We start from the raw sequence: 115,343 nt of genomic DNA on the forward strand, positions 1-115,343 counted from the left end.
GTAACAAGTGAAATTCTGCTGGATAAATGGGCGCAAGGCTGTGATTACATCAACCCCGACAATATCGCCCGTGATGTCTTTGGTGACTGGAACGACCGCGAAACGGTGCTGAAAGCTGCTCAGTATGCAGAGGACTGGCGTGAACGCTGCTTGCGTGAAGGGCGTGACTTCATTTTTGAAACCGTACTTTCTGTGCCTGATAAGGTGGAATTCATCCAACGCGCCAAAGATGCGGGGTTTTTTGTGCGTTTCTTCTTCATTGCGACGGATACGCCATACATCAATGTGGCACGTATCGCCCAGCGGGTTGTGGAAGGCGGGCATACCGTACCAGCAGATAAGATTGTTGCCCGCTATTTCCGCTCCATTGCCAATGGGGTGGAGGCTGCAAGGTTAGCTGACCGTGGATATTTCTTCGATAACTCAGTTGATGATCACTCCCCAAGTCTATTGCTCCGTACTGTGGATGGCATGGTTGCAAAACAGTATCCAGCGTTGCAACTTCACTCTTGGGGGCAACAAGTGGCTACTAGATTAGCAACCACGGTTTAACATTGGGTAAAACCACACCTTCTGATATTCACGCCCCTCAATAGTTTGTGTACTACAAAAAGAAGATCGTAACCGCCCCTCCATAGCACCGCACAAAACCTTCAGAGTACCTCCAAGCAATTCAACATACCTCCAACGTGCCTCCATACACCCTCCATAGCAAAAAAGGCGGGTTTTGGGGGTAAAAACGGTTTGGCAGGAAAACGGCAGGCTTTTGGCAGGCGTTTTCCCAGTTCTGACGAGTGATTTTGCCACCCCTCAACCCCGTGGCAGGATTTTGGCAGAGCGAAAAGCAGGCAAAACAAAGGCAATAATTGTATAATGTAGTAAATAGTAGTATTATACAAAATACTACATTATACAGAGGCGTTACACATGGCGATTACCAAAGACCAGATTTTCCAAGCCGCTGACCAGCTCACCGCAGCCGGTGAATCCGCGACAATGGCAGCAGTACGCAAACTGCTAGGCGGTGGCAGCTACACCACCATCAACGAGGGTTTGAAGGAGTGGAAAGCCAAACAACACACCACCAACACCCTGATACGTGAACCTGCTCCACCAGCGGTAGCCACCCGCCTAGAGGAATTGGGCGCTGATATATGGGCGGTAGCCTTGGAACTTGCCAATACACGCCTCACCACTGAACGTGAGGCACTGGAAGCCACCCGTATTCAGGTCGAAACCGCACAACAGGAAGCCACCGAATTAGCCGACCAACTGAGCGTAGAGCTGGAAACCCTGCAATCGAACTGCAAGCAAGTCGTGAGCGATCTACAGACCGCCAATGCCGCGCTTGAACAGCTACGGCAGGAAAACGCCACTCTTACCCGCCAACTGGCAACCACTGAAGCACGGGCAGAAGAAACCACCAAACGTGCCGACGATCTAAAAGCGGAACTACAACACGCTCATGCTGAAAACAAAGCGCAGCGGGAACGCCACGCCAACGAAACCCAAGCCCTGCAAGACCAGCTCAACACCACTGAAAAAGCCCTACAAACCGAAGTAGCCAACGGGGTACGTCTGACACTGGAACTCACCCATGCGCAAACCCAAGCGCAAGCGGCACAGCAGCAGCAACAAGCCCTACAGGAACGTAGTGCCACCGAGATTCAACGGATGAACGAGCGCCTTACCCAAGCGCAAGCGGAACGGGAGCAAGCTCTACAAGCCGCGAGGGCTACCCGCGAAGATGCGGCGGGATTGCGGGGTGAATTGGAAGCGTTGCGGGTACAAAATGCGGCATTACTTGGAGCACTTAAACAGACAAGTCATTGAAATTCCTCACGATCTTGAAAGGCGTAGGGGAAAAGCAAGAACACTCAACATAAACATAAACATAAGTCATTGAAATTCCTCACGATCTTGAAAGGCGCAGGGGAAAGACAAAGACAATCAACATTATCATAAGCCATTGATTTTACTTGCGACCTTTTTTTGTAGTAAAACTTTTTACCGACCATCACCACCACGCGGGCGGGTAGTCTGTATGGTGGTGGTGCGGGTCTTGGGATTGGCTGGTGAAGGCGGTACGGGCTGGCGCTGTTCCTGCAATTTTTTCAGTTCTGCCATGTTGATGACTGAGGTCACAAGTAAAATCAATAGTTTATGTTGATTTGATGAAAAATTCACGTATATTGTGATTGACATAATCAGTCAAATTGATGTATTAATAATCAAATAATTTTATTCATCATTGAGGAGGCACTATGCACCCTGTTATTAAAAAAACATTCGGTGGATTGACACGTCAATATTTTCTGAGACAGTTATTTTTCGGTGGACTTATCGGTGCTGCTGCAACTGCTTTTGTAGTTTCTGTAGGAAGAATCAATCCGCTGATTCCTGTTTTATTGATTATATTAGCAACATTTCTCTATCCATACTCTAGATTCGTCTATGAAACCATCATTGATTTCATTTTAGGGAAAAATATTATTTTTTTTAACGCTGTTCTGTATTTCTCTACCAAAGCGGTCACTATGTTGTTATGTTGGGCGTTTTCATGGGCAATTGCTCCTTTAGGACTCGTTTATCTATATTTCCATAACAATAGAATTGAACAGACTCAATAACACATCAAAATATGGCAGGATAGAAGGGTGCTAAAAATGCCCCCTTCTTTTTTGTAGTAAAACTTTATTCTGCTTCATTTATTATAACCGCATGACTTTTTGCTTTAACAAGTCTTTTAACGCCGTTAACTCATTTACTAATTTTGGAATGCTATAGTTAAAGGCTTCATTCTTTTTTGATTCAGTGGATAGCCATAATTTTAATAAGCCGACTACCCGCCCCATATCCCCATTGATCTTAGCCATTTCGATAATGGCTTGTGCATCCAACGTGGATTTAGGGGTGTAGCTGAGTGCCATCCGGCGCATGAATTCTGGCACGGACAAGGAGCAGGTTGCTGCTAGGGCGGCAATCTCTTCCCGTTCCTCTGGTGTCACGCGCACCATGACCAATACTGTTTTCTTTCTGGTTTCTGAACCCATTGCCGCTCCCTGCCTGTGGCGCTCACTCCCGCTAGGGCAAGATCGTTGAGCCGCAGGCGAATAAGTTACCTAGTATTTGCTGTGCCGTCACTTGTGGCGGTATAGCAAATACACATCTTGCCATCTCTGTATGGCAGTAATATTTCGTATAGATAACGGATATTTTTCGGAATTTGAAATGGTTTCCGATGTTCTGGAAAAATCTAGCATCAGTACAGTTAGTTACATTAACCTGAGTTCGGGATAAGGTAAGGCGCAGCCTTTCATGGGAGAATGTGAGTAACCACACACAACATTGACCCCACCAAAGGCTGCTACTGAGATGCTAACACGGTTATTCTGTGCCATTGACGATTTTTGTCAGGACTTTCATCCCGAATGGAACAAAACGTTATTGACCCCGAAAGGCGGGCATCGTCGTCGCCACAGTGGTCTTGGCGATAGTGAAATCATGACGATTTTGGTGCATTACCACCAAGTGGGGTATCGTACTTTCAAGTGGTATTATGAGCGTCATGTCAAAGTATTTCTTAAGGGTCATTTCCCGCAACTCCCTAGTTATCAACGTTTTATTGAGTTAATGCCGCGTGTTCTTTTGCCACTAACCCTGTTTATGCAGCAACGCTGTGAAACGGGGCGAGGTATTGCCTTCATAGACTCTACCCCTTGAAAGTCTGTGAAAATTTGCGTATTCCACGTCATCACACCTTTCGCAAAGACGCAGGCGGGGTAAATCGTCAACAGGCTGGTTTTATGGGTTCAAACTTCATTTGGTCGTGGATGACTGCGGCAATATTTTATCGTTTGCCATTACTTCGGGTAATACCGATGACCGTAAGCCCGTTCCCACGTTGCTGAAAAAAGTGGTCGGCAAAGTCTTTGGTGATCGTGGCTACATTTCCAAGGCATTGACAGAATCGTTGGCAGAGCAAGGGGTTGAATGGATTACCTCGCTGAAGAAAAACATGAAACCCGTGGCGCGTGACACGTTCGATACACTGATGTTGCGTAAACGGAGCATCATCGAAACCATCAATGATCAGTTGAAAAATATTTCACAAATTGAGCATTCACGCCACCGTTCACTCACTAACTATATGATTAACATCATTGCTGGCTTGGTGTCATATGCCTATCAAGATAAAAAACCAGCACTGGATTTAAAAACATCAGCATTGGTTGTGATCTAAATTGAGGGATGGCTTATCCCGAACTCAGGTTACATTACTAATCCAGTTCGGAACACTACAAAACAGAATAAACCCATTTAAAACCAAATTTTCCGTTTATTATCCAGTACCTTCCATAAATTCTATTGATGACTTACAAAGTAAGTAGTAGGCTAGATTCCATCAAACCCATGAATACAAAAAAAGAGGCATCCAATGTCCTTGGTGGACGAAATTAAGCAAGAAGACAAACAGTCGTCATCTGCCCATAAAATAAAAGGGCATGGTAAGCGCTTGTTTATCGCTCACAAAGAGGAAATCAAAGCGGCTTTGGATGAGGGGTATTCTATAAAACGCATCTGGGAGCATCTTTACGCCAAAGGAAAAATCTTTATCAAGTACAGCGGATTTGCAACGTATGTGTACCAATACATAACGGCAAAAGAAGAACATGCACTTGATCAGCCACATCGAGAATTAAAGAACTCCATTGCCGATAGAACTACTTTGGAAAAGGAAAAGCCGCTTTCCGTTAATACCAATGTTCATGAAGGTGCTATAGCCAAACAGGAAAGATTGCCTCGCGGGGTTGGTGTTAACTCCCCGATCAATGCAGAAGCAGAAGATGCAAGGAAAAATAAAAAGTGGCGCAGCAATGACAAGCCAGAAAAAGAATCTCTCGTTTAACATTTTACAATATCCTTAAGGTCAACACATGAATACTACGGTACATTTTATATTGCAGGGCAAAGGCGGAGTAGGGAAAAGCCTTATAGCCTCCTTACTAACACAACATCGTATCGACTCCGGCTGCAACACTCTCCCAGTTGATACCGACCCAGTTAATAAAACATTGGCAGCTTATAAATCACTTAATGTTCACGAGATACACCTACTTGCTAAAGATAGCACCAACATTGATCAGTCAAAATTTGACAAACTAATTGAGCTTATACTTGAACATGAGGGTTATGAAATAATTGTTGATAACGGCGCTTCAAGCTTTATTCCTTTGTCAAGCTACTTGGTCGAAAATGATGTTATAAACATACTGCATGATAATGGAGTGAGGATTGTTGTCCATGTCATTATCTCCGGCGAATCTAATCTATTAACTACGTTGCAAGGCTTCAAGGAGATTTCCGAACAATTCCCCGTAGAAACAGACATTATTGTTTGGCTGAATCATTATCACGGTGAAATAATAGCAAACGGCAAGCCATTCGAGGAAATGAAGGCATATCAAGACAATAAACATCGGGTCTTTGGGATTGTCACATTACCTAAACAGCCAGATTTGTTTGAGCGGGATATTAGCACCATGCAAACCGAACGATTAACCTTTGACGAGGTTGCAGGCTTTAAAGATGGCTCCATTTTCGGAATCATGAATAAAAGCCGGATTCATCGCTTCAGAAAGCAAGTATTTTCCCAGCTTTCCGTTATCTTTGGTGGGACGAGTGGTTAATTATGCAAATTGATAAAAAAGCAATGATTTCTGATTTAGCAAGCAAACATGGCATTATGTTGACAGAAAAAGACCCGGTTTTTTCCATATTGGCTATTCATGACATTATAATAAATCAGTATCAAAACATTATTTTTCAAACATTGGATGGGTTGCAGGTTAATTTGGATGAGATTGCAGAACGGCAGCAGCAGGCTACGCGCTTGGCGGGTGAGCGCTTGGCAATCCAAACGCTGAACGCCTTGAAGGTAGAACACGGGGGGATTCAGCAGCGCTTTGAGGATATGTTGGTTAAGGAACGGCAGTCTTATCTAATTGCGCTGGATGATAAGGTTCAGTTACTCCAAAAATGGGGCTGGGTGAATCTTGGTGCTGCGATGTTGAGTGTTGCGAGTTTGTTGGTGACGGTGGTGGTGTTGGCTGGTTGAACTTAACCCATCGTAAATTTGAAATTGATAAAAGTGGCGATCATCTCATTAATTTTCCAGATTCCCGCATTTTTAAATAAACAAGGATTTTTATGAATACCTCAAAAATATTACCTATTTACTTTTCAGTAGCTTTATCGTTAAGCGCTTTGCCATTACATTCCTATGCTGCTGGTGGTGGAGTTAGTGCCTTGACTGGTGCTAAAGAATGGACTCAGTTGGCGAATAACGCCGAGTTGATTGCTATTTATGGGCAGGAAGCGAAAAACTTGCTGGAGTCCATCAAGCAAACAGAAACCATGTTAACAAATTTAAAGACATTGCCGGATTTTGCAAAAACTGGCTTGAAAGCGGATGTCATGAAATTACAGGCTATTGTCCAAGCTGGCAACGCTTTAAGTTATGCAGCAGCAAATATTGAAGGCGATTTTAATACCGCTTTTAAAGGGGCATTTGGTTATGACGCTCCGATGACTCGTCAGGAATGGGTTGATCAGCACCAATCCCTTACTATGACTACACAAGATACAGTGCTTGCATCCCTGAAAGCGGCGAACTTGCAGAATTCAATGTTTGATAGTGAGGCGGCATTGCTTGAAGGTCTTGAGGGGCAACTCTCTAGTGCCGAAGGTACAAACGAAATTTTGCAAGCGGCTGGCGGCATTGCGGCGCAACAGGTGGCGAGCCTGAACAAGATGCGCCAGTTGACTGCTAGTAATATGCAAATGCAGGCGGCAAAAATTGCGGCGGACGAGGATCGGCAGGCGGCAGCACTCGCTGAAGAGGAGCGTTTTAAAGGGCGGACGGGAGCGGGGAATAAAATCACTGTTGATCCTAATAATGCTGAACGGGTAGTACCAACGTTCCAATTCAAATAAAACCCACATAGGCTCTAACAATGACAATGAAAATAAAAAATATCGTGATTTTGTTGGTATTGACCAGCAGCATATGGGTACTGCCCTCAATTGGTTTTGCTGCTGATCTTGTGGCGACAGTCAATGACCTACAAAACAGTTTTTATGACGCTGTTTCAAATTGGGTAGGGCCTTTGCAACAGGTGGCGGGGTGGTTGTTGGTAACGTTAGCGACCATCTCATTTATTTGGCAGGCTAGTTTTATGCTGCTGCGGGGTACTGACATTCAGGAATTAACGGTTGAACTGGTTCGTATGATTCTATTTGCGGGCTTTTTCTATTGGCTGATCCAGAATGCGCCCGACCTTACCAGCAGATTGATCAATGGTTGGATTTGGCTGGCTGGAGAGGCAGGAGGTTCTTCTGTATCACCCAACATTAGCCAAATACTGGCGCGGGGTGTCGATCTCGCGGGCACAATGTACGAGGTCAGTTCGGGATTCACGGTCATAGTGGCGGGTATCTTGGGTGTTATTATTGTTGTTTTATACGTGCTGATCGCTGCCAAGGCATTTTTGGTTACTCTGGAAATGTATACCGTCACGGCTGCTGGAGTCATTCTGTTGGGGTTTGGCGGTAATCAATGGACTGGGGATTACGCAAAACGTTACATCACCTACACAATGGCAACGGGAATGAAACTGTTTGTCATGTATTTGATTGTAGCGACCGGCGAGAATTTCATTAATTCGTGGGCAGCAGATAGCAAACCTGAAACATTTAACGATATGTTATCGGTGGTTGGTGTCGTGTTATTGATGTTGGTTCTGGTGTGGCAACTGCCAGATACAGTACAGGGATTGTTGTCAGGCGCAAGCCTTGGCAAAACAGAGCAGCAAGGTTCTGCTGCTGTTATGAGTTCATTCGGACAGACTGGTTCAGCCGCCGCATCGGTGGCAAGCGGTTCTGTTGGAGCTGAATTAGCAATCCGCGAGGCGCTGAAAAACTCTGAGGGAATGCCGGGGAGCAGTTCTGGCTACCAATACAAAGCCGCCAACGCAATGAGCAATCTAGCCAATGCGGGTGCTGAGGTGCTGGGTAATCGGATTATGGGTGACTTCAACGCTTCCAGCGGCGGCATGATGGCTTCAATGGCGCAACACATGCGCCAGCAACGTACCGGCGGTAGTGGTTTGTACGGCGGTACGTCGTCGGGTAATGACCATATTGGTGGGTCTGCGACGGGTGGCAGTTTTGGGGCGGGTGATCCTACTACAAAACAAGGAACAGGGCCGGAAGAGGCTGAAAATGCTTCCCATGATTTTGGTGGTGATGGTGACGCAGGTGGTTCTGAGGCTGGGGCGGGTGCTGCTTCTTGGGATACGTCTAAGGTTGGCGGTAAAGAGCATGAGTTTGGGGCGGATGATGGCGGTTCGTGGTCTTGGGATGCGTCCGGGGTAGCGGCTGCGGGTGGTGCGGGTGAGTCTGATAACCCGGCAACTCGCTACCGTTCGCCTGCGGTGGATTTAACGCGGGGCGGTGTGCCGAGTTTTGGTGGTGGTGCTGAAAGTTCTACTGCAAAAAGTGAATCTGGGGTAGCGCCTACGTCTGCTGCTAGTGGTATTGCTGGCGGTATGGTGGGTAGTGGCAATATGGCTTCTGGTGTTGCGGCTTCTTCGCCTTCGGCTGCGTCTAGTGCTGATGAACAAGTCTCTACTGCAAAAGGAATGACGGGTGCGGATCAAAGCGCAGGGACTTCCAATTCTTCAGGCGGCAATTCATCCAATGCTATTGGGTCAATGGTTGGGGCTGACAACATGACTTCTTCTATGGGTTCTTCCATTGGTGCTGATGCACAAGGTTCTACTACAAAAGGAATCATGGAGGTGGCGGCTGTTTCGCCTTCGGCTTCTTCATCGGTTGCGTCTAGTGCTGATGCACAAGTTTCTACTGCAAAAAGTGAATCGGTTTCTGTGGGGAATACGTCATCTGGCTCTGGTGCTGCTCCTGTTAGTTCGGCGGGGTATTTGCGTTCTGAGAGTGGGGCATCTGGCGGTTCCATGAATCAAGTACCTACTGTTAGTGCTGCTCAAAGTGTTACAGCAAGCCCTGATTTGGCGGGGACTGTGGTTGGTTCCAGCGTGGTTCAGGCTGCTACTGTTGGTGGGTTGGGTGAGCCTTCAGTGGTTTCAAGTACCATTGGTGGTAGCATGGTGGGTGCTGACAACATGGCTTCTGGTGTTGATCAAAGTTCCCTACAAACGGATGCCGAAACTTCGGACGATCCTGCAACGCGCTACCGTTCGCCTGCCGTCGATTTGACTAAGAGCAAGACGAACAGTTAGAAAAAAACATTATAAATAAGTCATTATTTACACAAACATGATTATTAAAATCTAAACCAATCGGCTTGCATACTTGCATGAATCTTTCCAATACAGTGAAACACTTCCTGCACGCGCAAAACTGACAAAATTAAAATAATCATGCACTTAATTATTCTGGCGTGTAGGAAATGCAGGAAGTTTGCAGGAAGTTTTTCCTACACGTTTAAAATTAATAACTTAGCATGTAACAATCAATGACTTACAAGCGTTTTTTGCCGTGTAGGAAATGCAGGAAGTGTAGAGGGATGGAGGGGGGAGAGGGAGAAATCAGAGGGGATAATTTGAGGGAAAAAACCGGGTAAATCATCCCGGCTTAATGGGTTATTTTAACGGAATTAAATAGCGAGTTTTACTTATTGTTTTTAATTTCTGGATTGCGCAAGCCGTCGAGATAATCCGCCCACGCTTGCAGCATTTCACGCCGTTGCCGGATAGCGTCTGGACTATCCGCCCGATTGTATGCGCCCCTGACTGTTCCATCAGTGTGTGCAAGCTGTTGCTCTATCAAGTCATCATCCCACAGCCGCTTACCCATTGGGTCGGTCATGCGATTAAGCAGCGTTGATGCCATGCCCCGGAATCCGTGCGGGGTCATGGTGTCGTTGTCATAGCCCATCGTGCGTAGTGCTGCCCTGATGCCATTGTCTGAGAGTGGCTTGCTTGCGCCGCGCTCACTAGGGAACACGTAGCGGAATCGCCCGGAATACGGTTGTATCTCCCGGAATACTTCCACGGCTTGACGGGGTAGCGGTACGGTGTGGGTTGATCGGTTCTCTTGCTTAATGTGTGTGGGTGCTTTCATCTTGGCAATCGGGATACGCCAGACAGCCGCGTCTAGGTCTATGTCTGCCCATTCCGCCGCCCGAACATTGCCGGGGCGTAACATCACCAAAGGGGACAATTTCAAGGCGCATCTAACGACAAACGTACCTTGATAGCCGTCTATATCACGCAACAGTTGCCCGACCTGCACCGGGTCGGTAATCGCGGCATAGTGCTTCTTACTGCGGGGTTTCAGAATCACTGAGGTGTCAATATCCGCCGCCGGGTTACGTTCTGCCAGTTCCAGCGTGACCGCGTAACGGTAGACCTGCTGAATGTATTGCTTAACCCGCCGTGCAGCATCACCAGCGCCGCGTTCTTCCACGCGCATAATCACCCTGATTATATTGGTAGGAGTAATCGCGTTTATGTTCAGGCTACCCATGAAGGGGAATACATCCCGCTCTAAGTAGCTGATCGTGCGGGTTGTGTGGCTTTCCGACCACTGCGGTTTCATCCTCAAAAACCATTCACGCGCTATGGATTCAAAGCTATGCGCTTCAATGTCGGCTTGTGATGCCTTCACCGACTTTCGATGCTCTGAGGGGTCAACATCACGCGCCAGCAATGCCCGTGCCTCTCGGTGGCGTTCTCGTGCCTCTGCCAGCTTGATTTCAGGGTACGTGCCGATCACTAGCGTATTGCGCTTGCCGGTAGCAGGTCGGGTGTAATCGTAACGCCAGCCTTTCGCCTCTTTGCTCACCCAAAGGTATAAACCGCCGCCATCGGTGTACTTGGCTGTCTTGCCGTCTGGTTTCGGTTTGGCGTTGCGTACTGCGGTATCGGTCAAGCGGGTTTTCACGGTATCGACTCCATTGGGATGCAAAATGCCGTACAGAATACCGTAAAAAATGTGGGCTGGTATGGTTCTAGTGGTACTGCATGGGAAAGTAAGGGCAGTGAATGCCGTTACTTTTCATGAATTTAAGCACCGTATGGCACTCATGGAACTAATGATTGGTCGGGACGATAGGATTTGAACCTACGACCCCCACACCCCCAGTGTGGTGCGCTACCAGGCTGCGCTACGCCCCGACTTGAAGGGGAGAGAGCATACCGTAATCACACCGCAAGCTCAAGCTGAAATCAGTGTTTGAGGACAAACAGAATGCGTTCCAACTCTTCAACCAGCGGTGCAACGTCATTGCCATTCACCACAATCGGTTCTAATGGCAAGGTTGCAGGTGGTGGCGTATGCACATCATCCAGCAATTTCTGCCGCGCCCCGCTAATCGTATAGCCTTGCTCATACAATAAACCGCGAATCTGGCGGATCAACAACACATCTTCGCGCTGATAATAACGGCGATTACCACGCCGTTTCATCGGTTTGAGCGAGGGAAACTCACCCTCCCAGTAGCGCAACACATGCGTTTTTACGCCACACAAATCACTCACCTCACCAATGGTGAAGTAACGCTTACCGGGAATGGGAGGCAGTTGACTGCTAAGCGGCGTCGCTGCTTCCATATTCCTCTACCCGTTGCTTGAGTTTTTGCCCCGGACGGAACGTCACCACCCGGCGAGCCGTTACCGGAATTTCTTCCCCGGTCTTCGGATTACGCCCCGGGCGCTGGGTTTTATCACGCAACATAAAGTTACCAAAACCCGACAACTTCACATGCTTGCCGGTTTCCAAAGCATCACGGATTTCCTCAAAAAACATTTCCACCAAATCCTTGGCTTCACGTTTGTTTAAACCCAACTCTTCAAAAAGGTGTTCAACCATATCTGCTTTGGTTAATGTTATTGTCATGCACTTTCTCCCTGTTTAACGCAACACCGCACCGACTTCATCCCGAAGTGAAGCGACGACTGCATCGACGATCTGATTGATTTCCGCATCCTCAAGAGTGCGCGAAAAATCCTGTAAAATCAAGCTTAAAGCAACGCTTTTTTGACCTTCCGGTATTCCTTTTCCAGTATAGACATCGAATAAATAATAGGACATCAATTGCGGAATTGCTGCTTTTTCTACGGCATTTTCCAATGCAACAGCCAAGGCATCCTGCCTGACCAATAAAGCCAGATCACGCCGGATTGCCGGAAACTTAGAAACTGCCTGATACTTGGGTAATACCCGCTGCATCAATAAACCCATATCCAATTCAAACACATACACAGGTTGTTCCAAACCCAACTGTGCTTCAATTTTAGGGTGCAACATCCCCATCCAACCAACCACCGCCGTATCGGTCATGATCTGAGCAGACTGACCGGGGTGTAAAGCAGCATGGGCAACGGGTGCAAAATGGAAACGAGTACCCGTCACCTGACCTAGTAAGGCTTCCACATCCCCTTTTAGGTCGTAGAAATCCACCGGGCGGTTCACCTGCCCCCACTGTTCCGGGTAAAGATTGCCGGTCAGCACACCGGATAACATGGTTTGTTGCTGGGGCTTGCCATCTTCGCTCATCGAAAACGCGGGGCCAATTTCAAACAAACGTACACGGTTTTGTTGACGGTTCACATTATAAGCAACCGCACGCAATAAACCAGACCACAAGGTACTACGCATCACCCCCAAATCGGCAGAAATGGGGTTAGCCAAAGCAATGTTCTCTATCGCAGGCGCTAAGATTTGCTCCATTTTGGGATCAACAAAGCTGAAGGTAACAGCCTCCTGATACCCCCGTGCTACCAATGTGTAACGCAGGTTTTCACGCTTTACGGCAGTTTCACTCGGCTGGGTAATACGCGGCGCACGCGGGCGTAATTCCGCCGGAATCGAATCGTAACCCCGTACCCGTGCCAGTTCTTCGATCAAATCTTCTTCGATATTCAAATCGAAACGTGCCAACGGCGCTTGCACCTGCCAACCTGCATCGCTACTGGTGAAAGAGCAATTCAAACGTGCTAACACGCCTTCAACCGTCGCCGCATCCATCGTCACGCCTAACACACGGCGGATACGTTCAGGGCGTAACACAATCGTTTTGCGTTGCAATACCTCAGCATCCGCCAGCGTATCCACCAAGGTACCGACTTCGCCACCGCAAATGCTCACGATCAACTGTGTCGCACGTTCCATTGCCTTAACCGGCATATCGGGGTCAACCCCACGCTCAAAACGCGCCGAAGAATCGGTTTGCAAGCCGTAGCTACGCGCCTTACCCATGATACTGGCAGGGCGGAAATGCGCACTTTCTAGGAACACATTGCGTGTCGCAGCCGTCACTGACGTAGGTTCTCCGCCCATAATGCCCGCCATTGCCACCGGCTGGGCTGCATCAGCAATCACCAGTGTATCATCGCGCAAGGTGGCGGTTTGCCCATCCAGCATTTTCAGGGTTTCGTTTGCCTTGGCATAACGCACCACAATGCTACCTTGCAGCGTATCGAGGTCGAAAGCGTGCATTGGTTGACCGAGTTCCAGCAACACATAATTAGTCACATCGACCATAGCAGAAATGCTGCGCACACCGGCACGGCGCAGTTTTTCCTGCATCCACACCGGGGTAGCGGCTTGTGGGTTGATATTGCGGATGATGCGTCCGACATAACGTGGGCAAGCATCCGTCGCTTGCAGTTCAACCGGGAATGTATCGGTATGCTGGGCGGTTTGCGCAGGAATTTCCGGCACGTTGAGGGGCACATCCATCACCAAGGCGGTTTCACGCGCCACGCCGATCATGCTCATGCAATCGCCACGGTTCGCGGTAATCGCCAGCTCAATCACTTCGTCGTCGAGCTTTAAATACTCGCGGATGTCCATGCCCACGGGCGCATCATCCGGCAATTCCAACAAACCATCAGATTTGTCCGACATGCCCAATTCGGTCGAGGAGCACAACATGCCGAACGATTCCACACCGCGCAGCTTGCCTTTTTTGATCTTTAAATCCGAGCCATCCGGCAATGGCAAGACTGCGCCGATCAGTGCCAACGGCACTTTAATGCCTGCACGCACGTTGCTTGCACCGCAAACGATTTGCAGAATTTCGCCACGCCCATTGTCGACTTTGCAGACGCTGAGCTTATCGGCATCGGGGTGTTTTTCGCGCTCAACAACGTGACCCACCAGGATGCTGGTGAACGCGGTGGCTACGGCATCACGCGCTTCCACTTCGCAGCCCGACATGGTGAGTTTGTCGGCTATTGCATCTAACGTCAGCGGGGTATCAATCCACTCACGCAGCCATTTTTCACTGACTTTCATAAGGTTACTCCGCCTTGTTCAACCGAATTGTTTGAGGAAGCGCACATCGTTATCAAACATCACGCGCAAGTCATTGATCTGATAACGCAACATCGCTAAACGTTCAACCCCGAAACCAAACGCAAAACCGGTATATTTTTCACTGTCGATGCCGACGTTTTTCAGCACATTCGGGTGAACCATGCCGCAACCCATGACTTCCAGCCAGCCAGTGCCTTTGCACACGCGGCAACCGTCACCACCGCAATGCACACACTGAATATCCGTTTCAGCGGATGGTTCGGTAAACGGGAAGAACGTGGCGCGGAAGCGCGTCGGTAATTCATCCACTTCAAAGAAAGCTTTAAAGAAGGCTTCGAGAATGCCTTTCAAATCCGCGAAAGTGACATCTTCATCCACCATCAAACCTTCCACTTGGTGGAACATCGGGCTGTGGGTCATGTCCGAATCACAACGGTACACCCGACCCGGCGAAATGATACGCAGCGGTGGCGGGTTATTTTCCATATGACGCACTTGCACGGATGAAGTATGGGTACGCAGCAGCAAACCGCTATCCATATAAAAAGTGTCGTGCATGGCACGCGCCGGATGCGATTCCGGGATATTCAAGGCGGTAAAGTTGTGAAAATCGTCTTCAATCTCAGGGCCTTCCGCCAAACTGAAACCCAACTGTGCGAAGATCTCGCTAATGCGTTGAATGGTTTGGGTAACAGGGTGCAGGCTACCGGTATCCATGCGCCGCCCCGGCAAGGTGACATCCACCTTTTCCGCTTGCAAACGCGCACTCAACGCTTCGGCTTGCAGGCTTTGCTTGCGGTCTTCGATCGCAATGGTCAAGGCTTGCTTGGCGGTATTGATTTCCGCACCCGCCGTTTTACGCTCTTCATGCGGTAACTTGCCCAATTGCTTGAGTTGCTCGGTCAACAAACCTGTCTTGCCTAGATACTGCACACGCACCTGATCCAACGCGGCGAGGCTGACGGCTTGCGAAATCTGCTCGTGGGCTGCGCCCATCAGTTCCAGCAAACTTTGCACGACGATTTCCTTAATGTATGGGGTTATCGGTATTTGGGAGAAATAGAAAGCAAAAGGCGGGGAGAGGCAACAACCTTCCCCCGCCTTGCTCACCCGTTTACGGGTATTTTTCAGCGCATCTTAATGCAGCTTAAGCAGCTAGGGCAGCTTTTGCCTTTTCTGCGACTGCACCGAACGCCGTGATGTCGTGGACTGCCAAATCAGCCAAGACCTTACGGTCAAGACTAATGTTAGCTTTCTTCAAACCATTCATCATGCGGCTGTAAGACAGACCGAACATCCGTGCACCGGCATTGATACGCACGATCCACAAAGCGCGGAACTGGCGTTTTTTCTGACGGCGGTCGCGGAATGCGTATTGACCAGCCTTGATGACTGCCTGATGCGCAACCCGGTAGACCCGGCTGCGGGCACCGTAGTAACCTTTAGCCAGCTTGAGGACTTTCTTGTGACGGGCATGTGCCGTTACACCACGTTTAACTCTTGCCATGTTTTAAATCCTCCTGATTATGCGTAGGGCAGCATTTTTTGCACATTGCCGTGATCGGCTGCAACAACGAAGTTGTCGCCTGAACGCAAATGACGCTTACGCTTGGTGGATTTTTTAGTCAAGATATGACGCAGGTGTGACTGCTTGCGTTTAAACAAGCCACTGCCGGTTTTCTTGAAACGCTTAGCCGCAGCACGGCTACTTTTCATCTTAGGCATCTTGGTCTCCTTTTCGATCAGGTAGATAAAACATCCTGCAAGAGTGCCTTGCCTTAACAGGATGGTGTTGGGGAATACCCCCAATTTTTATGCTTAGGCTTTTTTCTTCGCGCCCAACATCATGACCATTTGACGGCCTTCCAGACGCGGGAATTGCTCGACAACCGCCAGTTCTTCCAGCTCTTTTTCAACACGCTTGAGAACATCCATCCCCAGCTCTTTGTGAGCCATTTCACGGCCTTTGAAGCGCAGGGTGACTTTAACCTTATCGCCCTCTTCCAGAAACTCTTTCAGTTTGCGCAATTTGATCTGGTAATCGCCTTCATCCGTTGCCGGACGCATCTTGATTTCCTTGACCTGCACTTGTTTCTGGTTTTTACGGGCTATCGCCGCTTTCTTACTTTCATCGAAACGGAATTTACCGTAATCCATGATCCGGCAAACCGGTGGCTTCGCATTGGGTACGATTTCCACCAGGTCGAGTTCGGCGTCGTAAGCCATTTCCAGCGCGTCCCGCAGGGAGACAACACCTTGATTTTCACCTTCCGCATCAATCAGACGAATTTTCGGAACGTTAATATCGTCATTAATACGGTGTTCTTTTTCGAGAGCGATAAGTTTAATCCTCAGATAGTGATAAGCGACGTGACGCAATTTCCGCTGACAGACGTTGCTGGACTTCCGCCAATGGGAAGGTTCCTACGTCTTTACCGGAACGTGTGCGCATAGCCACAGATTGTGTTTCCACTTCGCGATCCCCGACTACTAACAGGTACGGGACACGCTGCATAGTGTGCTCACGGATTTTAAAGCCAATTTTTTCATTTCTCAAGTCTGATACGGCGCGAATACCCGCGTCAAGCAATTGCTTAGTGGCATCTTGCACGAAATCGGCTTGTTTGTCCGTGATATTCATCACGACAGCTTGCGTTGGTGCTAACCAGAGCGGGAAACGCCCTTCGTAATGTTCAATCAGAATGCCGGTGAAGCGTTCCAATGAACCGAACAGCGCACGGTGCAACATGACCGGACGTTTACGGGTATTGTCTTCCGCCACGTAAGTCAGGTCAAAGCGTTCTGGCAAGCTCATATCCACTTGCAAAGTGCCGCACTGCCAATCACGACCGATGGCATCACGCAACACGAATTCCAGTTTAGGGCCGTAAAATGCACCTTCGCCGGGGAACAGCGTGTACGGCAGATTCATGCTATCCAGTGCATTGCCGAGGGCGTGTTCCAACAAATCCCAGCTCTCATCCGAACCGATGCGGTTTTCAGGGCGAGTCGAGAGTTTGATGTGCACATTTTCAAAGCCAAATTCTTTGTAAATGTCGAGCACTAACGCCACCACGTCTTTGCACTCTTGCGCCATTTGGTCTTCAGTACAGAAGATATGTGCATCATCCTGCGTGAAGTGACGCACTCGCATTAATCCGTGCAATGCGCCGGACGGTTCGTAGCGGTGTACTTTACCGAATTCAGCCATCCGCAATGGCAGGTCACGGTAGCTTTTCAAGCCCTGTGAAAACATCAACATACCGCCGGGGCAGTTCATGGGTTTCAGGGCGAAAACGCGCTCGTCTTCAGTCGTGGTGGTGAACATATTGTCACGGTAGTTGAACCAGTGACCGGAGGTTTCCCACAGGCTACGATCCATGACATCCGGGGTATTCACCTCAACGTAACCTGCGCGTTGCTGGCGTTGACGCATGTAGCCAATCAAGGCTTGGAATACTGTCCAGCCTTTAGGATGCCAGAAGACTGCACCGGGGGCTTGTTCGTCGAAATGGAACAAATCCAGTTGGCGACCAAGTTTACGATGATCACGCTTTTCAGCCTCTTCCAACATCGTCAGGTAGGCTTGCAAATCTTTTTTGTTTGCCCACGCCGTGCCGTAAATGCGTTGCAGCATTTCGTTGTTGGAATTGCCACGCCAGTACGCACCTGCCACCTTCATCACTTTGACGGAGGGGATTTTGCCCGTGCTAGGAACGTGGGGACCACGGCACAAGTCGATAAAATCGCCTTGACGGTAGAGGGAGAGCGTTTGGTCGGCGGGAATGCTTTCGATGATTTCCGCTTTGTACTTTTCACCCATGTTCAGGAAGAAGCTCACGGCTTCATCGCGTGACAGGGTTCTGCGCTCAACGGGGATGTCTTGCTTGATTAAATCTTGCATCCGCGCATCAATCGCCTGTAAATCTTCGGGCGTGAACGGGCGTGGGGAGGCAAAATCGTAGTAAAAGCCGTTTTCGACCGTGGGGCCAATGGTGACTTGTACTTCAGGGAATAATTGTTTGACCGCTTGAGCCATCAAATGCGCGGCGGAATGGCGGATAATATCCACGCCTTCGGCATCTTTTGCGGTGATGATACTCAGGGAAACATCGTGATCAATGACATAGCTGGCATCAACCAATTGATCGTTTACTTTGCCAGCCAAGGTAGCTTTAGCCAGACCTGCGCCAATATCGGCAGCAACGGCAAGCACAGAAAGCGGGGCATCGTAAATACGTTGACTTGCGTCGGGAAGAGTAATAATAGGCATATTGTGCTCCAGTGGTGGCCTATACGAGGGGTCACGTGGTTATAGTGGTTGTAATATGAAAGTGGTAGGCGTAATTGGACTCGAACCAACGACCCCCACCATGTCAAGGTGGTGCTCTAACCAACTGAGCTATACGCCTGTCGCTGAAGGAGGCAGAGTATAGCGTTATTAAAATCAAACGCAAGATTTTTTTGTACTGGCGTGACGGGTACACTGCAAAAATCATCAATACCCCTTGAAATCCTCCTGCCATCCCCCATCTTGCCGACATCGAAATATACAAGATATGAGGACGCATACCCCATGACGGCAACAAGCAACAAAGAAAACCTGCAATTTCAAACCGAAGTGAATCAACTGTTACACCTGATGATTCACTCGCTGTATTCCAACAAAGAAATTTTCCTGCGCGAACTCATTTCCAACGGTTCGGATGCGTGCGACAAGCTGCGTTTTGAAGCCATCGGCAACGATAGCCTTTACGAAACCGACAGCGAATTGCGCGTAGAAGTCGAATTCGACGCGGCAGCAGGCACGATCACTGTGCGCGACAACGGTATCGGCATGAGCCGCGATGAAGTCGTGACCAATATCGGCACGATTGCCAAATCCGGCACCAAAGAATTCTTGAGCAAACTGACCGGCGATGAGAAAAAAGACTCGCACATGATCGGGCAGTTCGGGGTAGGTTTCTACGCCTCCTTCATCGTTGCCGACAAAGTAACGCTAACCACGCGCCGCGCTGGGGATGCCGCTTCCGAAGGCGTGCGCTGGGAATCGGATGCGCAATCTGGCTACTCACTGGAACAAGTCGAAAAAGCTACCCGTGGTACAGAAATCGTCCTGCACTTGAAAGAAGACGAAAAGCTGCTGGCAGACGGCTGGCGTTTACGCAATATCATCCGCCAATATTCCGACCACATCCCACTGCCGGTAAACATGCGCAAAACCGAAGCCGGTGAAATCCAAGATGAATGGGAAACCGTCAACAAAGCCAACGCGCTGTGGACACGCGCCAAATCCGAAGTGAAGGACGAGGAATACCAAGAATTCTACAAGCACGTTTCGCACGACTGGGAAGACGCGCTGGCATGGTCACACAACCGCGTCGAAGGCAAATACGAATACACGTCCCTGCTGTACCTGCCTTCCAAAGCCCCGTTCGACATGTTCGACCGCGATAACACCCACGGCTTGAAGCTTTACGTACAGCGCGTTTTCATTATGGAAGACAAAGAATTCAAGCTGATGCCACGCTATTTGCGTTTCGTGCGCGGTGTGCTGGATTCCAACGACCTGCCGCTGAACGTATCGCGTGAAATCCTGCAAGGCAACAAAATCATCGAGAACATGAAAAATGCTTCGGTGAAAAAAGTCATTGGTTTGCTGGAAAACATGATTGCCAACGAGCCAGACAAGTACCAAAAATTCTGGAAAGAATTCGGCAAAGTCCTCAAAGAAGGCCCAGGCGAAGACTTCAGCAACCGCGAACAAATCGCCAAACTGCTGCGTTTTGCCTCCACAAACAACGATAGTGCTGAACAAACCGTTTCCTTGCCGGACTACATGGCTCGCATGAAAGAAGGTCAGGACAAAATCTACTACATCACTGCCGACAGCCACACCGCTGCGAAAAACAGCCCACATCTGGAAGTGTTCCGCAAAAAAGGCATCGAAGTGCTGTTACTGTCTGACCGCGTAGACGAATGGCTGGTACAGCATTTGATGGAATTTGAAGGCAAATCGCTGCAATCCGTCGCCAAAGGCAACCTTGACCTTTCCAAACTCGAAAGCGAGGAAGATAAAAAAGAACAAGAAAAAATCGAGGCAGAAGCCAAAAACATGGTCGAACACATCAAAACGGCATTGGGCGAAAAAGTCGGCGAAGTGCGCGTATCGCACCGTCTGACCACCTCACCATCGTGCATCGTGCTAAACGACCACGACATGGCGTTGTACATGCAGCAATTGATGAAACAAGCCGGTCACGAAATGCCTGACACCAAGCCTGCGCTGGAAATCAACCCAACACATCCGTTGCTCAAGCGCATGGAAGCCGAAACCGATGACGAGCGTTTTGGCGAATGGTCAAGCATCTTACTCGATCAGGCAATTCTGGCAGAAGGCGGACAACTCGACGATCCGGCAGGCTTTGTTAACCGCTTGAATAAGCTGATGTTGGCAATGGGTTAAGAACCCCTCACCCCAACCCCTCTCCCTCAAGGGGCGAGGGGCTAGATAAAAGCCCCGTTATTGGGGCTTTTTTGTGTCCCGACGCTTTTCGATAAAAATTTCTAATGAATCTGCTCTGAAACTGTTTCATTCATCACACAACTTTGCTCTAATAGCACAATCGTCATTCTCATACAAAAATCTAATGAATGATGTATGGCTACCCCGTATTTCCTTTGTCGAGTCAGCAACATGGCTATTTACCGATTGTTAATCTGCGCAACCCTTTTGGTGAGCCTAAACGGCTGTCAATCCAGCACCAGCGACTGCCCGCCTGTCCCTCTTGCCAAACAAGATGCAGCAAGTGAAACATTGCCCCAACAGCTTCAGCAGCAACAGCTTACCCTCGAAACGTTGCAAGCCAAATTGAATGACACGGAACAACGTCTGCAACAAAACCAGCAACAGCTTGCCGATAAAACCCAGCAACTGGATGCGCTAACCCAAGACAAGAGTGCCCAGCAAGTCGCCACCACCACCAGCACGCTCACCGACTTAGAAGAGCAGCTAGCGAAACAGCAACAAGAAATCGAGCGCTTGAATACCGCACTGCGCCAAGCCGAGGATGCCAAGGCAGCCGTTGCCCCTGCATCCATGCCCGCATACTAACAACGAGGGTAAACCATGACTAAGCGCCATTACCTGCACAAGGGATTGCTACTTATCCTGATGCTGCTGACGTGTTTACTGCCTGCTGCCCATGCCGCAGTTACCGCGAACCTAACCGTGCAAGTCGTCGATGGCACCAACGCTGATGCGCCCTTAGCCAATCATGAAATCCACGTCCGCGAAGTCTTAGCCGACGGCAGCAATGTGTGGCGCACTAAAGCCAAAACCGATACCAATGGGCAAGTCGCTTTCACGTTGGATGGTTTGGGCGCTGGCAAACGCTATGTCTTACAAGCCAAAAGCTCCCGTGCCAATAAAAATCGACAAAGTGCCGTGATCGACACCGCTGGCGCGATGACATTCCGGGTTGGTTTTCCCCTGCTAAACGTCACCTTATTGGATGCATTGACTCAACAGCCGCTGTCTGACATCAGCGTCACGGCTTACAAACAGGAAAACGGCAAAGCCATCTGGTTAGACAACCTGAAAACGAACAGCAGCGGGCTGGTCATATTTGAACTCGAAGCACTCAGCCAAGGTATCCCCGTCACCTTGAATGCCAAGGTATTCAACGGCTTTACTGCCACGCAAACCCACACACAACCCGGCTCAGCAAAGTTCACCTTGGGCGACACAGTTGCCACCCTGGTTGATGGTATTCAAGCCGGATTACCGCCATTAGCTAATTACGGCGTACAAGTCCGGGAATTGTTAAGCGACGGTAAAACAGCATGGTTTGCCAGTGTTACCACGGATGCGAAAGGGCAATTACGCCTGAATCTACCGCCCAACCGCCAGTTCCGTCTCGAAGCCAAAAGCACGTTCAACAACGCTTACAAATTCAGTCAACCGTTGCAAGCCGGGCAGCAACAGACCTTTCAAGTTGGCACGCCTTTGCTGCAAGCCACGCTGAAAGACGCGGTTTCTGGCGCAGTACTTCCGGCAGTAAAAGTCACCGCTTACCTCATCAAAGCCGACGGTAAAAGTGTTTGGCGCACCGAAACCAGCACAGATGCCAACGGTCAAGTGCGTTTCGACCTTCCCGAACTGCTGGAAGGTGACAAAGCACAATTATTTGCCGCCCCCTACAACGCCTACCGTGCTGCCAGCCCTATTGTCAGTCAACCCGGCAATCTGGAATTCAAGGTGGGGGAAACACGGGTGAAAGTAATGGACAGCACCCAAACACCTGCCAAACCCTTAGCCAACCAAAAAGTGACAATCGCCGAAAAAATGGCAGATGGCAAAGAAGTGTGGCGCAGCGAAGCTACCACCGATGCCGCCGGTCTATTACGCCTAAGCCTGTTTGCGCAGAATGATAAACGCACTTACGTTCTCAAAGCGAAAAGCCCGTTTAACCAAAGCTGGAAAACCAGTCAACCTTTGCAACAAGCGGGTGAATATACGTTTACCGTAGGTAGCCAACCTTTGCCCGTCACGCTCAAAGACCTTAGTACCGGCAATCCGTTAGCCAATATCCAAATCACCGCCTATCGCGTAGTCGCAGGCGGCAAACCGGAATGGATTACCCGCCAAACCACCGATGCTAACGGGCGCACCGGCTTTGACTTACCCGAATTAAGCAATGGCGGCACGATTCGCCTGCAAGCCACCGCCTTCAACAACTTCGGCGCGTGGAGTCAAGACATTACCAGCACCGCCGCGTTTGAATTCGGCGTCGGTAGTATGCAAATTAGCGTCAAAGACGGTACACAAGCCGATGGCGTATTGCTACCAAATCTGGAGGTGCATATCCGTGAAAACATGGCAGATGGCACGACGGCTTGGTTCAACAAAGCAATAACAGATACGCAAGGTAATCTAAAAATCGACCTGCCGGGGCTGGATAAAGGGCGCAAATTTTTCCTGCAAGCCATGCACCCCGTGACCAAGCGCTACAAGAGCAGCCAAACGCTCGAAAAAGCGGGTGCGCATACCTTCATGGTCGGTACACGCCTCATGGCGGTAACACTCTACAATGCCATTACTGCTGCCCCTTTAGCCGATAAAGACATTACCCTGCAAGAAATACAAGCCGGAAACACTAGCACTTGGCCTTACGTTTGGCGCAGCTCTGCCAAGACTGATGCCAAGGGTATTGCAATCATTGATTCCGAATTACTGTCACAAGCAGGCTTGAATTTTGTACTGAGTGTCACGCCTTACAACACCGGCAGGATCATGACTGCACCGTTTCCAGCGCAAACCTATAGCGTTGATTTTCCGGTAGGGACAATCCCTGTCACCCTCGTTGACCGCGATAATGGCAACGCCATCATGCCGAATCAGCGCATTGATGCTTATGAAATTTCCAGCGATGGCAAACTCACTTGGCTCAAAAACGGCACAACCGATACTAACGGGCAAGCCATTTTCGATCTGGAAACCCTACGCAAAGGCACGCGCCATGTGTTCAAGGCATATAATCCCTTTGGCAACAAACAATACCCGTACAGCCGCATTATCACCACAACCGGTGCGGTCACTTTTGCTATCGGGCGCACTGACAAAGGTGAGTTGGATCTCAAACCACCTGCACTGGAAATCCTCTCCCCTAGCAAAGCCAGTGTTGGCACTATCGGCTTTGAACTCAGTGGTAAAGCCAGCGATGACAAAGCGCTGGACAAAGTTGACATTACCCTCGTGAGTGGCAGCCTCACTGCCACGCATACTGCGACGTTGGATAAAATCACCGGCAACTGGAAACTCGCAGTAAGCAGCACTGCCCTGCAAACCGGGCAAACCCTCAACGTCACCGCCATAGCCGTTGATGCAACCGGCAATACCACCTCTGTCACCCGCAGCTACCAAGTGCTCGCGGATAAGGATGCGCCCAGTATTACCATCAGTTCGCACCACGCCGATGAAACGGTGTTAAAAACCGGCTTCCTGCTGCAAGGCACTGTCACCGATGACACTGAGGTCAGCACCTTGCAACTCTCGGTTACACAAGATAGCGGTAAAGTCTTGGTAACACCCAAAAACCTCACGCCAACCCCGGCAGGTCATTGGGCGTATGCCTTGCCCAACGGCATTCTCAGCCAAGACAGCAAAATTACCGTTAGCCTCACCGCTACCGACACCAGTGGCAAACAAAGTAGTAATACACTGGCGCTCAACGTAGCAGGCGCACACGAAGAACACCGGCAATTACTCAGCCGCACCACGTTTGGCATCACCGATGCACTGTTGCAGGAAGTCACGCAATTAGGCACAACCGAGTTCCTAGAGCAACAATTGAATCCAAATAAACTGGATGACAGCGCGTTTGATGCTCGCCTGACCAACGCCAATCCAGCTACCCTCACGGAATTCCAGACCGCTACTCTGCAACGCATGATCGGTAGCCGCCGCCAGTTGCAGGAAGTAATGACCTGGTTCTGGGAAAACCATTTCAACACCGATTTCCGCAAAACCGGCAATAAGCTGCTGTATGAATTGGCAGAAAACGACGTATTCCGTGCTAACGCACTCGGTAATTTCCATCACTTACTCACGGCTAGTGCCAAAAGTCCGGCGATGTTGTATTACCTCGATAACGTGAAAAACGTCAAAGCCAATGCCAACGAAAACTACGCCCGCGAATTACTGGAATTGCATACGGTCGGTGTGGATGGTGGTTACACCCAAAAAGAAGTGGATACGCTGGCAGAAGTCTTCACCGGCTGGCAAGTGCAGAATGACCGCTTCTTCTTTAATGCCGCGCAACACAACAGCAGTGCCAAAGTGTTCTGGGGCAATGCGATTCCCGCAGGTGGTGTGGATGAAGGCGAACGGGTGCTGGATATTCTGGCGCGTCACCCTGCTACGGCTAACTACCTGTGTTCCAAACTGGTCACGTATTTTGTCAGCGATCAGCCCGTTAACAGCCTGCAAGCACGTTGTGCCAGCACGTTTTTGGAACAAGATGCTGCCCCGGATCAAATCGCGCAAGTGTTGCGGGTTATCCTGACTTCGCCGGAGTTTTACGCGACAGCAAACATTAATAGCAAAGTCAAAACACCCCTGGAATTCGTCACCGCCAGCGTGCGTGCTACCCACGCCCAAGGCACTCACGCTGACTTACCAGCAGCCCTGAAACGCATGGGTATGGATTTGTACCAATACCCCCTACCGACCGGCTACTCCGATACCGGCGATGACTGGGTAAGTTCAGCCGCGCTGCAAGAACGGGTGCGCTTCGTCAATCTGTTAGCCAATGCGCGTAGCGGTGCAACCTATCTGGATACCACTAAGCTTTTCAACGCCCAACAAGCTATCACCGCCGAAAGCATTGCCAGCGATTTACTCAACTGGACGATTGGCGGTTATTACGCTGAACTGGAATGGCAAACCGCGCTGGAAGTCTTGAACGCTGAAGGTGCTTTCAACCCGAATGCCAGCAATGCTGATGCGCGGATTCGCGAAACCGTGGGCACTGTTTTGAGTTACCCGGAATTCAACTACCAATAAGGCGGGGAAACACTATGCAACGTCGTGATTTTTTAAAGTACATGCTGTCATCCACCGTCGCGGGGAGCGCTTGGTTCGCTAACAACGCCCATGCCGCAGCAGCCCCGAAAAGCTTGATCGTGATTTTCCAGCGTGGTGGCTGTGATGGCTTGAACGTCGCAGTACCTTACGGAGAAGCCGCGTATTATCGCCTGCGCCCTACCCTTGCGATTCCCCGCGCCGGGCAAAGCGATGGCGCGTTGGATCTGAACGGCTTTTTGGGGCTACACCCCGCGATGAGTGCGTTACACAAGCTGTATCAGCAAGGCAATGTGGCGGTCTTTCCGGCAACACATTACCCCAATGCCAGCCTCTCACATTTCGACAGTGAGCACTTTATCGAAAGCGGTGTTATCAGCAAAACCAGCAACGGCTGGCTAAACCGCCATTTAGAAACCACCAGCCATAGCAGCGGAATGCGCGGGGTAAGCTTCGGCACAGAGATTGCGCAAGCGTTACGTGGCAATGTGCCGGTGTCTTCCTTTAGTGACTTAGCAGCCTTCGACTTGGATATGGCCGCCAGTGCCGAAGCACGCATGACCGCACGTTTGCAAAAAATTTACGCACAAAGCCCCCATCTGGGTGGCAATAACGGAGTACGCATCCAAAATGCGGGGCGTACCTTGCTTGCCGACCTTGGGCTGGTGCAACAGCTTGATGTGAAAGGCTACCAACCTGCAAATGGCGCAATTTATCCCAACAATAGCTACGGCACACAATTACGCCAAGCCGCACAATTAATCAAAGCGGGGGTAGGGTTGGAACTGGCAACTGTGAATATCGGCGGTTGGGACACCCACCAAACACAAGGCAATCAAGTGGGTTATCAAGCCAACATGCTAAAGATTTTTGCGGACGGCATCGCCGCACTGTATGCGGATTTAGGCACAGCCATGCAAGATGTCATGATCCTGACCATGACCGAATTCGGGCGCACTGCTGAAGAGAACGGCAGCCAAGGCACTGACCACGGCAACGCAGGGTGCTGGTTTGCGCTCGGTGGCGGGGTACGCGGCGGTATATACGGGCAATGGCCGGGGCTGGAAACAGCGCAACTTTACAAAGGGCGCTATCTGGCACATTCAGTCGATTTTCGCGATATTTTCGGGGAAATTGCCAGCAAGCATTTGCACAATAACGGGCTAGCTAGTTTATTACCTGGGCATAGCCACACGCCTCTGAATTTTCTGGCATAAACACCATCACCCGCCCAATGCCAGCAAACGCGCCTTGACGTCCGCCAGTTCGGTCTGCAAGGCGACCAATTCGGTCACATCTTTTTGCACCCCGATGTAATACATCACGCCATCTTCCTTATCGAAAAATGGGCTGATGCTTAAATCATTCCAGAATAAACTGCCGTCTTTACGGTAATTGCGCAAGATCACTCTGACCGACTGTTCGGCTTCGATAGCAGCGCGAATTTTCTGCAATTCTGCCTGATCACGGTCGGCGTTTTGCAGGAAACGGCAGTCCTGGTACAAACACTCTTCCGCGCTGTAGCCTGTCATTTGTTCAAAAGCATGGTTAACATACAGCAAAATCGTATCATTGCCTTCGCGTTCCGCAATCGTAATACCGTGCTCGGCATAGTCGATCAGGGATTGCAGCAATTCCGGGCGAATGGCAGAATTTTTAGTGGGTTCCATAGCGCGTATCCAATCATGAATCATGGGTTATGCAAAATGATAACATTAATCCATGACAAAACACCTATCCAGAACCATGCAGCAGGGGAAATGATCATGATGAATTTACTGGCAGCCATTGGCCTCATGCTAGTGCTAGGGGGAGTCACCGCACTGATTATCGGTAGCGTGCGCTACTTTTTTCCGTTTGTGGATGAGTACATTCCAGAGGAATTCAAAAAGCCGCTCACCATCCAGTTTGCCGCCTATTATCTGCTGGCAGGGCTGCTGCTATTGCTGATTCAGCCCACCTGAGGCTCTATGCTTAATGCACCACGGTATGCAATACAGTACGCCGCTCGAAATACACCGAGAACGTGCCATAATTCCACACTGTAATCCGGGGCCAGCGCTTCTTGATGGGGCCAGCAGACTGGCGAACCGACTGCGGTTCACCGTATTGTGCCTTCACGCTGCTCATACTCATGCCATTATGGGGGTAGCCTGCGAATGCGCTATTGGCGAAAAAAGCAATAGCCAGTAACAAAGCACTAAACCATTTAGACAAACGCATGTCTGATCTCCCGATACTTTACTATTAAACGACACTCATCATCTGTACAATCGCCACCCATGTTTACACCACTCGAATTATTTATCGGACAGCGCTACACGCATTCACGGCGGCGTAACCGTTTCATCTCGTTCATCTCGTTCGCCTCGATGCTCGGCATCCTGCTGGGGGTCATGGTGCTGATCACGGTTTTGTCGATCATGAACGGGTTTGAAAAGGAACTCAGGGACAAGATACTGGGTGTGGTTTCCCATGTCACGGTTTCGGGGACAAATGGGCAACTCGCGGATTGGACGGCGAAAATCGACGGACTAAAGGCACAGCAACACGTCATCGGCGCGGCTCCTTATGTGCAAAAACAAGTCATGTTGACCAATGGCAATCTCATGCGCGGTATTGTGTTGCAAGGCATTGATCCCAAACTGCAAAGCCAAGTCAGCGATGTCAATTTCAAAATGCTGAATGGCAGTTTCAGCAGCCTTGCCCCGCGTGACTACGGCATTGTCTTAGGCGTGGAAGTCGCGGCTGCCCTCGGCGTCATCCCCGGTGATAAAGTCACGGTGATTGTGCCGCAAGTGCAAGTGACCCCGGCAGGGATTTTGCCGCGCCTGAAACGCTTTACCGTCACCGGCGTCTACCAAATCGGACACCCCGAATACGACGGCATGACCGGCTTTATTGAACTCAGCGATGCCTCGCGGCTGTTCCGCTTGGGTGAGAATATTGGCGGCATACGCCTGAAGTTGGATGATTTATTCGCCGCCCCCGCGATCGGGCATGAATTACAAACCAAGCTAGGCGAGGAATTTGAGGTCGTGGATTGGAGTCAGGAACACGGTAGCTTTTTCCGTGCCGTGAAAACCGAACGCATTGCCATGAGCCTGATTCTGGGCTTGGTAGTGTTGGTGGCATTGTTCAATCTGGTCGCATCTTTGGTGATGACCGTGAACGACAAGGCGGCGGATATTGCCATCTTGCGCACCTTTGGGATGGATGCGAACCGTATCCTGCGCATCTTTATGATTCAAGGCAGCATTATTGGTATTTTCGGCACCGTCGTTGGTGTGGCCTTAGGCGTGTGGCTGTCGCTGAACATTGGTACGGTGATTCCCTTTTTGGAAACCACTTTCGGGTTCAAGATTTTCTCGGCTGACGTGTTTTACATCAGCGAAATCCCATCCGATATGCGCTGGAGCAATGTGATTTGGATTGCGGTTGCCTCGTTGATTGCCTCAGTATTGGCAACGATTTACCCGGCATGGCGAGCATCACAAATCCAGCCTGCGGAGTCACTGCGCTATGAATAAGATGTTTCAACCAATGGAGCTGTTTGTCGGCTTGCGCTATACCCGTGCACGGCGTGAAAAACACTTCATTTCTTTTATTTCGTTAGCGTCAATGATCGGTATTGCGATTGGTGTGTTGGTGCTGATTACGGTGCTTTCGGTCATGAATGGTTTCGAGCAAACCATGCGCGAACGCATTATGGGCATGTTGGCACACGTCACGGTATCCGAACACGATTTAAGCGTATCCGATTGGCAAAACGTGCAGCAAGATTTGCTGGATTTTCCGGGCGTGAAAGCCGTATCGCCATTTATCGAAAAGCCTGCCATGTTGAATCAGGGCGACGAAGCCCGCGCTGCCGTATTGCAGGGCATTGTGCCGGAACTGGAACAGCAAGTGAGCACCGTGTTTAAGCATGTCATCAAAGGCGATATGCAAACCTTGCAACCGGGCAGTTTTAATGTCGCTATTGGCGCAACGATGGCAAAAGAGCTAAAAGTTGACGTGGGTGATGCGCTTACCCTTGTCAGCCCTAGCGAAAGTGCCTTGGAAACCGGCGAAATGCCTGCTTTGCAACGTTTCACCATTGCTGCCATTTTTCGGGTAGATATGCAGCAATTCGACACCACCACGGCTTACGTGAACCTTGAAGATGCTGCCAAAACCTTTGAAATGGGCAATGACGTAACCGGCTTACGCATGACGCTGAGTGATTTGTATCTTGCCCCGACGATGGCGCAAACCATTTTGCAACGCATGAGCCCCTCATGGCAGGATATGTGGGCCAATGACTGGACAAATTTGAACAAAAACCAGTTTAAAGCTATCCAAGCGCAAAAGTCGGTGATGTTTATTATCCTGATGCTGATCATTGCGGTAGCGGCGTTTAATCTGGTTTCAACACTAGTGATGGTGGTGACGGATAAGGAAGGCGATATTGCCATCCTGCGTACCTTGGGGCTGTCATCCGGGCGGGTGATGAAGATTTTCATGGTACAAGGCACGCTAATCGGCGTGTTTGGCACATTGATTGGGGTGATATTAGGCGTGTTGCTGGCAAACAATCTGGACGTGATTGTGCCGTTTCTGGAACGCTTGTTTGATACCCATTTCATCAATGCTGATGTGTATTTTATTAGCGAACTCGAATCACGGGTAAACCCCGGCGATGTCCTGGTGATTGCCCTGAGCGCCCTGTTTATGTCTATTCTCGCGACGCTTTACCCTGCATGGCGTGCGTCCAAAGTCCAGCCTGCGGAGGCATTGCGTTATGAGTAAAGTGATTATTTCCTGCCAACAATTGGGTAAACGTTTCAGCGAAGGGCGGCTCGATGTTGAGGTGTTGCGTGGGGTGGATTTGGACATTCATCAAGGGGAAAAAGTCGCAATTCTCGGCAGTTCCGGTAGCGGCAAAAGCACCTTGCTGCACTTAATGGGCGGTTTGGATTTGCCCTCCACCGGGCATGTGGAAGTTCTCGGCAAACGTATGGATCAATTATCCGATACCGAACGCGGCGTCTTGCGTAACGAGTCGATGGGCTTTATCTACCAATTTCACCACCTGTTACCCGAATTCACTGCGTTAGAAAACGTTGCCATGCCCTTATTGATTCGCGGCGTGAAAGTGGCAGAAGCCAGTGCGCAAGCCAGCGATATGCTGGCAAAAGTCGGGCTGAAAGAGCGTCTTGACCATAAACCTGCCCAGCTTTCCGGTGGGGAACGCCAACGGGCAGCAATTGCCCGCGCTCTGGTGACACGCCCCAAAGCCGTGTTAGCCGACGAACCCACTGGCAATCTTGATCATCACACGGCGGACAATGTGTTTAATTTAATGCAAGGGCTGAATGAAGACTTAGGCACGGCGTTCGTGGTTGTTACCCACGACCTGCAATTGGCAGCAAAAATGGATACGGTTTACCGGTTGACGGATGGTGTGTTAGCCAACGCTTAATCTGCTGAATCCTGATCGTTTGCTGGCGGCGGGGATTTGCGTTGTTTGCGTTCACGCCGCTCCTTCAAATGTTTCAACATATGCAAACGCCACAATAAATGTACGCCGTAATAGCCCGCGAGGGATGACAATACTGCCGTGATAAAAATACCCAACAAAAATGGCTTCCAAATGAGAATCAAACCATTCATTAACCAATCAAGACTAGGCTCAAAATTAAAACCCGCAGGCGGATGCCCTACAATCGCAGCTCCCACTAAATAAGCACCATACAGCATGGGAGGCATGGTCACGGGATTGGTCACAAATACCAATACCACCGCCAATGGTAAATTTGCCCGAAAAAAGACAGCTAATAATGCTGCAATAATGGATTGGAACGGTATCGGAATCCACATACAAAACAGTCCAATCGCAAAAGCCGAGGCTACATTGCGGCGATTTAAATGCCACAAATACGGCAAATGCAGCGTATCCCCCAAAAACTGGAGATGTTTGTGTTCTTTCAGTTTGTCAGGGTTAGGGAATAGCTTACGCAACAATTTTCGCGGCATGAAGTTTTAACAGCAATAATAATTAAGGTTAGTCATTATCCATGGTTTGCGAAATATGCGCACCTTTTCAGTGAGTTTTTTTATCGGCACACTCGTGTTATGGGTACTGCCGCGCCTGCCGACGCTGGATGCGCTGTTTTGGGGAAGCATCATCGCTGTCGGTGTCATCATTGGTGCGGCATGGCGTTACCAGCAGCGGCAAACAGCCAAATTGCTTGCAGGTGTGTTACTGGGCAGTGTTTACGCCTTATGGGTTGCCAGTGGTGTCAGGGCTGACTGGCTTCCTGAAGCATCGGAAGGTGAAGACATGCTACTCACCGGTACGATTGCCGATGTACCGGAATGGCGGGCGGATGGCAGCAGTTTTCTGTTTGACAGCGATACCGCCAGCTACCGGGGACGCTTGCGCCTCGCTTGGTACGCAGAGGATGCCCCTAAACTGCACGCGGGCGAGCGCTGGCAATTGCTGGTACGCGGCAAACGCCCCAATGGTTTCATGAACCCGAATGGCTTTGATTACGAACAATGGCTGTTTTCACAGCGCATCGGTGGCAGCGGCTACGTGCGTAAATCAGCGGATAACCAGCGTTTAGCCGCAGCATCTTGGTGGCAACCGAACCACTTACGCCAACAATTGCAGGAAAAAATTTCAGCAGCGCTACCCGATTCCGCCATGACCGGCTTGGTGCAGGGGTTGGCAATTGCCTATACCGCTACCATTCCGCAGCAACAATGGGAGATCTTGCGTCAAACTGGCACGATTCATTTACTGGCGATTTCGGGTTTGCACATTACGATGGTCGCCAGTCTGGGTATTTTGCCGGTGTGGGGGCTTTGGCGCTTGTTTCCTGGCTTGTACCTGTGGTTGCCATTGCGGGTGGCTGCCGGGCTGTCCGGTGGGGTGTTGGCAACGGCGTATTCCTTGCTGGCGGGGTTCAATATTCCGACACAGCGCACCCTGATTATGTTACTGGTGGTGATGGCTGGCTTGCTATGGCGACGGCAAGTGCCGTTCAGTGTCACCATGAGTATTGCGCTCTTGCTGGTGTTGCTGCTCGACCCCTTGGCGAGTCTGGCGGTAGGGTTTTGGTTATCGTTTTTGACGGTGGCTTTGCTGGCATTTTTGGGAATGCGCCAACGTAAACTGGGGAAATCATCCGTGGTATGGATGCAGTTGGTATTATCACTGGGAACCATTCCACTGGCAGCAGGCTTTTTCGGCATGATTTCGTTAAGCTCGCCGGTAGCAAACTTATTGGCAATTCCGGTCATTACTTTTGTGGTTACGCCCTTGGTATTGCTGGGAATCGTGTTCGCAGGGTGGTGGGAAGCCGCAGCCACCGGGGTTTGGACAGTTGCCGCCACTTTGCTGGAATGGCTGATGTGGGTATTGGAATGGCTTGCCGCCCTGCCCTTGTCGTCGGTGTATATGCCGTTAGTTCCCTTGCCGTGGGTAGTGCTGGCAATAGTGGGTTTTATGTTGCTGTGGTTGCCGCGTGGCATACCGGGGCGTTGGTTGGGCATATTACTAATGCTCCCCCTGATGTTGTATCAGCCCCCCAAGGTCGTACCGGGTGCATTTCGCCTCAGTGTGCTGGATGTGGGTCAGGGGTTGGCAACGGTGGTGCAAACTGCCAACCATACCTTGGTATTCGATACCGGACCCAAAGTGTCAGACAGTTTTGATACCGGTGAATTGGTGGTGTTACCCTGGCTACGCGGGCAAACCATTAACCAAGTCGACACCCTGATCGTATCTCATGCCGATAACGATCATAGCGGCGGTGCCAATGCATTACTGAACGCCCTACCCGTCACAAATTTGCTGGTCAGCAGCACCGAAATACTCACAAATCATCACTCAAATTTATGCATTGCGGGTCAAACATGGCAATGGGATGGGGTAACGTTCACGATCTTACACCCCGCTGAGGACTTCGCGGACACCAAGAAAAACAACCGCTCCTGCGTATTGAAAATAGCGAACCCGCATCACCGCGTATTATTGACCGCCGATATTGAGCGCCCCGCCGAAAAGTGGTTACTCAAACAAGCCGCTGACATACCAGCAGATGTGCTACTGTTACCGCATCACGGCAGTAAAACCTCATCCAGCCCAGCGTTTATACAAGCGGTTGCGCCTAAGCTCGGCATTGTCACCAGCGGCTACCGCAACCGTTTCAACCACCCGCACCCCAGCGTCACCCAACGTTATCAGGCACGTGACATAAAATTACTGAACACCGCCGAAACCGGTGAATTGCGGCTCGATTTTCCTGCCACTCCCTCAAACCTGCACTGGCGCGAATGGCGCACCGCAAAAATGCACCTTTGGCAACGTTAACTCGCACAGTAACGTGGCAAAACATTATTACTTATGCCAGAATCTAGGCAATCTCACCATTGTTCATCGCGCAGACAGGTTGGCGGCTCCCTGTTATTGTGTGCCAGTAGTGCTTAGGAATTATCATGAAATTGGAAGAAAAGGATCTCGACATCTTTAAAAAGCTGGATTCAAACGTTTATCTGACCCTAAATGATAAGCAGGAATTGAAAACCAGTGTGGATGAATTAGCCCTGCGCTTACAGGAACGTGAGCAGCGCTTGCGCGAAATATCGGGATTATTGCTGGAAAAAGACGGGCATATCCGGGTACGTGACGCCCGCATTGACGAGCGCGACAAGCGCATGGAAACCCTCGCACGCTTGCTGGGGGAAAAAGAAAAGCTACTCACCCAACAAAACCAATTACTCGAAGAAAAAGAAAAAGCCCTACGCAGCCGTGATGAAGGCGTGGTCAACCGCGACCGTGCCGTACAACAGCGCGATACCATGCTGAGTGACCGTGAGGCTCGCTTAAGTACGCTGGAACAAAACCTCGCGCATTACGAAAAACTGTTGCAGGAAAAAGAACTGCAAATCCAGATGCGTGACCGCAGTCTCGAAGACAAAGACCGCTCACTCTCGCGCATTGACCAAGCCATTCAAAGCAAAGACAAACTGCTGCAAAGCCGCGATGACAGCATCGGCAAAAAAGATCAGCAATTGCTGGATCGCGAAGCCTTATTACAAGAACGTACTCGTCAAACCCTAGAGCAGGAAAAAATGCTCAAGGAACGCGACAAGCACCTCAGCGAACGCGATAACCACGTCTCAGAGCGGGATCGCCAACTCGCCGCCCGCGATTCCCACATCGACCTTGCTAACCAGCATTTGCAAGCGCGTGACCGCACCATTGCTGACCGTGATCAACAAATTCAAAACCGCGAAATGTTGCTTAAAGAAAAAGCAACAATGCTGCAAGAACGTGATCAACGCATTGGCATTCAGCAACAGCAGGTCGAAAAGCGCGACACCACCCTCAGTCAACGCGACCGCGAACTCAGCGAACGCGACCGCACCGTTGCCGAACGTGATAACGAATTGCGCCTGCGGGAAGAAGCCATTCGCAACCGTGACCAGCAAGGGCTGGATTTCCTGCAAACCATCCGCGAACTCGAAGACCATTTGCAGGAACGTGACGGTCAACTAACCGAACGCGACCGCCAACTGATGATGCGTGACGAGCGCATCAATAAAGCAGATGAAGATTTGCGCGACCGTGACACGCGCCTGTCCAGCCGTGACCGCACGGTCGAAGAACGCGACGTACAAATTACCGAACGCGACCGCCGCGTCAAAGAACGTGATATTTCCCTGCGCGAGCGCGATACCCGTATCAGTGGGCAAGACTTGCAACTGCGCGAGCGCGACAAGCAATTGCAATTGCGCGATTCGCAAGTCCAAAGCCGCGATGTCACCATCGGCGAACGCGACCACAGCATCAAGGAACGCGATTCCCACATTACCCAAGTCAACGGGCAAATGCAGGAACGCGATGAAACCATTCATGCGCGTGATTCACTGCTGACCGAGCGCAATGCGGCGATTCAGCAACGTGACGACACGGTACGGGAACGCGATTTCCAACTCACCGAACGTGAGCAAACCATCCAGCAACGCGACACCTCACTGCAAGAGCGCGACCGCCACATTCAAAATTTGGGTGAATTTCTCACTGAACGCGACAGTAGCCTGCAAGTTCGCGATACCGAAATTGCCGCGCGGGATGAGCAAGTTCGTAACCTGCAACTGGAAGTGCACCTGCGTGACCAAAGCATTGCCGAACGTGATGTGCAATTACAACTCCGCGACCAAACCGTGCAAGACCGGGATGAATTCCTCTCCGAACGCGAAGAAACCCTTTCCGAACGTGACGCTACTGTTGCGGAACGTGACGCACAAATCGAACAACGTGACCTGCAACTGCAACACAAAGAAGAAGCGTTACAAGCCCGTGACCAGCAAGTACACCTGCGCGATACCGAGATTGCCAAGCGCGATACCAGCCTGCACGAACGCGAGGTCACCGTCTCGCAACGCGACGCACAACTGCAAGCACGGGATGAGCAACTCAATAAACGTGACACCAGCCTGCATGACCGTGACCAGACCATTGTGGCGAAAGAAGCGCATATCCGCCGCCGCGATGAGCGCTTGCAAGAACTCACCTTGCGCATCCAGCATCTGGAAAACACCCTGAAAGAAAACCAGCAACAGTTACAAAACCGTGATGAATCCCTGCACCAACGCGATTTAATTATTGCGCAACGTGACCGCCAGATCGACAAACTGGATAAAAGCGTGGTCAAGTATGCAGCTAGTTCACAAAGCCTATTTATTAAAGGTGCAGTAACCGGCTTAATTGCCGCCTTGGTATTTGTGTTAGGGCTACGCTTAATGGCAATTATCTAAGCAGCACAGACGGCATTGCAGCAAACCACCCCACGGCATAGAATACCGTGTTTTTCGCCCCAGGATGCACACACGATGACGACTGCCTCTAACCTGCCTGTCACCCGCGCTTTGCTGAGCGTTTCCGACAAATCCGGCGTACTGGAATTTGCCCGGTTCCTGCACAGCCAAGGCGTACATTTACTCTCCACAGGTGGCACTGCCAAACTGCTGGCGGATAATGGCGTACCCGTCACCGAAGTTTCCGACTACACCGGCTTCCCGGAAATGATGGACGGGCGTGTCAAAACCCTGCACCCCAAAATTCACGGCGGCATTTTGGCGCGTCGTGGACAAGATGATGCGGTCATGGCAGAACACGGCATCGGGCGCATCGACCTGATCGTGGTCAACCTTTACCCGTTTGAATCGACTGTTTCCAAACCCGGTTGCACCTTTGAAGACGCCGTTGAAAACATCGACATCGGCGGTCCCACAATGGTACGCGCCAGTGCCAAAAACCACGCGCATGTGACTATCGTGACTGAACCCGGCGATTACGACCGCATTCAGGCAGAAATGGAAGCCAGCGCAGGCTGCATTAGCCCTGCTACCCGTTTTGACCTTGCAATTAAAGCGTTTGAACACACCGCACGTTACGACGGCATGATTGCCAACTATTTCGGCGCACGGGTCGGCGAAGCCAGCCATGCAGCACCGGCAACGTTCCCGCGCACGTTTAGCCTGCAAGTTGAAAAGAAGCAAGATTGCCGCTACGGTGAAAACAGTCACCAAGCAGGCGCGTTTTACGCGGAATACAACGCCCCACAAGGCAGCATTGCTACCGCCATCCAGATTCAAGGCAAGGAATTGTCTTACAACAATATTGCCGATACCGACGCGGCACTCGAATGCGTCAAGCAATTCGACGGCGCACCGGCTTGCGTTATCGTCAAGCACGCTAACCCTTGCGGCGTTGCCATTGGCGCGAATTTGCTGGAAGCCTACAACCGTGCTTACAGCACTGACCCTGAATCCGCGTTCGGCGGCATTATTGCATTCAACCAACCGCTAGATGGCGAAACCGCAAAAGTGATCGTGGATCGTCAGTTTGTGGAAGTCATTATCGCACCGGGAGTTTCGCCTGAAGCCGTTGCGGTCGTCGCTGCCAAGAAAAACGTGCGCTTGTTGACCGTGGATATGTGGAGTGGTGACGTTCCCAATCGTCTCGACTTCAAACGGGTTAACGGTGGCTTGCTGGTGCAAACGGCTGACATCGCGTTGCTGGATGAGCTGAAAGTCGTGTCTACGCGCCAACCTTCTGAGGCTGAATTGCTGGATCTACAATTTGCTTGGAAGGTTGCCAAATTCGTTAAATCCAACGCTATTGTGTACGCGAAAGGCAATATGACCATTGGCGTGGGTGCGGGTCAAATGAGCCGTATCAATTCCGCACGGATTGCGGGGATCAAGGCGGAACATGCTGGGCTGGTCGTACCAGGTTCGGTGATGGCATCGGATGCGTTTTTCCCCTTCCGTGATGGTATCGACAGTGCTGCGGCAGCGGGGATCAAAGCAGTGATTCAGCCGGGTGGCTCGATGCGTGATGAAGAAGTGATTGCTGCGGCGAACGAGCATGGCATGGCAATGGTGTTCACCGGGATGCGTCATTTCAGGCACTAATCGCTAATCAATAGTCACCACAAAAAGGGCGCAATATGCGCCCTTTTTCAAAATGGTACGTGGAACAGTTGGCGAATGCCTTGTTTCATGCGACTGCTGGCACTTTCTGATTGTGATTGCGAGGCAGCAAAGACTTCACGCGGCGTGTAACCGAAGGTTTCATTAAACATGCCGAAGTCGATACGAAAACTTTCACCTTCTACGTAATAAGAAAGCAATTCAACTAACGGCATTTCACGGTCATGATGCGGCTTAACGGTTTTGATAAAACCTTGACGGCTTAGCTCGGTTGTCGCCTTCACAATGCGTTTGCGATTATTTTCATCAACAACATGCCATGCGATTAAACCACTTTCCGGGGTCGCCTGATCATGGTCAATGGCTTTTAGGGTAAATGTCTTAATCATTGTCGTTTCCTGTGCCCATCAGTAGTAACAAGGTATCATAAAATCTATGAATGATACAGATAAGCTAATGAACTAAAGATGAACAGAGAACAAGTATCAAGCAATCAAACCTAGCTTGCAGCTAACGGGATCCAAGTACCATTGACTAAACCCTCCATTGGCTGAAAATTAATTTTATAACGCATTTTAGGCGATTCTGCTATCCAATAGCCGGGGTACACAAACCGTAAACCGCATTGACGCGCTTGCTCAATTTGCCACAGTACCGCGAACGTGCCTAAGCCGCGCGACTCACTGGCAGACGGATCAAAAAACGTGTAAACGGATGACAAGCCATCTTTTAACTCATCCACAGCCGCCACTGCTAACAGATGATCCTGATCCCAAAACTCGACCAACAGCGTTTTACACCAATGATTCAGCAAAAACCCGGCAAACGTATCCATATCATCCGTATCCATACCCCCGCCGGTATGGCGTTGCTTAATATAATGCCGGTACAAAGTGGCATATTCACGCTTGAAACCACGGCGATTCACCACCACCCGCAAGTCCTGATTACGTTTCCAATTGCGCCGTTGGGAACGGTTAGGTTGGAAAGTACTGACCGGAATGCGGCTGGAAACACAAGCGCTGCAATGACGGCAATGCGGGCGGTAAACATCATCACCACTACGCCGGAAACCACTGTCCAACAAGCGCCCATACAACTCAGCGGTCATCTTGTAGCCGGGGTCAACCAGCAGGTTCATCGCCTGACGTTCAGGTAAATAGGGGCAAGGATGCACGGCAGTAATATACAGGTTAAGACTGGCTTCTGCGGACATCCGGTTCATCGTTTAGCAACTCCCGCTGGAACAGGCCGCCTTACGCAATCCATCAACATTTTCAAGCTGGATGCTGCCGCGTTGTTCGTTAAGAAAACCCTGACGTTTCCAATCGGACAAGAAACGGCTCACGGTTTCGATGGTTAACCCCAATAATTCCCCGATTTCGGCGCGTGACAGGGATAAAGCCACCCAACCACCATTGCTGTTTTCACACCAACGGATCAGGAAAGACGCCAAGCGTTCGGCGGCTTTTTTCGCACCGAGTTCCAACATCATGTCCTCGGCTTCACGCAAATGCTGGATCCAACGCTTCATCATGGTGTTTTCGATTTCAGGGTTTTGTTTTTTTAATTCAGACAGTTCCGCCAATGGCAAACGGCAAACTTCAATATCATTCAGAGGAATCGCGGTATGATTGTAAGCTTCCCCGGCAAAACCATCGAAACCAAATAAATCACCGGTGCGCAACACCCGTACAATTTGGGTACGCCCGTTAGGCAGGGTTTTAATCAGCTTCACCAAGCCTTTGCGCAAGGTAAAGGCATTCAGGGAATTATCGCCCTGATGGTAAACCGTTTCATCGGCAGCATAGGTGACGACAGACGGTTGGAACGCCTGTATTTCGATGAGCTTATCCCGTGGCAATTGCGCAAAAATACTCAAATGCCGAATCTGGCAGGATTGGCAGTGTCCCCTACCCTTGATGTTTGACATACCCTCTCCTTCGTTTTACCGCCAGTACAACGGTATATTACCCTTATACTCTAAGTGTATGGAGAGGGTATGGCAAGAAGCCAGCGTTACTGCGCGAGATTTTTCACGACAACAAAAGCACCGCGCAAATCGCCTTCTTTATAACCGGTGGCTTTGTCTTGCGGGTACAGCTCCGTTAACTTCGCAGTAACGGCGGGGCTGAGTTCTGTGCCGTGGCATTTCAAGCACACCGCAGCGGTTGGAATCGCTTTCATAAAGCGGAATTCGTTATCCACAACTTCTGCATAAGCGATGGTTGCCGCGTCTTCACCTGCCGCTTTTTTCGCTTCAAAGTCATTCAGCACAGCGGTTTGCCATTCATTTGCCTGACCCATTACCGGGTTACGGTTTTTCAAGCTTACCCGGCTGACTTCCATGCCCTTTTCGGCTGAAACGGCTTTGGCAATTTCAGGCGCTTTGGTGTGGCAAATGCTCATCGCTTCCACCGGACCACCGGCTTGCATAGCAGCTTCGAGTTCGCCTTTCAGTGTGCCACCTAATGCTTGTACAGCACCTTTTGCCGATTCTACCAAGGCAGCTTTATCAACGGCTGGCGCAGCAGATGCCGGAGCCGTCTGCTGTGCTGCGGTTCCGGTTTGAGCCGGTGCAGCAGCAGGCGCTTCAGCGGCTTTCTCTGTTTTCTCGCCACAAGCTGTCAGCAAGGCAACCAAACTTACCATCACAATATACTTATTCATCTCAATCCCTACATTGGAAAACAATAACCTAAAAACACAGGCAACAAAGTGCCTAAACCTTTGTCGCCATGCATTGAAAAATCTCAAACATTATCGGCTAAGCCTGCTTCATCCTTGCTTAATAAATGCCACATCACGAAATTAACCTCCCCCTTTGAAACCTATCTGAATACGTATAGTTTGAAGTGAATCGCTTTCCAAATGCGTGAAATGACACAAACAACCGCGTCATTTTACACACCCACGCCAAACAAAAAACATAAATAATTGATTAAACTAGCCATTCAATCTGGCACAACATTTGCTATGGAGAATCACAAACCAATATTGATATTTCTCAAACGGAAAGGTGGACGCATGAACCAAACAACCTCATTGAAAATCGGGCTGGCAGTGGCTGGCACTTTATTCCTAACTGCCTGCGGCGGTGGTAGCTCCAGCAGCAGTGACGCCACCGGCACTACCGCAGTAGCGGCAACCGCGCCCACCACCAGCCTAACCATCCCATTTGCTGCCAGATCAGGCACAACCAGTATCAGTTGTGATGCCACTTTAACCGGGCTAGGCACTTCCGGTGACAGCGCTAAAGTCAGAGATTTTGCTTTCTATGTGCATAACATTAGCTTGAAAACCAGTGACGGCAAAAGCATCACCGCCACGCTGGACGATAACAGCTTCCAAGACCCTAAATACGGTGTTGCATTGTTGGACTTCCAAGACAAAACCGATAGCTGTGCAGGCACAACCAAGCCCACCAATAAAGAAGTTAAGCTGAAAGCAGCAGTCGATCCTGCTACTATCACCGGCATTGAATTTACGGTCGGCATACCCGCCAGCACTAACCATCACAATGCCAGCACTGCTCGTACACCTTACAACCGCACCGGGTTATTCTGGGCATGGCAATCGGGTCACAAGTTCATGCGTTTGGATGTCAACCCCACCGCGATGGTTACAAAACTGGACAGTACCACCACCCCGACCTTTAACTTACACTTAGGTTCGACCGGCTGCACTGGCGATGCGGCGGCGGGTGCGGTGGTTTCTTGCACCAGCGCTAACCGCCCTGCGGTTAAGTTGGATGGATTCAAAGCCACTGGCGCGACCACTAGCACCATTTTGCTGGATTACGCAAAAGTTGTCGCGGGCACCAATATCAATCTCGATACGGGTAGTGCAGTTGGCTGCATGTCAGGTCAAGATGATACGGATTGCCCCGCTATCTTCAATAATCTGGGCTTAGCGCATCGCTTGGGTGGCAGCACGACAGGAACCCAACAAGTCTTTAGCATTCAATAGACGAGTATTCATATTGTCTTATTTAGTCAATGTAAGCAGCGCAGCCTTGCTATTAGGCTGCGCGATATTGCTGGCAGGTTGCCCGCAAAAGGACAGTCGTACCACCATCAATACCGGAGACGGTACGACCTTTGCCAGCCGCGATTTTAATTGGAATATTCCGGCAGATTACCCCTTGCCGGTTGTTCCCATCAGCAACCCGTTGACGGAAGAAAAGTTCCAGCTTGGCAAGCACTTATTCTATGACCGGCGCTTATCCGGGAATGGCACACAAGCCTGTGCGTCTTGCCATATCCAAGCACTGGCTTTTTCTGATGGTGTGACCCTGCCACTGGGTTCAACCGGTGAAATGCATCCGCGCCATTCGCAAGCCTTGGTAAATATTGCCTACAATGCTTCGGTCAATTGGGGCAACCCCACGACGGTGACATTGGAGCAGCAAGCACCTATACCTATTTTCGGCGAATTCCCCGTAGAACTCGGTGTCAATGACGACAATAAAGAGGCGGTACTGGCACGTTTCAGGGCAGAACCCCGCTATACCGGGCTGTTTAGCCGGGCGTTTCCGGGGGAAACTGACCCGATTAATTTCGATAATATTATCCGGGCGTTAGCCAGTTTTGGGCGCGGTTTAAACAGTTTTAACACACCGTTTGACCGGCATGAAGCCGGGGATACGACCGCGTTATCGTCCTCTGCTATCCGGGGGATGCGCCTATTTTTTGATGAAAAAACCGAGTGCTTCCATTGTCACGGTGGCTTGAACTTTACCCAATCGTCTTTTGACCGAACCCAGTTGTTTGCGGAAATGGTGTTTTTCAATAACGGTCTATACAACCTTGATGGCAGAGGTCGCTACCCCGAAGGTGGCGAAGGCATTTATGAAATCACCGGTAAACCTGAAGACATGGGGCGTTTCCGCCCACCCACACTGCGCAATATCGCCTTGACTGCGCCCTATATGCACGATGGCAGCATTGCCACCCTAGAAGAAGTCGTTCGCCACTACGCGGCTGGCGGACGCAATATCACCACCGGACCGAATGCCGGTGATGGGCGGCTCAACCCCAATAAAAGCAGTTTCGTGCGCCCCTTCGATCTGACCGAACAAGAATTGCAAGATATGGTCGCCTTTCTGGAAAGCCTCACCGATGACGACTTTGTGACCAATCCGCGTTTTGCCAACCCTTGGGAATAAACCATGCTCCGCACTGTTACAAGTTTCGCCTTATTGGCAGCACCACTGGCGGTATTCGCCCACACCGACGCGCATAAGCACACACCAGAGCCGACCACCACCACCGAAGTCGGGGCGGCTGCCAGCATGACTTGGCATTCGCAAGGCGCGGCAGACAGTGACGGGTTGTGGCGCATCCCCGGTGTCATGATGGGCGGACACGCTTTGCCCGTCGAAAAAGGTGGCAAGCTGGACGATGCCATCCTGTGGGGTTCACACCGTTTGGGTGAACGCACCACGGTCAGTGCCAAAGCCGGGGTACACAACGATGGCTCAACCAGTATTGAACTGGAAAACCTAACGTTGGATTACCAGCCGAATACGCGCAAACCCGTTACCCTAAGCGCGGGCTTGCTGGAACCGGCTTTTACCCCCTCCGCACACCATCACCCCAGCACCGCCATCTTTGCGGAAAGTACCTTGCTGGCGGATGCATTCTGGGGCAGAAGCATTCATGACACGGGCGTGCGCGTCACGGGCAAGCCCACCCCCAACACCGAAGTCGGGATCGAAGTGTGGAACGGTGACTTTTTCCCCGCCAGCAGCGGCGAAGGGGCGCAGGATATTTACGCTAAATTTAACCACGAACGTGCAGGCTGGGATGTGAGCGGCGGCGCGTGGGTCATGCAAGCCACCGCCAAGCAGCGCAGTGATGACCGTTATTTCGATGCTGACCATTCCCACACCCCCAGCGGCGTAACCTTGACCGATGTGCAATTCAGCGGCGACACCCGCATGGCGGGTACGTGGTTTGCGCTCTCTGCCCCGGAAACACACGGCATTAAAGCAGGCTTGCATTACGAAGCAGCACAAGCGCAATCCAGCGGCACACTGGCGGATACCACCCGCCAAGCCAGCTATGAAAGCGATCATCTGGCGTATGCCGTGACCCCCAATGTGGCATGGCGCAATGTAAAACTCAGTTATCGACTGGAAAAGCTGTCATTGGAAAACGACCTCAGTGGCAATGGCGCACAAGTGTTAGCCGATGCAGCCAACCTGATTACCACTGCCAACCCCAAGCGCGAAACCGTGCAGGTGAATTGGCAACTCCATAAAAAAGTAGGCGCACGGCTGGCGTATACCAAAGATAAGACACTGGCGGAAAGCGACAATCGGGTCAGTGTTGGGTTAGTCTGGCAAGACACCTTATACAAAAAATAGGCTGCGTTATTTCATCCATACAACGCCCAACTGCACTATAGTTAAGGGGATGCAGGCACGAATCTGCATCTCTTTCAGTGAGGGCAATACCATGAAACGATTATTAGCCAGTGTTGCACTATGCGCTGCAACGGCGGGCGTACACGCGACAGTTTCCGAATACACCGAATTTTTTATCCCTTACGAACGGGCGCAAAGCGCTTATGTGTGTTTGGATCGCCAACTCATGGAGGCTGAATTTGGCATCCCCTTAGCCAGCCTGATGGAAGGCATTTTTTCCGAAACCAAAACCCTGCACCAACAACTTGGCGGCACCAGCATGTATAAGAACATCAACCTGCTGGTGAATGGCACAACCACGATTCCCTATACCTACAACTTTGACCGTTACACCAGCAGCGGCGTGTACGAGTATTCCTTCACGCTGGATATGGCAGGGTTTAACACGTTAAATGGTTCAACCGTTGCCGGGCGGCAAAAAACCAAAAACACTGCGAAACTGGCGTTAATTGCGATGGTGAAAACGGCAGAGGCTATCCACGGCGCGGGCAATTTCCGCTTGTGGGTAAAGTTTAACAACCTGCCATCACAAGCAGGGCTGAGTGGTAGTCTGGTGCATAGCGGCGGAGTCGATTGGCCTACGTGGCCTTACACCGCTTCGAGCAGCGTTTACACGACATACCGGACGGAGATGATCGCGTCGGGGTGTTAAGCACTCAATATGCTAAACTGAAGCCCTTGGAACAGTCGGAATGGCGCAATGAACTTAAAAATCCCCTACGGCGAAAGCAACTTCAAAAAAGTGATCAGTGAAGATTTTGTATACATCGACAAAACTCACTGCATCCCCTTGCTGGAGCAAGCGGGTAGTCACCTGTTCCTGATGCGTCCGCGCCGTTTCGGCAAAAGCCTGTTTCTGTCCATGCTGGAATATTACTACGATGTATCGCATCGGGATGAATTCGCCACCCTGTTTGGCAAGCTCCATATTGGGCAACACCCCACGCCGCTGCACAATACCTATCAAGTGCTGTTCATGGACTTCAGCGGTATTGATACCGATGGCGGACATGATGCCGTATTTGCCGAATTTGACCGCAATGTAGGGACTTGGTTGGGCAAATTCCTGGATCGTTATGGCTACCCTAAAACGCTTAGTCAAGTCGTTTTAGAACAACCCACACCATCCGCTAAAATGCGTGAATTCCTAATGGCACTGGGCGAACAAAAATTCCTGCTGCTGATCGACGAGTATGACCACTTTGCCAACAGCATCCTTGCGGATGATCTGCAACTGTTCCAGAAAATCATGGGCAAAGGCGGGTTTGTACGCAGTTTCTACGAAGTGCTGAAAACTGCGACCCAGCGCGGCACACTTGACCAGATGTTTGTCACAGGGGTTACGCCAGTGATGCTCGACAGCATGACCAGTGGCTTCAATATTGGCGTTAACTTGTCGCTGCATGAAGATTTCAACGAGGTGATGGGCTTTACCGAAGTGGAAGTCACGGGTTTACTTCAGCCGTTAGCAGATGCTTGCCCCGTTACACTGGAACAATTGCTGGTGGACACGCGCCGCTGGTACAACGGCTACCGCTTCAACCTCAAGGCGCAACAAAGCGTGTACAACGCCAATATGCTGCTGTATTTCGTCAAAAACTTTGATCGTATACGCTGCGAATACCCCAAGCCGATGCTGGATGAAAATATTGCTTCCGATTACGGCAAAATCATGAAGCTGTTCACCATCGGCAACCGCGATGACAATTTCGCGGTGCTGGATGAGTTGTTGAATGCAGGTGAAGTGCAAGCCACCCAACGGCGCAAGTTCGAGTTTGACAAAGGCTTTGACCGCAATGATTTTATCAGCCTAATTGCGTACATGGGGTTTGTCACGCTGGTGCGCGAATCGCTGGCGGGCGAGATATTTGCCATCCCTAATCATGTGATCCGCGAGTTGTACTTCCAGTACTTCAAGGTGGAAATCGAGCGACGCAACCAAATCACCATTTCCGACCGCACTTTGCTATTGGCAGTGGAAAAACTGGGTTTGTACAGCGACATCCAGCCGCTGGTGGCGGAACTGGAACGGGTACTGCAATTGCTCTCCAACCGGGATTCATTGTATCTGGATGAGGAACACATCAAGACGATTCTGCTGGCGTTGCTGTACCAATCTCCGGCGTATTTCATCCTGAGTGAACGCGAAATGGATAAGAAATACCCTGATATTTTGTTGCTGGAACGTAGCCCTTACAAGGTCAACTTCCAGCATTTGATTGAACTGAAATACAGCAAAAAAGGCGATGGTGACAAAGGCTGGGAAGCGAAGAAACAGCAAGGCATTCAGCAAGTGCAGGAATACCTGCAACTGCCGAGTATTAACGCGCTCAAGAATTTGAGTGCATGGCTGATCGTGACGGATACTCAGCGGGTGGAAGTGTTGCGCTTGGCTATTTGCAATTAACTTGCATGTTTGCTGCGGCAAGCTGGGCAACGCCCTTGCAGGTTCAGTTCCACCTCGTCTATCTGGTAGCCGCTGGGCAAGGCAAACAGCAAGGTGGGTTGCAGGCTTTCCAGACAGAACACTTGCGCACAGTCCTTGCAGTGGAAATGTGCGTGCTGGTGGGGTACTCCCGCTTGTGCATTGTAACGCCAAGTGCGGTCTGCCCCAGAGATCTTGTGTGCTAACCCCTGCTCCACCAACCAATCCAAGGCGCGGTAAAGGGTCACGCGATCAACAATCAAGCCTTGCTGGAGTGCGGTTTGTTCGATTTCCTGATGGCTCAGGGCAGCATTGGCATTGAGCAAAATGCTCAGTACCCCGACCCGTGCAGGTGTTACCCTGCCACTGGTGTGTTGGAGCAGGTTACGGGCGGCGAGTTCGCCGTCGGGAAGCGGGTTGAATTGGGTCATATTTGCCACTCGTTAGCGTCTAATATTTTGCAACAGTATTGCATTTAGTTCCTCAATGCACGTACCATTTGCCCCATTATAAACATCCAAGCACCGATGGGGTGAAGATATGCAACTGACACCGACTACCTTGGCTATTACCATTGCCGCTGCACTGGCAGCGCCTGCCGCTTTCGCCGACACCACTGCCAACTGGCAAGGCAGCCTGATTGTTGAGGGCATCTATTTCGACAGTAACAAGGACGAAGCCACCCACGCGGAAGGCGAAGAAGAGGCACACGAACACGCTCACCTGCCCGGCTTCCCGGCTGGCGGACACGACCACGGCTTCCGTGAAGGCTTGCACGCCGGGCATATCGAAGGGGTTGTTTCCGGCAATATCAGCGACAAACTCAAAGCCCGCGCTACCGTTGGTATTTTGGATACCGAAGACGGTATTGAAACCGAACTCGAAGAAGCGTTCGTGGAAACCCAAGGCTTGGGCAAGGGTGTGACCGTCAAAGCCGGGCGCTTTTTCTCCGATGTCGGCTACCTGAGCAGCAAACATAACCACGAATGGGATTTCGCCGATACGCCTTTGGTTTACAAAGGCATGTTTGGCGAGCATACCAATGATGACGGTGTGCAGCTCAGTTACGTCGCCCCTACCCAGCAATTTGTGCAAGTAGGGACAGAATTGTTCAAAGGCGATAAGTTCCCTGCTGGCAATAGCGATGATACGGTCGGGGCAGCCACCGTCTTCGCCAAAACCGGCGGTGACATTGGCACGGATCATAGCTGGCAAGCCGGTGTCGGTCACTGGCGGGCAGACAGCATCAACGGGCGTGAAGGCGAATTGCACGAACATGAACGCGCCGATGGTTCCATGCATTCTGTCACCCCCAGCTTCAGCGGCAAAAGCCATATCAACAGCGTCAATGCCCTCTACAAATGGGCACCGAATGGCAATGCCAAAGAACGCAACCTGAAATTGCAGGCGGAATATTTCCAGCGTGACGAAGCTGGCACGATTGCCATGCTTAATACCGATGGCGGTATCGAACGTAACCTTAATTACGATGGCAAACAGGACGGCTATTACGTGCAAGGCGTTTACCAGTTCCGCCCGCACTGGCGCGTGGGGTTACGCCAAGACAAGCTGGGCAGTGATAATCAGTTGACGCAAGTCAGTGGCGCGGCGGCTACCGAACATCAGGTAGAAGCGACAGGGCTTGCCACCGAAGGCCATACCCCCAAACGCAACACCCTGATGGTGGATTACACCCCACGCGAATACAGCCGCTTACGCTTGCAGTTCAACGAAGACAACAGCACGCCGGAAACTGACAAACAGGTCATTCTGCAATACACCCACAGCTTCGGTTCGCACGGCGCACACAGCTTTTAAGGAGTCCGTATGAAACGTCTGATTCTCGCTGTCAGCCTATTGTGCAGCAGTGCACTGGCGCACGCCGACCTGAAAGTCTTTGCCTGTGAACCGGAATGGGGCTCACTGGCACAAACCATCGGTGGCGAAAAGGTTAGCGTCTATAACGCCACTACCGGCTTACAAGACCCGCACCATATCGAAGGTCGCCCCAGCCTGATTGCACAAGTGCGCAACGCTGACCTGCTGGTGTGTACCGGCGCAGAACTGGAAATCGGTTGGTTGCCGATCCTGCTGCAAAAATCCGGCAATGCCAAGGTGCAGGACGGGCAGCCGGGGTCATTCATGGCAGCGCAACAGGTGCAATTGCTCCACATTCCCGTGAAGGTTGAGCGCAGCGATGGCGATGTCCACGCCGACGGCAATCCGCACATTCAGACCGACCCGCGCCGCATTGCGCAAGTTGCCAAAGCACTGACGGAACGCATGGCACAACTGGATAGCGCCAATGCCGCGCATTACCAGCAAGGTTACGCCAACTTCAACACGCGCTGGCAGCAAGCGCTGCAAGGCTGGGCAAACAAGACGGCAAGCTTGCGCGGCACGCCGATCGTGGTGCATCACAAAAGCTGGGTCTACCTGCAAGACTGGCTCGGTTTGCAAGAAGTCGCCACACTCGAACCCAAACCCGGTATTCCGCCCACTACTGCGCACCTGACGAACGTGTTGCAGCAATTGCAAACCACGCCCGCCAAATTCGTGCTGCATTCGGCTTACGAAAACCCGCGTTCGGCACAATGGTTGTCGGGCAAGGCGGGGATTCCGGTGGTGATGTTGCCGTCTACGGTGGGTGGCACACCCGCAGCGACGGATTTGTTTACGCTGTTTGATGACATTATCCAACGCCTGACCAGCGTGCAGGGGTAACGGATGGATTGGGCATTGCAACTTTCCATCCTCGCGCCTGCACTGGTGGCGGGTTTGCTGGTATTGGCTACGCATATCCCGTTGGGGCGGGAGGTGTTGCGGCGCGGCATTATTTTCATCGACTTGGCGATTGCGCAGATTGCCGGGTTGGGGGTGATTGCCGCGCATACGCTGGGCTGGGAAGTGCATGGCTGGGAAACGCAGGTGATTGCGTTGAGTGCGGCATTGGGTGGGGCGGTGTTGCTGGGCTGGGCAGAAACGCGCTTGCAGCATCAACAGGAAGCCTTGATCGGGATTGTGTTTGTGTTGGCGGCGACGGGTGGTTTGCTGTTGCTGGCGAATAATCCGCACGGTGGCGAACATTTGCGGGAATTGCTGACCGGGCAAATCTTGTGGGTGAACTGGGCAGATTTAGTGCCGCTGGCAGTATTGGCGGGGGTGTTTTGGCTGGTGGTGTGGCAGTTTCCGCACTGGTTGCCTCGGCTGTTTGCGCGGCGCACTTTTTATCTGGTGTTTGCGGTGGTGATTACGTTTTCGGTGCAAATCGTCGGGGTGTATTTGGTGTTTGCCAGTTTGGTGATTCCGGCATTGGCGGTGATGGGCAAAGCGCAAGAGCAGCCTGCGTTGCTTCCGGCTTTTGGGTTGGGGGTGTTGGGTTATGCGGCGGGGATTGCGGTGTCGGCGTGGCTGGATTTGCCGACCGGGGCGAGTATTGTGTGGTTTTTGGCGTTGGCGGGGTTGGGGTATCGGTTGGCAATCAAAACATAATCAAAGAGTTTTGTGTATCAATAAACTGGAATCAGGCAGCCATCTTCATGGGAATGATAGGATAAAGCCCCTTCTCTTTGGCTTCGAGTATAACAATCTGAACGATATTGCCGTCTTTGTCGTAGCTGATATTGATGTTCCAACCCTGTGAGACCTCACGGACAATCGGGTTATTGCTGAATCGTTGAACCAGAATATCATCATCTTCATAGTATTTAATGTTCATCGCTCAACTCCCAGTTGATCATAACTGTCTTAATAATCAGGTTATTACGCTCAATCGCTGCGGCGCATATCATATTGTCCTGACGGGCAGCGTATGCTTTGTAAATCCACAGATGCTGGTCATCTTTATACTTAACATCGCCCGATTCTATCAGGTCAGCAAGAGTCGCCTCATCTATTATGTCGTTCAGCCATCTGCTCTGCTGCATGATAGGTGAGTACGACGGGTTTGTTGAAACGCTTACTGATCATGTAGGAAACTTCTGTTTTGTTACCTGCCTAGTGTCACCTGACAAGTAATGATGGTCAAGATCAAACTTTCTCGCGCATCAGGGCGACGCACCAATGCTTTAAAATCAGTCGTGTGGCACAATCTGTCACGCATCAGCGCACCGTGAACCATAGTCACTCGTTATGCTAGCACCCTGAATCTCTCGTTAGACTAAGCCGACAGTATCTTTTTAATCTTATAAGCTATATCATTAATTTCTTTTGATAAAAGTCGATAATCTTCAGTGATTTGCTCTTGGCTCTTATTTGCTAGAAAGAAAAGTTTCTTTGCAGCTTCTTTAATATTCAAAACAAGTTCCGATTCATGGTTTAATCTATTTGTAGCGCACCATCGGTCAATAGCCTTATGTGACAAAGCAAATAATTCTTCATGACAAAAATTATTTTTATTGACAATTTGCAAGATGCTTCTTTGAGCATCTATTCGATTACTAAATTCACTCATTGTTGTTACCTTCTAAATTCTCTATAAGAGAAAGCATCCATATTTTTATCGTCTCAATGCTATTAACTGCTATTAATATTTCCTGATTCGTTAATTTTTCTCCATATCCTCTTGTGCATAAAATTCTAGATCTTTCATAAAGCCTATAAACTTCTTCTGATATGGGAATACTAATATCTCCTAATCTTCTTGCTGAGTTTCTAGAAAAGTCTGGCTGATCAAATGCTTGCAATGAATAGCATGTTGCAATATTTCTGATAGACAAAAATATTGTAGAAAGATCAAATATTTTGCTATTAACTGATGAATATAATGAGTTCGATGCCTTTAAAAAAATATTATAAAATTTAGTACAATCAAATTTTGCGTTAGCATAAACCTTTGGCATCCCTAAATTTTGTAGTATATCTTTACCATCATCTGAATATATTAATTTAGATTCTAAGGCTAAGTGCCATGCAAATGGATTGCCTTCTTTCCAGATTTCTTTTAGGCGTGCTAACGTATATATGGAATAAATAGAAGGGTCAAATCGTGAGTCATAGCCATCAACGATAGCTAAAAGATCAATATCAGAACCTATATCAATCTCACCCCTGCAAACCGAACCGAAAGCATAAATGTGCATTTTATCGCCTGTTGAATCTTTTTATTATTATTGACATGAAAAACCCAAACATTACTAATCTTAAAAAAAGTATAAAGGCTAGTAACGCACTTGAGTAATATGTTGGATTTAAAACCCCTAGTAATATCTGCGGTGACTTTATGAAAGAGTTAATATAATCTGATATATTATTAATGTTGCCTGTACTAAACACATCAATAACAGTAATCCCTATAAGGATCACAATTATTGCTCTGATTAATTTTATAGTACTTTCTCCATTTCCCCATATAAGATCAAGCAGCCTAAACTCCAACCATTCAATAAAAGTTTTTAGTCTTTTAAATCCTTTGTACTTTTTTCTATAATAAGATTCTTTAGAAGCCCATGCTTTCTTCAAGTGAACTTCAGTTGCTTCAAGCTCAATACTAATTGCTTTATTAGCAGCTTGTGCATTTCCCTGTTGTTGAAAGTTCATTCTGAGAGAACGAGCAAATTTTAATTTAAGATTCTCAGAGCTGGGACAACTGTTGTCTAAAATATCATCATCCAGTTGTGTTCTTTCAAAAGTGGCATAATCAAATTTACAACCACTAAAGTTAGTCCCAAGAAGATTTGATCCAACAAATTTGCAGCCAGTAAAATCACAACTATCAAATGTGCAGTTTCTTAAATAGCAAGCATCAAAAATACAATATCTGAAGTCAACATTTGTAAATTGTATTTTTTTGGCTACCAACCTAACAAATAGGTTATTCAAAAAGCTCTCACTCTCTATATTAGAGGAGAATCTTTTATCTGTTTCAATTATTCTTCCACTATTTTGTAACATGATTGTGTGATCTATATTAGGTCTAACGTCAATATGACGGGCGCGGCGGGGAGTAAGTTGTTAAGAATCGCGGGCTGTCACCGCGTCCGTCATCGAACCACTCGTTATGCCATTGCTTTTATTGAATTGATAAGATTATCTCCAACAGTTTTTTCTATTAAAAGAGAGTCCTGAATGAACTGTGATAATCCTTTTTTTGTAGTAACAAATACATACGCCATACGGGCTGTTTTTTGATGGTGATAATTGACTACTAAAATTGATGAATCAACTTTAACAAGAGCATCATTTTTTAGTAAAAATAGGTCATCTTGGATTAAAAGTATTGGCATATATAGGAAATGCCGAAGAAATTTTTCTTCTGAATCATCATTGTGTCGGTTCTCCCAGTCTTCAACTTTTTCCTCACAATATTGAATTATTTTGGCTAGACCTGAATGTACGTTATCTGGATGCAAAGCCATTAAGTCATCATTTTTATTCTTTTTTTGAAAAGAACAGTATTGAGTAAAAATATTCTCCCTATTTGAGGTAATCAGACTGTCATAGTAAGTGTAATATTCATTATATTTAACCTGAGTTCGGGATAAGCCATCCCTCAATTTAGATCACAACCAATGCTGATGTTTTTAAATCCAGTGCTGGTTTTTTATCTTGATAGGCATATGACACCAAGCCAGCAATGATGTTAATCATATAGTTAGTGAGTGAACGGTGGCGTGAATGCTCAATTTGTGAAATATTTTTCAACTGATCATTGATGGTTTCGATGATGCTCCGTTTACGCAACATCAGTGTATCGAACGTGTCACGCGCCACGGGTTTCATGTTTTTCTTCAGCGAGGTAATCCATTCAACCCCTTGCTCTGCCAACGATTCTGTCAATGCCTTGGAAATGTAGCCACGATCACCAAAGACTTTGCCGACCACTTTTTTCAGCAACGTGGGAACGGGCTTACGGTCATCGGTATTACCCGAAGTAATGGCAAACGATAAAATATTGCCGCAGTCATCCACGACCAAATGAAGTTTGAACCCATAAAACCAGCCTGTTGACGATTTACCCCGCCTGCGTCTTTGCGAAAGGTGTGATGACGTGGAATACGCAAATTTTCACAGACTTTCAAGGGGTAGAGTCTATGAAGGCAATACCTCGCCCCGTTTCACAGCGTTGCTGCATAAACAGGGTTAGTGGCAAAAGAACACGCGGCATTAACTCAATAAAACGTTGATAACTAGGGAGTTGCGGGAAATGACCCTTAAGAAATACTTTGACATGACGCTCATAATACCACTTGAAAGTACGATACCCCACTTGGTGGTAATGCACCAAAATCGTCATGATTTCACTATCGCCAAGACCACTGTGGCGACGACGATGCCCGCCTTTCGGGGTCAATAACGTTTTGTTCCATTCGGGATGAAAGTCCTGACAAAAATCGTCAATGGCACAGAATAACCGTGTTAGCATCTCAGTAGCAGCCTTTGGTGGGGTCAATGTTGTGTGTGGTTACTCACATTCTCCCATGAAAGGCTGCGCCTTACCTTATCCCGAACTCAGGTTATATTTAACATTTTTTGGAATTGTAGTTGCTTCTTTCAATCCAAGATAGTCATCGACTCTAGGATTGAAATTAAACTCATTTAACAAAACTAACGGATATATGTTATTTTTTACCTCGAAAACAAATTCTATTTTTGCGCAAGTATGAAACTGACTTTTTGATGCATCCCAGTTATAGTATTCCGCAACTATATCTATTTCTCGACTTTTGCCTGAGAAAGGATCTTCAATAACAAGACTTGTTTCTACAAAAAATCCCCACTCAGAGAGTTTTTTAGCTACTTCAGATTCTAACAAATATCCTGATCTTGAAAGAGCTTCATACATTTCGTCGGTAGTAATATTCATGTTTTTAAGCATAACATCCAGCATGACGGGCGCGGCGGGGAGTAAGTTGGGTGAATTCGCGGGCTGTCACCGCGTCCGTCGTCGAAACATTCGTTAGCTTAATTAATAATAATTATTATTATAAATAGGTATAAAGTTATGGCTTTTGTTTCTAGCAGTCTGTTCCACCTTTTGCCCACTGTTTCATTTTTACAATATTTTCTTTCCAAATGCTATTTCCAGCAGTATATTTGATTTCTGTTTTATTTCCATTTTTTTTCAAACGAGCCACTAACCATATATTAGGGGATACTAACTCAGCTCCTGTTACAATCATAACCTCACCTGATACGTCATTAATGTTTGAAATTATATTGTAGTTAGTTGCTGAATTATTTGCGAAACAAAATTTAGTTGCTCTCGAAATATCGTTATATACATCAACTAGATTTTTATCTAGTATTTCTGCATCACTCGCTTCTATTTTATCAATGTCTTTTAATGATGACATTGAGGAACAAGAAGATATTGATATAATCATTAAGGCAAAAATTAGTTTTTTCATGAATTATTAACTCTTTGATGTTTTGGTTTAAAAAATTAATTAGCCTTTACTAATTGAGCTGGTGGTATTATAGGGATAGTAAATTGTATGCGGTTTACATTGCTATTTTCTACTGTTTTCTCTCCACTACCACCAAGACTAAAGGGAACCTCTAAAAACCCACTGATACCCACACAAATGTGAGAAAATGCTCATCTGAGCCACCGCCCCGTTACTAGCCATGCCCAAGAAAAGTGCCATCAAAACCAGTCTGTTTGCCGCCGAAGAGCGTGAACAGAAACTCGACCGCAAGGGCGACCTGCTGTCCACGCTGAACCAGCACGTCAACTTTGTCGCCTTGGCAGCAGAAATCGACCACATCGCCCCACGCCCAAGTGACAAGCGAGGAGGCCGTCCACCCTACCCAACGGAACTGATGGTACGGGTCTTGGTGTTGCAACACCTGTACAACCTGTCGGACGAGGCATTGGAATACCAATTGCTTGACCGGCTGTCGTTCCAACGGTTTTGTGGCCTGCGTCATTCCAGCACGATCCCGGATGCCAATACCTTGTGGGTATTCCGTGAACGGATCAGTGCGGCAGGTGGTGCGGATGCCCTGTTTGATGCCGTCCAACGGCAATTACAACAACACGGTTTTATTGCCCGTGGTGGTCAAATCGTCGATGCCACGCTGGTGGAAGCCCCTAAACAACATTTCCACAAAGAAGAAAAAGCGCTGTTGGAACAAGCGGCAACACCCGCTGGCTGGACACCTGCCAACGTCGCCAAAAGGATACGGAAGCAAGCTGGACGAAAAAACACGGCAAAAGCTACCACGGCTACAAACTCAGTATCAGTGCCGATCGGAAATACAAACTCATCCGCAAACGCCACATCAGCACCGCCAAAGAGCATGACACCAACCATTTTGAAGCGGTGCTTGACCGAGCCAACACCAGCCGTGACGTATGGGCGGACAAAGGTTATGAAGACCAATCCCGTGAACAACGCCTCAACCAAGGTAGCTGGCGGTTACACATCCAGCACAAAGCCAAGAAAGGCAAGCCGCAATCCGACTGCCAGAAACGCCGCAACACCCGCATCGCCAGACCCCGCGCACGGGTTGAGCATGTGTTTGGGTCAATCTGTGCGATGGGTGGCAAAGCCATCCGCAGCATTGGGTTGGCACGGGCAGTATTCGGCCTCAGCATCAAAGCAACCGTGTATAACCTGCGTCGGCTCTGTTCGCTCAGAGAGGGCGGAGTTGTGCCCATTTGATGGAGAAATTCCCGAAAAAACAGCAAAAATGCGGAAAAACAACCTGATTGTGGCTTGGTGTGCTAAAAATTGAGATGGGTTGGTGTTTTTTTAACAAAATGCCGATAGGCCAACGCTAACCGTTGCAATACGCCGGGTTTTTAGAGGTTCCCTAAACTCAACTATTTTAATGCTTCCTTTAACACCAGCTTGAGCTGAACCATTATTTTTATCTGCGACGGTTACTGCAACATCAAATTGTATGTTTTGTCGATGAGCCGAATTATCATTTATAGTTCCCCATATTGGGTTGATTACACCATTCAAACCCTTATCCTGAGTAATTTTTATTGCCTCTTGAACACCTCCCTATGTGTCAAGCTACCCTGAGACCACCCCGATAGCGAAATGAATGTATAATCGGGTCAAGACACAGGAAGCAAGACGATGCCGAAACCAACCAGTGAATTACCGGACAACCACGTGATGCCAAACCCACGCCATGAAAAGCGCACCTACCGCTATTTCAGTGCAGCAGACAAGAAACGCATCCTTGCCGAAGCTGATGCCTGCGCTCACGGTGAATTGGGTGAACTGCTACGCAGAGAGAAGATTTACAGCACTCAACTGCAAACATGGCGCAATCAATTGGCAACCGCAGGCGAAACGGGCTTGGAGAACGCCACGGTGGGACGTAAACCGTCAAAAGACAGCAAAGATAAAGCGATAGATGCCCTCCAACGCGAAAACGCCAAGCTGGAACAACGTCTACAGGTGGCGGAAGGCTTATTGGAACTCCAAAAAAAAGCCTTCACGCTATTGGATCACCTGAACAACGTGAGCCGCTCATGAGTATCCTACTGGAAAGCCGTCCCCCCGGATGTCTCCGTGCGTGCAGGTTGTGCCGCCTTGGCGCTATCACGTGCCAGCTATTACCGCTACAGTAGCAACCAGACGGTCATTGACGTGGTGGCAAACGACGCAGTATCTGACGCTGTGCCGGTGTCTGATGAACCGGCACCGATGGCGGAAACCACCGCAGCGGTTGAAGCCATTGCTATCGTTGAAACCGTTGCTGCCGTCCGCCCGATCCCGGACAATGCTCTAAGTGCCGCCGAACAGGAACAGGTACTGACGGTACTCAACAGTGAACGCTTTGCTGACCAACCACCCGCCGAAGTGTATGCCACCTTGCTGAGCGAAGGCATCTATTACTGCTCCGTCAGCACCATGTACCGCCTGCTGCGCAAAGCTCGGCAAATCGGGAACGCCGTCCCCAACGTCAACCTCAGACGCACGCCATGCCGCGCCTGCGAGCCACGCGCCCCAACGAAGTGTGGACGTGGGACATCACGAAGTTAGCGACTGAACAACGCGGTGTTTACCTGTCACTGTACGTGGTGCTGGACTTGTACAGCCGTTTCATCGTCGCCTGGATGGTCTCCCGCAAGGAGAACAGCCACCTAGCCAAACAACTGATGCAAGAAGCCAGCACCCGTTACCGCATTGGCTTGGGGGAACTCACCCTGCACCAAGACCGGGGCGCACCCATGACGGCTCACGGCTACCTCGACCTGATGGCAGAACTGGAGATCACCTGTAGCCACAGCCGCCCACGAGTCAGCAACGACAACCCGTTCAGCGAAAGCCAGTTCAAGACCTGCAAGCAACAACCCGATTACCCCGGACGCTTCGCCAGTGTCAGCCATGCGCGGGAATGGTTTGCCGACTACGTGGAATGGTACAACTTCGACCACCAACACAGTGGCTTGGCTTTCTTCACCCCGAACGAGTGTTCACGAATCGGGTGGGCGACGTGGCTATTTGCCGCCAAACGGCATTGCAAACCGCCTATGAAACCAACCCAAAACGGTTCATCAACGGTGCGCCCGTCGTTAAGTTGCCGCCCAAGGAAGTGTGGATTAATCCGGCACATCCTGACGAAGCGGATGAAAACATAGCAGTGAATTTCCCTACATTATCGGCTGCCAAAAAAGCCTGTTTGTAGTTTTATTTTTTAACAGACCGGTCTCAATTTGCTTGACACGTTCCGCCTTCCTGAATTTGAATGAGAGTTGAAGTTATAAACTCTTTCAGTTCCATAATGATTTTCCTTTTCATGCTGTCTTAAAAAACATACTCGCATATTGTTCAGAATATGATTATTTCTTTGGTCTGCTCATGCTGTGAGTGGTTGTACTCTGCTAATGCCTCAAACACCGGCGCAGCTCTGTTGCGTCCGAGTACTTTGACTTGTTAGCACCTTCACTATCCGCGCTCGAAGACACATGAGACTAACTCCTTGTATACATTCATGTCTGATGTTATATACTCAGACAGAGTCAACTTAAACTTTTCCGCGTTGACGCTAGATGTGATATTGCAGAAATTCTTTATCCTTCCTGTGGCATCTTTAAGATTCTGATTAACGATGTCAGTTACAAATTGGTCATACGAAACTTCATCAAAAGATAGGTAGTTTTGATTGCAGTAATTAATCAAAATCTCCTTGTCATACAGATAGTTTTCTATTTCCCATCTTTTTAGAACTCTGTGATTGTTGGGATTATTTTGGAGATACACTTGCCTATCATTCTCGTTAGTGTCTCTACCGGATGCCATATCTCTATCTTTTAAAACAAGTATTTCTAAGTCAGAAAAAACTTTGCTTAATATGGCAATTGCAATTTCGCTTCTTTGATCAAGCTCCGTATTTCCACCACTGGACACAAAAAGCGTGTCATGGTAGTTCTCTGAAAATATATTATTAAAGACGTTAGCATCCAAGCCCCTTTCGAGTCCATTTCTGCCTGGGCCATCCCTCCCTTCACAATATATTATTCGCTTTGGGCATACTAAGTTAGCTAAATCATCTAGCGCAATAGAAAAAATTTCCTTCCAACTAGCTCTAGCTCCCTTCAATGGCTTTAACGTATATGGTTTAGAAGCTAATTCATACTCACTTTTAAATTGAATAATTTGACAACAATCTCTTAACTCATCTTGGAGCGTTCTTAGAAAGCCAATACTGTGTGTTGTTATCCATATCTGACAGCTTTCCCCAACTAAACGATTAATCTCTATCAAAAGGTTTTTTTGTATGGATGTATTAATGTGCAACTCTGGCTCATCTAATAAAAATATCGTATCACAATATTCATCTTTTCTTAGATACAGATCCAAAAGAATGTCAATGACCTCCTTTTCCCCAGATGAAAGAACATTAAATTCAAATCTGTTTGGATGATCTTTCTTTTGAAAATAAATAGTGCCTTCTGATGCTTCAATATCACCTATACTACAAATATCCAAATCAAGACATTTGGATATTGATGAGTTCAAATCACCAATTATTTTCGCCCTAGCCTCACTAGGCTTGCAGTCTGTCTCATGCAAGTACTTATTAAATTTAATATACAGACGACGATAGTTTTCCTCCATTTTGTCATCGAGATCAGATGCAGAAGAGGCCCCATATTGATTTAATCTAATTTCGCTAGTTGCTTGGGATTGAGTAACTTTTAAATTGCTATTGTATCTATAAGGGCTTCGAAATGAAAAGATGGTATTTTCCTTTCCAATTTTGGCTCTTTCTTCTCGTATTTCTTGAAAGCTTCCTTCATAAAATTCGATGCTTACATTTTGATAGTTATAGTTTGGTGTTTTATTCATTGAGTGGTATTCGTGATTCTTACCACCCTTGTTCCCAATATGGTTGTAAGCATTATTATGAAAAAGCAGCCCATCTAAAACACTACTTTTGCCACAACCATTGGGACCAACCAATGCGACTATACGCTTAGGCTCATCTCCCAAATCGATCGTCAAATCAAAGAATCTCTTGTAGCTATTCTTCAATTGCAATTTTTTTATTCTCATTTATTCCTCAATCTATAGATGCTGGCTATTTTTTTGGCGCTAACGTTAAAGCATTTTATGCCGTGTGCGGCAGCACTGGGCATAAATGCCTTGTTGGACGGAACCGCGTGCTACGGAGTCCGACACCTTATCTATAAGGGGATTGCTTTTTCTGCCCATCGCCCCGCCAGCCCCTGTTGCCTGATGATTCCCCACCAACCGTTGCCTATCCATTGCCGTCCTGCCTGTTTCCGCCCTGATTGTGGTCAAACATAGCACAGGGTTCTGGGTGTTTCGAGCCATTTGTCCAGCAGGTACAACAGCGGTGTGTGGCAGTCCCGCATCATGCCGGTTTTGCAGCAAGGGCAAGGGATGCCGTCAAAGCATTCATTACCGGGTTCAGTGTCCCGTTGCTTGGCTCAGTGTGAAGTAACGCCTCTTTGCAGCGCAGCATACGGCAGGTTTACGCCCCAAAAACGACGCTACCGCCCTAGTGCGTACACACTAAATCGCAGGGGGAAGGTTTTCGTTGCTTATCATTTGAGCGAGTTTAAATCATTATCGTGCTTTATGGAACCTGAATTTTCCATATTTTATAGGGAATTGTCGGACTAAAGTCCGACCTACAAACAAGCGCTGCGCAAGCGTGCTTCCACCCGTAAGGCTGTCATGCGCTGGGTATCCGCCACGGCGGGGTATAGGTGAAAATGTGCAGCCACTTCCTGCGCGTAGCCACTCGCCATTTGTTCCACCCTATCGCGGCTTTCCAACGACAAAGCTTGCAAAGTTAGTAAGCGCGGAGCAATGCGCTGCAAATAGCGGTGACACAAGTCCTGTTCGGCAGCTTTATCCCAAGTGTCGCGCACTAATAACGGCGGGAAATGACTCGCTGCCAACACCTCACCGACAAGCTGCGCCTCTTTATCCAACGCCTGCCCAGTAAGGTCAGCCGCCCGTAAAAACCAACAAGCCTGCGGGTTTTGCCCAGCACGCCCCTTAACCTGCTGCTCCAAACGGTAACTGAGCGGGGGCAACCCGCGCCGCGCTTCTTCGGGGGTATTGTCCAGTTCCAATTGGCTGGCGCTGATGCATTTCCAGATGGGGTGAATGGTTGCCTGACGCATTTCCTGCGGCTGGCGGCAACTGGCGAGTAATGCCAACGGCTGGCGAGTGCGGTCTTCCAGCAACCAAAATTCGTAGTAATCGTCCTGTGGTAACGGTACTTGCGCCGTTTCCAATGCGGCTACCGCCAGCAGATACGCCGCCTCCACCGCGAGGCGATCAATACTGGGGTCGAGAGGGTAAGGTTTGAAACCAGCCGTGCGTTCCCAGCGCCCGATCCGCGCATACTGGACACCACGCGGGGTGACACATTGAAACTGAAGTTCCCACTCCACCCCATTGAAACTTAAGGCACGAATCTGCTCATTAGCCACTACCTGCAAAACGCCATTGAAAGGATTATGTAAACGTTTCGCATAGGCATTCATGGCTTAACCTGTTTAATGGGTGGAACGTGGTCGTCTGCGCCGCTGTTCACCACCACCGCGATTGCCCTGCTGATGGCGGTGGTGGTCGCTACCGTGATGCGCCACCCGCTCACGCTGGCTGCGTTGCGGGCGCTGCAACTCACTCGGCAACAATTCAGCCGTAATCTTGGCAACCGGCAACGATTTACCGGTATAAGCTTCAATATCCGGCAAGTAAAACGCGGTATCTTCACACGCAAAACTGTGCGCTTCACCCGATGCACCTGCCCGTGCAGTACGCCCAATGCGATGCACATAATCTTCCGCCAATTGCGGCAAATCGAAGTTAAACACGTGCGACACATCCGGGATATGCAAACCGCGTGCAGCCACGTCGGTGGCAATCAGCACCTGAAACTCACCCGCTTCAAACGACTGCAACAGCTTTTCGCGCTTATTCTGGCGCACATCACCGGAAATCAAATCGGAAGTAATGCCATTCGCCCGCAAATAATCGTCAATCTTTTCCGCAATGTGCTTGGTATTCACAAACACAATCGCCCGGAACGGCTCAAGCTTGCGCACTAAGCCAATCAGCAACGGAATTTTTTCCTCATTCGCCGGAAAATACACGTGTTCGGCAATATTATCCGCCCGCACCGATTCCGCTTCGATTTTCACCTGCTGCGGATTATTCATGTGTTCGTAAGCCAATTCCAACACGCGCTGCGATAAGGTCGCCGAAAACAGCATATTCAAGCGCTTAAACGGTGGCGGCAATTTGTGCATCAAATAACGCACATCCTGAATAAAGCCCATATCAAACATACGGTCAGCTTCATCCATCACCAACGCCTGCGCGTGTTTCAGGGTAAACACATGCTGCTTGTAATAGTCGATAATCCGCCCCGGTGTGCCGATCAGCACATCCACTGGCGCTTCAAACTGGCGACGTTGCTTGTCGTAACCCGCGCCGCCGTAGACCAGCACCGAACGCAAGCCGGTGTGTTTACCCAGTTCTTCCGCATCCCGCGCAATCTGAATCGCTAACTCACGGGTTGGCGCAAGAATCAAACAGCGCACGCTGCCTGCCGCCGCTTCCGGCAAAGGATTTTTCAGCAAATGTTGAAAGATGGCGACCAAGAATGCGCCGGTTTTACCCGTACCGGTCTGCGCCTGACCGGCAATATCCCGCCCCGCCAATGCCAACGGCAAGGTTTCCGCCTGAATGCGCGAGCAAAACTCAAAGCCAGCCTCGCTCAATGACGCCAGCAAGCGTTCATCCAGCGGGAAAGAATCGAAACGTGTTTGACTTAAGTAGAAATTTTCCATCGTGCGAGAATATCACAATGAATCAGCAAGTCAGCACAAAAAGCTCAACAACTTTTACAGATTTTTCAAGAAAACCCTAAGTCACCTCATATTGTCGACTGGCTTTTATTAAAATGTCGACAATCATTGCCTTTTATCATGAAATAATGCTTAAGCGTATTCTAATAGTCGACATCGTGCGCTATCATTCTGTGCCTTCTTACCGTTCACATGACATATTGTCGACACTATACGGCGCTACCGGAGGCGTAATATGAGTACAACTGCTACACTGGCACAACACCTTGCCAGTACGTTGGGGCTGAAAAACACCAATAACCTTTACTGGAACCAGTCTTCCCCGGTTCTATACGAACAAGCCCTCAACCGCAGCGAAGGCAAAATCAGCAAAGATGGCGTATTTGTCGCCTACACAGGCACGTTTACGGGTCGCGCTCCCAATGACAAATTCATTGTGGATGACGCTGGCTCACACGACAACGTGTGGTGGGGCAAAGTCAACAAATCACTCACCGAAGCACAATTCGACCAAGTATTAGCGGATGCCCTTCAGTTTTTGGAAGGTCGTGAATTATTCGTCCAAGACTTACTGGCAGGCGCAAGTGAAGCCGACGAATTGCCGGTACGCATTATTTCGCAATACGCTTGGCACGCCTTGTTTGCGCGGAATATGTTCATTCGCCCCGACGACTTGAACCGCACCTTAGGCGTAGACGAACCCAAATTCACCGTCCTCCACGTACCGGATATGCAAGCCGACCCTGAGAAGCACGGCACGCATTCAGGCGCATTCGTGCTCTTGAACCTGACACGCGGGCTGATCTTAATTGGTGGCACGCATTACGCGGGCGAAATCAAGAAATCCATTTTCTCGGTGCTCAACTATTTGTTGCCACAGCGCGGCATTATGTCGATGCACGCTTCTGCCAATGTCGGCAAAGATGGCGATGTGGCGATTCTGTTTGGCTTGTCCGGCACGGGTAAAACCACGCTGTCAGCCGACCCAAATCGCGCCTTGATCGGCGATGACGAACACGGCTGGAGCGATAACGGCGTCTTCAATCTGGAAGGCGGTTGTTACGCCAAAGTGATCAACTTGTCGGCAGAACAAGAGCCGATGATCTACAAAACCACCCAAACCTTCGGCACGGTGCTGGAAAACGTGGTCATGGATCAAGCGACCCGCGAGCTGAATCTGGACGACAACAGCCTCACCGAAAACACCCGTGCCAGCTACCCGATTACGCAAATTCCGGGCGCGTTATACCCCGGCAAAGCCGGTCATCCTAAGCACATTATTATGCTGACTTGCGATGCATTTGGCGTATTGCCACCGATTTCCAAGCTCACTACCGAACAGGCGATGTACCACTTTATTTCTGGTTACACCGCCAAAGTCGCGGGTACGGAAAAAGGCGTGACGGAACCAACCGCAACATTCAGCACGTGCTTTGGTGCGCCTTTCATGGCGTTGCACCCTTCGGTGTATGCTGACTTGCTCGGTGCGAAAATCAATGAACACGGCGTGTCTTGCTGGCTGGTCAATACCGGTTGGACAGGCGGTGGCTATGGCGTGGGTAAGCGCATGAATATTCATCATACCCGCAGCATGGTCAATGCCGCGCTGAATGGGGATTTGGATCAGGTTGATACCCGCCGTGATGCGATTTTCGGTTTGAACATCCCGGTTTCGTGCCCGGATGTGCCGTCCGACGTATTGGAACCGTCATCGACATGGGCGGATAAAGCGGCATATACCACGAAAGCGACCTATCTGGCGTCACTGTTCCACAAGAACTTTGCGCAATACAGTGCGGGTGTTTCTGCTGCTATTTGCGCGGCTGCGCCATTGCAAGGCAAGGAATAATGCCTCACGCCCTTCTCTCGCACGGGGAGAAGGGCTTTCCGCCGTAAAATCCGCTATAATGTGGCCTTAACCCCTGACCCCAAGAGCCACCCCATGCCCGCTTCTTTCGCGAATTTGAACCTGCCACCCCAACAACTCGCCAATCTGGGCAACTTGGGTTACAAACTGATGACGGGGATTCAAGCCAAAGCCCTGCCCCCCGCCTTGCAAGGCTCTGATTTAATCGGGCAAGCCAAAACCGGCAGCGGCAAAACCGCCGTGTTTGCGATTACCTTACTGGCAAAACTAGACCCGCAAAATTTCGCCGCACAAGCCTTGGTGCTCTGCCCGACCCGTGAACTCAGTGCGCAAGTTGCCACCGAAATCCGCCGCTTGGCACGTTACCAACCCAATATTAAAGTCGTGACCTTAACCGGCGGGCAACCACTTGCCCCGCAAGCTGCTTCCCTAGAACACGGCGCACACGTCATCGTCGGCACACCGGGGCGCATTAACGACCACATCGGCAAACACACTATCGAACTCAGCCAAATCCACACGCTGATTCTCGACGAAGCCGACCGCATGTTGGAAATGGGTTTCATGGAAGACATCGGCAAAATCATCAGCCTCACCCCGAAGCACCGCCAGACTTTGCTGTTTTCTGCCACCTACCCCGACGACATTAAACGCCTGAGTGCGCAATTCCAACGCAACCCGATCGAAGTCAAAGCCGAAGCCCTGCATACCGCCGGGGTCATTAACCAGTATTCGTATCTGTGCAATAAAACTGAACGGCTGGCAGCACTCGAAACCTTGCTCGCACATTACAAACCGCGTTCGGCAGTGATTTTCTGCAATATGAAAGTCGGCGTGCGCGAAATCACCGAACATTTAAGCCAACTCGGTTTCAGCGTCAAAGCGTTGCACGGCGAAATGGAACAGCGTGACCGCGACGAAGTATTCGTGCAATTTAAACACAATAGCTTCAATTTGCTGGTCGCCACCGACGTTGCCGCACGCGGGTTGGACATCGAAGACCTGCCCTGCGTTATCAACTACGAATTGCCGCACGATGCCGACATTTACATTCACCGCATCGGGCGTACCGGTCGCGCAGGCAAAGAAGGCATGGCACTCAACCTGCTCACCGATGCCGAACGCCACAAACTGGCTGACATTGGCATTGCGCAGAAAACCGAACTGGACTACGAGGTCATTTCCGCCCTGCCCAAAGCGGCGCTCAGCCCCACTCAACCCGGCAATGTCACACTGTGCATTGCAGCGGGTCGCAAGGAAAAAATCCGCCCCGGCGACATTCTCGGCGCACTGACCGGCGAAGGCGGCATTAATGGCAAATCGGTCGGCAAAATCGACGTGTTGGAATACGCTGCCTACGTTGCCGTCGAGCGTAGCGCTGCCAAACAAGCGTTAAATTGCCTGCTGAATGGCAAGATCAAAGGGCGCAAATTCAAAGTTAAAGCATTGTAAGCTACTATACCCCCCTTCCCTGTTTACAGAGCGTTAACGAACCTATGAATAGTCTGGAATGGCGCGTCACCGCCTCCCTTGCTGCGATTTATGCGGTGCGGATGCTGGGTCTGTTTATGATCCTGCCCGTCTTTGCCTTGTATGCGGAAACCTTCCCGGATTCCACGCCGTTTCTGGCAGGTCTAGCCATTGGCATTTACGGTTTATCGCAAGCGGTGTTCCAGATTCCACTCGGCATCCTCTCGGATAAAATCGGGCGCAAGCCGGTCATTATCGGCGGGTTGCTGGTATTTGCGTTGGGGAGCGTGATTGCAGCACTGGCGCAATCCATGTGGCTGATCATCTTGGGGCGGGTCATTCAAGGCATGGGGGCGGTTGCCGCCCCGACAATGGCACTGGCGGCGGATTTGATCCGTGAAGAGCACCGTATCCGCACGATGGGCGTGATTGGCTTAACCATTGGGGTGTCGTTTATGTTGGGCATGATTCTGGGGCCAATCGTCAGTCAATGGGGTGGCGTACCCAGCATTTTCTGGTTAACCATGCTACTCGCGTTCATGGGGATTGCCTTGGTGGTATTCGTGATTCCTAACCCTGCCCGCACAATGCAACACCGTGACGCGGGCATTATCCAAGGCTACTTGAGCACAGCACTCCGCAATACCGCGTTATTGCGCATGAATGTGGGGGTTTTCATCCTGCATCTGGTGATGACCGCCAACTTTCTGGTATTGCCGACCTTGTTTACGCATGAATTGGGTTTGCCGACAGCGGAACATTGGAAGGTGTATTTGCCGGTATTCGTTGGCTCCTTCCTGCTGTCTATCCCACTGATTATTATGGCAGAAAAGCAGCGCAAGATTCGCCCGCTCCTGCTGGGTTGCACCGTATTGTTGATCATCGCCGAATTGGTGATGGCAGCGGGTCACACCCATATCGTGTGGTTACTGGTGGCTTTCTGGTTGTTTTTCATTGGTTTCAACTTTCTGGAAGCGGTGCAACCGTCCTTGGTGGCTAAATATTCTGACGTGAATACCAAGGGAACCGCAATGGGCATTTTCAGCAGCTCCCAATTCCTGGGTATTTTTGCAGGCGGTGCACTCGGTGGCATGGTGAACCATACATGGGGTGCAACGGGGGTATTCCTGTTCAGTGCGGTGGTGGTTAGCATTTGGTTGGTCGTCGCGCTGCAATTACCGCAACCCACCTTCTATACTAGTAAGATCCTGAAGCTAGACCCGCTGCTGTTTTCTGACCCACAACGCCTGCACACCGAGTTGCTTGCCGTCACTGGGGTTAAGGAAGTCGCACTCGCCTCTGAAGAGTGTATCGCTTATCTGAAAGTCGACAAGACAACGCTCGATCAAGCAGGCTTGGATGCATTCTCCCCCGCTTCAGCGTAGAATTCCGTGAAATATTGACATAAGGAACAAACATGGCACGAGGTATCAACAAAGTTATTCTGGTCGGCACGGTCGGCAAAGATCCCGAAATGAAATACATGCCGAGTGGTGATGCAATGGCAAATATCAGCGTTGCCACCAATGAATCGTGGAAAGACCGCAATACCGGCGAGAAAAAAGAATCGACCGAATGGCATCGCGTCGTCTTTTTCCGCCAATTAGCGGATATTGTCGGCAAATACGTGCGTAAAGGGCAGCAAATTTACATCGAAGGCAGCCTGAAAACCCGCTCATGGGAAAAAGACGGTCAAAAGCACTATGCCACTGAAATCGTTGCGTCTGATATGCAGATGCTCGGCGGTAATAAATCCGACGGCATGAATTCAGGCAGCTACGAAAGTGCCCCTCAGCGTAGCGCACCCAGTAATAATGGTGGTGACTACGGCAGTGGTAGGAATCCACCTGCTGCTCCGGCAGGCAACACCTCCAGCCGTGACTTTGAAGACTTCGACGATGACATCCCATTCTAAGCGGCATCTAGGGCATACCCTTGCACAAGCTGCCATTAATGCCAGTAGGCGAGTAATTCCCTAAGCTTTATAATCTTACCCAGTGCTTGTACTGGAGCGGATTAAGATGCCGACTAGGAGGAATACAAGCACTGCACCAATGTTGTGACAAACTATACACACAACGACACAACACCAGAATTAAAAAGCTCTACCAGAGCCACCTACACGGTGGCTCTTTTTTTGCTTAGTTTTCAAAGCCCTGACCAATCCAAGCGGTCAGTGTTTCGTGGAACATCACATCAGTCAGCTCCTCTCTAATTGCCGCTTCGATGTCTTCAGATTCGTGTTCTTGCGCTTCGGCTTGCGCTGTTTCCAACATTTCAGCACGTACTTGCGCCAAATACGCCAAAATTTCTTCTGCCTCGGCACGCTCAATCGGCAGCATCCCAAAACTAAAGATATTCTGGTCATTCGGCAGCTTCAATAGACGCGAGGCAATGCAAATATGCTTAGGAATATTGGTCGCATCCAGTTGCGCCAGCACACTTGGCTCATCCGAACCCAAGCGGCGCACTTCCACTTTTTTACCAACCTTGCCAACCACTTCCCATAACGCAAGTTCAGAATGCGCGAATGCATCCAAATATTGGCAGGCAAATGATTTGTCTTCCTGTTGCACGCGGCTGCGGATGAACGCTTCCAGCACACTTTCGCCGTCTTCATTGGTTTCCGTCGTCACAAAATGCTCAAACACATGCGAATGCGCCATTTGCCCTAAGGGTTCTTCGTCAAGATAATCCAGCACTTCATCGCCGGATAATTCCAGCATTTCAGCGGCATAAGCAATCGCATCTGAGAAGACTTCAACCATCCACTCTTCCCACGGCGGGTTGGCAATATAAGCGCTCAGCAGCTCCATTGCGCCGCTGACTTGTTGTTCCTGTTCGGCTGTAATCATGGGATAAATCCTTTTTTAATGGTGGTAAACGGTTATTCTACAACAACCCGCGTTCGGCAAACGACACTACTTGATCGCCGATTACAAAATGATCTAACACCCTGACATCAATTAAATGCAGGGCATCCTTGAGCTTTTGGGTAATGCGCTCATCCGCCTGACTGGGTTCGGCAACGCCGGAAGGATGATTATGCGCGAAAATAATAGCGGCTGCATTGTGATGCAACGCACGGCGCACCACTTCACGCGGGTGTACACTTGCCCCGTCAATCGTGCCGCGAAACAGCTCTTCGTACTGAATCACCCGGTGGCGATTATCGAGGAATAAGCAGGCGAATACCTCAAAACGGTAATCGCGCAATTTGGAGGTCAGATAAAAACGCACGGCTTCAGGGTCGCTCAACGCATCACCGCGCCGCATTTTTTCACTGAGGTAACGTTTGGACATTTCCAATACCGCTTGCAGTTGCACGTATTTGGCTTCGCCCATACCGTGCGTTGCACAAAAATTTTGTGCGTCTGCATCAAATAATTGCCGTAAACTACCAAACGTTTGCAGCAGTTCGCGTGAGAGGTCAACCGCCGTTTTGCCCTTGACCCCGACACGCAGAAAAATTGCCAGTAATTCGGCATCGGACAAGGCTGGTGCACCGCGTAACATCAATTTCTCACGCGGGCGTTCATCAAGAGGCCAGTCAGTAATTGCCATGAGTTTCGCTTTTATTGTTGAGTATAATTCAAGGGTTTAGAACACAAATTTTATGGCATTCCTTCCTGGTAAGAACATCCTTTTAGGGATAAGTGGCGGTATCGCCGCCTACAAATCCGCTGAACTGACACGTTTGTTAGTGAAAAGCGGCGCGAATGTGCGTGTATGCATGACCGCATCCGCCCAAGCCTTCATTACCCCGCTAACGCTGCAAGCCTTGTCCGGCAACCCGGTGCATACCGAATTGCTCGACCCGCAAGCCGAACTGGGTATGGGGCATATCGAATTGGCACGTTGGGCAGATGTGATTCTGATTGCACCCGCCACCGCCAATACCTTGGCACGCTTAACCTGGGGCATGGCGGATGATTTGCTGAGTACGGTTTGCCTTGCCTCCACTGCCCGCGTGATCGTTGCCCCGGCAATGAATCAGCAAATGTGGAAACACGCCGCCACCCAGCACAATCTGCAAACCCTGCAAACACGCGGCGTGACGGTGTTTGGTCCTGCTGAAGGCGTACAAGCCTGTGGCGACAACGGCTTAGGGCGAATGCTCGAACCCGCCGACATTGTGCGTGAACTGGAAACCTGTTGTGCCACCAGCCAATTGTTGCAAGGGGTGCGCGTCTTAATCACCGCTGGCCCTACCCGCGAAGCGATTGACCCGGTGCGCTTTCTCACCAATCGCAGCTCCGGCAAAATGGGTTACGCCGTTGCATCAGCAGCGGTCAGCATGGGGGCAGAAGTCATGTTGGTTTCCGGGCACGTGGCGTTAGATTGTCCCGCTGGAGTAAGTCGTGTTATCACCGAATCGGCAGCCGATATGCTCAACGCCACCCATGAAGCCGCGAAACAAGCCGATGTATTCATTGCCACTGCCGCCGTTGCCGATTACACCCCCATTAACGTGGCAGACCGTAAAATCAAAAAGAACGCGGCTACCCTTAATCTGGAAATGCGGCGCACCACCGATATTTTGGCTACCATCAAACAAACATACCCGCACCTGTTCACCGTAGGCTTTGCTGCCGAAACCCACGACTTGATGACCTACGCCCGCAGCAAACTGGAACGCAAAAACATCGACATGATCGCCGCGAATTCGGTGGCGAATGGCAAAGCCTTCGACCAACCCACCAATGCGCTCGAAGTGGTGTGGAAAGACGGGCACACCTCCCTGCCTGAAATGGATAAACACCAACTGGCTGTCGCTTTGATGCAATTAGTGGCAGCCCAATACCTGCAACGGAAGCAACCGACACATGACCACGATTGAATACAAAATCCTCGACCCACGCATTGGCACTGAATTTCCCCTGCCTGAATATGCCACCAATGGCTCAGCGGGAATGATGCCTCTCGCCCCTCTCTCGCACGGGGGAGAAGAGCTTTCCGCCGTAAAATCGCTATCAAGCTGAAACCGGATTCTACAAAACCGCTGTGCTTGCGATTAAACCGAGTTTTGCGACCACCTCAATTATTGATGATTGCTGTTGGCTGGAGTGTTATCAGGCATTTGATTGCCTGATAACACTCCAGCTTGATTAGGTTTTGTCAAGAATATTTTAATTTGATTGATCTAAGTACTCATACAGAAGTTTTTCGGAAAAACCACTCTTTACAAATCAATAAGTTAATTTTGTAAAGTTCCGGGAAACTTATGCCTGAGTACTTAAATACTAATAAATAAAACTATTGATCAATTAGCCATTATGGGATAGTATTTGTGTTAACTAATCAATCAAACGCATCCGTCAACTGATCGATGTTATTTTCTTTCGGGGCTTGTCATGAACAAAGTCTGGTTTATGGGGGGATCTTTGATCCTTAGTTTTATCACGGGGCTATATGTCTTTTTTCCAAATCAGCATGGCAAATTACTGCCTGACTTTACAGCAGTGCGTATTGATCCAATATCACCACCGATATTTTCTTCATTGGAGTTAGAAAAAGGACAATCAGTTTTAGGTGAGGCAGGTAAGGTTAAACCAGAACAGCGTGCTGCTGATGGACGAGTTATAGTCAGTGAGATATTACCCCCTGAAGTTCAGCAATTGAATGATGGACTTACCCAAATGACCCAAGATCTACAGAAACAAGCTCAGACGCTTGAAAAATCGGATTCTTTTAGTAAACAGGATGAGGCAGAAAACCTTATTCAGCAAACGGATAAGCTAATTGCTGAACTTAGTGATAAACATAGTATTAAAAATTTAGTTGTATTATCGGAAAACACTGACATTACTGATCCAGAACTTAAGCAAGTGAAGGAGAATATCGATATTGTTCAGAAAAGCATTCAATATCTCTCGCAACCTATTCAATAATAAAACCATCCCATAGCTGGAGATATTAAGGTGAAACGTCAATTTTTTATTTCAGATGTTGTGCATCTTTGCATCGTTTTTTTATTAATTGTTTCGTGTGACTCTATTTATGCAGGGCAATTAGTAAATTCATTAGAAGGGAATGCCAGTACCAACCAAGGTCAATTGAATTGGTCACTACCTATTGATGTCCCCGTTGGTTCAAACGGAATTTCACCAAAAATCTCTTTGGAGTATACACCGGCTGGTAGTAATGGAATTATGGGTGTTGGTTTTCAATTAGGTGGTCTTTCAACCATTTCACGTTGTCCATCCAGTAAAGAGTATGATGGAGTTGATGGTGGCGTAACATTCACAAATAAAGACCGTTATTGTCTGGATGGACAGCGTTTACTGTTGGTAAGTGATGGGTCATACCGAACAGCAACTGAATCGTTCAGTAAAATAATATTCACCGGGACTTATTGGCTGATCTATACCAAAGATGGTTTTATACAGGAATACGGCAATACTACAGATGCCAGAATCACCAGTGCCACAAATAGTAACGCAATACTAGCTTGGCGTATCAATCAAAAACGAGATCGATTTAAGGGTATTGTTAATTACGAATATAATCAGCTTGCAGGTACTGGTGTTTCAGTATTGAGTAAAATTCGCTGGAGCATTCATGAGTTGCAATTAATTTATGAAGGGCGTAATGATACATCTTCATCTTATCAGTTCGGTGATATTAAAACACTATCGCAACGTGTCTCGAAGATTAATGTATCTACTAAGGAAAACCTTTTACATCAGTATCAATTGAATTATGAAGCCAATGCGGACGGCTTTAGCCGTGTAAGTCGAATATCCCTTTGCGATGGGAGCGGTAATTGTTCTCCTGATACGACATTTGAATGGCAAGCTACTGGCAATCCTAGGATTGTTAATGAAATAGATATTGGCAATGATACTGGTTTTGCCTCATTTACTATGGCTGATCTCAACCAAGATGGCAGAAGTGATGTTTGTTATTTAAAAAATGGTCTATTCTGTGACGTGGCTGGTGCAAGGTGGAGTGTTTCTTTGGGGAGTTTCTCTAATCATCCTGATTCGGCAGAAACACTTGTATTGATTGATTTGAATAATGATACCTATCCCGACTACTGTATACAAAGTGAAACTAATATTCAGTGTGGACTGAATAATGGTTCTGGGTTTTCGGCAAGCACGACCTGGTCATCACAATTCAATCGAAGTCAAATGGTACGCATCATTGATCTTAATAATGACAAACTACCGGATATTTGTGAAATCAATGAAAGCGGCATGTATTGTGCCTACAATGGTAGTTTCGGTTTCCTTAACAAATTCAAGGCAAGTAGTGGTGAGTGGGGTTGGAATATAAAGCCAGCTCAAAATATTGGGAACACTACTATTGGATTTGTAGACATCAATGGTGATGGGCTAACGGATTTGTGTGGTGCAGGAATAAAAAGAGTCGTTGGTGGTTCGACGATGGTTATTAACGGATTTTATTGCTCATTGCATACAGGATATAATTCTTCACAACAGCCTATTTATTCCGAGATGGTAAGTTATGCTTTATTGTTAGGCAATTTAGTAGCCGATAAAACATTTCAAGATACTTTTCGCTACAGTGATTTGAATGCAGATGGCTTACCGGACACTTGCTGGCGTGAAGGTAATGAATACAAGTGTTCAATAAATACAGGGAGAGCCTTTGAGCCTCCAAGAAAATGGGCTGATGCTGGTATCAATGGTGGATGGATAGACAATGCAGCAGGTCGCAGAAGTTTAATGCTACATGACATTAATAATGATGGTCGATCTGATTTATGCGTAGAAATGTCTGGCTATAGTTTTGGATGTGGTATTAATTGGGGTGGTGGTTTTTCTAATTTACAACCTTATGCGCCTCTCCGCTATGGATCAGGCACTATTGATTTACCTAATGCTAAAACAAATAAAGGACATCTGCCTGTGCGTTTGGCAGATATAAATGCTGATGGTAATGCTGACTTTTGTTATCGAGGTATTCAAGGGGGTATTACTTGTGGGCTAGCTGCTCCACAAGAGCCTGCATTACTCAGAAGAGTAACGACAGGATATGGCAATATCACTGAAATTGAGTATGGGTTCTTATCTAATCCTGCCGTCTATGCAAAAGATGGTCAATCGCGTCTTGGACTTATAGACGTTCAGCCTAATCAAAGGGTGGTTAAAGCGATTGCTAGCAGTAATGGCGTGGGAGGTTTAAAGAAGATTTCTTACTTTTACAGAGGGTTAAGGTATGACCAAAAAGAAGGTATCCGTAGCTTTTCCGTAATTGATCAGCTTGACGAGTCAGATGGAAAAATAATACGTAGTAGCTACCACCAAGACAAAGATAGAAATGGGCTTGCTTATCAAGTAAATCTGATTGTAAAAGATATTGTAGTTCAGAGTACATATACTGAATGGCAAGTATTTTCTGGCATTGCTACTAATAGTAAATTCCGAATGCCAAAAAAAGTAATCGAAATCAATCGTGATTATAAAAACGGATTAAAAACCACGTCTAAAATCACTACCTATGATCAGTATGATACTTATGGCAATGCTAGATTAATTACTATAGTTAATGATGCCGAAACCATTTTAGGCATTGATAAAAATATTAAAATTACGGCAACGATTTATAAAAATGACGTTACTAACTGGTTATTGGGAAAGCCAGAAACGGTGACAGTCACTCATGAAAACCCAGCAGTGCTTCCAGTAATAACTCGAAAAACCAGCTTTACTTACTACCCATCAGGTGCTCTTTGGACTGAAACTATTGAGCCAAATAATACTTACTATTCATTAAAAAGTACGTTTGAATACGATGCATTTGGCAATCGTACCAAAGTAACGCTCAATGGTTGGGATGGCAAAGCACAAGTTTCGCGTACTGCCAGCAGTAAATATGATGATCAGAGTGGGCTATTCCTTGTTTCAAAAACTAATGCATTAAATCACATTGAAACGTTTACGCCACATACTCGATGCAGTGGTCTTCCTGCAATACATATTGATGCCAATAAACTAAAGACTATTTTAGAGTACGACAGCCTGTGTCGAAAGATAAAGGAAACGCGGTCTGATAATACCCAAACGATTTGGAACTATGCTTGGAAATCGAACTATCCAGCAAATTATGGAATGGATGATCACAGTGTTTACATGATAACAGAAACCAGTAGTGGCAGTTCTCCTACTACCGTCTGGTATGATGGACTGGGGCGTGAAGTACATACACAAACATTGGGTTTCAACGGGGAGAAAATTTTTCAAGATAATGTCTATGATGCCCGTGGTTTATTGGTATCCACTACCCCGCCTTACGAAGAAGGTAAATTCGCAGGTGACAATAGCTATCAAGTAACTAGCCAGTATGACGATATTGGACGCATCATTGAACTGAAAAGACCGTCAGAAGATGGTAATTCTAATATTACCCGCTATGATTATAATGGACTGACTACTACAGTTACAGATGCAAATGGGCGTAGCCGCTCAACCACTACCAACGCATTGAATAAACCAGCCCGAATTGCAGAAGCTAATGACGCATCTACTATTTCTCATTTTTATGATGGCATTGGCAATTTGCGCAAGACAGATACAAATGGGCAGGTAATTGAAATTACTTACGACATTCTTGGTAATAAATCGGCGATGAAAGACCCAGCAATGGGATATTGGGAATATAAGTCGAATGCTTTTGGTGAGCTTTATTGGCAGAAAGATGCCAAGAGTCAAATATCTATTATGGAATATGATATCTTAGGGCGCATGGTGAAACGCTCTGCCATAGATGATACAGCCTCATGGACTTATGACACGGCTTTATACGGCAAAGGTAAGTTGGCGAAGGAAGCCAATAAAAGTAGTCAAACTGTTTACACTTACGACATGTTAGGGCGTGCATCTAAAACCAGCCGCACTATTGATGGTGAAACTTTTACCTCCAGTTTGTTCTATGACCAATATAGCCGCCCTATGATGGAATCCTATCCTGATAATGTTTTCATTATGCGCGAGTACAGTGATACAGGTTATCTAAAACGTATTAGCATCCCCAAGGAAAATATTTGGGATTATAGTGCGGGGCAGGTATTGGTGACCGTTCAAAAACTTGCTGTAGAAGTTGGCAAGCTAAATCAGCAAATCAAAGCACAGACCAGCACTTATTTGCTGTATATTGGCAAGGCGACAACCTACCAACAAAATGCAGACTTATTGGATAAAGAATCTGGTCAGTTTTCTGATGAAGCTAAAATTTTGCGACAGGCGGCAGAACAATTATTAATATTGGCAGCAGACCATAAGCGTCAGATGGACTTTCTGAATGCAACAGCCACAAAAGAAAGTACTAAAATTCTTAAATTTCTCAAAGAACTTAACGGTGCTTATCAGTACGGTGAGAATTCAACTTAGGGAACCTCTAAAAACCCGGCGTATTGCAACGGTTAGCGTTGGCCTATCGGCATTTTGTTAAAAAAACACCAACCCATCTCAATTTTTAGCACACCAAGCCACAATCAGGTTGTTTTTCCGCATTTTTGCTGTTTTTTCGGGAATTTCTCCATCAAATGGGCACAACTCCGCCCTCTCTGAGCGAACAGAGCCGACGCAGGTTATACACGGTTGCTTTGATGCTGAGGCCGAATACTGCCCGTGCCAACCCAATGCTGCGGATGGCTTTGCCACCCATCGCACAGATTGACCCAAACACATGCTCAACCCGTGCGCGGGGTCTGGCGATGCGGGTGTTGCGGCGTTTCTGGCAGTCGGATTGCGGCTTGCCTTTCTTGGCTTTGTGCTGGATGTGTAACCGCCAGCTACCTTGGTTGAGGCGTTGTTCACGGGATTGGTCTTCATAACCTTTGTCCGCCCATACGTCACGGCTGGTGTTGGCTCGGTCAAGCACCGCTTCAAAATGGTTGGTGTCATGCTCTTTGGCGGTGCTGATGTGGCGTTTGCGGATGAGTTTGTATTTCCGATCGGCACTGATACTGAGTTTGTAGCCGTGGTAGCTTTTGCCGTGTTTTTTCGTCCAGCTTGCTTCCGTATCCTTTTGGCGACGTTGGGCAGGTGTCCAGCCAGCGGGTGTTGCCGCTTGTTCCAACAGCGCTTTTTCTTCTTTGTGGAAATGTTGTTTAGGGGCTTCCACCAGCGTGGCATCGACGATTTGACCACCACGGGCAATAAAACCGTGTTGTTGTAATTGCCGTTGGACGGCATCAAACAGGGCATCCGCACCACCTGCCGCACTGATCCGTTCACGGAATACCCACAAGGTATTGGCATCCGGGATCGTGCTGGAATGACGCAGGCCACAAAACCGTTGGAACGACAGCCGGTCAAGCAATTGGTATTCCAATGCCTCGTCCGACAGGTTGTACAGGTGTTGCAACACCAAGACCCGTACCATCAGTTCCGTTGGGTAGGGTGGACGGCCTCCTCGCTTGTCACTTGGGCGTGGGGCGATGTGGTCGATTTCTGCTGCCAAGGCGACAAAGTTGACGTGCTGGTTCAGCGTGGACAGCAGGTCGCCCTTGCGGTCGAGTTTCTGTTCACGCTCTTCGGCGGCAAACAGACTGGTTTTGATGGCACTTTTCTTGGGCATGGCTAGTAACGGGGCGGTGGCTCAGATGAGCATTTTCTCACATTTGTGTGGGTATCAGTGGGTTTTTAGAGGTTCCCTTATATTACTGAGATACCCAAAGTATTTGTGGATGGTGCAGCTCCATCGTATCTGAATGTCGCTCAATTTTACCTGAACAAAGCCATTCAATATCAAACGCTTGTAGCTCAAGAAACTAAAACAGCCAGTGATAAAACTAGCCAAGCGAAAGACAAGGAAAGCACTAGCGTTACTTATCAACAACAAGCAAACGATAATAAGCAATTGGCTTTGGAGTACTACGAAAAAGCAAAGCAAGAAACTAAAAAGCTCCGTGAACTTGAGTTGAAGTTGAAAGACTACCAAGCAGCCTCTGGTCAATTGTCAGCCGCTTTGCAGACAACTGATAACATGGTCGTGCTATGGGCAGCAACCAGCTATGACACGCTGGGCAGGCTGTCTGGCGAAGTTGCGGGTAATGGTCTGGTGACGCGGCGCGAATTTGACCCGTACAGTGGCTATTTGAAGCACGTCACGACTGATCTGGATGGCTACTGGACAGGTGCGTTACGGGATTTGGAATACACTTATGATGCGGTCGGCAATGTCAGCAACCGCCGGGATAATGTGAGTGGGTATAGCGATATTTACACTTACGACCCAGTTTATGACCGTTTAATGACAGCTACTCGCACCACAGACAGTGGGCAAAGTGGCTTCAATGAGCAGTACGATTACGATAATTATGGCAACCTTGATTATAAGACTAATGCTGGTGATTTGGTGTATGACCCGCTCAAACCGACACAACTGCGATCGTTAATGAAATCAGCGTGGGTGAAAAAGTCGTACACCTATGATGCCAATGGCAATATGAAGCAGGCGGGCGATAACACCATTAGCTCATGGTCAAGCTTCAACCAGCCGCTCCAAATCAATAATGCCAAAACCAACACCAGCAGCACGTTCCTGTACGACGCCAACCAGCAACGCATCAAGCAGGTGACGGGAACAACTGGCAAGAGCGAGACTGTGCTAAACGTCAGCCCTGCGTTCCAAGTGACGTATTCGGATGTGGGGGTGAACGACCGTCTGACGCAATACAAACACTCGTTGTACGTAGGTGACAAAGTAGTGGCGATTCAGGTACGCACCTTGAAAAACGGCGTAAAAATACCGGATGAAATGCGCTACCTGCACCATGATGCCCTCGGCAATGTGGACACGCTGACCAATGGCACCGGTAAGGTAATCCAGCGGCTGAATTACGACCCGTTCGGCAAGCGCAGCGTGACTTTCGGTATGGATGCTGACCAGAAAGCATGGACAGCACAAGGCTTCACCGGGCATGAACACCTCGACGGCCTCGGTCTAATCGACATGAATGCACGGTTGTACGACCCGGAAATCGGGCGCTTTCTCAGTGCTGACACGCTAATCCCCGATGCTGGGCTAATGCACAGCTACAACCGCTATATTTACGTGTTGAACAACCCCTTGAAGTACACCGACCCCAGCGGGCATAGCTGGCTCAGTGACCGTTGGGAAGACTTCACCGACTCCATCCGTCAGGCAGCGGGTTGGATACGTGACAATTTCACACTGGTAGCCAACATTGCGATACAAGCGGCATTAGGGCCAGCAGGCAGCCTTGCCATCAGCATTATGCGGGGAGCTGCCGCCGGGTTTGTGGGCGGTCTGGTCAGCACCGGCTCGTTACAAGGGGCGGTACAGGGCGCATTTTGGGGCGGAATCGGCGCAGGTGTCGCCGGATTTGTCGGGCATGGAGGTGCATTCGGCTATGCTTGGGGTGATGCTTCGCCTTTTGGCAACATGCGCTTATTGGCGCACGGCGCTAGCCAAGGGCTAATCACACAGCTACGTGGTGGCAACTTCCGTTCGGGCATGGTGGGTGCAGTAGCGGGTGGGCTATCGCCTGCGGGTGACATGCTGGCGCACGGCGGCGGCAACATTGTCAGCCGTTCTGTGATTGCTGCTGTATTCGGTGGGTTGGCAGCGCAAGCCAGCGGCGGCAGCTTCGCCGATGGAGCGCTCAGTGCCGCGATGGTGCATTTGTTTAATGACGAAGCCGCGAATTGGAGGGAAGAGGCTGCTCAAGAAAGTGCAGAGGTTGAAGCGATGTCACCTGTTGAATTAGAAGAATGGCGTCAATGGAAGATTCAACAAGGGGCAACGGAAGCGGAGGCTCTGGCAATAATAATTCCAGCCGGATGGGTATCTGGTGGAGCAATAGCAAGCTTTGCAACATATCGTGCCAGTTCTAGCATGATGACGGTTTCAAGGTGGGGAAGACCAGGTTTGCAGTCTGGGGACTGGGTAATGAAGGGTGGAAAGAATGTATGGAGCTATTTTTGGTCTGGGAAATGGCAACCTGGAGTAGGGAATGAGTTTGCTAGTTTTAACTCTGGTGCTTCTTTTTCTGTTCCTAGGAGTACGATTCAGTGGCCAAAGGGTTGGGGAATTGATGGTTACATTAAAGGGGTGTTGGGACAGAGAAAATATACACCCTAGTTGAAGAGAGGAATTGTTCGATGCTTTATATACAGTGGATTGGTGGATGTTTTCTTTTTTTTCTCTTCTGTTGGATATTTATAATTAATTGGAGTTCTATATTAAGTCGAATGATGAAAGGGAGAGTATCTAGCTGGATACCCTTAATTGGTGGAATTTCTGGTTGTTTGTCCTTTTTGGTTATCCCACTGGATTTAACTTCCGTATGGTGGATTCCTTTTGTTGTTGAGTGGGGATGTCTTCCGGGGTTTGGTTATACATTAGTACATTTGATTTCTAGAAAAAAAGATAAGCATTAAACGTCAGCCCCGCGTTCCAAGTGACGTATTCGGATGTGGGGGTGAACGACCGTCTGACGCAATACAAACACTCCTTGTACGTGGGTGACAAAGTAGTGGCGATTCAGGTACGCACCTTGAAAAACGGCGTAAAAACACCGGATGAAATGCGCTACCTGCACCATGATGCTCTCGGCAATGTGGACACGCTGACCAATGGCTCCGGTAAGGTAATCCAGCGGCTGAATTACGACCCGTTCGGCAAGCGCAGCGTGACTTTCGGTATGGATGCTGACCAAAAGGCATGGACAGCACAAGGTTTCACCGGGCATGAACACCTCGACGGCCTCGGTCTAATCGACATGAATGCGCGGTTGTATGACCCGGAAATCGGGCGCTTTCTCAGTGCTGACACGCTAATCCCCGATGCTGGGCTAATGCACAGCTACAACCGCCATATTTACGTGTTGAACAACCCCTTGAAGTACACCGACCCCAGCGGGCATAGCTGGCTCAGTGACCGTTGGGAAGACTTCACCAACTCCATCCGTCAGGCAGCGGGTTGGATACGTGACAATTTCACGCTGGTGGCCAACATTGCGATACAAGCATTATTACCGGGAGCAGGTAGCCTTGCCATCAGCATTATGCGGGGAGCTGCCGCCGGGTTTGTGGGCGGTCTGGTCAGCACCGGCTCGTTACAAGGGGCGGTACAGGGCGCATTTTGGGGCGGAATCGGCGCAGGTGTCGCCGGATTTGTCGGGCATGGAGGTGCATTCGGCTATGCTTGGGGTGATGCTTCGCCTTTTGGCAACATGCGCTTATTGGCGCACGGCGCTAGCCAAGGGCTAATCACACAGCTACGTGGTGGCAACTTCCGTTCGGGCATGGTGGGTGCAGTAGCGGGTGGGCTATCGCCTGCGGGTGACATGCTGGCGCACGGCGGCGGCAACATTGTCAGCCGTTCTGTGATTGCTGCTGTATTCGGTGGGTTGGCAGCGCAAGCCAGCGGCGGCAGCTTCGCCGATGGAGCGCTCAGTGCCGCCATGGTGCATTTGTTTAATGACGAAAGAAATTGGTGGAGAGTTTTCCGACAAGGACAACTTGCCCACCAACGGTTGCAGGCATACCTGACCGGGCGTGATTCAAACCTTATTGCTGACAGGGGAAGATGGGTGGATCAGGATGGCAATAAGCATCATGTCGCTGGCTTTTTTGGTTCGGGTACAGGACGGGTTGATCTAACCAATACCGCCTCAAATGAAGTTTGGGAAATCAAGCCCAACAGCATTTATGGTCATGCAACAGGCCCTGCCCAGCTTGCCTCCTATGTCTTATCTGGTGGTCTGGTTCTAGGAGGGAATCTGGATGGGTTGAATGTTGGGGACACCCTCACCCTGCCCGGATTTGACATGGACTTCTCCTATTACAATGAAGGGGGTGGTATGATTTATTATGACTCGTCATATTCAGGGTATGATGCCGTAGGGGACATGCTCCGTAATGGTCCCCCCGTTCCCGCCCTCCCTTTGCCCGGTCTTGGACGGTTTGCGTATTGATCAAAGGACAAACGATGGACACTGTTGACAAATTATTGAGGTTCTCAGGCCAAATCCCTGCCATGCAACAAGGATTCAAGGATGCCGGTTTTCTGATCCCTGACATGATGCTGTCGCACATTGAAAACATGCGTGTTCGTGGTTCCCAAGAAAAAAGCTATGCGTATTATAAATTGGAACGTACCCGTGAACGCATGGGCTTTTGGGGGATGGATATGGAAGTCTCAGGTAAAACCTATAGGACAGACCGTAAACATTCCCGCTACCAGTCTGAATACATCAGTTGGCTGATCGATACACTGGATTCAGAGAAGTTCAATCTACCTCATACAGGGTCGTATGAAGCAATCGCTCTGAACACTTTTGATCCCAACGGTATTAGGGACTACCAATTCGGCTTTGAGAACTTTGAAGTTAAAAGTCAGTACATACTGGCACTCAAAAACCAACAGGAGCAGGAGATCAGGCTCTACCAGCCAGAGATAGACAAGTTCCCCCCCCCTGACAAGGTTACGCTGGGTCAGATACGCCAGTTGCTGGATGGCATCCTGTTTCCCCTTGGGTTTGAGGGGTACTCAGCCTCAAAATTCCGGGGACGTATCCTGCACCGAAAATTGCTGGATGATGACATCATGGTTTGGCATGAGTATGCCGACCATGCGGGTATGTCACGGGGAGGAGGCGATTGGACTGTTTTTGTCAAATTAGCACCCCCGAATGTTACCTTCGCGGAGATAGATTCTGATTACCGGACACAGAAATACTTTGTTGAAGACATGCCACCATTCCTGTTCACTGGAAAACCCTATTATGCTCGCCGTCATGAGGGAAACTGGAACCAAATTGTATTTGGTGCTTTAGCTCATGCAAAAATGCTTGGGTTGTTTTTTGAGCATTGGGAGATTGCAAAACAAATTGGTATAGATCAAACAATCGAATAAGACGCGAAGTGGTGTGGAAAGACGGGCACACCTCCCTGCCTGAAATGGATAAACACCAACTGGCTGTCGCTTTGATGCAATTAGTGGCAGCCCAATACCTGCAACGGAAGCAACCGACACATGACCACGATTGAATACAAAATCCTCGACCCACGCATTGGCACTGAATTTCCCCTGCCTGAATATGCCACCAATGGCTCAGCGGGAATGGACTTACGTGCTTGTTTAGATGCACCGCTGGTATTGACTGCGGGGAACACAGAACTGATTCCAACCGGGATTGCGATTCATATTGGCGACCCAACGTTGGCTGCTGTCATTTTGCCGCGTTCTGGGTTGGGGCATAAACACGGGATTGTGCTGGGGAATCTGGTCGGTTTGATTGATTCGGACTACCAAGGGCAATTATTCATTTCCTGCTGGAATCGGGGCAGTGCCAGTTTCACGATTCAACCGGGCGAACGCATTGCGCAATTGGTGTTTGTGCCGGTAGTGCAAGTCGCGCTGCAACAGGTTAACGATTTCGATCAATCGCACCGTGGTGAAGGCGGTTTTGGGCATTCCGGTAGGCACTAAACCATGAGTATTCCACAACCGCTCGTTTCGCATTCCTTATTCCGTGCTTACGACGTGCGCGGCGTGTATGCCGACAACCTCACCGAACACAGTGTGCGCATGATTGGGCAAGCCATCGGCTCGGAATTGCGTGAGCGGGGTGAGCAAGCAGTGGTGGTTGGGCGCGATGGGCGGCTTTCCAGCCCCACCTTGGCGCAAGCGGCGATTGAAGGGTTGATGGCGGCGGGTTGTCACGTCACCGATGTGGGTTTAGTGCCAACGCCGGTGTTGTATTTCGCCGTGCAGTCCGGGCTTGCGCCGCACGGGGTGATGATCACCGGCAGCCACAATCCGCCCGACCAAAACGGCATTAAAATTGTGATTAACGGTGAATGCCAGTACAACGAGCAAATTCAACGCTTGTATGAACGCATTATGCGCGGCGAACTCTGGCATCAGCCCGACGCGGGCAGTGTGCAAACCGCCAGTATTCTGAGCGCGTACCAACACACCGTGTGCCAGCAAATCCACCTGCAACGCCGCTTGCGCATTGGGCTGGATTGCGGCAATGGCGCTACCGCATTATTGGCAGAACATTTTTTCCGCGATTTGGGTTGCGAAGTCCACCCGCTGTTTTGTGACGTCGATGGCAATTTCCCCAACCATTCCCCCGACCCGACGCAACCTGCGAATCTGCAAGCGCTGCAAACCTTGGTACGTGAACAAGGGCTGGATATTGGCATTGCTTTTGATGGCGACGGCGACCGCTTGATTGCCGTCGATGGTAACGGGCATATCCTTTGGCCTGATCGTATCCTCACCCTGCTGGCACAAGCAATCCTGCCACAGCAGCGGGGGCGCACCGTTGCCTATGATGTGAAATGCACCTATCGCTTGGATCAAGCCATTCGTGATGCAGGCGGCATTCCCGGCATGTGCATTAGCGGGCATTCCCTGCTGAAAAAATACATCCGTGAACACAATGCAGTGTTGGGCGGCGAATTCAGTGGGCATATTGTGCTACGCGATCGCGGCATGGAATACGACGATGGCATGTACATTGCCGCGCGTTTGCTGGAAGTGTTGGCGCAGGAAACCGCGCCCCCCGCGCAAGTGTTCGCCCGCATCCCCGAAGGTTTCAGTACCCCGGAACACAAGGTTTACTTTGCCTCCTACGAATCTGCCGGGGTGGCAATGGCGCTATGGATGCAGCATCAGCAATTACAGGCGCAACGTTTGATTACGCTCGATGGAATGCGTGCCGAATACACCGACGGCTGGGGTTTGGCACGTGCCTCCAATACCAGCCCCACCATTACCTTGCGCTTTGAAGCCGATACGCCGGAACGCTTAGAAGCCATCCGCGCCCTGTTTCGTGCCGATATTCAACGCCTGCAATTGACCCCGGAGGCATTGCCGTTTTAATCTTGCTCCCCTTACCCTCAAGGATTCTCACCACATGAGCAAGAAACAAAGCAATTCGCAAGACAATGACCCGGAATTCTGGGACTTGGCAGAGAAATTTATTGAGTTGGCGAATACCTCGGTCGATACCAGCGATTTAGGCAAGGTCGGCGCTGCCATGTTGTATGCAGCGGCGCGTTTCAATACCTTCGTGGTCGCTGCTTCGTCCATTGACCGCAAAGAATTCATCGAAGACGCTGACGACACGATGGATTACCTCAGCAAACAATTCCGCCACATGCTCGGCGATAACCTGCGTGATTTCAAAGACAACTACAAGGTTTACATCAAGCATTCTGACGACGAAAACGCTTAAGCGCTTCATTCCCAGATACAAGAAAGCCACAAGCAACGCCTGTGGCTTTCTTTTTACAGAGCGCTTAAAGCTTAGAGACGTTCAAAGATCGCCGCAATACCTTGACCACCACCGATACACATCGTCACCAGCGCGTACTTGCCATTGGTACGTTGCAATTCATACACGGCTTTCGTCGCGATGAATGCCCCTGAACAACCGACCGGATGACCCAAGGCAATCGCACCGCCGTTCGGGTTGGTTTTCGCCAGATCCAATTCCAGACCTTTAGCCACTGCTAAAGATTGCGCTGCAAACGCTTCGTTGGATTCAATAACATCCATTTGATCCAGTTTCAAACCGGCTTTTTTCAGCGCCAATTTAGACGCTGGAATCGGACCTTCACCCATGATGTCGTTGGGAACACCTGCGAGGGCATAAGACACCAAACGTGCCATCGGTTTGTGACCCGCATTCAGCGCCACATCAGCCGCTGCCAGGACGAAGAACGCCGCGCCATCGTTGATACCAGACGCATTACCGGCAGTTACCGAACCGTCTTTTTTGAAGGCAGGACGCATTTTCGCCAACGATTCCAACGTAGTATTCGGTTTGAGATGTTCGTCAGTATCAAAGATTACATCGCCTTTGCGCGTTTTCTTCACGATAGGCACGATTTGTGACACAAAACGACCGTCCGCTTGCGCTGCCGCCGCCCGACGTTGAGATTCCAGCGCGAATGCATCTTGGTCTTCACGGCTGATATTCCATTTAGTTGCCAAGTTTTCAGCGGTAATCCCCATATGCCCAACGCCAAATGGGTCAGTCAGCACGGCGACCATGCTGTCAATTGCGCTGGTATCACCCATACGTGCCCCAGAACGCAGGGCTGGCAACATGTATGCCCCTTTGGACATCACCTCAACACCACCACCAATACCGTAATCGGCATCACCCAACATAATGTTTTGTGCGGTAGTCACAATCCCCTGCAAACCGGATGAACACAAACGACTCACTTGCATCGCTACCGATTCCATCGGCAAACCCGCCTGAATCGACGCCACGCGAGATACATAAGCATAGCGAGAATCGGTAGGGATACAATTACCCACCGTCACATAGCTAATTTCTTGCGGATCCACACCAGAACGTGCCACAGACTCCTTCATAACCGCGCCCGCTAACTCACTGGCATCCATATCTGCCAATGAACCACCGAATGCACCAATCGCAGAACGCACGGCGCTTAATACAACAACATCTCGACTCATCATTTCTCTCCTAAAGCAAAAAAGACCACTCCCTCAATTGACTGGCAATTGACTAGCGAAGTGGTTACTACTTACAACAAGTAATGATAACTGCGGTACAATGCTTATATTTTTCAAACGAACAAGGTCGTAACCATGAGCAGTAAGTCCCATGATACTGCATCCATTCTAATGGAAGCACTCCCTTACATCCAAAAATATTCCGGCAAAACCATTGTGGTCAAATACGGCGGCAATGCCATGACCGACCCAGCATTGCAACAAAGTTTTGCCCGCGACATCGTGCTGCTTAAACAAGTGGGGATTAACCCGGTGGTTATTCACGGCGGTGGCCCGCAGATCGGCAACTTGCTCAAGCAAATCGGCAAGGAAAGCCATTTCGTGGATGGAATGCGCGTCACTGATGCCGAAACGATGGATGTAGTGCAAATGGTGCTAGGTGGTTTGGTCAATAAGCAAATCGTCAATATGATCAATCAGGCAGGCGGACGCGCGATTGGTTTGACCGGCAAAGATGGCAATATGATCATTGCCCGCAAGCTGGTACTGGAACGCAAAGCCGCCGAAAACCAACCCTCTGAAATCATTGACCTCGGACACGTCGGCGAAGTCACTGAGATTGATGCCAGTGTGGTGCGCATGTTGGAAGAAGACCGTTTCATCCCCGTGATTGCCCCCATTGGCGTAGGGCGTGACGGCACGAGTTACAATATCAATGCTGACATCGTGGCGGGCAAAATGGCGGAAGTTTTAAATGCCGAACGTTTGTTGTTACTAACGAATACCCCCGGTGTACTCGACAAGCAAGGTGTCTTGATAGAAACCCTGAGTCAGGCAGACATTCAGAACTTGATCGCCGACGGCACGATTCAAGGCGGCATGTTACCCAAACTCGCGTGTGCTACGGATGCGATTTCAGCAGGGGCGAAAAGCGCCAGTATTATTGATGGTCGAGTGCCGCACGCATTATTGCTGGAACTGTTGACGGATCAGGGCGTGGGGACGATGGTGACACCTTGAGTAATTTACTCAAGCGTTCCCGGTCTTTTTCATAACGCTGGCGCAGACGGTCTTGCTCGGTTTGGTTTTCCTGCAAGGCGTGGTCGTAAGCCGCCAGAGTGTTTTCAGCATCATGAATGTAACCCCTGAGTTTTTCACGTTGCTCAGGCTCGGCGACTTTACGGGTTTGCTCCCTGACCACCGCTAACTTGGCTTCCAGGGACTCGCGGCGTTCCGCAATGGATTGGGTATTTTTATCCAGTACCGCCAACTTGCTGTGGAAAACCGCCTCAAGTTCAGCGACATCGGCATAATTAGCCAGTAAGTGATCATCTTGCTCTTGTTGCTTATTATCCATGGCGTCCCGCAGTTTTGCCAAGGTTTCGCGGCGTTTGCCTGCGGCAATCTCTTCCTCGGTTGGTGCTGCCGGAAAGGTTTGCACCGTCATGCCTTGCTTATTGAGCTGGTCATGACCCTGCTTTTCGACAGAAGGGGGAACAACATCCGAGTAATGCACCATACCTGCGGCATCCACCCAACGGTATAAACCAGCCTGCACCCCATTGGCGAACAGTAATAAGGCAAACAAAGCAAAGTGGGGTAATAGGGCAATTCGTTTCATGACGTATAAAAATCTCAGATGATTTATATACGTCGATTTTTAGCATTTATGTTTAAATAAAGCGTGCAGCGAGCGGAAGAACGGGATAATTAGGGTTACGAAGTGCGCAATGCCCCTTTCAACAAGGGGCATTGCGGCACAATCAAACGGTTAACGAACCGTGTAGAAAGCATCCGGCACACTGGAACGGATGCGGCTCAAATTGGCTTTGGCTTCGCTCTCGCTGCTGAAGGGCACGCGGACTTTGTAATAGCCGCCAACTTGATCAACCACGGCATTGAAGCCTGCGGATTGCATCTGGCTACGCATCGCTTCAGCCGTTCCCCTGTTTTGGCTGGCAACCACTTGCACCGCAAAAGAACCACCAGCAGAATTGCTATAGCCACCACCGGACGATGAGCCACCAGGGGCAGTGTAGTCGTAATAACTACCGGTAGAGCCAGTACCAGAACCAGCAGAGCCACTGCCATAAGAAGAACCGGTCGAAGCACTGCCAGCACCATAATCATAATAAGACGTGTTGGAAGTGGTTCCGGTGTTAGCAGGCGGTGCGGTGGTAGTGCCGTAACCGTAATCGGTACCCCCGGTAGTCGTACCGTAAGTGTTGCTGTTATAAGGCGCGTAATCGCCGCCCGTGGTTGCGCCTGCTTGCGTATTAGCGTTAGGCACAGGTGCACAGCCAGCCATCAAGGTTGCTAAAGTCAGCGCAACTGCGCCCATTTTCATTTGATTGTTCATAAGTCCAAGCCCCAAGTGCTAAGTGATTGTTGTATTGATAGACAATGGTATGTTTGTGAAGGTTCCCAAACAAGAGACCATTCTCAAGAAAAATGTTCATAACCTTGCCGTTTATCAGAAAAGGCATAATCTACGGACAAACCCGCTTGATTATCATCCACTTCCCCGATAACTGTAACCTGAATATGATAGTTATTAGCCACTTTCTGCACCTCACCTAAGTACTGTTTGGGGATGGTAAATAATAACTCGTAATCATCACCACCCCTCAGTGCAAAGTTCAACCTTTCTGCCAACGTAAGCTGTTGTAATGCCGGTGAAAAAGGCAGTGCTTGATGTTGTAACCGCGCCCCCACCCCAGAAGCGGTTAAGATATGCCCCAAATCTGCCAACAACCCGTCAGAAATATCCATACAAGCCGTCGCAAACCCACGCAAAAGCTGCCCTAACATCATACGCGGGGTGGGATAGTTCAAACGTTGCACACAAAACGCCGCTGCCGCCGCTGGTAATGCCAAACGTTGCTGCACAATCGCCAAACCTGCTGCCGCATCGCCTAACGTGCCAGACACACAAATCAGATCACCGTGTTGCGCCCCACGTCGCAATAACGCCCTACCCGGCTGCACCCAACCCATTACCTGAATGGTAATACTCAGTGCACCGCGAGTCGTATCGCCCCCAATCAAAAAAATGCCGTGTTGTTCCGCCAATTCCCGCATTCCGCGCGTGAATTCTGCCACCCAAGATTGATCCGCAGCAGGCAGGGAAAGCGCCAAGGTAAACCACGCCGGTTCCGCCCCCATTGCCGCCAAATCACTCAAATTCACCGCCAACGCCTTATAACCAATGGCGTGCGGCGGCGTATCCAACGGAAAATGTACCCCGACATTGGACGTATCGACTGACACCACCAATTCCTTATCCGTTGGTAACACCAACACTGCCGCATCATCCCCGACACTGACCCGCACATTATCCGGCACAGGTTGCCACAAAAAATATTCGCGGATTAGAGCAAATTCCGACATACTACCGCCCGTTAATCGCTAAATAATAAACTCTGGCAGATTTCCACAAGCCCAGCCAGATGTTTTTATGCTAAACGCTTACAATGGAACAGCCACCTAGGGCTGTACGTTATTCTTGCTGGAGCATAAATGGAAACAAGCTCGGAAACAAAAATTGGGTGCTTACACGTCGTTGGCGTGATTTTATTAACCGTATTCATCTCCGTCAGCGTTACGCTGTGGGTCGTACAGTACTTTTTATTCCCCAAACCGTTTAAACCTGTCACTCTCAATGAGCATGAAACCACCGTTTTGGAGCAAAAACTCCAACATCTCCATTTACCCTCGGATGACCTCACCCCAGAACCCTACACCGAAGCAGGCGCAAGCCGTGAAATTTCGCTAACCGAAAAAGAGCTGAACGCCTTGCTGGCAAAAAACACCGACATGGCAGAGAAAGCCGTGATTGACCTCGCGGACAACCTCGCCAGCGCCAAAATCTTGCTGCCACTTGACCCCGACTTCCCGTTTATCGGCGGTAAAACGCTCAAAGTAAATGCAGGCATGGAATTGGCTTACGCAAACAATAAGCCGATTATCAAGCTCAAAGGCGTCAGTGTTTGGGGCGTACCCGTGCCCAATGCTTGGCTTGGCAATCTGAAAAATGTGGATCTGGTCAACGAATTTGGCGGTAATGCCGGTTTCTGGCAATCCTTTGCCGCTGGCGTCGAAAACATTCAGGTACAAGAAGGGCATCTGCTTATCAAACTGAAAGAATAACGCCTACAGCACTGTGCCGCCACGTGTGGTCGGGTCATACGCCAGTGTCATGCCAGAAGCGGTATCGGTCGCAAATTGTGCCAATACCGCTTCCGCATCAGCCCAATACGGTTGTTGTTGGGCATGTTGCAACGGCGTGAAATGGCGGCTGTATAAACGCGCCAACCGCGCTTGCGCTGCCGGATCGCGATAATCCGCCAGCGCTTCCACCACCGCAACGGCTGCCGCACGGTTATTACACATCAACAACTGGTCGCAACCCGCCGCCAACGCGGCTTTTGCCCGCCCGACAAAATCACCTGCGGCTGCCGCTGCTGCCATATCCAAGGCATCGCTGAAAATTGCCCCCTGAAAGCCCATTTGCCCGCGCAAAATACCGCGCAACCAGCGCGTCGAAAATCCTGCTGGCACATCATCCACACACGGATACACCACATGCGAGGGCATCACCGCCTCCAAGCCTTGTGCAATCAAATGCCCGAATGGGGCAATGTCTTCCGCCCACAAGGTTTCCCAGCGGCGCTCGTCACACGGCAAGGCTTCATGCGAATCCGCCGTCACGCCACCATGACCGGGGAAATGTTTGCCAACCGACACCATGCCTGCCAAACGTGCGCCCTGCATCCACACGCCGGTCAATGCCATTACCGGTTGCGCTTGCTGCCCGAAAGCACGATCACCAATGACCCGACTTAAGCCACGATCAATATCCAACACGGGCGCAAAGCTGAAATCTACGCCCACCGCTTGCAACTCAGATGCCATTAACCAGCCCATGCGTTGCGCCGCGTGCTTCGCTGCCGCCGGTGACTGTTGGTATAACGCTGCGTAATACCCCGCAGGCGGCAAACGCTGAAAACCTTCCCGAAACCGTTGCACGCGCCCGCCTTCCTGATCCACCGCCACCAGCAAATGCGGTTCACGCACTGCTCGAATCGCCGCCGTCAACGCCGCCAATTGCGCCGGATTCTGGTAATTACGCGCAAACAATATCACGCCCCCGACGGCGGGATGTTGCAACAACTCACGGTCTTCAGCACTCAACGCCGTACCGGCTAAATCCAGCATGACTGGTCCCAATGACATCAGGCTCGCTCCTTGTGTTTGCTATTAAATATGCGCCGCATCCTGTAACAACTGGCGCACCAGTGCAACCGCTTCAGCAAGATTTTCACCCCACGTGATAAAACCGTCCTCATGCCCCAACATCACAACCGTATTAAGCGCTGGCTGAGTATCCCGCAATACAGCTTGCATCGCCTGCGCCATTTGTGGCGTGCCATAGGGAATATCGGCTGCCGTACACGTCAATCCCAGCGCCTGCGCTTGCTGCCAAAGCTGGGGATGATGCCCGTGAATAATCGCGTTAGCCATCGGCACACACTGGTAAATTGCCGCGTGGGTCATGGCTTCCGACGACGGTTTACGCGCCCCAACCGCCTGCAACCAATGGTGCTGGACATCGCAAGCCAACACTTGCGCATAGTGTTGGGCAGTCAAGATTGGTAGATGCCCTGTTTGCGTTCCCGTAATCACAAACGCGCCCTGCACTTCATGCGTCACCGTGCGCACACTGACATTGCCGTAACCCAAACCACCGTACCGCGCAGCATCCTGCCCCAATACACCCCATTGCCACAACAAACTACGGCTGTGATTGAGCGCGTCAAAATCAGGACAATCCAATCCTGCGTCACTCGCGGTGTATGACAAGGTAAATTTAATAACGCCCTCGGCTTCTGGCGGGTGCATATGCTTTCCTGTTTTGTGATACTTTCGAGATTATGCAAGTAAACATCCAAACCTTACACCACAGCGAAGACGAATTCGGCACAATCACCGTGCTGGATGATGGCGAATGCCGCATTCTCGCCTTTGCGCCCAACGACGAACAAAGCCGTTGCCTGAAAGCTACCCCGCATGTATTGCAATACGAATATACCCAAGCCATGTTGCTGGTATTGCTGTTTTGCCAACCAAAACGGGTACTGATTTTAGGCTTAGGTGGCGGCAGTTTGGTCACTGCCCTGCACCGCCACATCCCCGGCATTCACATTACCGCTGTGGAACTACGCGCCACCGTCATCGACGTTGCCCAGCGTTTTTTCCAAATGCCGCGCAGCAAACGCCTGCAAATCATCCAACAAGATGCCGACGACTTTCTGAACAGCGCGGAAATACGCAAAGTTGATGTGGTATTCGCCGACCTCTACCACGGTGATGGCGTGGATCATGTGCAATTGCGTGCCGATTTTATCGCCCGCTGTGCCGCCAATATCAAGGAAGACGGCTGGCTAGTAATGAATTGCTGGACAGAACAGCGCGAAGATCCCTTGTTACGCGATGCCTTACGCGCACACTTTACCGACATTCGCACCGTGCTGACGGGCAGCAAAAACTGGGTGATAATCGCAGGCAAAACGCCTGATTTTCAAACGACCCGTGCCTTGAAAGATACTGCTGAACACCTGAGTGCTTCGCTAGGCTTCTCATTGATACGTTCACTCATGCGCTCGCGGGCATTAGGCGAATAGCCTGTGTTATAGTATCCCCACCCACTTAATCGGAAAAAACCATGCGCAAACTGCCACGCTTGTTACTCGCTCTCTGTTTAACCTACGCCCCGTTCGCCTTCGCCGAAACTGTGCTGAAACGCGGCAATGGCACTGAACCGGAAACGCTGGATATTCACCAATCCTCCGGCGTTTCTGAAGCGAATATTCAGCGCGATATGTTTGAAGGGCTGGTCACAGAAGATGCGCTTGGCAAGCTGCAACCCGGCGTGGCAGAAAAGTGGGAAATCAGCGCCGACGGTAAGCGCTACACCTTCCACTTACGCAAAGACAGCCAATGGTCAGATGGCAGCGCCGTAACCGCTGACGATTTCGTGTACGCCTACCAGCGGGCGCTGGCACCGGAAACCGCATCCGACTACGCTTTTATTCTGTGGCCGATTGCGGGCGCTGAAGCCTTCAACAAAGGCGAACAAAAAGACCCTGCCAGCATTGGCGTGAAAGCCCTTAACCCGCAAACGCTGGAAATCACGCTCAAAGCACCCACCTCCTATTTCCTCGGCATGTTAATGCATCCAATGGCATTCCCTGTTCCCAAGCAAGCGCTGGAAAAAGCGGGCAAGGATTGGATTAAACCCGAAAATATCCGCTGCAACGGCGCATACTGCCTGAGCGAGTGGACCCCACAAGCCCACGTCAAGCTGGTGAAAAACCCGCATTACCGCCGCGCTGCTGAAGTGAAAATTGACAGCGTGTACTACATTCCCACCGAAGACCAGAACAGCGAACTCAAACGCTACCGCGCTGGGGAAATCGACATTACTTACGACGTGCCTTCTGATCAGATTAAAACCGTCGAAAAGGATTTCCCCACAGAGTTCCGCAATACATCCTACATCGGCACATACTATTACGCGCTCAATCTGGAAAATCCCGCATTCAAGGAAAATCCTAAGCTGCGCCGCGCCCTGTCGCTGGCACTGGATCGTGACATCCTCACCGAAAAAATCACCCAAGCCGGTGAAATACCCGCGTGGGGTTGGGTTCCGCCCGTTGATCATTACACCCAACAAAACATGGAAGAAAAATCGCTGGATAAAGCCGCCCGTACCAAACTTGCCCAAGATCTGTATGCCGAAAGCGGCTATGGCACTGACAAACCGCTGGAGCTCGAAATTCTCTACAACACCAGCGACAACAATAAAAAACTCGCGATTGCGGTAGCTGCGATGTGGAAACAAGTGTTAGGCGTGAAAACCAACCTGCGCAATGAAGAGTGGAAAGTCTACCTCAGTTCACGCAAGCAAAAGCAATTTCAAGTGGTGCGTTCCAGTTGGATTGGCGATTACAACGACGCACACACCTTCCTCAGCCTGTTCAAGTCCGATGTCGGTGAAATGAACACCTCCGGCTACAAGAACCCCGAATTCGACCGTTTAATGGCAGAAGCCGAAACCCAAACCGACGCCAAAAAGCGCCAAGAAGCCATGGAACAAGCCGAACGTATTCTGCTGGCAGATATGCCAATCATCCCGATTTACTACAACACCACGCAACACTTGGTCAGCCCGAAAATCACCGGGTGGGAAAATAATGTGATGGATGTGCATCCAACTCAGTATCTGGGCTTGGTGCCATAAAGACTTAAGGACCAAAACCACTTATCACCAAAGGAGATCATTATGCCGGATAACGCCCAAACGCCCGACCCACAAGCCGGAATCAATACCCTAGGATTTGCCTCCGCAGCCAAGGAAATGCAGGAAAACTTCAAGCAAGTTGAAGAAATCATGGCAGGTTTCAGCAAAGCGCATGAAGGGATGAAACTTGACCCCTATAATCTGAAACAGGCTTACAGCGACTGGATGGAAGCCGCTCTCAAAAACCCCGAAAAGCTCATTGAAACCAATATGGCTTTCTGGCAAAAGTCGATGGAACTGACCCAGCAAGCCATGCAAAGCTTCATGAGTGGGCAACCGGCTGCCAAGGTCTTTGAAACCCCCAAATCCGACCGCCGTTTCAGCCACGAAGACTGGGAAAACAAGCCCGCGTTTGATGTGATCAAACAGACGTACCTGCTGGTGTCTGACTGGACGCGCCAAGTCGTCGCCTCCGCCGAAGGCTTGGATGAGCGTACTGCCGAGCGCGTCAAGTTTTTCACCGAACGCAGCCTCGATGCGATGTCACCAACCAATTTTGCCCTGACCAATCCGGCAGTGTTGGAAAAAATCCGCAATACCAAAGGCGCGAATCTGGTACACGGCTTGAAAAACATGCTGGAAGATTTGGAAGCAGGCAACGGGCAATTACGAATTCGCATGACCGATACCAAAGCCTTCAAGCTAGGTGAAAACGTCGCCGTCACCCCCGGCAAAGTCGTGTTCCAGAACAAGATGTTCCAGTTGATCCAATACACGCCCAGCACGGAAAAAGTCCTGAAACGCCCGCTGTTGATCGTACCGCCGTGGATTAACAAGTTTTACATTCTGGATTTGCAACCGAAAAACTCCATGCTCAAATGGCTGGTGGATCAAGGGCATACCGTCTACGTGATGTCGTGGGTCAACCCCGATGAAACCTATGTGGATACCGGCTTTGAAGACTACATTCACGCCGTTATCAACGCGCTGGATGCGGTGGAATACGATAGCGGCGAATCCGAACTGAACATGATTGGCTACTGCATCGGCGGCACCTTGCTATCGTCTACTTTGGCTTACTTGAAAAGCAAAGGCGATACCCGCGTTAAGAGCGCCACTTTCTTCACCACCATGCTGGATTTCTCGGAACCGGGTGAACTCGGCGTGTTTATCGACGAAGCTCAGATCAGCACGCTTGAGACGCAAATGCAGGAACAGGGTTACATGGATGGCAGCACCATGTCCGGCGCATTCAACCTGTTGCGGGCGAATGATTTGATTTGGTCGTTCTACGTCAATAACTACTTGCTGGGCAATGATCCACGCCCGTTCGACTTGCTGTACTGGAACTCGGATTCAACGCGGATGCCGGTGAAAATGCACTCTTGGTATCTGCGTAACCTCTACAAAGACAACAAACTGTGCCAACCCAAAGCCCTGAGTGTGGACGGCGTGGAATTGGATTTAGGTACGATTGACGTACCTGCATGCTTTATTTCCACCATCGAAGACCACATTGCACCTTGGAAATCCACCTATTCCGGTGCGCGGTTGTTTGGCGGCGATGTGCGCTTTATTTTGGGCGGTTCCGGGCATATTGCCGGTATCGTGAACCCACCTGCTGCCAATAAGTACAACTACCGCGTCAGTAACGAACTGCCGGAAAGTGCTGATACATGGTTAGCCAACACACAAGTGAATGCAGGTTCTTGGTGGCCGGAATGGGATAGCTGGGTACGTGCGCTGGCAAATAACGAACAGGTTGATGCGCGTCAACCGGGTGCTGGCAAACTTGCAGCGATTGAAAATGCGCCGGGTACTTACGTCAAATGCCGTTTGGGTGAACCAACACCGGTACTTGAACCGACAGTGCTGCCGGATTCAGTTTCGCCGTCACCCGTCGCCCCCCAGCCACCTCTCCCCAAAAAGGCGAAGGGTAGCAAGAAAAAATAACTTCTTAGCCCCTCTCTAGCTTACTCGCGGGTTTGGAACTTCCGACCCGCGAACGCTGCCAACATGCCACGCAAAATATTCATCTCACTCACCGTCACCCCTGCCCGCCCGAACAGCCGCCGCATCCGCCGCATCAGCAAGCGCGGGTTTTCAGGGTCAAGAAAGCGAGTAGCAATCATCGACTGTTCCAAATGCGTGTAAAAGCTTTCCATAGACTCTGCACTGGCTAAGGCATCATCTGGGTCAGATGGCGTCAATTCACTGGGCGTTGCCAAACGCACTGCCGTTGCACATTCGTAAGCCATCACCTGAACCGCCATTGCAATATTCAGCGACAAAAAGTCGAATGCCATCGGAATATGCACCAAGGTATTGCAGTGATCGAGTTCTTCATTGGTCAAGCCGGTGCGTTCGCGCCCGAAGACCAACGCGATTTTCTGCTGTGGCAAATGTTCGGCAACGAATACGCCACATTCCCGCGAATCCATCTGCGGCCATTGCAGGGTGCGTTCGGAACGCGCACTGGTGCCGATCACGATGTGGCAATCTGCCACCGCTTCTTGCAAGGTCGGCACAATTCTTGCCTGTTCCACAATGTCATTCGCGCCGGATGCTAATGCCCACGTGTCTTGGGAATACGGTTTGCGCGGGGCAACTAGGCGTAAATCTTTAATCCCCATGACTTTCATGGCACGGGCTGCTGAGCCGATATTGCCGGGGTGCGAGGTTTCCACCATGACGATGCACAAATTTTCTAGCGCAGGTGTATACATAGGAATTGCTCCGCTCAATGCTTAGAATTCGCCCAGATAAGCGGCTTGTACGGCAGGATCATTTGCCAAGGCTTGCGCCGCACCACTCAGGGTAATTTCGCCGTGTTCCATCACGTAACCGCGCTGGCTGATGCCTAAAGCAAGGCGCACGTTTTGTTCGATCAGCAAAATGGTGATGCCTTGTTGCGCAATGGTTTGAATAATGCGGTAAATGGTTTGCACCATAATCGGCGCAAGCCCCATGCTGGGTTCGTCGAGCATCAACAGTTTCGGTTTGGACAGCATGGCGCGTGCCAATGCCAGCATTTGTTGTTCGCCACCGGAAAGCAGCCCCGCCTGTTGCTGATGCCGTTCCTGCAAACGTGGCAGCAAGGTGTAAATTTCGTCGATTTCGCGTTGCACATTGTCGCGATCAGTGCGGTTGTACGCGCCCATCAGCAGGTTTTCCAGCACAGTCATGCGGGTGAAAATACCGCGCCCTTCGGGGACTAACGCAAGGTTTAACGCAGCAATCTGGAAGGCAGGCATTCCATTGAGGCGCTTGCCATCGAAGCTAATCTCGCCAGCAGAAGCGGGCAATAAGCCGCTCAGGGTTTTGAGGGTGGTTGTTTTTCCAGCACCATTTGCACCGATCAGACAGACCGTTTCGCCTTGTTGCACCTCAAAGCTGATGCCTTTCACCGCTTGGATACTGTCGTAATGCACACTCAGGTTTTGCACGGAAAGCAGGCTCATACCACCACCTCCGCGCCCAAATAGGCGGCAATCACTTTGGGGTCGTGACGCACGGTATCGGGTGCGCCTTCGGCAATCTTTTCGCCGTAATCCAGCACCACCAGCCGGTCACAAATTCCCATCACCAGTTTGACATCGTGTTCGATCAGCATCAGGGTCAAGCCTTCGCTACGTAAACTGACCATTAGTTCACGCAGGGCATTTTTCTCATTCGGATTCATCCCGGCAGCAGGTTCATCCAGCGCCAGTAGTTTAGGTTCGCTGGCTAACGCACGAGCAATTTCCAAACGGCGTTGGTCGCCATAGGAAAGGTTTTTCGCCAGCGAATGCGCGTGTTTGCCGATACCAACGCGGTTGAGCAATTGCATAGCGTAAGCGGCACAATCACGCTCTTCCTTGCGGTTGTGCGCCGTGTGCAGCAACGCCGCCAACACGCCGGAAGTGGTACGGGTATGCCGCCCGACCATCACATTTTCCAGCGCGGTCATATTGTGGAACAGGCGGATATTCTGGAAAGTCCGCGCAAACCCAGTCTTGAGGATTTGGTGCGGTTTGCGGCGGTACAGCGATACGCCATCCAGCTCAATCGCGCCGGTATCGGGTTGATACAACCCCGTCAGGGCATTGAACAGCGTGGTTTTACCGGCACCATTTGGACCAATAACCCCGAAAATTTCACCCTTGCGCACCGTGAAACTGACATCGGTGAGCGCCTTGATGCCGCCAAAATGCTTGGAAACGGCTTCCACCCGCAATAAATCACTCATGGGGCTTCCTCCGCCAACTCGCGTTTGCGCTGTTTGGAAGGCAGCAAACCTGCCGGGCGGAAAATCATCATCAACACCAAGGCAATCCCGAACAACAACATGCGCAAGTCAGCCGGATCAATAAACACCTGACCAAATAAGACACGCTGTAAATCGCCGGTATAACGCAAGGCTTCGGGAATCATCGTCACCAGCAATGCGCCCAAAATAACGCCCCAAATATTGCCCATGCCTCCCAACACAATCATGGCAAGGATCATGATGGATTCCATCAGATTGAAACTTTCCGGGCTAACAAAGCCCTGAAAACTGGCAAACAGACCGCCACTCAAACCCCCGAACGTCGCGCCCATCGCAAATGCCAACAGTTTGATATTACGGGTATTGATACCGGATGCTGCCGCTGCCATTTCATCCTCGCGAATCGCCACCCATGCCCGCCCAATACGCGAATTTTCTAGGCGCATCGACACAAACACCACCAGTGCCACACAGGCCAAAAACAGGTAGTAATACATGTGCGGGGATGACAGGGTTAAACCAAACACTTCCTGGGTTTTGCCTAGCGAAAAACCAAACAGGTTCACGGGTTCAATCTGGGTAATCCCTTGCGGGCCATTGGTGATATTCACCGGTGAATTCAAATTATTCAGGAAAATACGGATAATTTCCCCGAAACCCAGCGTCACAATGGCAAGGTAATCACCACGCAATCGCAAGGTCGGCGCTCCCAGCAACACCCCAAACAAGGCAGCCATAGCCGCGCCAATCGGCAAAATCATCCAAAACGGCAAGTCCAGCCCGAAATGCGGCGAAGCCAGTAATGCCCAGCAATACGCGCCCACCGCATAAAACGCCACATAGCCCAAATCCAGCAGCCCGGCGTAACCGACCACAATGTTCAGCCCTAACGCCAACATAATGTATAACAGGGCGAAATCCAGAATCCGCACCCACGATTTACCCAGACCGGCTTCCACCAGAAACGGTAACAGCAGCAAGCCGATCAGCAACAAACCGGCAGACAGCCACACTTTGCCTCTTAATGCCTCAAGCACGTTCAACGCTTTTGCTCCCCAGTAGACCCGATGGTTTCAGCGTCAATACGAGGATTAACACCATGAACGCAAAAATATCCTGATAATGGCTACCGAGGAAACCGCCGGTCAGGGCACCGATATAACCCGCACCCAACGCTTCGATAATCCCCAGCAACATCCCGCCGAGCATTGCCCCGGTCAGGTTGCCGATACCACCCAGAACGGCAGCAGAAAAGGCTTTCAAGCCCAATAAAAAGCCCATGTGATAATGGGCTTGTCCGTAGTTGGCACTAACCATGACCCCGGCAATTGCCGCCAGACCCGCGCCGATCACAAAGGTAGCGGAAATGACCGCATTGATATTTACACCCATCAATTGTGCCACCGCAGGCGCTTGGGCAGTTGCCCGCATCGCCCGCCCCAGCCGGGTACGGTTAACCATCGTCACCAAGCCCAGCATGAGCGTGACGGTCAATACCAGAATCATGATCTGCACATCCGTAATGGTTGCGCCGAAAATTTCATGCCGCCCCTGTGGCAGCAACGTGGTGGGGAACGCAATGTACTGCTTCCCCCAGATCAGCATTGCCACATTTTGCAACACGATAGACAGACCAATTGCAGTAATCAGTGGCGCAAGACGCGGGGCATGGCGCAGCGGGCGGTAAGCCACCCGCTCAATGCTATACCCCAGCAACATGCACGACGGTATCGCCACCAGCAGACCTGTCAACACAATGATGACACCGGGCAAATCCGGCGCGACCCCGACCATTGCCCCGATCACCGTGATGGAAATCATCGCCCCCATCATGGTGGTTTCGCCGTGGGCAAAGTTGATCAGTTCCAGAATGCCGTAAACCAGTGTGTAACCCAGTGCCACCAGTGCGTACACACTGCCCAGCACCAACCCATTCACAAGCTGCTGTGCAAAAATATCCATGCGAACCGTCGTACCTGTTTAGCTGAAAAAATTACGGCTGAATGGTTTCAAGCGTTTCCCACTTGCCGCCCTTCACGGTGTACAACGTGATTGGACCGGAAGTCAGGTCGCCCTTGGCATCGAAACTGATTTTGCCGGTCACACCTTCGTAGCTGGTTTTCGCCAATTCGGGCAGGTATTTCTCAGGGTCAGTGGAATCGGCACGTTTCATCGCATCAACCATCACGTGGGCAGCGTCATAGGCATACGGTGCGTACAACTGGATTTGCCCGTATTTGGCTTCAAACTTTTGCTTGAAGTCAGTACCTTTCGGCATTTTGTCGAGCGGCAGACCGGGGATGGAGGCAATCGCGCCTTCCGCATCTGCACCCGCCAATTCGATGAATTTCGGGGTTTGCATCCCGTCACCGCCGAGGAATTGCGCTTTGATACCCAACTGGCGCATTTGTTTTGCCATTGGTGCGCCTTGTGGATCCATCCCGCCGAAGAAAATCACATCCGGCGCTTTACCCTTGATGGAAGTCAGAATCGCGGTGAAATCGGTTGCCTTGTCATTGGTGTGTTCAACTGCCACCACTTCTGCACCGGCAGCTTTCGCTGCTTTTTCTACCTCAGCCGCCAGACCTTGCCCGTAAGCGGTTTGGTCATCAATGATAGCAACTTTCTTGCCCAACTTGGCAGCATACGCTCCCAGCACCTTGCCTTGCTGTTCGTCATTGGTCATGACGCGGTAGGCAGTCTTGAAACCTTGCGCGGTGTATTTGATGGCGGTGGCAGAAGGGGATATTTGCGGGACGTTATTGTCGGAATAGACCTTGGAAGCGGGGATGGTTGCGCCGGAATTCAAGTGACCGATCACACCGGCGATTTCCTCGTCCACCATGCGTTGTGCCACAATAGTGGCGGTTTTTGGGTCAGCTTGGTCGTCTTCGCTCATCACTTCAAACGTTACAACTTTACCGCCAATGGTGGGTTTGGTGGCGTTGATTTCATCAATCGCTAGGCGCACACCATTGTCATTGTCTTTGCCGATATGGGCTTGTGGCCCGGTCAGCGGGGATGACTGGCCAATCTTGACCGTGACGGCATCGGCAGCTTGGGCGGTAGTCATGCCCAAGCCAAGTGCTAAGGCAATACTAAGGGTCAATAATGATGTTTTCATCTGTGTTATTCCTTTAGGTGGGATGGACTGCACTGAGATTAGCCAATTAATGACGCTTCATCAATCGCTCTTTTTCACGGCTCCAGTCACGTTCTTTTTCAGAATCGCGCTTGTCGTGTTGTTGTTTACCTTTTGCCAAGCCGATTTCGACTTTGACGCGGTTATTTTTCCAATACATTGCCAAGGGTACAACGGTGTAACCTTTGCGGTCGACCGCATTATTGAGCTTGACGATTTCGGTATCGTGCAATAACAGTTTGCGGGTGCGCAATGAATCGGGAATGATGTGAGTGGAGGCGGATAATAAGGCGCTAATGTGTGCACCAAATAAAAATACTTCGCCTTTTTCGAGAATCACGTAACTTTCTTTAAGCTGGATACGCCCTGCCCTGAGGCTTTTCACTTCCCAGCCTTGCAGCACCAAACCCGCCTCGAAGGTTTGCTCGATGTAATAGTCGTGGCGTGCCTGCCTGTTCACGGCGATGCTTTTGCTGCCGGGGGCACTTTTCTTTTTGGTCGTCGCTTTTGCCATGAGGGTAATAATCGCCATGCAAGTTAAGGAAACATGAAATGATACGCGGGTTTCCCGTATCATCAAGCGCTTTGTGACAATACTACAGGATTCCCCATGCGCCCAGCTTCACTCAGTTCCATCCTCGACAAAGAGTTTCTCGGCACGTTAGAAGGTCATCATACACCCGTAATGTTGTGGGGGCCGCCGGGCGTGGGTAAATCGCAAATCGTGGCACAAGTCGGGGTTCGCCACACGGTTCCCGTGATTGATGTGCGTTTATCACAAATGGAACCCAGCGATTTACGCGGCATTCCTTTTCGTGACAAAGAGTTGGTGGAATGGGCGATTCCGTCCATGTTGCCGGATGAAGAGCGCCACGGGGCAATGGGCATTTTGTTTCTGGATGAAATCACCTCCGCCGTGCCGAGCGTATCCGCTGCCGCATATCAGTTGATTCTGGATCGACGCTTGGGCGATTACCGCGTACCGGATGGCTGGGCAATCTTTGCCGCTGGCAATCGTCAAGGCGATCGGGGCGTGACTTACACCATGCCTGCCCCCTTAGCCAACCGCTTTTCACACTTTGAAGTCGATTTAAATCTGGATGACTGGGTAGCGTGGGCATACAAGCACCATATCGACGAACGCATTATCGGCTTTTTGCGCTTCCGCCCCGAACAATTATTTAACTTCGACCCGGCACACAATCCGGTCGCCTTCCCTACCCCGCGTTCGTGGGAGTTTGCACACCGCGCCTTGCAGAAATTTGGCAATTCCCCCAATTTATTGCTGGGAACCTTGCAAGCCTGTGTCGGGCCAGCGGCGGGTATTGAGCTGAAAGCGTTTGTGGATAGCCTCGATCAAATGCCGGATTTGGATGCAATTTTACGCGGTGAAGATGTCAAAGCGCCCAAAGAAGTGGATTTGCAATACGCGGTGGCTTCATCGCTGGTAGGCCGAGCAATTCGGGCGAAAGGCACGCCAGAAGCGGCGGAAACTTATGGGCATATTCTCAATTACGCCAAAGCGTTTCCGTTGAAGGAAATGGGCGTGATGTTGGTGTCGGATATGCTCCGCGCTGTGGGGGATGAGATTTTTGGGATTCCCGCGTTTGCGCAGTGGGCGCAGTCGATTGGCGATATTATGTTGTACGATTAAACGATCCCGTAGGGCAGACACCCAAGTCTGCCCTACCATATTTTGTTGCCGCTACTTCACCGTCACCTTAAAGGCGAATTTTCCTTTCCAAGGGTCAGCCTTCTTACACTCGATCACCTGAATGTTGTAATCGCCTGCAATTGTGGGCTTGACCGCCGCATTGCTGTGACAGGAAAGATCCATATCATTGGCATTCTCGCCTTTGGGATCAGTGATGTAGATGGAAACGGAACCATCACTTTTCTTGTCAAGCTGTTCAACGGTCATGGTCTGACCTTTGCCCACCCCGATGACGTAGTTTTGTTCGCTGTCAAAATCCGCCAACTTGCCCGTGACAGTGGCACTGGATGCACCCTTGGCAAACTGGATACGCTCGGCTTTACTGATTTTCGATAGGCTCGCACGTTCATCCGCCAGCGCCTTGCGGGTGGAATAAAGGCTTTTGCCATCGGGATACAGGATGTCATCCGCTACCCACTGCCCGTTTTCCTGCACCATTTTGAAAACAATCGTGGTTTTGCTGCCATTAGGCACAGAAGGCGTTACATTGAGATCAACACGCACGGTATTGGGTGCTGTTTCCTTGAAACGGATACCGGAGCTTGCATAGCTAAAATCATCATCATAATCTTGGGAATTGAGATAAGGATCCGCATCCGCCCCCCAACCACAAGGCTCATCATTATGCCCCTTGCAGGCTTGCTCACTTTTCTTGATGTCCGCTTGGAAGGCTTTGGACATGGCAATGTCTGGCGTTGCCGCATCTTTGACGAAAGTGGCAAGGTAACGCTCATAAAACCCACGCACTGTGTCAACAGCCGTAGCCGCTTTTTCGATGGCTTTTCCTGGTGGTTTTTCAGTGACAGTGCCGGTCGCACATCCAGCCAATGGCAATAAAACACACAACGCCGTCACCACTAGAGAAATACGCTTCTTCATAGACAACACTCCACCCCTCGCACAGGGATTATTGCAACCAATAAAAAACATTCATCATTAACATAGGACTTATATTGATACTTATCAATGTAATAAGCAGTTTTTTCTGAACCAAAAATATCCAGCACAAAAAAGCCCCGACTAGCGGGGCTTTTTTTAAAGAGGAGGGTTTTAACCCGCCACAACCGGAATCGGCACAACTTTCGCCGCAGCCTTCTGGTAGCTTTCCATCTTGTCAAAGTTCAGGTAACGGTAAATGTCAGCCGACATGCTATCCAGCTTGTTGGCATATTCCATGTACTCTGCAACCGTTGGCAATTTACCCATAACCGCTGCCACAGATGCCAACTCGGCCGAAGCCAAGAATACATCCGTGTTAGTCCCCAAACGGTTCGGGAAGTTACGAGTGGACGTAGACACGGCAGTAGAACCTTCCTGAATCCGCGCTTGATTGCCCATGCACAGTGAACAGCCCGGCATTTCCATCCGCGCACCCGCACGACCGTAGATGTTGTAGTAACCTTCGTCACTCAACTGGGCTGCATCCATCTTGGTCGGTGGTGCAATCCACATACGGGTTGGGATTTGCGTATTGGCAGCATCCAGCAGTTTGCCCGCCGCACGGAAGTGACCGATGTTGGTCATGCACGAACCGATGAAGACTTCATCAATCTTACGACCCGCCACTTCAGACAACAGACGTGCATCATCCGGGTCATTTGGTGCGCACAGAATAGGCTCTTTGATCTCATCCATATTGATTTCGATCACGGCTGAGTATTCCGCATCGGCGTCAGCACGCATCAGACTTGGGTTCGCCAACCACTCTTCCATCTTGCCGATACGGCGTTCGATAGTGCGTGGATCGCCGTAGCCTTCTGAGAGCATCCATTTCAACATAACAATGTTGGAACGCAGGTATTCAGCAACCGAAGCTTCAGACAGCGCAACAGTACAACCCGCCGCAGAACGTTCCGCAGAAGCGTCAGACAGTTCAAATGCTTGTTCGACAGTCAGGTGATCCAGACCTTCGATTTCCAGCACCGTGCCGTTGAACACGTTCTTCTTGCCTTTCTTTTCCACCGTCAGCAGACCCATTTGGATCGCTTTGTGCGGAATGGCATGAACGAGGTCACGCAAGGTAATGCCCGGTTGCATTTTGCCTGTGAAACGTACCAGCACAGATTCCGGCATATCCAACGGCATAACGCCAGTCGCAGCAGCAAACGCCACCAGACCAGAACCCGCCGGGAAGGAAATACCAATCGGAAAACGGGTATGTGAGTCGCCACCAGTACCCACGGTATCCGGCAACAACATGCGGTTCAACCAAGAGTGGATTACACCGTCGCCGGGGCGCAAAGAAACACCGCCACGGGTCATGATGAAATCAGGCAACGTGTGGTGAGTCACCACGTCAACCGGCTTAGGATAAGCAGCCGTATGGCAGAAAGACTGCATGGTCAAGTCGGCAGAGAAGCCCAAGCAAGCCAAGTCTTTCAGCTCGTCACGGGTCATCGGACCGGTGGTATCTTGTGAACCAACCGTGGTCATTTTCGGTTCGCAGTACATACCAGGGCGTACACCCGGCAGACCGCAAGCCTTACCGACCATTTTCTGTGCCAGTGTGTAGCCTTTGCCAGTATCAGCAGGCTGCTCTGGGGTGCGGAACAAATCAACCGGCGGCAGACCCAATGATTCACGCGCTTTGGCAGTCAAACCACGCCCGATGATCAGGTTGATACGACCACCCGCACGGGCTTCGTCCAACAACACTTGGGTCTTCAGACCGAAAGTAGAGATGACTTCATCTGTACCGTGACGCTTGGCAACGCCTGCATACGGATAAACATCAACCACGTCACCCATATTCATTTGAGCAACATCCATCTCAATCGGCAGTGCGCCAGCGTCTTCCATCGTGTTGAAGAAGATCGGGGCAATCTTACTACCGAAGCAGTAACCACCCGCACGCTTGTTAGGAATCCCCGGCATGTCATCACCGAAGAACCACAGCACAGAGTTGGTGGCAGACTTACGCGAAGAACCTGTACCTACCACGTCACCGACGTAAGCCACCGGAAAACCTTTGGCTTTCATGGCTTCGATTTGCTTCAATGGGCCGACGCTACCTTGAACTTCTGGCTCAATACCGTCACGCGCCATTTTCAGCATCGCGTTGGCATGGAGTGGGATGTCAGGGCGTGACCAAGCATCTGGCGCAGGAGAAAGGTCATCCGTGTTGGTTTCACCGGGAACCTTGAACACAGTGACGGTGATTTTCTCAGCCACTTCCGGCTTAGAAGTAAACCATTCGCCCGCTGCCCATGATTCCATGACCTTTTGTGCAGCCGCATTACCTGCTTTCGCTTTGGCTTCCACATCGTGGAACGCATCAAACATCAGCAGCGTGTGTGACAGAGCGCTAGCAGCAGCAGCCGCCGTGGCAGGCACATCCAGCGCGGCAATCAACGGTTGTACGTTGTAACCACCCAGCATCATGCCGAGAACTTCGACCGCACGTACCGGGCTAATCAATGCACAAGTGGTTTCACCCGTCACAATCGCAGCAAGGAAACCAGCTTTCACATAGGCGGCTTCGTCTACACCCGCCGGAACGCGGTTTTCCAGCAAATCAACCAGAAATGCTTCTTCGCCTGCCGGAGGGTTTTTCAGCAACTCGACCAGTGCAGCGGTTTGAGCCGCATCCAATGGTTTGGGCGGGATGCCTTGAGCGGCGCGTTCGGCAACGTGTTGGCGATATTCTTGCAACATTTTCTATAGACTCCTCAAAACAACAAAACTTAACGCTTATCCACTGGTACGTAATCGCGACGTTCCGCACCCATGTACAACTGGCGTGGACGACCGATGCGTGATTCTTCGTCACCCATCATTTCATTCCACTGTGAAATCCAGCCAATGGTACGTGCCAGCGCGAACATGACCGTAAACATACTGACCGGAATTCCCATGCTCAGGAAAATCACCCCGGAATAGAAATCCACATTCGGGTAGAGATTACGTGCCTGGAAGTACTCATCATTCAATGCAACCTGTTCCAGTTCACGCGCAATATCGAACAGCTTCTGGTTGGGATTGCCCGGTGGCAAACGATCCAAAATCTGGTTCGCCAATCCACGGATAATCTTGGCACGGGGGTCATAGTTCTTATACACCCGATGCCCAAAACCCATCAAACGGAAACGGTCGTTCTTGTCTTTTGCCCGTGCAATCCAATGCGACAACGGCTGACCAGACTTCTCGATTTCACGCAACATGTTGATCACGGCTTCGTTAGCGCCACCGTGTGCAGGCCCCCATAATGATGCAATCCCCGCTGATACTGCCGCAAACGGGTTAGCTTCCGAAGAGCCAGCCAGACGTACCGTAGACGTAGACGCATTCTGCTCATGATCCGCGTGCAAGATCATAATCACATCGAGTGCTTTCGCCATCAACGGATCAACAGTATAAGGCTCAGTCGGCACCGCAAACAGCAAATGCAGGAAATCTTCGGAATACTTCAGACGATTACAAGGGTAATTAAACGGCAGCCCCATCGAATAACGGTAGCTCCACGCCGCAATCGTCGGCATTTTCGCAATCAAACGGTGCGCAGAACGCTTACGTTGCTCTGGATCGTGAATATTCAAATCATCATGGTAGAACGCGGACAATGCCCCAACCACACCCACCATCGTTGCCATCGGGTGCGCATCACGGCGGAAACCACGGAAGAAACCCTGTACCTGATCGTGCAGCAACGTGTGACGAGTGATGATGTGCTCAAAATCTGCCATTTCCGTTGCGTTTGGCAAATTACCATTCAACAGCAAGTAGCACACTTCCAGAAAAGTACTGTGTTCTGCTAATTGCTCTATCGGGTAGCCGCGATAGAGCAGAGTACCCTCATCCCCATCCAAATAAGTAATCTTGCTGGAGCAACTGGCAGTTGACATGAAACCGGGGTCATAGGTGAAATAACCCAGCTCCTTGTGCAACTTGCGGATGTCGATGCACTTTGGCCCTACTGAAGGATGCAAAACATCCAGCTCAATTTGTTTGCCAGTAGCATTATCCGTCAGCGTAACGGTCTGTTTGGTCATGAGGGCACTCCAAAAAAATTGATTTACCCCTCACCCCAGCCCCTCTCCCGCAAGGAAAGAGGGGCTAAGAGATTATCCTCGTAGGAGGCGAGGGAGACTAAAAAATTATCCCTTGAGGGCAGCGAAGGCAGCAGCAACACCCTTACCCAGCTCCGCTGGAGATTGCACAGTATACACGCCCGCTTGTTGCAGTGCAGCATACTTTTCCTGCGCTGTGCCTTTCCCGCCTGCAATAATCGCACCAGCGTGACCCATGCGCTTACCCTTAGGTGCGGTAACGCCTGCAATATAGGAAACCACTGGCTTGGTTACATTGGCTTTAATGAATTCCGCTGCTTCTTCTTCCGCTGAACCGCCGATTTCGCCGCACATCAAAATGACTTCGGTTTGTGGGTCAGCTTGGAACAAGGTCAGTGCATCAATGAAGCTTGTGCCCGGAATCGGGTCGCCACCAATACCGATACAGGTGCTTTGACCCCATTCGTTGGTTTGCTTGACCGCTTCGTAAGTCAGCGTGCCGGAACGTGACACGATACCGACACTGCCCGGCTTGTGAATGTGACCCGGCATAATGCCGATTTTGCATTCGCCCGGAGTGATAATGCCGGGGCAGTTGGGGCCAATCAGACGCACGCCAAGGCTATCCACCACCACTTTCGCGTCCAGCATATCCAGTGCCGGAATGCCTTCGGTAATGCACACGATCAGCTTGATACCTGCGTAAGCCGCTTCAATAATCGAATCTTTGCAGAATGCTGCCGGAACGTAGATCACGCTGGCATCCGCGCCGGTCGCTTCCACCGCTTCGCGCACGGTGTTGAACACCGGCAAACCTAAATGCGTTGTGCCGCCTTTACCCGGCGTAATCCCGCCGACCATATTGGTGCCGTAAGCAATCGCTTGCTCAGAGTGGAAAGTTCCTTGCTTGCCGGTGAAACCTTGGCAGATGACTTTAGTGTCTTTATTGATTAATACGCTCATGCGGCTTCTCCTACGGCAGCAACGATTTTACGGGCAGCATCGCCAAGATCGCTTGCAGCAATCACAGCCAAGCCGCTATTAGTCAGCAATTCAGCACCTTTTTCGGCATTATTGCCTTCCAAACGCACTACAACAGGGACAGAAACGTTAACTTCTTGTACCGCTTTGATAATCCCTTCGGCAATCAAATCGCAACGCACAATGCCACCGAAGATATTAATCAGAATGCCTTTGACCGCAGAGTCGGACAGAATGATCTTGAAAGCTGCCGCTACCCGTTCAGCCGTTGCACCACCGCCTACGTCGAGGAAGTTAGCCGGTTGACCACCGGACAGTTTGATAATGTCCATCGTCGCCATTGCCAAGCCTGCGCCGTTGACCATGCAACCGATATTGCCTTCGAGTGCGACGTAGTTCAGTTCCCACTCGTCCGCTTCCAGTTCGCGGGCATCTTCTTGGGATTTGTCACGCATCGCTACCAGTCCAGGCTGGCGGTAGAGCGCGTTGCTGTCTACATTCACTTTGCCATCAAGACACAATAAGTTGCCTTCAGCCGTGACTACCAGCGGGTTGATTTCGACCAGAGACAGGTCTTTTTCCTTGAACATTTTGCCCAAGCCGACCAGCAGTTTGGTGAATTGCCCAATTTGTGCGCCTTCCAAACCTAAACCAAACGCCAATTCACGCCCTTGGTAAGGCATTACACCGACCAGTGGATCAACCTGTACTTTGAGGATTTTTTCCGGGGTTTCGTGCGCAACCTTCTCGATTTCCATGCCGCCTTCGGTGGAAGCCATGATCACAATGCGGCGACTGGAACGGTCGAGGACTGCGCCGAGGTACAGTTCGCGGGCGATATTGCAGGTTTCTTCCACCAGAATGGTATTGACGGGTTGACCGTGTTTGTCGGTCTGGTATGTGACCAAGTTTGTACCCAACAAGCTGGCAGCGAAGGTGGCTGCATCAGCCGGAGTCTTAACCAGTTTCACACCACCGGCTTTGCCGCGTCCACCTGCGTGGACTTGCGCCTTGACCACTACTGTCGCCGTGCTTAAAGAAGCCGCTGCTGCTTCGGCTTCCGCCGCAGTTGAAGCGATTTTGCCAGTAGGCACAGGCATACCGTATTGGCTAAAAACCGCTTTGGCCTGATATTCGTGTAAATTCATCCTCAGATTTCCTTTGGTAGTTCACCGCTAAAACGCGGGTTATAATCGTACAAACGCCACGTATCTGCCGTGCAGCAGACCGTGGCGTGTTACCCCTCACCCCCCAGCCCCCTCTCCCTCAAGGGGCGAGGGGGAGCAAGAGAGTATTTGTCTTAGCCCCTCTCCCCTTGAGGGAGAGGGGTTGGGGTGAGGGGTACACCATATTACTTACGCTTTTTGCCAACGGCATGTAATGCCCGCCCATCCACTGCCAGCATGGCTTCGTGTATTGCTTCGGAAACGGTTGGGTGTGCAAACGTCATGCGAGCCAAATCTTCTGCCGAACATTCGGTTTCCATCGCAATCACTGCCTGACCAACCAGTTCGGAAGCCAATGGTCCCACAAAATGCACGCCCAGAATGCGGTCAGTTTTGGCATCTGCCAGCACTTTCACCAAACCATCGGCTTGATCCATCGCTTTGGCGCGACCGTTAGCAGCAAACGGGAAACTGCCGACATTATACGCAACGCCAGCGGCTTTCAATTCAGCTTCGGTTTTACCTGCCCACGCAATTTCTGGATGGGTGTAAATAACCCACGGAATCGCATCGTAATTGATATGCGGCTTTTGACCGGCAATCTGTTCGGCAACCAGCACACCCTCTTCCGAGGCTTTATGTGCCAGCATTGGCCCGACGATACAGTCGCCAATCGCGTAAACACCCGGCACGGCAGTTTGTAGATGCGCATCGACGACAACACGTCCACGATCATCCAGTTGCACCCCGGAATCGTCCGCGAATGCGCCAGCCGTATTGGACTTGCGCCCGACGGCGACGATCAAGCGATCGACCAGCAAAGTTTGCTCACCGTTCGGATCGTTGTAAGTCACGGTTACGCCGTTATCGCCTGCTTCGACCTTGGCAACTTTGGAGCTAAGGCGGATGTCCAGCCCTTGCTTTTTGAATTGCATCTGCGCGGATTTAGCCACGTCACGGTCAGCCGCACCGAGGAAATCGTCCATCGCTTCGAGAACGACCACTTCGGAGCCGAGCCTGCGCCATACGCTGCCCATTTCCAAACCGATCACGCCTGCACCGATGACACCGAGTTTGCCGGGAGTGGTTTCCCAATCCAGCGCACCAGCAGAATCGACAATGCGCGTATCCAGCCATTTAGCAATCGGCAGTTCAATCGGGGTAGAACCTACCGCGATAATTACATTGTCAGCCGCAGCCGTTGAAACCGTGCCATCATGCGCTGTGACTTCGACTTGCTTGCCAGCCAGCAACTTGCCACGGCCTTGCAACCACGTGATGCCATTGGCTTTGAACAACTGCTCAATACCGCCGGTCAGTTGGCTAACGATTTTGTCCTTGCGGGCAATCATCTTGCTCACGTCGATCTGCAAACCGTCAACCGTGATACCGTGATCGGCATTGTGTTTGGCGATTTCTTCGTAACGTTCGGAGCTTTCCAACAACGCCTTGGACGGGATGCAACCGACATTCAGGCAAGTACCACCCAACGCTGGCTTTTGCTGCTTGTTAATCCACTCTTCCACACACGCGGTTTTCAAACCGAGTTGGGCGCAACGGATAGCAGCGACATAACCGCCGGGGCCTGCCCCGACGACGATGACATCATATTTATCAGTCATGGCGTGTTACCTCACACATCCAACACCAAGCGAACCGGATTTTCAACCAATTCCTTGATGGTCTTGAGGAAGGTAACAGCACCTTGACCGTCGACAATGCGGTGGTCATAAGACAGAGCCACATACATCATCGGGCGAATAACAATCTGATCATTGACAACGACAGGGCGCTTCTGGATCGAGTGCATCCCCAGGATCGCGCTTTGAGGAGGGTTGAGAATTGGGGTTGATAGCAACGACCCAAAAACGCCCCCGTTGGTTATAGTGAACGTACCACCAGACAGATCGTTCATATCCAGCTTACCTTCGCGGGCTTTGGCAGCGTAACCAGCAATGCCGGATTCGATGTCAGCCAGACCCATGTTTTCGGTATTGCGTAGGATCGGAACGACCAGTCCGCGATCAGATGACACGGCAATCCCAATATCGCAGAAGCCGTGGTAAACAACATCATTGCCATCAATCGAGGCATTGATTTCAGGGAAACGTTGCAGCGCGACAGCGGCTGCTTTCACGAACAGGGACATAAAGCCCAGTTTCGCTTTGTGTTTTTTCTCGAATGCGTCTTTGTATTCGTTGCGCATATCCATCAACGGCTTCATGTCGATTTCGTTGAAGGTAGTGAGCATCGCGGTGGATTGCTTGGCGTACATCAGGCGTTCGGCGATGCGGGCGCGGAGGCGGGTCATCGGCACGCGCTGTTCCATGCGGGAACCGGAAGCAGTGACCGTCACTGTTGGCGCAGGTGCTGCGGCGACTGGCGCAGGAGCAGCAGGCTTCGCGGCAACGGCGGCTTGCACGTCTTCTTTAAGGATGCGACCTTGCTTGCCGGAACCGTCAACATCAGCAGCAGAAAGGTTGTTTTCTGCCATCAGTTTGCGGGCAGCGGGAGCGGTTTGTGGTTCAGCACTGGCTGCTGGCGCAGGAGCAGCGGGTGCTGCTTCGGCTTTCGGGGCAGCGGCGACAGCACCAACGGTCATACGACCCAGCAATTGGCTGCTGGTGACGGTAGCACCGGCTTGTTCAACAATTTCGGTGAGAACACCATCAGCAGGAGCAGGTACTTCCAGCACTACCTTGTCGGTTTCGATTTCAACCAGTACTTCGTCTTGTTTGACACTATCACCGACTTTTTTACTCCATGTAACCACGGTAGCATCGGCGACGGATTCCGGCAGTACCGGGGTCAGAATCTCACTGCTCATCTGCACACATCCTCTTTGGTAGGGTATTGATTGGCATCTCTATGATGCTTTTTTGCTGATCTTGTAAATTGTCGACATTATAGGGTTTTTTATGCCAAAAGTCAATCAGCTTAGGCTTATATTGTCGACATATTGTATATATTTGCACTCAACAGAGTAAGCAGAGGATAGTATACACCGTATATTGTCGACACCAAAAACAAAAGACCCCGCAGGGTCTTTTGCTGAGTGTCACTTAAGGGGGGGAATTTACTCGCCTTCGCCCACGGCTTTCATGCTCAAGCGCATCCGACCCTGGCGGTCGATCTCGATGACTTTAACTTTAACCACATCGCCCTCTTTGACGAAATCGGTAACACGCTCAACACGCTCATCACTGATTTGTGAAATATGCAGCAAACCGTCCTTACCCGGCAAAATAGTAACAAATGCACCGAAGTCCATCAGACGCACGACTTTGCCCGTATAAACCTTGTTCAGTTCGACTTCAGCCGTAATCGCTTCGATCATATTACGGGCTTCGTAAGCTGCTTTCGCATCAATCGCGGCAATTTTGATGAAACCTTCGTCATTGATGTCAACGCTTGCACCGGTCGCAGCCGTAATGCCACGGATGGT

104 protein-coding genes, 2 tRNA genes and 3 pseudogenes (2 of these 109 only partly in view) are annotated in these 115,343 nt (G+C 50.1%); 52 read left to right on the forward strand and 57 right to left on the reverse strand.

What is annotated here, in order from left to right; genetic code table 11:
* The 3 genes from L2Y54_RS16460 to L2Y54_RS16470 form a co-directional block, all read left to right on the forward strand.
* Positions 1-552, forward strand: partial view of an ATPase gene (locus L2Y54_RS16460; protein ID WP_236497700.1) — the 3' portion only. Its footprint begins 54 nt before the window's first position; the window shows 552 of its 606 coding nt (coding positions 55-606); its start codon lies off the left edge, out of view; the stop codon is at positions 550-552.
* Positions 553-927: 375 nt separating this feature from the next.
* On the forward strand, positions 928-1,833 hold the full coding sequence (locus L2Y54_RS16465; protein WP_236497701.1) for a DNA-binding protein: 906 nt from the start codon (positions 928-930) through the stop codon (positions 1,831-1,833).
* 431 nt (positions 1,834-2,264) lie between these two features.
* Positions 2,265-2,630, forward strand: a complete 366-nt coding sequence (locus L2Y54_RS16470) for a hypothetical protein (RefSeq protein ID WP_236497702.1) — start codon at positions 2,265-2,267, stop codon at positions 2,628-2,630.
* Between the two features lie 81 nt (positions 2,631-2,711).
* Here L2Y54_RS16470 and L2Y54_RS16475 read toward each other — a convergent pair whose 3' ends face one another.
* A complete protein-coding gene (locus L2Y54_RS16475) occupies positions 2,712-3,053 on the reverse strand; it encodes a plasmid mobilization protein (RefSeq protein WP_236497703.1) in 342 nt (113 codons plus the stop codon).
* A gap of 322 nt (positions 3,054-3,375) precedes the next feature.
* On the opposite strand from L2Y54_RS16475, the pseudogene L2Y54_RS21985 reads away from it, so the two are divergent.
* The 6 genes and pseudogenes from L2Y54_RS21985 to trbL all read left to right on the forward strand — a co-directional run bounded on the left by L2Y54_RS21985 (position 3,376) and on the right by trbL (position 9,320).
* Positions 3,376-4,243: pseudogene (locus tag L2Y54_RS21985) on the forward strand (IS982 family transposase).
* Between the two features lie 195 nt (positions 4,244-4,438).
* Entirely contained in the window at positions 4,439-4,909 is a 471-nt protein-coding gene (locus L2Y54_RS16490) for a TraK family protein (RefSeq protein WP_236497704.1), read from the forward strand.
* Between the two features lie 28 nt (positions 4,910-4,937).
* Positions 4,938-5,690 (forward strand): nucleotide-binding protein, encoded by a 753-nt coding sequence (locus L2Y54_RS16495; protein WP_236497705.1) that lies wholly within the window; start codon positions 4,938-4,940, stop codon positions 5,688-5,690.
* A 2-nt stretch (positions 5,691-5,692) separates the two neighbouring features.
* Positions 5,693-6,118 (forward strand): hypothetical protein, encoded by a 426-nt coding sequence (locus L2Y54_RS16500; RefSeq protein WP_236497707.1) that lies wholly within the window; start codon positions 5,693-5,695, stop codon positions 6,116-6,118.
* 92 nt (positions 6,119-6,210) lie between these two features.
* Entirely contained in the window at positions 6,211-6,996 is a 786-nt protein-coding gene (gene trbJ, locus L2Y54_RS16505) for a P-type conjugative transfer protein TrbJ (protein WP_236497709.1), read from the forward strand.
* Between the two features lie 20 nt (positions 6,997-7,016).
* Positions 7,017-9,320, forward strand: a complete 2,304-nt coding sequence (gene trbL / locus L2Y54_RS16510) for a P-type conjugative transfer protein TrbL (RefSeq protein ID WP_236497711.1) — start codon at positions 7,017-7,019, stop codon at positions 9,318-9,320.
* A gap of 391 nt (positions 9,321-9,711) precedes the next feature.
* Here the strand turns inward: trbL and L2Y54_RS16515 are convergent, their stop codons facing one another.
* From L2Y54_RS16515 to L2Y54_RS16565, 11 genes are all read right to left on the reverse strand, one after another.
* Positions 9,712-10,986 carry a tyrosine-type recombinase/integrase gene (locus tag L2Y54_RS16515; RefSeq protein WP_236497712.1) on the reverse strand — a complete coding sequence of 425 codons (1,275 nt, stop codon included), beginning with the start codon at positions 10,984-10,986 and terminating at the stop codon, positions 9,712-9,714.
* Positions 10,987-11,142: 156 nt separating this feature from the next.
* Positions 11,143-11,219, reverse strand: a tRNA-Pro gene (locus L2Y54_RS16520).
* 51 nt (positions 11,220-11,270) lie between these two features.
* A complete protein-coding gene (locus L2Y54_RS16525; protein WP_236497713.1) occupies positions 11,271-11,654 on the reverse strand; it encodes a MerR family transcriptional regulator in 384 nt (127 codons plus the stop codon).
* Positions 11,632-11,934, reverse strand: coding sequence for an integration host factor subunit alpha (locus L2Y54_RS16530; protein ID WP_443080469.1), 303 nt, complete (start codon positions 11,932-11,934; stop codon positions 11,632-11,634). Before L2Y54_RS16530 ends, L2Y54_RS16525 begins: the two co-directional genes overlap by 23 nt.
* A gap of 21 nt (positions 11,935-11,955) precedes the next feature.
* Complete coding sequence (gene pheT / locus L2Y54_RS16535) at positions 11,956-14,343, reverse strand: phenylalanine--tRNA ligase subunit beta (protein ID WP_236497715.1); 2,388 nt, start codon at positions 14,341-14,343, stop codon at positions 11,956-11,958.
* Between the two features lie 18 nt (positions 14,344-14,361).
* Positions 14,362-15,381 carry a phenylalanine--tRNA ligase subunit alpha gene (gene pheS / locus L2Y54_RS16540; protein ID WP_311196201.1) on the reverse strand — a complete coding sequence of 340 codons (1,020 nt, stop codon included), beginning with the start codon at positions 15,379-15,381 and terminating at the stop codon, positions 14,362-14,364.
* Positions 15,382-15,511: 130 nt separating this feature from the next.
* Positions 15,512-15,871, reverse strand: coding sequence for a 50S ribosomal protein L20 (rplT, locus tag L2Y54_RS16545; protein ID WP_093065989.1), 360 nt, complete (start codon positions 15,869-15,871; stop codon positions 15,512-15,514).
* Between the two features lie 17 nt (positions 15,872-15,888).
* Positions 15,889-16,089, reverse strand: coding sequence for a 50S ribosomal protein L35 (rpmI, locus tag L2Y54_RS16550; protein WP_093065991.1), 201 nt, complete (start codon positions 16,087-16,089; stop codon positions 15,889-15,891).
* Between the two features lie 93 nt (positions 16,090-16,182).
* Positions 16,183-16,743 carry a translation initiation factor IF-3 gene (gene infC, locus L2Y54_RS16555; RefSeq protein ID WP_245706919.1) on the reverse strand — a complete coding sequence of 187 codons (561 nt, stop codon included), beginning with the start codon at positions 16,741-16,743 and terminating at the stop codon, positions 16,183-16,185.
* Complete coding sequence (gene thrS / locus L2Y54_RS16560) at positions 16,709-18,637, reverse strand: threonine--tRNA ligase (RefSeq protein ID WP_236497716.1); 1,929 nt, start codon at positions 18,635-18,637, stop codon at positions 16,709-16,711. The genes infC and thrS overlap by 35 nt, the downstream gene beginning before the upstream one ends.
* 62 nt (positions 18,638-18,699) lie before the next feature.
* Positions 18,700-18,776 (reverse strand) — tRNA-Val (locus L2Y54_RS16565).
* Positions 18,777-18,940: 164 nt separating this feature from the next.
* Between L2Y54_RS16565 and htpG the strand changes: the two genes are divergently transcribed.
* The 4 genes from htpG to L2Y54_RS16585 all read left to right on the forward strand — a co-directional run bounded on the left by htpG (position 18,941) and on the right by L2Y54_RS16585 (position 27,165).
* Positions 18,941-20,830: a molecular chaperone HtpG gene (gene htpG, locus L2Y54_RS16570; RefSeq protein WP_236497717.1), complete on the forward strand. Its 1,890-nt coding sequence runs from the start codon at positions 18,941-18,943 to the stop codon at positions 20,828-20,830.
* 231 nt (positions 20,831-21,061) lie between these two features.
* The gene (locus L2Y54_RS16575; protein WP_236497718.1) at positions 21,062-21,478 is read left to right on the forward strand and encodes a hypothetical protein; all 417 of its coding nucleotides are present in this window, start codon (positions 21,062-21,064) and stop codon (positions 21,476-21,478) included.
* A 15-nt stretch (positions 21,479-21,493) separates the two neighbouring features.
* Positions 21,494-25,930 carry a DUF1800 family protein gene (locus L2Y54_RS16580; RefSeq protein WP_236497719.1) on the forward strand — a complete coding sequence of 1,479 codons (4,437 nt, stop codon included), beginning with the start codon at positions 21,494-21,496 and terminating at the stop codon, positions 25,928-25,930.
* A gap of 14 nt (positions 25,931-25,944) precedes the next feature.
* Positions 25,945-27,165, forward strand: coding sequence for a DUF1501 domain-containing protein (locus tag L2Y54_RS16585; protein WP_236497720.1), 1,221 nt, complete (start codon positions 25,945-25,947; stop codon positions 27,163-27,165).
* Between the two features lie 6 nt (positions 27,166-27,171).
* On the opposite strand, the gene L2Y54_RS16590 is transcribed toward L2Y54_RS16585, so the two are convergent.
* Entirely contained in the window at positions 27,172-27,618 is a 447-nt protein-coding gene (locus L2Y54_RS16590) for a PAS domain-containing protein (RefSeq protein ID WP_236497721.1), read from the reverse strand.
* 36 nt (positions 27,619-27,654) lie between these two features.
* Between L2Y54_RS16590 and L2Y54_RS16595 the strand changes: the two genes are divergently transcribed.
* The gene (locus L2Y54_RS16595) at positions 27,655-27,912 is read left to right on the forward strand and encodes a hypothetical protein (protein WP_236497722.1); all 258 of its coding nucleotides are present in this window, start codon (positions 27,655-27,657) and stop codon (positions 27,910-27,912) included.
* A 10-nt stretch (positions 27,913-27,922) separates the two neighbouring features.
* On the opposite strand, the gene L2Y54_RS16600 is transcribed toward L2Y54_RS16595, so the two are convergent.
* Positions 27,923-28,171, reverse strand: a complete 249-nt coding sequence (locus tag L2Y54_RS16600; RefSeq protein WP_236497724.1) for a hypothetical protein — start codon at positions 28,169-28,171, stop codon at positions 27,923-27,925.
* Between the two features lie 59 nt (positions 28,172-28,230).
* Between L2Y54_RS16600 and L2Y54_RS16605 the strand changes: the two genes are divergently transcribed.
* From L2Y54_RS16605 to lolD, 3 genes are read left to right on the forward strand one after another with little or no spacing between them, the layout of a single operon-like run.
* Positions 28,231-29,478, forward strand: coding sequence for a lipoprotein-releasing ABC transporter permease subunit (locus L2Y54_RS16605; protein WP_236497726.1), 1,248 nt, complete (start codon positions 28,231-28,233; stop codon positions 29,476-29,478).
* Positions 29,471-30,736, forward strand: a complete 1,266-nt coding sequence (locus tag L2Y54_RS16610; RefSeq protein WP_236497728.1) for a lipoprotein-releasing ABC transporter permease subunit — start codon at positions 29,471-29,473, stop codon at positions 30,734-30,736. The genes L2Y54_RS16605 and L2Y54_RS16610 overlap by 8 nt, the downstream gene beginning before the upstream one ends.
* On the forward strand, positions 30,729-31,409 hold the full coding sequence (gene lolD / locus L2Y54_RS16615; protein WP_236497730.1) for a lipoprotein-releasing ABC transporter ATP-binding protein LolD: 681 nt from the start codon (positions 30,729-30,731) through the stop codon (positions 31,407-31,409). Before L2Y54_RS16610 ends, lolD begins: the two co-directional genes overlap by 8 nt.
* On the opposite strand, the gene L2Y54_RS16620 is transcribed toward lolD, so the two are convergent.
* Positions 31,406-31,963, reverse strand: a complete 558-nt coding sequence (locus L2Y54_RS16620; RefSeq protein WP_236497732.1) for a DUF2062 domain-containing protein — start codon at positions 31,961-31,963, stop codon at positions 31,406-31,408. The genes lolD and L2Y54_RS16620 overlap by 4 nt on opposite strands.
* A gap of 55 nt (positions 31,964-32,018) precedes the next feature.
* Here L2Y54_RS16620 and L2Y54_RS16625 point away from each other — a divergent pair, with 55 nt between their 5' ends.
* The 3 genes from L2Y54_RS16625 to purH all read left to right on the forward strand — a co-directional run bounded on the left by L2Y54_RS16625 (position 32,019) and on the right by purH (position 38,419).
* The gene (locus L2Y54_RS16625; RefSeq protein WP_236497734.1) at positions 32,019-34,307 is read left to right on the forward strand and encodes a DNA internalization-related competence protein ComEC/Rec2; all 2,289 of its coding nucleotides are present in this window, start codon (positions 32,019-32,021) and stop codon (positions 34,305-34,307) included.
* Between the two features lie 125 nt (positions 34,308-34,432).
* Complete coding sequence (locus L2Y54_RS16630) at positions 34,433-36,757, forward strand: coiled-coil domain-containing protein (protein ID WP_236497735.1); 2,325 nt, start codon at positions 34,433-34,435, stop codon at positions 36,755-36,757.
* A gap of 75 nt (positions 36,758-36,832) precedes the next feature.
* Positions 36,833-38,419, forward strand: coding sequence for a bifunctional phosphoribosylaminoimidazolecarboxamide formyltransferase/IMP cyclohydrolase (gene purH / locus L2Y54_RS16635; RefSeq protein WP_255697789.1), 1,587 nt, complete (start codon positions 36,833-36,835; stop codon positions 38,417-38,419).
* Positions 38,420-38,466: 47 nt separating this feature from the next.
* On the opposite strand, the gene L2Y54_RS16640 is transcribed toward purH, so the two are convergent.
* The 4 genes from L2Y54_RS16640 to L2Y54_RS16655 all read right to left on the reverse strand — a co-directional run bounded on the left by L2Y54_RS16640 (position 38,467) and on the right by L2Y54_RS16655 (position 41,107).
* A complete protein-coding gene (locus L2Y54_RS16640) occupies positions 38,467-38,826 on the reverse strand; it encodes a hypothetical protein (RefSeq protein ID WP_236497737.1) in 360 nt (119 codons plus the stop codon).
* Between the two features lie 110 nt (positions 38,827-38,936).
* The gene (locus L2Y54_RS16645; protein ID WP_236497738.1) at positions 38,937-39,662 is read right to left on the reverse strand and encodes an arginyltransferase; all 726 of its coding nucleotides are present in this window, start codon (positions 39,660-39,662) and stop codon (positions 38,937-38,939) included.
* Positions 39,663-39,665: 3 nt separating this feature from the next.
* A complete protein-coding gene (locus tag L2Y54_RS16650; protein ID WP_236497740.1) occupies positions 39,666-40,370 on the reverse strand; it encodes a Crp/Fnr family transcriptional regulator in 705 nt (234 codons plus the stop codon).
* Positions 40,371-40,456: 86 nt separating this feature from the next.
* Positions 40,457-41,107 carry a Tll0287-like domain-containing protein gene (locus L2Y54_RS16655; RefSeq protein WP_236497742.1) on the reverse strand — a complete coding sequence of 217 codons (651 nt, stop codon included), beginning with the start codon at positions 41,105-41,107 and terminating at the stop codon, positions 40,457-40,459.
* A gap of 357 nt (positions 41,108-41,464) precedes the next feature.
* On the opposite strand from L2Y54_RS16655, the gene L2Y54_RS16660 reads away from it, so the two are divergent.
* From L2Y54_RS16660 to L2Y54_RS16680, 5 genes are all read left to right on the forward strand, one after another.
* Positions 41,465-42,406, forward strand: coding sequence for an MbnP family copper-binding protein (locus L2Y54_RS16660; RefSeq protein ID WP_236497744.1), 942 nt, complete (start codon positions 41,465-41,467; stop codon positions 42,404-42,406).
* Between the two features lie 13 nt (positions 42,407-42,419).
* Entirely contained in the window at positions 42,420-43,604 is a 1,185-nt protein-coding gene (locus tag L2Y54_RS16665) for a methanobactin export MATE transporter MbnM (RefSeq protein WP_236497745.1), read from the forward strand.
* Positions 43,605-43,607: 3 nt separating this feature from the next.
* Entirely contained in the window at positions 43,608-44,807 is a 1,200-nt protein-coding gene (locus L2Y54_RS16670; protein ID WP_236497747.1) for a hypothetical protein, read from the forward strand.
* 91 nt (positions 44,808-44,898) lie between these two features.
* On the forward strand, positions 44,899-45,519 hold the full coding sequence (locus L2Y54_RS16675; protein ID WP_236497749.1) for a hypothetical protein: 621 nt from the start codon (positions 44,899-44,901) through the stop codon (positions 45,517-45,519).
* Between the two features lie 48 nt (positions 45,520-45,567).
* Entirely contained in the window at positions 45,568-47,274 is a 1,707-nt protein-coding gene (locus L2Y54_RS16680; protein ID WP_236497751.1) for an AAA family ATPase, read from the forward strand.
* Here L2Y54_RS16680 and L2Y54_RS16685 read toward each other — a convergent pair.
* On the reverse strand, positions 47,271-47,723 hold the full coding sequence (locus tag L2Y54_RS16685; RefSeq protein ID WP_236497752.1) for a Fur family transcriptional regulator: 453 nt from the start codon (positions 47,721-47,723) through the stop codon (positions 47,271-47,273). The genes L2Y54_RS16680 and L2Y54_RS16685 overlap by 4 nt on opposite strands.
* Before the next feature lie 109 nt (positions 47,724-47,832).
* On the opposite strand from L2Y54_RS16685, the gene L2Y54_RS16690 reads away from it, so the two are divergent.
* Genes L2Y54_RS16690 through L2Y54_RS16700 form a run of 3 tightly spaced genes read left to right on the forward strand, consistent with a single transcriptional unit; the run spans position 47,833 to position 50,784 of the window.
* Entirely contained in the window at positions 47,833-49,110 is a 1,278-nt protein-coding gene (locus L2Y54_RS16690) for a porin (RefSeq protein ID WP_236497754.1), read from the forward strand.
* Positions 49,111-49,119: 9 nt separating this feature from the next.
* Positions 49,120-50,016, forward strand: a complete 897-nt coding sequence (locus L2Y54_RS16695; RefSeq protein ID WP_236497755.1) for a metal ABC transporter substrate-binding protein — start codon at positions 49,120-49,122, stop codon at positions 50,014-50,016.
* Between the two features lie 3 nt (positions 50,017-50,019).
* Entirely contained in the window at positions 50,020-50,784 is a 765-nt protein-coding gene (locus L2Y54_RS16700) for a metal ABC transporter permease (protein ID WP_236497757.1), read from the forward strand.
* A gap of 31 nt (positions 50,785-50,815) precedes the next feature.
* Here L2Y54_RS16700 and L2Y54_RS16705 read toward each other — a convergent pair whose 3' ends face one another.
* The 9 genes and pseudogenes from L2Y54_RS16705 to L2Y54_RS16750 form a co-directional block, all read right to left on the reverse strand.
* Positions 50,816-51,010, reverse strand: a complete 195-nt coding sequence (locus L2Y54_RS16705; protein ID WP_210225818.1) for a DUF2283 domain-containing protein — start codon at positions 51,008-51,010, stop codon at positions 50,816-50,818.
* A gap of 270 nt (positions 51,011-51,280) precedes the next feature.
* On the reverse strand, positions 51,281-51,418 hold the full coding sequence (locus tag L2Y54_RS16710) for a hypothetical protein (protein ID WP_236497759.1): 138 nt from the start codon (positions 51,416-51,418) through the stop codon (positions 51,281-51,283).
* A 33-nt stretch (positions 51,419-51,451) separates the two neighbouring features.
* Positions 51,452-51,745: a hypothetical protein gene (locus L2Y54_RS16715; protein WP_236497761.1), complete on the reverse strand. Its 294-nt coding sequence runs from the start codon at positions 51,743-51,745 to the stop codon at positions 51,452-51,454.
* On the reverse strand, positions 51,738-52,373 hold the full coding sequence (locus L2Y54_RS16720) for a nucleotidyltransferase domain-containing protein (RefSeq protein ID WP_236497762.1): 636 nt from the start codon (positions 52,371-52,373) through the stop codon (positions 51,738-51,740). The genes L2Y54_RS16715 and L2Y54_RS16720 overlap by 8 nt, the downstream gene beginning before the upstream one ends.
* A gap of 1 nt (position 52,374) precedes the next feature.
* The gene (locus L2Y54_RS16725) at positions 52,375-53,184 is read right to left on the reverse strand and encodes a pentapeptide repeat-containing protein (RefSeq protein ID WP_236497764.1); all 810 of its coding nucleotides are present in this window, start codon (positions 53,182-53,184) and stop codon (positions 52,375-52,377) included.
* Positions 53,185-53,288: 104 nt separating this feature from the next.
* Positions 53,289-53,648 (reverse strand): hypothetical protein, encoded by a 360-nt coding sequence (locus L2Y54_RS16730; RefSeq protein ID WP_236497766.1) that lies wholly within the window; start codon positions 53,646-53,648, stop codon positions 53,289-53,291.
* Between the two features lie 139 nt (positions 53,649-53,787).
* A pseudogene (locus L2Y54_RS21990) lies at positions 53,788-54,655 on the reverse strand (IS982 family transposase).
* Between the two features lie 75 nt (positions 54,656-54,730).
* Positions 54,731-55,096 (reverse strand): hypothetical protein, encoded by a 366-nt coding sequence (locus L2Y54_RS16745; protein WP_236497767.1) that lies wholly within the window; start codon positions 55,094-55,096, stop codon positions 54,731-54,733.
* A gap of 151 nt (positions 55,097-55,247) precedes the next feature.
* On the reverse strand, positions 55,248-55,640 hold the full coding sequence (locus tag L2Y54_RS16750) for a hypothetical protein (protein WP_236497769.1): 393 nt from the start codon (positions 55,638-55,640) through the stop codon (positions 55,248-55,250).
* A gap of 220 nt (positions 55,641-55,860) precedes the next feature.
* On the opposite strand from L2Y54_RS16750, the pseudogene L2Y54_RS16755 reads away from it, so the two are divergent.
* Positions 55,861-56,900: pseudogene (locus L2Y54_RS16755) on the forward strand (IS5 family transposase).
* A 90-nt stretch (positions 56,901-56,990) separates the two neighbouring features.
* On the opposite strand, the gene L2Y54_RS16760 reads toward L2Y54_RS16755, so the two are convergent.
* A complete protein-coding gene (locus tag L2Y54_RS16760; RefSeq protein ID WP_236497771.1) occupies positions 56,991-57,206 on the reverse strand; it encodes a hypothetical protein in 216 nt (71 codons plus the stop codon).
* A gap of 120 nt (positions 57,207-57,326) precedes the next feature.
* On the opposite strand from L2Y54_RS16760, the gene L2Y54_RS16765 reads away from it, so the two are divergent.
* From L2Y54_RS16765 to L2Y54_RS16775, 3 genes are read left to right on the forward strand one after another with little or no spacing between them, the layout of a single operon-like run.
* Entirely contained in the window at positions 57,327-57,731 is a 405-nt protein-coding gene (locus tag L2Y54_RS16765) for a hypothetical protein (RefSeq protein WP_236496365.1), read from the forward strand.
* 36 nt (positions 57,732-57,767) lie between these two features.
* A complete protein-coding gene (locus L2Y54_RS16770; RefSeq protein WP_236497772.1) occupies positions 57,768-58,241 on the forward strand; it encodes a hypothetical protein in 474 nt (157 codons plus the stop codon).
* Positions 58,181-58,840 (forward strand): DDE-type integrase/transposase/recombinase, encoded by a 660-nt coding sequence (locus L2Y54_RS16775; RefSeq protein ID WP_236497774.1) that lies wholly within the window; start codon positions 58,181-58,183, stop codon positions 58,838-58,840. The genes L2Y54_RS16770 and L2Y54_RS16775 overlap by 61 nt, the downstream gene beginning before the upstream one ends.
* A 307-nt stretch (positions 58,841-59,147) precedes the next feature.
* On the opposite strand, the gene L2Y54_RS16780 is transcribed toward L2Y54_RS16775, so the two are convergent.
* The 3 genes from L2Y54_RS16780 to L2Y54_RS16790 all read right to left on the reverse strand — a co-directional run bounded on the left by L2Y54_RS16780 (position 59,148) and on the right by L2Y54_RS16790 (position 63,538).
* On the reverse strand, positions 59,148-60,758 hold the full coding sequence (locus L2Y54_RS16780) for an AAA family ATPase (protein WP_236497775.1): 1,611 nt from the start codon (positions 60,756-60,758) through the stop codon (positions 59,148-59,150).
* Positions 60,759-61,360: 602 nt separating this feature from the next.
* Positions 61,361-62,227, reverse strand: a complete 867-nt coding sequence (locus tag L2Y54_RS16785; RefSeq protein WP_236497776.1) for a hypothetical protein — start codon at positions 62,225-62,227, stop codon at positions 61,361-61,363.
* Positions 62,228-62,239: 12 nt separating this feature from the next.
* Complete coding sequence (locus L2Y54_RS16790) at positions 62,240-63,538, reverse strand: DEAD/DEAH box helicase (RefSeq protein ID WP_236497777.1); 1,299 nt, start codon at positions 63,536-63,538, stop codon at positions 62,240-62,242.
* Between the two features lie 253 nt (positions 63,539-63,791).
* On the opposite strand from L2Y54_RS16790, the gene pckA reads away from it, so the two are divergent.
* The 4 genes from pckA to ssb all read left to right on the forward strand — a co-directional run bounded on the left by pckA (position 63,792) and on the right by ssb (position 68,808).
* Entirely contained in the window at positions 63,792-65,405 is a 1,614-nt protein-coding gene (pckA, locus tag L2Y54_RS16795) for a phosphoenolpyruvate carboxykinase (ATP) (RefSeq protein WP_236497778.1), read from the forward strand.
* A 93-nt stretch (positions 65,406-65,498) separates the two neighbouring features.
* Positions 65,499-66,875: an ATP-dependent RNA helicase DbpA gene (dbpA, locus tag L2Y54_RS16800; RefSeq protein ID WP_236497779.1), complete on the forward strand. Its 1,377-nt coding sequence runs from the start codon at positions 65,499-65,501 to the stop codon at positions 66,873-66,875.
* A gap of 44 nt (positions 66,876-66,919) precedes the next feature.
* Positions 66,920-68,278, forward strand: coding sequence for an MFS transporter (locus tag L2Y54_RS16805; protein WP_236497780.1), 1,359 nt, complete (start codon positions 66,920-66,922; stop codon positions 68,276-68,278).
* 32 nt (positions 68,279-68,310) lie between these two features.
* Positions 68,311-68,808 (forward strand): single-stranded DNA-binding protein, encoded by a 498-nt coding sequence (ssb, locus tag L2Y54_RS16810; protein WP_311196202.1) that lies wholly within the window; start codon positions 68,311-68,313, stop codon positions 68,806-68,808.
* A 226-nt stretch (positions 68,809-69,034) separates the two neighbouring features.
* Here the strand turns inward: ssb and L2Y54_RS16815 are convergent, their stop codons facing one another.
* Together L2Y54_RS16815 and radC are read right to left on the reverse strand one after the other, a co-directional pair.
* Positions 69,035-69,748: a hypothetical protein gene (locus L2Y54_RS16815; RefSeq protein ID WP_236497781.1), complete on the reverse strand. Its 714-nt coding sequence runs from the start codon at positions 69,746-69,748 to the stop codon at positions 69,035-69,037.
* 37 nt (positions 69,749-69,785) lie between these two features.
* Positions 69,786-70,457 (reverse strand): RadC family protein, encoded by a 672-nt coding sequence (gene radC / locus L2Y54_RS16820; RefSeq protein ID WP_202717689.1) that lies wholly within the window; start codon positions 70,455-70,457, stop codon positions 69,786-69,788.
* A 52-nt stretch (positions 70,458-70,509) separates the two neighbouring features.
* On the opposite strand from radC, the gene coaBC reads away from it, so the two are divergent.
* From coaBC to L2Y54_RS16840, 4 genes are all read left to right on the forward strand, one after another.
* Positions 70,510-71,733, forward strand: coding sequence for a bifunctional phosphopantothenoylcysteine decarboxylase/phosphopantothenate--cysteine ligase CoaBC (gene coaBC, locus L2Y54_RS16825; RefSeq protein WP_236497782.1), 1,224 nt, complete (start codon positions 70,510-70,512; stop codon positions 71,731-71,733).
* The gene (locus tag L2Y54_RS22005; RefSeq protein WP_479688084.1) at positions 71,720-71,875 is read left to right on the forward strand and encodes a hypothetical protein; all 156 of its coding nucleotides are present in this window, start codon (positions 71,720-71,722) and stop codon (positions 71,873-71,875) included. Before coaBC ends, L2Y54_RS22005 begins: the two co-directional genes overlap by 14 nt.
* 372 nt (positions 71,876-72,247) lie before the next feature.
* Positions 72,248-72,784: a hypothetical protein gene (locus tag L2Y54_RS16835; protein ID WP_236497783.1), complete on the forward strand. Its 537-nt coding sequence runs from the start codon at positions 72,248-72,250 to the stop codon at positions 72,782-72,784.
* A gap of 30 nt (positions 72,785-72,814) precedes the next feature.
* The gene (locus L2Y54_RS16840) at positions 72,815-77,251 is read left to right on the forward strand and encodes an FG-GAP-like repeat-containing protein (protein WP_236497784.1); all 4,437 of its coding nucleotides are present in this window, start codon (positions 72,815-72,817) and stop codon (positions 77,249-77,251) included.
* A 151-nt stretch (positions 77,252-77,402) separates the two neighbouring features.
* Here L2Y54_RS16840 and L2Y54_RS16845 read toward each other — a convergent pair whose 3' ends face one another.
* Positions 77,403-78,443, reverse strand: coding sequence for an IS5 family transposase (locus L2Y54_RS16845; RefSeq protein ID WP_236497348.1), 1,041 nt, complete (start codon positions 78,441-78,443; stop codon positions 77,403-77,405).
* A gap of 105 nt (positions 78,444-78,548) precedes the next feature.
* Here L2Y54_RS16845 and L2Y54_RS16850 point away from each other — a divergent pair, with 105 nt between their 5' ends.
* The 6 genes from L2Y54_RS16850 (at position 78,549) to L2Y54_RS16875 (ending at position 86,085) form a co-directional block, all read left to right on the forward strand.
* Positions 78,549-80,972: an RHS repeat-associated core domain-containing protein gene (locus tag L2Y54_RS16850; RefSeq protein WP_236497785.1), complete on the forward strand. Its 2,424-nt coding sequence runs from the start codon at positions 78,549-78,551 to the stop codon at positions 80,970-80,972.
* Positions 80,973-81,312: 340 nt separating this feature from the next.
* The gene (locus L2Y54_RS16855; RefSeq protein WP_236497786.1) at positions 81,313-82,809 is read left to right on the forward strand and encodes an RHS repeat domain-containing protein; all 1,497 of its coding nucleotides are present in this window, start codon (positions 81,313-81,315) and stop codon (positions 82,807-82,809) included.
* Positions 82,810-82,823: 14 nt separating this feature from the next.
* Positions 82,824-83,750 carry a hypothetical protein gene (locus L2Y54_RS16860; protein WP_236497787.1) on the forward strand — a complete coding sequence of 309 codons (927 nt, stop codon included), beginning with the start codon at positions 82,824-82,826 and terminating at the stop codon, positions 83,748-83,750.
* Between the two features lie 120 nt (positions 83,751-83,870).
* A complete protein-coding gene (dut, locus tag L2Y54_RS16865) occupies positions 83,871-84,326 on the forward strand; it encodes a dUTP diphosphatase (protein WP_236497788.1) in 456 nt (151 codons plus the stop codon).
* A 3-nt stretch (positions 84,327-84,329) separates the two neighbouring features.
* On the forward strand, positions 84,330-85,730 hold the full coding sequence (locus L2Y54_RS16870; protein ID WP_236497789.1) for a phosphomannomutase/phosphoglucomutase: 1,401 nt from the start codon (positions 84,330-84,332) through the stop codon (positions 85,728-85,730).
* Positions 85,731-85,764: 34 nt separating this feature from the next.
* The gene (locus L2Y54_RS16875; protein WP_236497790.1) at positions 85,765-86,085 is read left to right on the forward strand and encodes a DUF3144 domain-containing protein; all 321 of its coding nucleotides are present in this window, start codon (positions 85,765-85,767) and stop codon (positions 86,083-86,085) included.
* A gap of 71 nt (positions 86,086-86,156) precedes the next feature.
* On the opposite strand, the gene L2Y54_RS16880 is transcribed toward L2Y54_RS16875, so the two are convergent.
* Complete coding sequence (locus L2Y54_RS16880) at positions 86,157-87,341, reverse strand: acetyl-CoA C-acyltransferase family protein (RefSeq protein ID WP_311196203.1); 1,185 nt, start codon at positions 87,339-87,341, stop codon at positions 86,157-86,159.
* Between the two features lie 132 nt (positions 87,342-87,473).
* Between L2Y54_RS16880 and argB the strand changes: the two genes are divergently transcribed.
* Positions 87,474-88,358 (forward strand): acetylglutamate kinase, encoded by an 885-nt coding sequence (argB, locus tag L2Y54_RS16885; RefSeq protein WP_236497791.1) that lies wholly within the window; start codon positions 87,474-87,476, stop codon positions 88,356-88,358.
* Here argB and L2Y54_RS16890 read toward each other — a convergent pair.
* From L2Y54_RS16890 to thiL, 3 genes are all read right to left on the reverse strand, one after another.
* The gene (locus L2Y54_RS16890) at positions 88,279-88,959 is read right to left on the reverse strand and encodes a DUF4124 domain-containing protein (protein ID WP_236497792.1); all 681 of its coding nucleotides are present in this window, start codon (positions 88,957-88,959) and stop codon (positions 88,279-88,281) included. The genes argB and L2Y54_RS16890 overlap by 80 nt on opposite strands.
* Positions 88,960-89,109: 150 nt before the next feature.
* Positions 89,110-89,697: an SPOR domain-containing protein gene (locus L2Y54_RS16895; protein WP_236497793.1), complete on the reverse strand. Its 588-nt coding sequence runs from the start codon at positions 89,695-89,697 to the stop codon at positions 89,110-89,112.
* Between the two features lie 83 nt (positions 89,698-89,780).
* Entirely contained in the window at positions 89,781-90,728 is a 948-nt protein-coding gene (thiL, locus tag L2Y54_RS16900; protein ID WP_236497794.1) for a thiamine-phosphate kinase, read from the reverse strand.
* 129 nt (positions 90,729-90,857) lie between these two features.
* Here thiL and L2Y54_RS16905 point away from each other — a divergent pair, with 129 nt between their 5' ends.
* On the forward strand, positions 90,858-91,487 hold the full coding sequence (locus L2Y54_RS16905; protein ID WP_236497795.1) for an arginine N-succinyltransferase: 630 nt from the start codon (positions 90,858-90,860) through the stop codon (positions 91,485-91,487).
* A 3-nt stretch (positions 91,488-91,490) separates the two neighbouring features.
* On the opposite strand, the gene nagZ is transcribed toward L2Y54_RS16905, so the two are convergent.
* Together nagZ and L2Y54_RS16915 are read right to left on the reverse strand one after the other, a co-directional pair.
* Positions 91,491-92,573, reverse strand: a complete 1,083-nt coding sequence (gene nagZ, locus L2Y54_RS16910) for a beta-N-acetylhexosaminidase (RefSeq protein ID WP_236497796.1) — start codon at positions 92,571-92,573, stop codon at positions 91,491-91,493.
* A gap of 24 nt (positions 92,574-92,597) precedes the next feature.
* Complete coding sequence (locus tag L2Y54_RS16915) at positions 92,598-93,239, reverse strand: class II aldolase/adducin family protein (RefSeq protein WP_236497797.1); 642 nt, start codon at positions 93,237-93,239, stop codon at positions 92,598-92,600.
* Between the two features lie 32 nt (positions 93,240-93,271).
* Between L2Y54_RS16915 and L2Y54_RS16920 the strand changes: the two genes are divergently transcribed.
* Genes L2Y54_RS16920 through L2Y54_RS16930 form a run of 3 tightly spaced genes read left to right on the forward strand, consistent with a single transcriptional unit; the run spans position 93,272 to position 97,593 of the window.
* Positions 93,272-94,021 carry a spermidine synthase gene (locus L2Y54_RS16920; protein ID WP_236497798.1) on the forward strand — a complete coding sequence of 250 codons (750 nt, stop codon included), beginning with the start codon at positions 93,272-93,274 and terminating at the stop codon, positions 94,019-94,021.
* 41 nt (positions 94,022-94,062) lie between these two features.
* Entirely contained in the window at positions 94,063-95,640 is a 1,578-nt protein-coding gene (locus L2Y54_RS16925) for a peptide ABC transporter substrate-binding protein (RefSeq protein ID WP_236497799.1), read from the forward strand.
* 42 nt (positions 95,641-95,682) lie between these two features.
* Entirely contained in the window at positions 95,683-97,593 is a 1,911-nt protein-coding gene (locus tag L2Y54_RS16930; RefSeq protein WP_236497800.1) for a PHA/PHB synthase family protein, read from the forward strand.
* 20 nt (positions 97,594-97,613) lie between these two features.
* Here the strand turns inward: L2Y54_RS16930 and L2Y54_RS16935 are convergent, their stop codons facing one another.
* Genes L2Y54_RS16935 through smpB form a run of 7 tightly spaced genes read right to left on the reverse strand, consistent with a single transcriptional unit; the run spans position 97,614 to position 103,563 of the window.
* On the reverse strand, positions 97,614-98,366 hold the full coding sequence (locus tag L2Y54_RS16935; protein WP_236497801.1) for an RNA methyltransferase: 753 nt from the start codon (positions 98,364-98,366) through the stop codon (positions 97,614-97,616).
* A 21-nt stretch (positions 98,367-98,387) separates the two neighbouring features.
* The gene (locus L2Y54_RS16940; protein ID WP_236497802.1) at positions 98,388-99,101 is read right to left on the reverse strand and encodes an ABC transporter ATP-binding protein; all 714 of its coding nucleotides are present in this window, start codon (positions 99,099-99,101) and stop codon (positions 98,388-98,390) included.
* Entirely contained in the window at positions 99,098-99,868 is a 771-nt protein-coding gene (locus L2Y54_RS16945) for an ABC transporter ATP-binding protein (RefSeq protein ID WP_236497803.1), read from the reverse strand. Before L2Y54_RS16945 ends, L2Y54_RS16940 begins: the two co-directional genes overlap by 4 nt.
* Entirely contained in the window at positions 99,865-100,926 is a 1,062-nt protein-coding gene (locus L2Y54_RS16950) for an ABC transporter permease subunit (protein ID WP_236502056.1), read from the reverse strand. Before L2Y54_RS16950 ends, L2Y54_RS16945 begins: the two co-directional genes overlap by 4 nt.
* Positions 100,919-101,851 (reverse strand): branched-chain amino acid ABC transporter permease, encoded by a 933-nt coding sequence (locus L2Y54_RS16955; RefSeq protein WP_236497804.1) that lies wholly within the window; start codon positions 101,849-101,851, stop codon positions 100,919-100,921. The genes L2Y54_RS16950 and L2Y54_RS16955 overlap by 8 nt, the downstream gene beginning before the upstream one ends.
* A gap of 31 nt (positions 101,852-101,882) precedes the next feature.
* The gene (locus L2Y54_RS16960; protein WP_236497805.1) at positions 101,883-103,013 is read right to left on the reverse strand and encodes a branched-chain amino acid ABC transporter substrate-binding protein; all 1,131 of its coding nucleotides are present in this window, start codon (positions 103,011-103,013) and stop codon (positions 101,883-101,885) included.
* Positions 103,014-103,059: 46 nt separating this feature from the next.
* Positions 103,060-103,563: an SsrA-binding protein SmpB gene (gene smpB / locus L2Y54_RS16965; RefSeq protein WP_414718433.1), complete on the reverse strand. Its 504-nt coding sequence runs from the start codon at positions 103,561-103,563 to the stop codon at positions 103,060-103,062.
* A 78-nt stretch (positions 103,564-103,641) separates the two neighbouring features.
* On the opposite strand from smpB, the gene L2Y54_RS16970 reads away from it, so the two are divergent.
* Complete coding sequence (locus L2Y54_RS16970; protein ID WP_236497806.1) at positions 103,642-104,685, forward strand: AAA family ATPase; 1,044 nt, start codon at positions 103,642-103,644, stop codon at positions 104,683-104,685.
* A gap of 51 nt (positions 104,686-104,736) precedes the next feature.
* Here the strand turns inward: L2Y54_RS16970 and L2Y54_RS16975 are convergent, their stop codons facing one another.
* The 8 genes from L2Y54_RS16975 to pnp form a co-directional block, all read right to left on the reverse strand.
* The gene (locus tag L2Y54_RS16975; RefSeq protein WP_236497807.1) at positions 104,737-105,624 is read right to left on the reverse strand and encodes a DUF3828 domain-containing protein; all 888 of its coding nucleotides are present in this window, start codon (positions 105,622-105,624) and stop codon (positions 104,737-104,739) included.
* A gap of 171 nt (positions 105,625-105,795) precedes the next feature.
* Entirely contained in the window at positions 105,796-108,399 is a 2,604-nt protein-coding gene (gene acnB, locus L2Y54_RS16980) for a bifunctional aconitate hydratase 2/2-methylisocitrate dehydratase (RefSeq protein ID WP_236497808.1), read from the reverse strand.
* A 29-nt stretch (positions 108,400-108,428) separates the two neighbouring features.
* A complete protein-coding gene (locus tag L2Y54_RS16985) occupies positions 108,429-109,733 on the reverse strand; it encodes a citrate synthase (RefSeq protein ID WP_236497809.1) in 1,305 nt (434 codons plus the stop codon).
* 105 nt (positions 109,734-109,838) lie between these two features.
* A complete protein-coding gene (gene sucD, locus L2Y54_RS16990; RefSeq protein WP_236497810.1) occupies positions 109,839-110,714 on the reverse strand; it encodes a succinate--CoA ligase subunit alpha in 876 nt (291 codons plus the stop codon).
* Positions 110,711-111,880 carry an ADP-forming succinate--CoA ligase subunit beta gene (sucC, locus tag L2Y54_RS16995; RefSeq protein ID WP_236497811.1) on the reverse strand — a complete coding sequence of 390 codons (1,170 nt, stop codon included), beginning with the start codon at positions 111,878-111,880 and terminating at the stop codon, positions 110,711-110,713. Before sucC ends, sucD begins: the two co-directional genes overlap by 4 nt.
* A 203-nt stretch (positions 111,881-112,083) precedes the next feature.
* Positions 112,084-113,520, reverse strand: coding sequence for a dihydrolipoyl dehydrogenase (gene lpdA / locus L2Y54_RS17000; RefSeq protein WP_236497812.1), 1,437 nt, complete (start codon positions 113,518-113,520; stop codon positions 112,084-112,086).
* Positions 113,521-113,531: 11 nt separating this feature from the next.
* Positions 113,532-114,725, reverse strand: a complete 1,194-nt coding sequence (odhB, locus tag L2Y54_RS17005) for a 2-oxoglutarate dehydrogenase complex dihydrolipoyllysine-residue succinyltransferase (RefSeq protein WP_236497813.1) — start codon at positions 114,723-114,725, stop codon at positions 113,532-113,534.
* A gap of 249 nt (positions 114,726-114,974) precedes the next feature.
* Positions 114,975-115,343: the 3' portion of a polyribonucleotide nucleotidyltransferase gene (gene pnp / locus L2Y54_RS17010; protein ID WP_236497814.1), read on the reverse strand. It continues 1,725 nt past the right edge of the window; 369 of the gene's 2,094 nt are visible here — the last part of the coding sequence; its start codon lies beyond the right edge, outside the window; the stop codon is at positions 114,975-114,977.

The organism is Thiothrix winogradskyi (assembly GCF_021650935.1).
GTDB lineage: Bacteria > Pseudomonadota > Gammaproteobacteria > Thiotrichales > Thiotrichaceae > Thiothrix > Thiothrix winogradskyi.

Excerpts from the sequence above, each read along its gene's own strand:
- L2Y54_RS16465 (WP_236497701.1), top strand. The coding sequence starts at position 928 with ATGGCGATTACCAAAGACCAGATTTTCCAAGCCGCTGACCAGCTCACC.
- L2Y54_RS16470 (WP_236497702.1), top strand. The coding sequence starts at position 2,265 with ATGCACCCTGTTATTAAAAAAACATTCGGTGGATTGACACGTCAATAT.
- L2Y54_RS16475 (WP_236497703.1), bottom strand. The coding sequence starts at position 3,053 with ATGGGTTCAGAAACCAGAAAGAAAACAGTATTGGTCATGGTGCGCGTG.
- L2Y54_RS16490 (WP_236497704.1), top strand. The coding sequence starts at position 4,439 with ATGTCCTTGGTGGACGAAATTAAGCAAGAAGACAAACAGTCGTCATCT.
- L2Y54_RS16495 (WP_236497705.1), top strand. The coding sequence starts at position 4,938 with ATGAATACTACGGTACATTTTATATTGCAGGGCAAAGGCGGAGTAGGG.
- L2Y54_RS16500 (WP_236497707.1), top strand. The coding sequence starts at position 5,693 with ATGCAAATTGATAAAAAAGCAATGATTTCTGATTTAGCAAGCAAACAT.
- trbJ (WP_236497709.1), top strand. The coding sequence starts at position 6,211 with ATGAATACCTCAAAAATATTACCTATTTACTTTTCAGTAGCTTTATCG.
- trbL (WP_236497711.1), top strand. The coding sequence starts at position 7,017 with ATGACAATGAAAATAAAAAATATCGTGATTTTGTTGGTATTGACCAGC.
- L2Y54_RS16525 (WP_236497713.1), bottom strand. The coding sequence starts at position 11,654 with ATGGAAGCAGCGACGCCGCTTAGCAGTCAACTGCCTCCCATTCCCGGT.
- pheT (WP_236497715.1), bottom strand. The coding sequence starts at position 14,343 with ATGAAAGTCAGTGAAAAATGGCTGCGTGAGTGGATTGATACCCCGCTG.
- rplT (WP_093065989.1), bottom strand. The coding sequence starts at position 15,871 with ATGGCAAGAGTTAAACGTGGTGTAACGGCACATGCCCGTCACAAGAAA.
- rpmI (WP_093065991.1), bottom strand. The coding sequence starts at position 16,089 with ATGCCTAAGATGAAAAGTAGCCGTGCTGCGGCTAAGCGTTTCAAGAAA.
- thrS (WP_236497716.1), bottom strand. The coding sequence starts at position 18,637 with ATGCCTATTATTACTCTTCCCGACGCAAGTCAACGTATTTACGATGCC.
- htpG (WP_236497717.1), top strand. The coding sequence starts at position 18,941 with ATGACGGCAACAAGCAACAAAGAAAACCTGCAATTTCAAACCGAAGTG.
- L2Y54_RS16575 (WP_236497718.1), top strand. The coding sequence starts at position 21,062 with ATGGCTATTTACCGATTGTTAATCTGCGCAACCCTTTTGGTGAGCCTA.
- L2Y54_RS16580 (WP_236497719.1), top strand. The coding sequence starts at position 21,494 with ATGACTAAGCGCCATTACCTGCACAAGGGATTGCTACTTATCCTGATG.
- L2Y54_RS16585 (WP_236497720.1), top strand. The coding sequence starts at position 25,945 with ATGCAACGTCGTGATTTTTTAAAGTACATGCTGTCATCCACCGTCGCG.
- L2Y54_RS16590 (WP_236497721.1), bottom strand. The coding sequence starts at position 27,618 with ATGGAACCCACTAAAAATTCTGCCATTCGCCCGGAATTGCTGCAATCC.
- L2Y54_RS16595 (WP_236497722.1), top strand. The coding sequence starts at position 27,655 with ATGATAACATTAATCCATGACAAAACACCTATCCAGAACCATGCAGCA.
- L2Y54_RS16600 (WP_236497724.1), bottom strand. The coding sequence starts at position 28,171 with ATGCGTTTGTCTAAATGGTTTAGTGCTTTGTTACTGGCTATTGCTTTT.
- L2Y54_RS16605 (WP_236497726.1), top strand. The coding sequence starts at position 28,231 with ATGTTTACACCACTCGAATTATTTATCGGACAGCGCTACACGCATTCA.
- L2Y54_RS16610 (WP_236497728.1), top strand. The coding sequence starts at position 29,471 with ATGAATAAGATGTTTCAACCAATGGAGCTGTTTGTCGGCTTGCGCTAT.
- lolD (WP_236497730.1), top strand. The coding sequence starts at position 30,729 with ATGAGTAAAGTGATTATTTCCTGCCAACAATTGGGTAAACGTTTCAGC.
- L2Y54_RS16620 (WP_236497732.1), bottom strand. The coding sequence starts at position 31,963 with ATGCCGCGAAAATTGTTGCGTAAGCTATTCCCTAACCCTGACAAACTG.
- L2Y54_RS16625 (WP_236497734.1), top strand. The coding sequence starts at position 32,019 with ATGCGCACCTTTTCAGTGAGTTTTTTTATCGGCACACTCGTGTTATGG.
- L2Y54_RS16630 (WP_236497735.1), top strand. The coding sequence starts at position 34,433 with ATGAAATTGGAAGAAAAGGATCTCGACATCTTTAAAAAGCTGGATTCA.
- purH (WP_255697789.1), top strand. The coding sequence starts at position 36,833 with ATGACGACTGCCTCTAACCTGCCTGTCACCCGCGCTTTGCTGAGCGTT.
- L2Y54_RS16640 (WP_236497737.1), bottom strand. The coding sequence starts at position 38,826 with ATGATTAAGACATTTACCCTAAAAGCCATTGACCATGATCAGGCGACC.
- L2Y54_RS16645 (WP_236497738.1), bottom strand. The coding sequence starts at position 39,662 with ATGAACCGGATGTCCGCAGAAGCCAGTCTTAACCTGTATATTACTGCC.
- L2Y54_RS16650 (WP_236497740.1), bottom strand. The coding sequence starts at position 40,370 with ATGTCAAACATCAAGGGTAGGGGACACTGCCAATCCTGCCAGATTCGG.
- L2Y54_RS16655 (WP_236497742.1), bottom strand. The coding sequence starts at position 41,107 with ATGAATAAGTATATTGTGATGGTAAGTTTGGTTGCCTTGCTGACAGCT.
- L2Y54_RS16660 (WP_236497744.1), top strand. The coding sequence starts at position 41,465 with ATGAACCAAACAACCTCATTGAAAATCGGGCTGGCAGTGGCTGGCACT.
- L2Y54_RS16670 (WP_236497747.1), top strand. The coding sequence starts at position 43,608 with ATGCTCCGCACTGTTACAAGTTTCGCCTTATTGGCAGCACCACTGGCG.
- L2Y54_RS16675 (WP_236497749.1), top strand. The coding sequence starts at position 44,899 with ATGAAACGATTATTAGCCAGTGTTGCACTATGCGCTGCAACGGCGGGC.
- L2Y54_RS16680 (WP_236497751.1), top strand. The coding sequence starts at position 45,568 with ATGAACTTAAAAATCCCCTACGGCGAAAGCAACTTCAAAAAAGTGATC.
- L2Y54_RS16685 (WP_236497752.1), bottom strand. The coding sequence starts at position 47,723 with ATGACCCAATTCAACCCGCTTCCCGACGGCGAACTCGCCGCCCGTAAC.
- L2Y54_RS16690 (WP_236497754.1), top strand. The coding sequence starts at position 47,833 with ATGCAACTGACACCGACTACCTTGGCTATTACCATTGCCGCTGCACTG.
- L2Y54_RS16695 (WP_236497755.1), top strand. The coding sequence starts at position 49,120 with ATGAAACGTCTGATTCTCGCTGTCAGCCTATTGTGCAGCAGTGCACTG.
- L2Y54_RS16700 (WP_236497757.1), top strand. The coding sequence starts at position 50,020 with ATGGATTGGGCATTGCAACTTTCCATCCTCGCGCCTGCACTGGTGGCG.
- L2Y54_RS16705 (WP_210225818.1), bottom strand. The coding sequence starts at position 51,010 with ATGAACATTAAATACTATGAAGATGATGATATTCTGGTTCAACGATTC.
- L2Y54_RS16715 (WP_236497761.1), bottom strand. The coding sequence starts at position 51,745 with ATGAGTGAATTTAGTAATCGAATAGATGCTCAAAGAAGCATCTTGCAA.
- L2Y54_RS16720 (WP_236497762.1), bottom strand. The coding sequence starts at position 52,373 with ATGCACATTTATGCTTTCGGTTCGGTTTGCAGGGGTGAGATTGATATA.
- L2Y54_RS16725 (WP_236497764.1), bottom strand. The coding sequence starts at position 53,184 with ATGTTACAAAATAGTGGAAGAATAATTGAAACAGATAAAAGATTCTCC.
- L2Y54_RS16730 (WP_236497766.1), bottom strand. The coding sequence starts at position 53,648 with ATGGCTTTGCATCCAGATAACGTACATTCAGGTCTAGCCAAAATAATT.
- L2Y54_RS16745 (WP_236497767.1), bottom strand. The coding sequence starts at position 55,096 with ATGAATATTACTACCGACGAAATGTATGAAGCTCTTTCAAGATCAGGA.
- L2Y54_RS16750 (WP_236497769.1), bottom strand. The coding sequence starts at position 55,640 with ATGAAAAAACTAATTTTTGCCTTAATGATTATATCAATATCTTCTTGT.
- L2Y54_RS16765 (WP_236496365.1), top strand. The coding sequence starts at position 57,327 with ATGCCGAAACCAACCAGTGAATTACCGGACAACCACGTGATGCCAAAC.
- L2Y54_RS16775 (WP_236497774.1), top strand. The coding sequence starts at position 58,181 with ATGCCGCGCCTGCGAGCCACGCGCCCCAACGAAGTGTGGACGTGGGAC.
- L2Y54_RS16780 (WP_236497775.1), bottom strand. The coding sequence starts at position 60,758 with ATGAGAATAAAAAAATTGCAATTGAAGAATAGCTACAAGAGATTCTTT.
- L2Y54_RS16785 (WP_236497776.1), bottom strand. The coding sequence starts at position 62,227 with ATGAATGCCTATGCGAAACGTTTACATAATCCTTTCAATGGCGTTTTG.
- L2Y54_RS16790 (WP_236497777.1), bottom strand. The coding sequence starts at position 63,538 with ATGGAAAATTTCTACTTAAGTCAAACACGTTTCGATTCTTTCCCGCTG.
- pckA (WP_236497778.1), top strand. The coding sequence starts at position 63,792 with ATGAGTACAACTGCTACACTGGCACAACACCTTGCCAGTACGTTGGGG.
- dbpA (WP_236497779.1), top strand. The coding sequence starts at position 65,499 with ATGCCCGCTTCTTTCGCGAATTTGAACCTGCCACCCCAACAACTCGCC.
- L2Y54_RS16805 (WP_236497780.1), top strand. The coding sequence starts at position 66,920 with ATGAATAGTCTGGAATGGCGCGTCACCGCCTCCCTTGCTGCGATTTAT.
- ssb (WP_311196202.1), top strand. The coding sequence starts at position 68,311 with ATGGCACGAGGTATCAACAAAGTTATTCTGGTCGGCACGGTCGGCAAA.
- L2Y54_RS16815 (WP_236497781.1), bottom strand. The coding sequence starts at position 69,748 with ATGATTACAGCCGAACAGGAACAACAAGTCAGCGGCGCAATGGAGCTG.
- radC (WP_202717689.1), bottom strand. The coding sequence starts at position 70,457 with ATGGCAATTACTGACTGGCCTCTTGATGAACGCCCGCGTGAGAAATTG.
- coaBC (WP_236497782.1), top strand. The coding sequence starts at position 70,510 with ATGGCATTCCTTCCTGGTAAGAACATCCTTTTAGGGATAAGTGGCGGT.
- L2Y54_RS22005 (WP_479688084.1), top strand. The coding sequence starts at position 71,720 with ATGACCACGATTGAATACAAAATCCTCGACCCACGCATTGGCACTGAA.
- L2Y54_RS16835 (WP_236497783.1), top strand. The coding sequence starts at position 72,248 with ATGAACAAAGTCTGGTTTATGGGGGGATCTTTGATCCTTAGTTTTATC.
- L2Y54_RS16845 (WP_236497348.1), bottom strand. The coding sequence starts at position 78,443 with ATGCCCAAGAAAAGTGCCATCAAAACCAGTCTGTTTGCCGCCGAAGAG.
- L2Y54_RS16860 (WP_236497787.1), top strand. The coding sequence starts at position 82,824 with ATGGACACTGTTGACAAATTATTGAGGTTCTCAGGCCAAATCCCTGCC.
- dut (WP_236497788.1), top strand. The coding sequence starts at position 83,871 with ATGACCACGATTGAATACAAAATCCTCGACCCACGCATTGGCACTGAA.
- L2Y54_RS16870 (WP_236497789.1), top strand. The coding sequence starts at position 84,330 with ATGAGTATTCCACAACCGCTCGTTTCGCATTCCTTATTCCGTGCTTAC.
- L2Y54_RS16875 (WP_236497790.1), top strand. The coding sequence starts at position 85,765 with ATGAGCAAGAAACAAAGCAATTCGCAAGACAATGACCCGGAATTCTGG.
- L2Y54_RS16880 (WP_311196203.1), bottom strand. The coding sequence starts at position 87,341 with ATGATGAGTCGAGATGTTGTTGTATTAAGCGCCGTGCGTTCTGCGATT.
- argB (WP_236497791.1), top strand. The coding sequence starts at position 87,474 with ATGAGCAGTAAGTCCCATGATACTGCATCCATTCTAATGGAAGCACTC.
- L2Y54_RS16890 (WP_236497792.1), bottom strand. The coding sequence starts at position 88,959 with ATGAAACGAATTGCCCTATTACCCCACTTTGCTTTGTTTGCCTTATTA.
- L2Y54_RS16895 (WP_236497793.1), bottom strand. The coding sequence starts at position 89,697 with ATGAACAATCAAATGAAAATGGGCGCAGTTGCGCTGACTTTAGCAACC.
- thiL (WP_236497794.1), bottom strand. The coding sequence starts at position 90,728 with ATGTCGGAATTTGCTCTAATCCGCGAATATTTTTTGTGGCAACCTGTG.
- L2Y54_RS16905 (WP_236497795.1), top strand. The coding sequence starts at position 90,858 with ATGGAAACAAGCTCGGAAACAAAAATTGGGTGCTTACACGTCGTTGGC.
- nagZ (WP_236497796.1), bottom strand. The coding sequence starts at position 92,573 with ATGTCATTGGGACCAGTCATGCTGGATTTAGCCGGTACGGCGTTGAGT.
- L2Y54_RS16915 (WP_236497797.1), bottom strand. The coding sequence starts at position 93,239 with ATGCACCCGCCAGAAGCCGAGGGCGTTATTAAATTTACCTTGTCATAC.
- L2Y54_RS16920 (WP_236497798.1), top strand. The coding sequence starts at position 93,272 with ATGCAAGTAAACATCCAAACCTTACACCACAGCGAAGACGAATTCGGC.
- L2Y54_RS16925 (WP_236497799.1), top strand. The coding sequence starts at position 94,063 with ATGCGCAAACTGCCACGCTTGTTACTCGCTCTCTGTTTAACCTACGCC.
- L2Y54_RS16930 (WP_236497800.1), top strand. The coding sequence starts at position 95,683 with ATGCCGGATAACGCCCAAACGCCCGACCCACAAGCCGGAATCAATACC.
- L2Y54_RS16935 (WP_236497801.1), bottom strand. The coding sequence starts at position 98,366 with ATGTATACACCTGCGCTAGAAAATTTGTGCATCGTCATGGTGGAAACC.
- L2Y54_RS16940 (WP_236497802.1), bottom strand. The coding sequence starts at position 99,101 with ATGAGCCTGCTTTCCGTGCAAAACCTGAGTGTGCATTACGACAGTATC.
- L2Y54_RS16945 (WP_236497803.1), bottom strand. The coding sequence starts at position 99,868 with ATGAGTGATTTATTGCGGGTGGAAGCCGTTTCCAAGCATTTTGGCGGC.
- L2Y54_RS16955 (WP_236497804.1), bottom strand. The coding sequence starts at position 101,851 with ATGGATATTTTTGCACAGCAGCTTGTGAATGGGTTGGTGCTGGGCAGT.
- L2Y54_RS16960 (WP_236497805.1), bottom strand. The coding sequence starts at position 103,013 with ATGAAAACATCATTATTGACCCTTAGTATTGCCTTAGCACTTGGCTTG.
- smpB (WP_414718433.1), bottom strand. The coding sequence starts at position 103,563 with ATGGCGATTATTACCCTCATGGCAAAAGCGACGACCAAAAAGAAAAGT.
- L2Y54_RS16970 (WP_236497806.1), top strand. The coding sequence starts at position 103,642 with ATGCGCCCAGCTTCACTCAGTTCCATCCTCGACAAAGAGTTTCTCGGC.
- L2Y54_RS16975 (WP_236497807.1), bottom strand. The coding sequence starts at position 105,624 with ATGAAGAAGCGTATTTCTCTAGTGGTGACGGCGTTGTGTGTTTTATTG.
- acnB (WP_236497808.1), bottom strand. The coding sequence starts at position 108,399 with ATGTTGCAAGAATATCGCCAACACGTTGCCGAACGCGCCGCTCAAGGC.
- L2Y54_RS16985 (WP_236497809.1), bottom strand. The coding sequence starts at position 109,733 with ATGACCAAACAGACCGTTACGCTGACGGATAATGCTACTGGCAAACAA.
- sucD (WP_236497810.1), bottom strand. The coding sequence starts at position 110,714 with ATGAGCGTATTAATCAATAAAGACACTAAAGTCATCTGCCAAGGTTTC.
- sucC (WP_236497811.1), bottom strand. The coding sequence starts at position 111,880 with ATGAATTTACACGAATATCAGGCCAAAGCGGTTTTTAGCCAATACGGT.
- lpdA (WP_236497812.1), bottom strand. The coding sequence starts at position 113,520 with ATGACTGATAAATATGATGTCATCGTCGTCGGGGCAGGCCCCGGCGGT.
- odhB (WP_236497813.1), bottom strand. The coding sequence starts at position 114,725 with ATGAGCAGTGAGATTCTGACCCCGGTACTGCCGGAATCCGTCGCCGAT.